Source organism: Ruegeria sp. CDSA034 (genome assembly GCF_059612275.1).
The window spans coordinates 1-112818 of sequence record NZ_JBXWQH010000010.1 but is presented as its reverse complement, the minus strand read 5'-3'; the positions used below and the strand labels follow the sequence as shown (position 1 = coordinate 112818).

General features: G+C 55.7%; 112 protein-coding genes and 4 pseudogenes (1 of these 116 only partly in view). 65 read left to right on the top strand and 51 right to left on the bottom strand.

Going from position 1 to position 112818, the window contains the following annotated elements:
* Together AC2FLJ_RS16160 and AC2FLJ_RS16155 are read right to left on the bottom strand one after the other, a co-directional pair.
* A protein-coding gene (locus tag AC2FLJ_RS16160) for a flavin-containing monooxygenase (protein WP_282153278.1) crosses the window boundary here: on the bottom strand, nt 1-813 show its 5' portion. 468 nt of this gene lie to the left of the window's left edge; only the first 813 of its 1281 coding nucleotides appear in the window; its start codon is at nt 811-813; the stop codon falls past the left edge of the window.
* 303 nt (nt 814-1116) lie between these two features.
* Complete coding sequence (locus tag AC2FLJ_RS16155; protein WP_282170383.1) at nt 1117-1929, bottom strand: helix-turn-helix transcriptional regulator; 813 nt, start codon at nt 1927-1929, stop codon at nt 1117-1119.
* Between the two features lie 155 nt (nt 1930-2084).
* On the opposite strand from AC2FLJ_RS16155, the gene AC2FLJ_RS16150 reads away from it, so the two are divergent.
* Both AC2FLJ_RS16150 and AC2FLJ_RS16145 read left to right on the top strand, forming a co-directional pair.
* Nucleotides 2085-3437: an aminotransferase class III-fold pyridoxal phosphate-dependent enzyme gene (locus AC2FLJ_RS16150; RefSeq protein WP_496706741.1), complete on the top strand. Its 1353-nt coding sequence runs from the start codon at nt 2085-2087 to the stop codon at nt 3435-3437.
* Nucleotides 3438-3501: 64 nt separating this feature from the next.
* On the top strand, nt 3502-5571 hold the full coding sequence (locus tag AC2FLJ_RS16145; RefSeq protein WP_496706740.1) for an oxidoreductase: 2070 nt from the start codon (nt 3502-3504) through the stop codon (nt 5569-5571).
* A gap of 510 nt (nt 5572-6081) precedes the next feature.
* Here AC2FLJ_RS16145 and AC2FLJ_RS16140 read toward each other — a convergent pair.
* The 6 genes from AC2FLJ_RS16140 to AC2FLJ_RS16115 are packed head-to-tail and all read right to left on the bottom strand — an operon-like array spanning nt 6082 to nt 13554.
* Nucleotides 6082-7737: a sulfatase-like hydrolase/transferase gene (locus AC2FLJ_RS16140; protein ID WP_496706739.1), complete on the bottom strand. Its 1656-nt coding sequence runs from the start codon at nt 7735-7737 to the stop codon at nt 6082-6084.
* The gene (locus AC2FLJ_RS16135; protein WP_496699064.1) at nt 7734-8969 is read right to left on the bottom strand and encodes a Tm-1-like ATP-binding domain-containing protein; all 1236 of its coding nucleotides are present in this window, start codon (nt 8967-8969) and stop codon (nt 7734-7736) included. Before AC2FLJ_RS16135 ends, AC2FLJ_RS16140 begins: the two co-directional genes overlap by 4 nt.
* Nucleotides 8970-8997: 28 nt before the next feature.
* The gene (locus AC2FLJ_RS16130) at nt 8998-10482 is read right to left on the bottom strand and encodes an aldehyde dehydrogenase (protein ID WP_496706738.1); all 1485 of its coding nucleotides are present in this window, start codon (nt 10480-10482) and stop codon (nt 8998-9000) included.
* A gap of 7 nt (nt 10483-10489) precedes the next feature.
* On the bottom strand, nt 10490-12022 hold the full coding sequence (locus tag AC2FLJ_RS16125) for a tripartite tricarboxylate transporter permease (RefSeq protein ID WP_496706737.1): 1533 nt from the start codon (nt 12020-12022) through the stop codon (nt 10490-10492).
* 9 nt (nt 12023-12031) lie between these two features.
* The gene (locus AC2FLJ_RS16120; RefSeq protein ID WP_496706736.1) at nt 12032-12568 is read right to left on the bottom strand and encodes a tripartite tricarboxylate transporter TctB family protein; all 537 of its coding nucleotides are present in this window, start codon (nt 12566-12568) and stop codon (nt 12032-12034) included.
* Nucleotides 12569-12624: 56 nt separating this feature from the next.
* Nucleotides 12625-13554 carry a tripartite tricarboxylate transporter substrate binding protein gene (locus tag AC2FLJ_RS16115; RefSeq protein WP_058274540.1) on the bottom strand — a complete coding sequence of 310 codons (930 nt, stop codon included), beginning with the start codon at nt 13552-13554 and terminating at the stop codon, nt 12625-12627.
* Between the two features lie 108 nt (nt 13555-13662).
* Here AC2FLJ_RS16115 and AC2FLJ_RS16110 point away from each other — a divergent pair, with 108 nt between their 5' ends.
* Both AC2FLJ_RS16110 and AC2FLJ_RS16105 read left to right on the top strand, forming a co-directional pair.
* A complete protein-coding gene (locus tag AC2FLJ_RS16110) occupies nt 13663-14442 on the top strand; it encodes an IclR family transcriptional regulator (RefSeq protein ID WP_496706734.1) in 780 nt (259 codons plus the stop codon).
* 35 nt (nt 14443-14477) lie between these two features.
* Nucleotides 14478-15830 carry an aspartate aminotransferase family protein gene (locus tag AC2FLJ_RS16105; protein ID WP_496706732.1) on the top strand — a complete coding sequence of 451 codons (1353 nt, stop codon included), beginning with the start codon at nt 14478-14480 and terminating at the stop codon, nt 15828-15830.
* Nucleotides 15831-15863: 33 nt separating this feature from the next.
* Here the strand turns inward: AC2FLJ_RS16105 and hpaR are convergent, their stop codons facing one another.
* On the bottom strand, nt 15864-16304 hold the full coding sequence (hpaR, locus tag AC2FLJ_RS16100) for a homoprotocatechuate degradation operon regulator HpaR (RefSeq protein WP_058281156.1): 441 nt from the start codon (nt 16302-16304) through the stop codon (nt 15864-15866).
* A gap of 106 nt (nt 16305-16410) precedes the next feature.
* On the opposite strand from hpaR, the gene AC2FLJ_RS16095 reads away from it, so the two are divergent.
* From AC2FLJ_RS16095 to AC2FLJ_RS16060, 8 genes are all read left to right on the top strand, one after another.
* A complete protein-coding gene (locus tag AC2FLJ_RS16095; RefSeq protein ID WP_058274537.1) occupies nt 16411-16809 on the top strand; it encodes a 5-carboxymethyl-2-hydroxymuconate Delta-isomerase in 399 nt (132 codons plus the stop codon).
* Nucleotides 16810-16812: 3 nt separating this feature from the next.
* Complete coding sequence (hpaE, locus tag AC2FLJ_RS16090; RefSeq protein ID WP_496699073.1) at nt 16813-18321, top strand: 5-carboxymethyl-2-hydroxymuconate semialdehyde dehydrogenase; 1509 nt, start codon at nt 16813-16815, stop codon at nt 18319-18321.
* A 164-nt stretch (nt 18322-18485) separates the two neighbouring features.
* Complete coding sequence (gene hpaD / locus AC2FLJ_RS16085; RefSeq protein WP_496706730.1) at nt 18486-19328, top strand: 3,4-dihydroxyphenylacetate 2,3-dioxygenase; 843 nt, start codon at nt 18486-18488, stop codon at nt 19326-19328.
* Nucleotides 19329-19352: 24 nt separating this feature from the next.
* On the top strand, nt 19353-20834 hold the full coding sequence (locus tag AC2FLJ_RS16080; RefSeq protein ID WP_496706728.1) for an NAD-dependent succinate-semialdehyde dehydrogenase: 1482 nt from the start codon (nt 19353-19355) through the stop codon (nt 20832-20834).
* Nucleotides 20834-21688, top strand: coding sequence for a fumarylacetoacetate hydrolase family protein (locus AC2FLJ_RS16075; protein ID WP_496706726.1), 855 nt, complete (start codon nt 20834-20836; stop codon nt 21686-21688). The genes AC2FLJ_RS16080 and AC2FLJ_RS16075 overlap by 1 nt, the downstream gene beginning before the upstream one ends.
* Entirely contained in the window at nt 21685-22485 is an 801-nt protein-coding gene (gene hpaH / locus AC2FLJ_RS16070) for a 2-oxo-hept-4-ene-1,7-dioate hydratase (RefSeq protein WP_496706724.1), read from the top strand. Before AC2FLJ_RS16075 ends, hpaH begins: the two co-directional genes overlap by 4 nt.
* 11 nt (nt 22486-22496) lie before the next feature.
* Nucleotides 22497-23552, top strand: a complete 1056-nt coding sequence (locus tag AC2FLJ_RS16065) for an aldolase/citrate lyase family protein (protein ID WP_496706722.1) — start codon at nt 22497-22499, stop codon at nt 23550-23552.
* A 43-nt stretch (nt 23553-23595) separates the two neighbouring features.
* Nucleotides 23596-24324, top strand: a complete 729-nt coding sequence (locus AC2FLJ_RS16060) for a metallophosphoesterase family protein (RefSeq protein ID WP_496706721.1) — start codon at nt 23596-23598, stop codon at nt 24322-24324.
* Between the two features lie 13 nt (nt 24325-24337).
* Here AC2FLJ_RS16060 and AC2FLJ_RS16055 read toward each other — a convergent pair whose 3' ends face one another.
* A complete protein-coding gene (locus AC2FLJ_RS16055) occupies nt 24338-24520 on the bottom strand; it encodes a hypothetical protein (protein WP_496706719.1) in 183 nt (60 codons plus the stop codon).
* 166 nt (nt 24521-24686) lie between these two features.
* Here AC2FLJ_RS16055 and AC2FLJ_RS16050 point away from each other — a divergent pair, with 166 nt between their 5' ends.
* From AC2FLJ_RS16050 to maiA, 8 genes are all read left to right on the top strand, one after another.
* The gene (locus AC2FLJ_RS16050; protein ID WP_496699087.1) at nt 24687-25637 is read left to right on the top strand and encodes an MBL fold metallo-hydrolase; all 951 of its coding nucleotides are present in this window, start codon (nt 24687-24689) and stop codon (nt 25635-25637) included.
* 25 nt (nt 25638-25662) lie between these two features.
* Complete coding sequence (locus tag AC2FLJ_RS16045; RefSeq protein ID WP_496706716.1) at nt 25663-27297, top strand: FAD-dependent oxidoreductase; 1635 nt, start codon at nt 25663-25665, stop codon at nt 27295-27297.
* A complete protein-coding gene (locus AC2FLJ_RS16040; RefSeq protein WP_058274303.1) occupies nt 27294-27485 on the top strand; it encodes a DUF2783 domain-containing protein in 192 nt (63 codons plus the stop codon). Before AC2FLJ_RS16045 ends, AC2FLJ_RS16040 begins: the two co-directional genes overlap by 4 nt.
* Before the next feature lie 16 nt (nt 27486-27501).
* Nucleotides 27502-28536 carry a TRAP transporter substrate-binding protein gene (locus AC2FLJ_RS16035; protein WP_496706714.1) on the top strand — a complete coding sequence of 345 codons (1035 nt, stop codon included), beginning with the start codon at nt 27502-27504 and terminating at the stop codon, nt 28534-28536.
* 3 nt (nt 28537-28539) lie between these two features.
* The gene (locus AC2FLJ_RS16030; protein ID WP_082637164.1) at nt 28540-29088 is read left to right on the top strand and encodes a TRAP transporter small permease; all 549 of its coding nucleotides are present in this window, start codon (nt 28540-28542) and stop codon (nt 29086-29088) included.
* A complete protein-coding gene (locus AC2FLJ_RS16025; RefSeq protein WP_058278629.1) occupies nt 29085-30401 on the top strand; it encodes a TRAP transporter large permease in 1317 nt (438 codons plus the stop codon). The genes AC2FLJ_RS16030 and AC2FLJ_RS16025 overlap by 4 nt, the downstream gene beginning before the upstream one ends.
* A gap of 63 nt (nt 30402-30464) precedes the next feature.
* Nucleotides 30465-31010: a VOC family protein gene (locus AC2FLJ_RS16020; RefSeq protein WP_058274548.1), complete on the top strand. Its 546-nt coding sequence runs from the start codon at nt 30465-30467 to the stop codon at nt 31008-31010.
* Nucleotides 31011-31095: 85 nt separating this feature from the next.
* On the top strand, nt 31096-31728 hold the full coding sequence (maiA, locus tag AC2FLJ_RS16015) for a maleylacetoacetate isomerase (RefSeq protein WP_496699094.1): 633 nt from the start codon (nt 31096-31098) through the stop codon (nt 31726-31728).
* Nucleotides 31729-31883: 155 nt separating this feature from the next.
* Here the strand turns inward: maiA and AC2FLJ_RS16010 are convergent, their stop codons facing one another.
* A complete protein-coding gene (locus AC2FLJ_RS16010) occupies nt 31884-32312 on the bottom strand; it encodes a MarR family winged helix-turn-helix transcriptional regulator (protein ID WP_496699096.1) in 429 nt (142 codons plus the stop codon).
* Nucleotides 32313-32758: 446 nt separating this feature from the next.
* Here AC2FLJ_RS16010 and AC2FLJ_RS16005 point away from each other — a divergent pair, with 446 nt between their 5' ends.
* The 6 genes from AC2FLJ_RS16005 to AC2FLJ_RS15980 are packed head-to-tail and all read left to right on the top strand — an operon-like array spanning nt 32759 to nt 39946.
* Nucleotides 32759-34060 (top strand): amidohydrolase family protein, encoded by a 1302-nt coding sequence (locus AC2FLJ_RS16005; protein WP_496699098.1) that lies wholly within the window; start codon nt 32759-32761, stop codon nt 34058-34060.
* Between the two features lie 39 nt (nt 34061-34099).
* The gene (locus AC2FLJ_RS16000; RefSeq protein ID WP_496706711.1) at nt 34100-35083 is read left to right on the top strand and encodes a BMP family protein; all 984 of its coding nucleotides are present in this window, start codon (nt 34100-34102) and stop codon (nt 35081-35083) included.
* Entirely contained in the window at nt 35052-36458 is a 1407-nt protein-coding gene (locus AC2FLJ_RS15995; RefSeq protein WP_496706709.1) for an amidase, read from the top strand. Before AC2FLJ_RS16000 ends, AC2FLJ_RS15995 begins: the two co-directional genes overlap by 32 nt.
* On the top strand, nt 36455-37975 hold the full coding sequence (locus tag AC2FLJ_RS15990) for an ABC transporter ATP-binding protein (protein WP_496706707.1): 1521 nt from the start codon (nt 36455-36457) through the stop codon (nt 37973-37975). The genes AC2FLJ_RS15995 and AC2FLJ_RS15990 overlap by 4 nt, the downstream gene beginning before the upstream one ends.
* Nucleotides 37965-39008 (top strand): ABC transporter permease, encoded by a 1044-nt coding sequence (locus tag AC2FLJ_RS15985; RefSeq protein WP_496706705.1) that lies wholly within the window; start codon nt 37965-37967, stop codon nt 39006-39008. Before AC2FLJ_RS15990 ends, AC2FLJ_RS15985 begins: the two co-directional genes overlap by 11 nt.
* Nucleotides 39005-39946: an ABC transporter permease gene (locus AC2FLJ_RS15980; RefSeq protein WP_496706703.1), complete on the top strand. Its 942-nt coding sequence runs from the start codon at nt 39005-39007 to the stop codon at nt 39944-39946. The genes AC2FLJ_RS15985 and AC2FLJ_RS15980 overlap by 4 nt, the downstream gene beginning before the upstream one ends.
* A gap of 112 nt (nt 39947-40058) precedes the next feature.
* On the opposite strand, the pseudogene AC2FLJ_RS15975 reads toward AC2FLJ_RS15980, so the two are convergent.
* A pseudogene (locus tag AC2FLJ_RS15975) lies at nt 40059-40238 on the bottom strand (IS6 family transposase); the annotation flags it as partial.
* A gap of 114 nt (nt 40239-40352) precedes the next feature.
* On the opposite strand from AC2FLJ_RS15975, the gene AC2FLJ_RS15970 reads away from it, so the two are divergent.
* The gene (locus tag AC2FLJ_RS15970) at nt 40353-41045 is read left to right on the top strand and encodes a nitroreductase family protein (protein WP_282121009.1); all 693 of its coding nucleotides are present in this window, start codon (nt 40353-40355) and stop codon (nt 41043-41045) included.
* A 117-nt stretch (nt 41046-41162) separates the two neighbouring features.
* Here the strand turns inward: AC2FLJ_RS15970 and AC2FLJ_RS15965 are convergent, their stop codons facing one another.
* The 8 genes from AC2FLJ_RS15965 to AC2FLJ_RS15930 are packed head-to-tail and all read right to left on the bottom strand — an operon-like array spanning nt 41163 to nt 51249.
* The gene (locus AC2FLJ_RS15965) at nt 41163-42521 is read right to left on the bottom strand and encodes an aminotransferase (protein WP_496706701.1); all 1359 of its coding nucleotides are present in this window, start codon (nt 42519-42521) and stop codon (nt 41163-41165) included.
* The gene (locus tag AC2FLJ_RS15960; protein ID WP_496699111.1) at nt 42514-44076 is read right to left on the bottom strand and encodes a trimethylamine methyltransferase family protein; all 1563 of its coding nucleotides are present in this window, start codon (nt 44074-44076) and stop codon (nt 42514-42516) included. The genes AC2FLJ_RS15965 and AC2FLJ_RS15960 overlap by 8 nt, the downstream gene beginning before the upstream one ends.
* Nucleotides 44069-45301, bottom strand: coding sequence for an aromatic ring-hydroxylating oxygenase subunit alpha (locus AC2FLJ_RS15955; RefSeq protein ID WP_496699113.1), 1233 nt, complete (start codon nt 45299-45301; stop codon nt 44069-44071). The genes AC2FLJ_RS15960 and AC2FLJ_RS15955 overlap by 8 nt, the downstream gene beginning before the upstream one ends.
* A complete protein-coding gene (locus tag AC2FLJ_RS15950) occupies nt 45301-47361 on the bottom strand; it encodes an oxidoreductase (RefSeq protein ID WP_496706698.1) in 2061 nt (686 codons plus the stop codon). Before AC2FLJ_RS15950 ends, AC2FLJ_RS15955 begins: the two co-directional genes overlap by 1 nt.
* Before the next feature lie 60 nt (nt 47362-47421).
* Entirely contained in the window at nt 47422-48483 is a 1062-nt protein-coding gene (locus tag AC2FLJ_RS15945; RefSeq protein WP_282153236.1) for an ABC transporter substrate-binding protein, read from the bottom strand.
* A gap of 17 nt (nt 48484-48500) precedes the next feature.
* Nucleotides 48501-49598, bottom strand: coding sequence for an ABC transporter ATP-binding protein (locus AC2FLJ_RS15940; protein ID WP_496699118.1), 1098 nt, complete (start codon nt 49596-49598; stop codon nt 48501-48503).
* Nucleotides 49595-50383 carry an ABC transporter permease gene (locus AC2FLJ_RS15935; protein WP_496706696.1) on the bottom strand — a complete coding sequence of 263 codons (789 nt, stop codon included), beginning with the start codon at nt 50381-50383 and terminating at the stop codon, nt 49595-49597. The genes AC2FLJ_RS15940 and AC2FLJ_RS15935 overlap by 4 nt, the downstream gene beginning before the upstream one ends.
* Nucleotides 50380-51249 (bottom strand): ABC transporter permease, encoded by an 870-nt coding sequence (locus tag AC2FLJ_RS15930; protein ID WP_496706694.1) that lies wholly within the window; start codon nt 51247-51249, stop codon nt 50380-50382. Before AC2FLJ_RS15930 ends, AC2FLJ_RS15935 begins: the two co-directional genes overlap by 4 nt.
* Nucleotides 51250-51358: 109 nt before the next feature.
* Here AC2FLJ_RS15930 and AC2FLJ_RS15925 point away from each other — a divergent pair, with 109 nt between their 5' ends.
* Nucleotides 51359-52012 (top strand): TetR family transcriptional regulator C-terminal domain-containing protein, encoded by a 654-nt coding sequence (locus tag AC2FLJ_RS15925; protein WP_496706693.1) that lies wholly within the window; start codon nt 51359-51361, stop codon nt 52010-52012.
* 157 nt (nt 52013-52169) lie between these two features.
* On the opposite strand, the gene AC2FLJ_RS15920 is transcribed toward AC2FLJ_RS15925, so the two are convergent.
* Both AC2FLJ_RS15920 and AC2FLJ_RS15915 read right to left on the bottom strand, forming a co-directional pair.
* Entirely contained in the window at nt 52170-52706 is a 537-nt protein-coding gene (locus AC2FLJ_RS15920) for an RES domain-containing protein (protein WP_496706691.1), read from the bottom strand.
* A gap of 3 nt (nt 52707-52709) precedes the next feature.
* Nucleotides 52710-53060, bottom strand: coding sequence for a hypothetical protein (locus AC2FLJ_RS15915; RefSeq protein WP_282170348.1), 351 nt, complete (start codon nt 53058-53060; stop codon nt 52710-52712).
* 381 nt (nt 53061-53441) lie between these two features.
* Between AC2FLJ_RS15915 and AC2FLJ_RS15910 the strand changes: the two genes are divergently transcribed.
* Together AC2FLJ_RS15910 and AC2FLJ_RS15905 are read left to right on the top strand one after the other, a co-directional pair.
* Nucleotides 53442-54020 carry a helix-turn-helix domain-containing protein gene (locus tag AC2FLJ_RS15910; protein ID WP_496706689.1) on the top strand — a complete coding sequence of 193 codons (579 nt, stop codon included), beginning with the start codon at nt 53442-53444 and terminating at the stop codon, nt 54018-54020.
* A gap of 119 nt (nt 54021-54139) precedes the next feature.
* Nucleotides 54140-55030, top strand: a complete 891-nt coding sequence (locus tag AC2FLJ_RS15905; protein ID WP_496699126.1) for a LysR substrate-binding domain-containing protein — start codon at nt 54140-54142, stop codon at nt 55028-55030.
* On the opposite strand, the gene AC2FLJ_RS15900 is transcribed toward AC2FLJ_RS15905, so the two are convergent.
* The 3 genes from AC2FLJ_RS15900 to AC2FLJ_RS15890 are packed head-to-tail and all read right to left on the bottom strand — an operon-like array spanning nt 55017 to nt 57180.
* Nucleotides 55017-55589 carry a thiamine pyrophosphate-dependent enzyme gene (locus tag AC2FLJ_RS15900; protein WP_496699128.1) on the bottom strand — a complete coding sequence of 191 codons (573 nt, stop codon included), beginning with the start codon at nt 55587-55589 and terminating at the stop codon, nt 55017-55019. The two genes, AC2FLJ_RS15905 and AC2FLJ_RS15900, sit on opposite strands and share 14 nt — an antisense overlap.
* On the bottom strand, nt 55586-56134 hold the full coding sequence (locus AC2FLJ_RS15895; protein WP_496699130.1) for a decarboxylase: 549 nt from the start codon (nt 56132-56134) through the stop codon (nt 55586-55588). Before AC2FLJ_RS15895 ends, AC2FLJ_RS15900 begins: the two co-directional genes overlap by 4 nt.
* Nucleotides 56134-57180: a pyridoxal phosphate-dependent aminotransferase gene (locus AC2FLJ_RS15890; protein WP_496706687.1), complete on the bottom strand. Its 1047-nt coding sequence runs from the start codon at nt 57178-57180 to the stop codon at nt 56134-56136. Before AC2FLJ_RS15890 ends, AC2FLJ_RS15895 begins: the two co-directional genes overlap by 1 nt.
* 178 nt (nt 57181-57358) lie before the next feature.
* On the opposite strand from AC2FLJ_RS15890, the gene AC2FLJ_RS15885 reads away from it, so the two are divergent.
* From AC2FLJ_RS15885 to AC2FLJ_RS15855, 7 genes are read left to right on the top strand one after another with little or no spacing between them, the layout of a single operon-like run.
* Nucleotides 57359-58381 (top strand): succinylglutamate desuccinylase/aspartoacylase family protein, encoded by a 1023-nt coding sequence (locus AC2FLJ_RS15885; RefSeq protein ID WP_496706686.1) that lies wholly within the window; start codon nt 57359-57361, stop codon nt 58379-58381.
* A complete protein-coding gene (locus AC2FLJ_RS15880) occupies nt 58382-59842 on the top strand; it encodes an aldehyde dehydrogenase (RefSeq protein ID WP_496699136.1) in 1461 nt (486 codons plus the stop codon).
* Between the two features lie 24 nt (nt 59843-59866).
* Nucleotides 59867-61237, top strand: coding sequence for a Rieske 2Fe-2S domain-containing protein (locus AC2FLJ_RS15875; protein WP_496699138.1), 1371 nt, complete (start codon nt 59867-59869; stop codon nt 61235-61237).
* The gene (locus AC2FLJ_RS15870; protein WP_496706684.1) at nt 61234-61866 is read left to right on the top strand and encodes a hypothetical protein; all 633 of its coding nucleotides are present in this window, start codon (nt 61234-61236) and stop codon (nt 61864-61866) included. Before AC2FLJ_RS15875 ends, AC2FLJ_RS15870 begins: the two co-directional genes overlap by 4 nt.
* Nucleotides 61866-62492, top strand: a complete 627-nt coding sequence (locus AC2FLJ_RS15865; RefSeq protein WP_496699142.1) for a hypothetical protein — start codon at nt 61866-61868, stop codon at nt 62490-62492. The genes AC2FLJ_RS15870 and AC2FLJ_RS15865 overlap by 1 nt, the downstream gene beginning before the upstream one ends.
* Nucleotides 62492-63682 carry a YlbE family protein gene (locus tag AC2FLJ_RS15860; protein WP_496706682.1) on the top strand — a complete coding sequence of 397 codons (1191 nt, stop codon included), beginning with the start codon at nt 62492-62494 and terminating at the stop codon, nt 63680-63682. The genes AC2FLJ_RS15865 and AC2FLJ_RS15860 overlap by 1 nt, the downstream gene beginning before the upstream one ends.
* Nucleotides 63679-64962, top strand: coding sequence for an amidase (locus tag AC2FLJ_RS15855; protein ID WP_496706681.1), 1284 nt, complete (start codon nt 63679-63681; stop codon nt 64960-64962). The genes AC2FLJ_RS15860 and AC2FLJ_RS15855 overlap by 4 nt, the downstream gene beginning before the upstream one ends.
* A gap of 4 nt (nt 64963-64966) precedes the next feature.
* On the opposite strand, the gene AC2FLJ_RS15850 is transcribed toward AC2FLJ_RS15855, so the two are convergent.
* The 6 genes from AC2FLJ_RS15850 to AC2FLJ_RS15825 all read right to left on the bottom strand — a co-directional run bounded on the left by AC2FLJ_RS15850 (nt 64967) and on the right by AC2FLJ_RS15825 (nt 71296).
* Nucleotides 64967-65899 carry an AEC family transporter gene (locus AC2FLJ_RS15850; protein WP_496706680.1) on the bottom strand — a complete coding sequence of 311 codons (933 nt, stop codon included), beginning with the start codon at nt 65897-65899 and terminating at the stop codon, nt 64967-64969.
* A gap of 91 nt (nt 65900-65990) precedes the next feature.
* On the bottom strand, nt 65991-66404 hold the full coding sequence (locus AC2FLJ_RS15845; protein WP_496706678.1) for a RidA family protein: 414 nt from the start codon (nt 66402-66404) through the stop codon (nt 65991-65993).
* A 13-nt stretch (nt 66405-66417) separates the two neighbouring features.
* Nucleotides 66418-66915: a sarcosine oxidase subunit gamma gene (locus AC2FLJ_RS15840; protein WP_282121034.1), complete on the bottom strand. Its 498-nt coding sequence runs from the start codon at nt 66913-66915 to the stop codon at nt 66418-66420.
* Nucleotide 66916: 1 nt separating this feature from the next.
* Nucleotides 66917-69787, bottom strand: a complete 2871-nt coding sequence (locus AC2FLJ_RS15835) for a 2Fe-2S iron-sulfur cluster-binding protein (RefSeq protein WP_496706677.1) — start codon at nt 69785-69787, stop codon at nt 66917-66919.
* Entirely contained in the window at nt 69774-70031 is a 258-nt protein-coding gene (locus tag AC2FLJ_RS15830; RefSeq protein WP_496706675.1) for a sarcosine oxidase subunit delta, read from the bottom strand. The genes AC2FLJ_RS15835 and AC2FLJ_RS15830 overlap by 14 nt, the downstream gene beginning before the upstream one ends.
* Before the next feature lie 14 nt (nt 70032-70045).
* On the bottom strand, nt 70046-71296 hold the full coding sequence (locus AC2FLJ_RS15825) for an FAD-dependent oxidoreductase (RefSeq protein WP_282154146.1): 1251 nt from the start codon (nt 71294-71296) through the stop codon (nt 70046-70048).
* Between the two features lie 307 nt (nt 71297-71603).
* Between AC2FLJ_RS15825 and AC2FLJ_RS15820 the strand changes: the two genes are divergently transcribed.
* Nucleotides 71604-72392, top strand: coding sequence for a phytanoyl-CoA dioxygenase family protein (locus AC2FLJ_RS15820; RefSeq protein WP_496699152.1), 789 nt, complete (start codon nt 71604-71606; stop codon nt 72390-72392).
* Between the two features lie 113 nt (nt 72393-72505).
* Here the strand turns inward: AC2FLJ_RS15820 and AC2FLJ_RS15815 are convergent, their stop codons facing one another.
* Entirely contained in the window at nt 72506-73552 is a 1047-nt protein-coding gene (locus tag AC2FLJ_RS15815) for an aromatic ring-hydroxylating dioxygenase subunit alpha (RefSeq protein WP_496699154.1), read from the bottom strand.
* 96 nt (nt 73553-73648) lie between these two features.
* Nucleotides 73649-74578, bottom strand: coding sequence for a LysR substrate-binding domain-containing protein (locus tag AC2FLJ_RS15810; RefSeq protein ID WP_496699156.1), 930 nt, complete (start codon nt 74576-74578; stop codon nt 73649-73651).
* Between the two features lie 96 nt (nt 74579-74674).
* Here AC2FLJ_RS15810 and AC2FLJ_RS15805 point away from each other — a divergent pair, with 96 nt between their 5' ends.
* The 3 genes from AC2FLJ_RS15805 to AC2FLJ_RS15795 all read left to right on the top strand — a co-directional run bounded on the left by AC2FLJ_RS15805 (nt 74675) and on the right by AC2FLJ_RS15795 (nt 77175).
* On the top strand, nt 74675-75760 hold the full coding sequence (locus tag AC2FLJ_RS15805) for a hypothetical protein (RefSeq protein ID WP_496706674.1): 1086 nt from the start codon (nt 74675-74677) through the stop codon (nt 75758-75760).
* A gap of 152 nt (nt 75761-75912) precedes the next feature.
* Nucleotides 75913-76854, top strand: coding sequence for a fatty acid desaturase family protein (locus tag AC2FLJ_RS15800; protein ID WP_496706672.1), 942 nt, complete (start codon nt 75913-75915; stop codon nt 76852-76854).
* Nucleotides 76855-76857: 3 nt separating this feature from the next.
* Nucleotides 76858-77175 carry a non-heme iron oxygenase ferredoxin subunit gene (locus AC2FLJ_RS15795; RefSeq protein ID WP_496699162.1) on the top strand — a complete coding sequence of 106 codons (318 nt, stop codon included), beginning with the start codon at nt 76858-76860 and terminating at the stop codon, nt 77173-77175.
* 12 nt (nt 77176-77187) lie between these two features.
* Here the strand turns inward: AC2FLJ_RS15795 and AC2FLJ_RS15790 are convergent, their stop codons facing one another.
* The 5 genes from AC2FLJ_RS15790 to AC2FLJ_RS15770 are packed head-to-tail and all read right to left on the bottom strand — an operon-like array spanning nt 77188 to nt 81210.
* Nucleotides 77188-77796 carry a glutathione S-transferase family protein gene (locus AC2FLJ_RS15790; RefSeq protein ID WP_496706670.1) on the bottom strand — a complete coding sequence of 203 codons (609 nt, stop codon included), beginning with the start codon at nt 77794-77796 and terminating at the stop codon, nt 77188-77190.
* A gap of 13 nt (nt 77797-77809) precedes the next feature.
* Nucleotides 77810-78691 (bottom strand): amino acid ABC transporter permease, encoded by an 882-nt coding sequence (locus tag AC2FLJ_RS15785; protein ID WP_496699166.1) that lies wholly within the window; start codon nt 78689-78691, stop codon nt 77810-77812.
* A gap of 59 nt (nt 78692-78750) precedes the next feature.
* Nucleotides 78751-79584 (bottom strand): transporter substrate-binding domain-containing protein, encoded by an 834-nt coding sequence (locus AC2FLJ_RS15780; RefSeq protein WP_282121046.1) that lies wholly within the window; start codon nt 79582-79584, stop codon nt 78751-78753.
* Nucleotides 79585-79619: 35 nt separating this feature from the next.
* Nucleotides 79620-80462, bottom strand: a complete 843-nt coding sequence (locus tag AC2FLJ_RS15775; RefSeq protein WP_282121047.1) for an amino acid ABC transporter permease — start codon at nt 80460-80462, stop codon at nt 79620-79622.
* A 1-nt stretch (nt 80463) separates the two neighbouring features.
* Nucleotides 80464-81210: an amino acid ABC transporter ATP-binding protein gene (locus AC2FLJ_RS15770; protein ID WP_282121048.1), complete on the bottom strand. Its 747-nt coding sequence runs from the start codon at nt 81208-81210 to the stop codon at nt 80464-80466.
* Between the two features lie 308 nt (nt 81211-81518).
* Between AC2FLJ_RS15770 and AC2FLJ_RS15765 the strand changes: the two genes are divergently transcribed.
* The 5 genes and pseudogenes from AC2FLJ_RS15765 (at nt 81519) to AC2FLJ_RS15745 (ending at nt 85025) form a co-directional block, all read left to right on the top strand.
* Nucleotides 81519-82097 carry a carboxymuconolactone decarboxylase family protein gene (locus AC2FLJ_RS15765; RefSeq protein ID WP_282121049.1) on the top strand — a complete coding sequence of 193 codons (579 nt, stop codon included), beginning with the start codon at nt 81519-81521 and terminating at the stop codon, nt 82095-82097.
* An 11-nt stretch (nt 82098-82108) separates the two neighbouring features.
* Nucleotides 82109-82696, top strand: coding sequence for a helix-turn-helix domain-containing protein (locus tag AC2FLJ_RS15760; protein ID WP_496699170.1), 588 nt, complete (start codon nt 82109-82111; stop codon nt 82694-82696).
* 12 nt (nt 82697-82708) lie between these two features.
* Nucleotides 82709-84088: an MATE family efflux transporter gene (locus AC2FLJ_RS15755; RefSeq protein ID WP_282121051.1), complete on the top strand. Its 1380-nt coding sequence runs from the start codon at nt 82709-82711 to the stop codon at nt 84086-84088.
* A 155-nt stretch (nt 84089-84243) separates the two neighbouring features.
* Nucleotides 84244-84731, top strand: a pseudogene (locus tag AC2FLJ_RS15750) (IS6 family transposase); the annotation flags it as partial.
* Nucleotides 84732-84743: 12 nt separating this feature from the next.
* Entirely contained in the window at nt 84744-85025 is a 282-nt protein-coding gene (locus AC2FLJ_RS15745) for an adenylate/guanylate cyclase domain-containing protein (RefSeq protein ID WP_496699280.1), read from the top strand.
* A gap of 334 nt (nt 85026-85359) precedes the next feature.
* Here AC2FLJ_RS15745 and AC2FLJ_RS15740 read toward each other — a convergent pair whose 3' ends face one another.
* Both AC2FLJ_RS15740 and AC2FLJ_RS15735 read right to left on the bottom strand, forming a co-directional pair.
* Complete coding sequence (locus tag AC2FLJ_RS15740) at nt 85360-86577, bottom strand: HlyD family secretion protein (protein ID WP_282121052.1); 1218 nt, start codon at nt 86575-86577, stop codon at nt 85360-85362.
* A complete protein-coding gene (locus AC2FLJ_RS15735) occupies nt 86577-86954 on the bottom strand; it encodes a hypothetical protein (RefSeq protein ID WP_058273728.1) in 378 nt (125 codons plus the stop codon). The genes AC2FLJ_RS15740 and AC2FLJ_RS15735 overlap by 1 nt, the downstream gene beginning before the upstream one ends.
* 397 nt (nt 86955-87351) lie before the next feature.
* Between AC2FLJ_RS15735 and AC2FLJ_RS15730 the strand changes: the two genes are divergently transcribed.
* From AC2FLJ_RS15730 to AC2FLJ_RS15710, 5 genes are all read left to right on the top strand, one after another.
* Nucleotides 87352-88359: a helix-turn-helix domain-containing protein gene (locus tag AC2FLJ_RS15730; RefSeq protein ID WP_496706667.1), complete on the top strand. Its 1008-nt coding sequence runs from the start codon at nt 87352-87354 to the stop codon at nt 88357-88359.
* A 151-nt stretch (nt 88360-88510) separates the two neighbouring features.
* On the top strand, nt 88511-88804 hold the full coding sequence (locus AC2FLJ_RS15725; protein WP_282121054.1) for a glycine zipper domain-containing protein: 294 nt from the start codon (nt 88511-88513) through the stop codon (nt 88802-88804).
* A gap of 422 nt (nt 88805-89226) precedes the next feature.
* Nucleotides 89227-90609: a cytochrome ubiquinol oxidase subunit I gene (locus tag AC2FLJ_RS15720; RefSeq protein WP_496706666.1), complete on the top strand. Its 1383-nt coding sequence runs from the start codon at nt 89227-89229 to the stop codon at nt 90607-90609.
* Complete coding sequence (cydB, locus tag AC2FLJ_RS15715; protein ID WP_496699177.1) at nt 90606-91610, top strand: cytochrome d ubiquinol oxidase subunit II; 1005 nt, start codon at nt 90606-90608, stop codon at nt 91608-91610. Before AC2FLJ_RS15720 ends, cydB begins: the two co-directional genes overlap by 4 nt.
* The gene (locus AC2FLJ_RS15710) at nt 91607-91708 is read left to right on the top strand and encodes a DUF2474 family protein (RefSeq protein ID WP_496699179.1); all 102 of its coding nucleotides are present in this window, start codon (nt 91607-91609) and stop codon (nt 91706-91708) included. Before cydB ends, AC2FLJ_RS15710 begins: the two co-directional genes overlap by 4 nt.
* A gap of 303 nt (nt 91709-92011) precedes the next feature.
* Here the strand turns inward: AC2FLJ_RS15710 and hutC are convergent, their stop codons facing one another.
* Nucleotides 92012-92695 carry a histidine utilization transcriptional repressor HutC gene (gene hutC, locus AC2FLJ_RS15705; protein ID WP_496706664.1) on the bottom strand — a complete coding sequence of 228 codons (684 nt, stop codon included), beginning with the start codon at nt 92693-92695 and terminating at the stop codon, nt 92012-92014.
* A 150-nt stretch (nt 92696-92845) separates the two neighbouring features.
* Between hutC and AC2FLJ_RS15700 the strand changes: the two genes are divergently transcribed.
* Entirely contained in the window at nt 92846-93394 is a 549-nt protein-coding gene (locus AC2FLJ_RS15700) for a HutD/Ves family protein (RefSeq protein ID WP_496706662.1), read from the top strand.
* 56 nt (nt 93395-93450) lie between these two features.
* Here the strand turns inward: AC2FLJ_RS15700 and AC2FLJ_RS15695 are convergent, their stop codons facing one another.
* Together AC2FLJ_RS15695 and AC2FLJ_RS15690 are read right to left on the bottom strand one after the other, a co-directional pair.
* A complete protein-coding gene (locus AC2FLJ_RS15695; protein WP_496706660.1) occupies nt 93451-94464 on the bottom strand; it encodes an amidohydrolase family protein in 1014 nt (337 codons plus the stop codon).
* A gap of 99 nt (nt 94465-94563) precedes the next feature.
* Complete coding sequence (locus tag AC2FLJ_RS15690) at nt 94564-95340, bottom strand: transporter substrate-binding domain-containing protein (RefSeq protein WP_496699187.1); 777 nt, start codon at nt 95338-95340, stop codon at nt 94564-94566.
* 123 nt (nt 95341-95463) lie between these two features.
* Between AC2FLJ_RS15690 and AC2FLJ_RS15685 the strand changes: the two genes are divergently transcribed.
* Nucleotides 95464-96207, top strand: coding sequence for an amino acid ABC transporter ATP-binding protein (locus AC2FLJ_RS15685; RefSeq protein WP_496699188.1), 744 nt, complete (start codon nt 95464-95466; stop codon nt 96205-96207).
* A gap of 10 nt (nt 96208-96217) precedes the next feature.
* The gene (locus AC2FLJ_RS15680) at nt 96218-96982 is read left to right on the top strand and encodes an amino acid ABC transporter permease (protein ID WP_496699189.1); all 765 of its coding nucleotides are present in this window, start codon (nt 96218-96220) and stop codon (nt 96980-96982) included.
* On the opposite strand, the gene AC2FLJ_RS15675 is transcribed toward AC2FLJ_RS15680, so the two are convergent.
* Nucleotides 96983-97708: a creatininase family protein gene (locus tag AC2FLJ_RS15675; RefSeq protein WP_496699190.1), complete on the bottom strand. Its 726-nt coding sequence runs from the start codon at nt 97706-97708 to the stop codon at nt 96983-96985.
* 41 nt (nt 97709-97749) lie between these two features.
* On the opposite strand from AC2FLJ_RS15675, the gene AC2FLJ_RS15670 reads away from it, so the two are divergent.
* Nucleotides 97750-98094 carry a carboxymuconolactone decarboxylase family protein gene (locus AC2FLJ_RS15670; protein WP_282121064.1) on the top strand — a complete coding sequence of 115 codons (345 nt, stop codon included), beginning with the start codon at nt 97750-97752 and terminating at the stop codon, nt 98092-98094.
* 120 nt (nt 98095-98214) lie between these two features.
* Here the strand turns inward: AC2FLJ_RS15670 and AC2FLJ_RS15665 are convergent.
* Nucleotides 98215-98413, bottom strand: a pseudogene (locus AC2FLJ_RS15665) (IS5/IS1182 family transposase); the annotation flags it as partial.
* Between AC2FLJ_RS15665 and AC2FLJ_RS15660 the strand changes: the two are divergent.
* Nucleotides 98406-98555 carry a hypothetical protein gene (locus AC2FLJ_RS15660; protein ID WP_282170433.1) on the top strand — a complete coding sequence of 50 codons (150 nt, stop codon included), beginning with the start codon at nt 98406-98408 and terminating at the stop codon, nt 98553-98555. The pseudogene AC2FLJ_RS15665 and the gene AC2FLJ_RS15660 sit on opposite strands and share 8 nt — an antisense overlap.
* A 387-nt stretch (nt 98556-98942) precedes the next feature.
* On the opposite strand, the gene AC2FLJ_RS15655 is transcribed toward AC2FLJ_RS15660, so the two are convergent.
* Nucleotides 98943-99818, bottom strand: coding sequence for a LysR substrate-binding domain-containing protein (locus tag AC2FLJ_RS15655; protein WP_282170313.1), 876 nt, complete (start codon nt 99816-99818; stop codon nt 98943-98945).
* A gap of 121 nt (nt 99819-99939) precedes the next feature.
* On the opposite strand from AC2FLJ_RS15655, the gene AC2FLJ_RS15650 reads away from it, so the two are divergent.
* From AC2FLJ_RS15650 to AC2FLJ_RS15640, 3 genes are all read left to right on the top strand, one after another.
* Nucleotides 99940-100689, top strand: a complete 750-nt coding sequence (locus tag AC2FLJ_RS15650; RefSeq protein WP_496706656.1) for an SDR family oxidoreductase — start codon at nt 99940-99942, stop codon at nt 100687-100689.
* Nucleotides 100690-100706: 17 nt separating this feature from the next.
* On the top strand, nt 100707-101096 hold the full coding sequence (locus AC2FLJ_RS15645) for an ectoine synthase (RefSeq protein WP_282170311.1): 390 nt from the start codon (nt 100707-100709) through the stop codon (nt 101094-101096).
* Between the two features lie 178 nt (nt 101097-101274).
* Nucleotides 101275-102501, top strand: a complete 1227-nt coding sequence (locus AC2FLJ_RS15640) for a RidA family protein (RefSeq protein WP_496706654.1) — start codon at nt 101275-101277, stop codon at nt 102499-102501.
* 471 nt (nt 102502-102972) lie between these two features.
* Here AC2FLJ_RS15640 and AC2FLJ_RS15635 read toward each other — a convergent pair whose 3' ends face one another.
* The gene (locus AC2FLJ_RS15635; RefSeq protein WP_282170309.1) at nt 102973-103539 is read right to left on the bottom strand and encodes a recombinase family protein; all 567 of its coding nucleotides are present in this window, start codon (nt 103537-103539) and stop codon (nt 102973-102975) included.
* A 144-nt stretch (nt 103540-103683) separates the two neighbouring features.
* Between AC2FLJ_RS15635 and AC2FLJ_RS15630 the strand changes: the two genes are divergently transcribed.
* The 6 genes and pseudogenes from AC2FLJ_RS15630 to AC2FLJ_RS15605 all read left to right on the top strand — a co-directional run bounded on the left by AC2FLJ_RS15630 (nt 103684) and on the right by AC2FLJ_RS15605 (nt 109743).
* Nucleotides 103684-105108: an NCS1 family nucleobase:cation symporter-1 gene (locus tag AC2FLJ_RS15630; RefSeq protein ID WP_496706651.1), complete on the top strand. Its 1425-nt coding sequence runs from the start codon at nt 103684-103686 to the stop codon at nt 105106-105108.
* Nucleotides 105109-105326: 218 nt separating this feature from the next.
* Complete coding sequence (locus AC2FLJ_RS15625) at nt 105327-106760, top strand: NCS1 family nucleobase:cation symporter-1 (RefSeq protein ID WP_496699195.1); 1434 nt, start codon at nt 105327-105329, stop codon at nt 106758-106760.
* Nucleotides 106761-106825: 65 nt separating this feature from the next.
* A pseudogene (locus AC2FLJ_RS15620) lies at nt 106826-107137 on the top strand (DDE-type integrase/transposase/recombinase); the annotation flags it as partial.
* A gap of 192 nt (nt 107138-107329) precedes the next feature.
* Nucleotides 107330-108154 carry an ABC transporter substrate-binding protein gene (locus AC2FLJ_RS15615; protein ID WP_496699196.1) on the top strand — a complete coding sequence of 275 codons (825 nt, stop codon included), beginning with the start codon at nt 107330-107332 and terminating at the stop codon, nt 108152-108154.
* Nucleotides 108155-109015 carry an amino acid ABC transporter permease gene (locus AC2FLJ_RS15610; RefSeq protein ID WP_282121066.1) on the top strand — a complete coding sequence of 287 codons (861 nt, stop codon included), beginning with the start codon at nt 108155-108157 and terminating at the stop codon, nt 109013-109015. It begins immediately after the preceding gene.
* Entirely contained in the window at nt 109012-109743 is a 732-nt protein-coding gene (locus AC2FLJ_RS15605) for an amino acid ABC transporter ATP-binding protein (protein WP_282121067.1), read from the top strand. Before AC2FLJ_RS15610 ends, AC2FLJ_RS15605 begins: the two co-directional genes overlap by 4 nt.
* A 680-nt stretch (nt 109744-110423) precedes the next feature.
* Here AC2FLJ_RS15605 and AC2FLJ_RS15600 read toward each other — a convergent pair.
* The 4 genes from AC2FLJ_RS15600 to AC2FLJ_RS15585 form a co-directional block, all read right to left on the bottom strand.
* Nucleotides 110424-110882 (bottom strand): carbohydrate binding domain-containing protein, encoded by a 459-nt coding sequence (locus tag AC2FLJ_RS15600; RefSeq protein WP_282170303.1) that lies wholly within the window; start codon nt 110880-110882, stop codon nt 110424-110426.
* 6 nt (nt 110883-110888) lie between these two features.
* Nucleotides 110889-111152 (bottom strand): spike base protein, RCAP_Rcc01079 family, encoded by a 264-nt coding sequence (locus AC2FLJ_RS15595; protein ID WP_496706645.1) that lies wholly within the window; start codon nt 111150-111152, stop codon nt 110889-110891.
* A gap of 360 nt (nt 111153-111512) precedes the next feature.
* Nucleotides 111513-112508, bottom strand: coding sequence for a hypothetical protein (locus AC2FLJ_RS15590; protein WP_496706644.1), 996 nt, complete (start codon nt 112506-112508; stop codon nt 111513-111515).
* A gap of 57 nt (nt 112509-112565) precedes the next feature.
* A partial coding sequence (locus AC2FLJ_RS15585; protein WP_496706642.1) for a DDE-type integrase/transposase/recombinase occupies nt 112566-112818 on the bottom strand: 253 nt, incomplete at its 5' end.

Below are 112818 nucleotides of genomic sequence, written 5' to 3'. Positions count from 1 at the left end.
GCTGAGAACGCCGTTCTCGAAGTTTTTGGTCATACCAGTAAGGGTGACCCCCTCATTTCCAAGCCGGCGGAAATCCATCGTATGCCCACCATGGGCCCCGCTAACTGAGATGGTGACATGCTCGGTTCCGGGTTTTTGCGCAGCGATATCCCAAAGTCCCAGCACGCCCAGCCACCAGACATTGTCGCGACCGCGGTATCGGCGAGGCGGGCGGTCATGCGGACCAACCGACAAAAAGACCTTGCGGCCTGCGCGGTTCAACTCGTCCGCGATCTGCGCGCCGGACGACCCGGCACCGACCACCATCACGGCACCTTCTGGCAGTTGGTCGGGGTTCTTGTAGTAGAAGGAGTGGATTTGCTCGACACCAGCCGTTGCCGGCACGATCGGCGGAATGACCGGTTGCTGGAACGCGCCCGTGGCGGCCACAATGCGTTTGGCATGAATCTCGCCGGCAGAGGTTTCAACCTTGAAGCCTCCTTCACCCGGCAGACGTTCTGCTTTCAGCGCCTCTACACCTTCGCGAATGGGGGCTTTGACCATTTCGGCGTATTCGACAAGATATTTGGCAACCCGGTCCTTAGGCACGAACGCATCGGGGTCGTCGCCGTTGAACTGCAGGCTGGGAAAACGGTCATGCCAGGCCGGGCCATTGGCAACCAATGCGTCCCAACGACCGGTACGCCATGCTTCTGCAGTGCGGTTCTTTTCCAGAATGATGTGGGGCACATAGTTGTTTGCCAAGTGCTCGCTCAGCGCGATACCAGCCTGTCCGCCGCCAACAACCAGCGTATCCGTTTTCTCAATGGACATGTGTCGGTTCCCTATAACTGCATCTCGAATTGACCCTGAGAGGTCATTGCCATCGCTCATTACATGCCGGTCTTGGAGGACGAGCGATCACAATGGACCGAACGCCTTGCACTTTCAGAATTCGGACATCAGCACCTAACCGGTGAGCTAGCCGATACCTGGGTAACGGCCGCTTTGGATTGCCGCATTCTGTGCCACTCCAGCACGCTATGCACGTTTCCAGGTTAAGGTTTCACAAGTTCGAAACAGGTGAAATAACTGTCTAACTTACTCTTAATTAGGCTTTGGCTAACTTGTCGGGTTTTATGTTGAGCTCCCAGGCAGTTGCCTATTCTCCGACAGATAAGGCGCGATCAGGTAATACAGTTCCCCCTGCGAAGAGATCTGGCATTTCCGGTAAAGTTGCTTGCGCAAGACCTTTACGGTCTGGGGGCTAATGCCAAGTGTCAGGCCAATAGAAATCGACGAATGTCCTTGCAGGATCAACAGCGCCACCTGGGCCTGTCTTGGGCTTAGGCTGATGTCCTGCTCGGCGGACATGCGCCGGCGCAGTTGTTCAACGGTATCTTCCGGCTCACCTTCAATCGGGGGCTTGATGTCTGGCCAGTTCATTCTGACCAGCGCACTAACCACTGGCGCGATGTGTTTAGCCGCGCTGTAGTCTCTGGACGAGAACCGCGATGCGGTGGTTGCGTCCCTGCCGATACAGACTGTGATTGAACTGATCGGGGTAAGGCAGGCGAAATAAGCAAGCTCATCTGTCAGCGTTGTGTTGGCGTAGTAGGATTTGAAGTACTCGTTGCGCTGAAACTGATCAGGGGCGACATCGGTTAAACGATAAAGACCGTCTGCAGCGCGGCTTTGATGTAGGCCAAAGAACGGATCCAGCAGATAGGCTCCTTTGACATAGTGGCTGTCGATGCGCTCGAAAACGCGACTGTCGCGAGCGTGGGTCATCAGAACCTGGGGCGCACGATCCTTAAAAAAGGCGATGATCGCGAAGTTATCGAATGAGCATGTCGCATCCAGCCAACGGTGCAATGCATCACCGAAGCGTTCTGATCCGATTGCCATAATTGCGGTCGACAAGGCGTCTGGTGCCGAAATTTGTGACATATTCGGGTACCCCCCTGGGGGTATATACCCCCTGAAATCGCCAAAGTAACGTAAATACTCAATTTAGGTGGTATGTATCCGCCGGCGCGATCATGGCCCGAACAAGGGACGCGCCGGATCAGCAGAACTGCTACAGGAAAACAAAGGGGTTGATCATGGCTAAAGATACGCTCGACATTCTTTCGCAGGATAAGCACCTGATTCAGTCTTTCGCCGATCTGGACGCGCTAAAGAAGCAGGGCGCTCGCACCGTCATATCGCGGGCAAAGGGCGCCTACGTTTATGACAGCGACGGAACAGAGCTGATCGACGGAATTGGCGGTTTATGGTGCGTCAATATCGGCCATGGCAATGACGAGATGATTGCCGCGATCTCGGATCAGTTGAAAACACTGGACTATTACTCGACCTTCTACAACTTTACACACCCGGCAGCGGCGGCGCTGGCCGAGAAGATCGCTCAGCTTGCGCCGGGTCATCTGAATTCGGTCTATTTCAGCAATTCCGGTTCGGTCGCAAATGACAGCGCCATTCGGATGCTGCACCATTATAATATCCGCAAGGGAAAGCCAGAAAAGAAGCTGATTCTATCGCGGCACGGCGCCTATCACGGATCGACTCATCTGGCGATGGCGATGACCACACCTGGCTATTCCGAAGGTTGGCACGCGGCCAGCGAACTCGTGCATCACCTGCGCTCACCCCACTACTGGCGCGAATGCGGCGAGATGACCGAGGGTGAGTTCCTTAACGATCTGATCGACGATCTGACCGCCAGTATTGAGCGGATTGGCGCAGAAAACATTTGTGCGTTCATCGCCGAGCCGATCCAGGGCGCAGGCGGTGTTGTGACCGCACCTAAAGGTTATCACAAGCGCGCGTGGGAGGTCTGTAAGGCCAACGATATCAAATACGTCGCCGATGAGGTCGTCACCGCCTTTGGCCGTCTTGGGCACTTTTTTGCCTCGGAAGATGTGTTCGACATGGTGCCAGACATCATCACCACGGCCAAGGGCTTGACCTCAGGCTATCAACCGCTTTCGGCCACGATCGTCTCGGATGATATTCACGAAGTGATCTCGGGGCCCGACGGTATGTTCCTGCATGGCATGACCTATTCGGGCCACCCTGCGGCTGCGGCGGCAGGTCTGACCAACATCGCGATTATGGAGCGCGAGCAGATCCCGCAGCGGGTGCAATCAACCGGTGCACGGTTCGAATCCAACCTGCGCGGTCTGACCGACATCGAAATGGTCGGCGAAGTGCGTGGTAGCCATTTCATGATGGGGATCGAATTCGTCAAAAACCGCGCCAGCAAGGAAAGTTATCCGGATGAGGCGCAAGTGGGGCTGAAAGTAGCCCAAGCCTGCCAGAAACGCGGCCTGATCGCACGCCCCTTGGGAAACGTGCTGATCTTGTCCCCGACATTGATCATGGACGAGCCCATGATTGATCGCATCGAAGCCATCCTGCGCGACTCCATCACAGAAGTTGCCACCGGTCTTTAGATCTTGATTTACTGGGACTGACGGCCCTCCGTGAACCCTATCAGCCAGCCTTAAGGAGCCAGCCATGCGCGATCCACGCTATGATATTCTGTTCGAGCCGATGCAGATCGGCCCTCTGACCGCCAAGAACCGGTTCTATCAAGTTCCCCATTGTAACGGCGGCGGATATCGTGATCCCTCGGCGGCGGCTGCGATGCGTGGGATCAAGGCTGAAGGCGGCTGGGGTGTGATCTTCACCGAGCAGTGCGAGATGCACCACACGTCTGAGATCACACCCTTTATCGAGCTGCGTCTGTGGGAGGACAAGGACATCCCGCAACTGCGCAAGATGTCGGAACGGATGAAAACACATGGCGCTTTGGCGGGCATTCAGCTGGCATATTCCGGCATCAACGGGCCGAACCTCTATACCAAAGAAGTGCCGCTGGCCCCTTCTGCCCTTCCCATTCGGACTTTCACAAACGACCCGGTTCAAGCCCGCGCACTGGACAAGCAGGACATCAAAGACCTGCGCCGTTGGTTCGTGAACGCTGCCAAACGATCGAAAAACGCAGGATTTGACTTGATCTGTCTCTATGGTGCGCACGGGTTTGGCATCTTCCAACACTTCCTCAGCCGTGCCACCAACCAGCGCAGCGACGAATATGGCGGCAGTCTGGAGAACCGCGCCCGTTTCAGTCAGGAAGTCATCGCCGACATGCGCGACGCGGTCGGCGATACGATGGCGATCACGCTGCGGGTCAGCCTGGATGAAACCATCGGTGAGCTTGGCTTTTCGAACGCCGAGGTGCGTGACTATATTGAAATGAACAAGGACCTGCCGGATCTTTGGGATTTGGCGCAAGGAACTTGGGAAGACTGTTCTGGCCCTTCACGTTTCAAGGAAGAGGCCACGCAGGAAGAACTGGTGCGTGGTATTCACGATCTGACCGACAAGCCTATTGTCGGCGTGGGCCGGTTCACTTCACCCGATGTAATGGCCAAGATGGTCAAGTCCGGTACGCTGGATTTCATCGGCTGCGCCCGTCCATCTATCGCCGACCCGTTCCTGCCCAAAAAGATCGAAGAAGGCCGGATAGAGGACATCCGCGAATGCATCGGCTGCAACATCTGCATCACGGGTGACATGACCATGTCGATCAGTCGTTGCACCCAGAACCCGACCTTCATGGAGGAATGGCGCAAGGGCTGGCACCCCGAGAAGATGAACGAAAAAGGTGATAGCTCGAACGTGCTGATCGTGGGCTCGGGCCCTGCGGGGCTTGAGGCCGCGTGGGCGCTGTGTCGCCGCGGCTACGACGTTGCCGTGGCCGAGGCCCGCGACGTTATCGGAGGCCGTGTAGCGCGCGAACGTCTGTTGCCGGGCCTATCGGCCTGGGGTCGGGTAGTGGACTATCGTGACTATCAACTCAGCCAGCGCCCAAACGTGGAAATCTATCGCGAAAGCGAGCTAGATGCTGAAAGCATTCTGGAGTTCGGCTTCGAAAACATCTGTATCGCCACAGGAGCGACATGGCGCAACGATGGTGTCTCGCGTCAGCACGTTGTGCCGATGCCAATTGCTGAAGGCGCCAGGGTCTATACCCCGGACGATCTGATGGATGGCACAATCCCATCCGGCCGAGTGGTGGTGTACGACGACGACCACTATTATATGGGTGGTGTTCTTGCCGAACTGTTGGCCAAGAACGGCGCGCAAGTGACGCTGGTTACACCATCGGCTTATGTCAGTGACTGGACCAACAACACGTTGGAACAGATCGCCATTCATCCAAGGCTGGTCGACGCGGGGGGCGAGATCGTGCTCAACCAAGGCGTCACTGAAATCCACCCGGATCATGTGGTCTCAAACTGTGTCTACACCGATCGCACTTGGAAGATCGAGGCAGATGCTGTTGTGATGGTTGCATCCCGTCTGGAAAACAACGGCGTATTCAATGATCTGAAGGCACGCGAAGCGGACTGGGCAGATGCAGGCATCAAGTCGGTCAAACTGATCGGCGACGCCAACGCACCGGCTCCGATCGCTTGGGCAACCTATGCCGGTCACCGCTATGCACGGGAACTCGATGGTAAAGGTATTGGTGACGCTTTGCCCTTCCGCCGTGAAATTACAGAACTTGCGGTAGACTAATATATTTGTGGGGTTTTGGCGGCGAAGTGCGAACTTTGCCGCCTTATGCGCCTGAATGTCATTTGACATCCGTGGAACACCAACAGACGCAACAAATCCGTTACAAAGAAAATACTCTTTCTCAACTCAACGGCGAATTGCTTTCATTTGCTTACGAACTCAAAACGGTGTGAACATCCGCGTTAGGTCCGAAATTGATAGTGTAATGCACGCGCAGCGAAAGTCAGCGTTTCCGCAAAATCCCGACAATTCCGTCCGATAGACGTCGGTATGAACTACGGTTCGTTCTTTTTGAAATAACTACGGGTCATACCACCATTTATCTGAAGAAGTTGATTAGCCTGGTGCTGATTAACTTTGTTCCCGGATCCAGGCCGTTTTCTCTCATTTTTCGTTGTTGTTGTTTGTGTTGTTGCCTTGAAGGTAGTTGAATGGGGTCATCGCAACTGCTTAAACAACTTTGCGACAGATCCGCAAAAGACCCACAACATGACGAAACCCCTGCATGACTTACCGACGCTTGATCGTTTTCTCTATTACGTCGTAGGGCAATTCACGCTCATCAAAAACACCGATAAAAATACCGACATCAGCCGCACTACCGTCTCGCTTCTTCAGCAACGTTTCATTTGAAACTGTTGTACGTTGCGATGGACGGCGCGCCCATTCTGACAAGCGCTTCATGAACATGTTGATCACCTCGGCATGGCCCAAGTCGGCACCGAGATCATTCAACTCTTTAGGGTCGTTTTTCAGGTCGAACAATAACGGGCGAAACCCACCATCGGCAAAGATGAATTTCCAATCCTTGTCCGCCAGCATGAACAGGCGTGCTTGTTTGGGGTCAAGGCCCAGAGCCGCGGCTTCGGGCGTGGCAGAATAATCATATTCGCTAACCACAAACTCGCGCCATGCCTTGGGGTTTTGGCCATACAGTAACGGCAGTAGCGAGCGGCCTTCGATAACGTGATCCGGGACATCGCTACCTGCCAGATCAACAAATGTTGCCGCCAGATCAATACTTTCGACCAGTGCGCTACAAACAGTGCCGCGTGTTGCGTCTGCTTCTGGTGACGGGTCATAGATGATCAGTGGAACGCGCACCGACGGATCATGGAAGAGATCCTTTTCACCCATCCAATGATCACCGAGGTAGTCCCCATGGTCGGAGGTCACGACGATCATCGTGTCTTCCATGTGGCCACTCTCTTCTAGCCAATTGAATAGGCGACCCATCTGATCATCAGCCTGTTTGATCAGCCCCATATAGGCGGGTATCACCTTTTCACGCACACCCGGCTTGCTAAAGGTTTGACCGATTTCGTTCTGCATGAATTGTTCATAGACAGGGTGAGGATTATGTAACTCGCCATCCGAGCGAACCACCGGCAAAACATCCTCTGCCGTGTACATGTCATGATACGGCGCTGGAACAATGTAAGGCCAGTGCGGCTTGATATAGGACAGGTGGCACATCCATGGCCCAGCCGAATTGGCATCCTGCGTTTGAATAAATTCAATCGCCTGTCCCGTTAGCCACGGCGTTTCGCTATCTTCTTCCTTAATGTTTGCAGGCTTATCAGCGTGCCGCATAAACCAACCCGAAGCGACACCACCATCTTCATCAACCCCAGCATTGGCATTGTGCTGCCAGGGGTTTTCAGCCTCATACCCCTGCCCTTTCAGATACTCATTATAAGGCGAACGTCTTTTGTCATAAAAGCCTTGCGGCCCCTCACCCCATAAGCCGTCATCACGGAGGAAGACATCAAAACCACACTCCGCGACACGTGCTCCGATAACGCCATCGCGCGAAATGCCCAGGCGATCCATCCCTGCCTGATCCACGCTCATATGCGTCTTTCCGATCAACCAACTATCCATCCCACGTTCGCGCAGATGATCGCCCAGAGTGACCTCTCCAACCTTGAGCGGAAAATTATTCCAGGCAGCGCCGTGACTGTGTACGTAACGCCCTGTGTAAAAGCTCATTCTTGAGGCCCCGCAGATGGGCGATTGAACATAACAATGGGAAAACCGCACTCCCTTGGCAGCAAGCGCATCCAAATGGGGGGTGTTCAAACTCGGATGTCCGGTGCAGCTCAGGTAGTCGTACCGAAGCTGATCGAACATGATAAACAGGATGTTTTTGGCTTTTCTGGTCATGTCGCCTTAACCACCCCGTCATTCATCCATTTGTCGAACTGTTTGAGTACCGCTTCGCAGAAGGCGTCGTCATTGATATGGGCGTCAATTTCCGTAGTTGATGCAACCGCTGGCATCACGTTGCGAGCCTCGTCAACCATTTCGGCAAGCGCTTCCCGGTCATGCGCTTCCTGACCTTCGCGATCCCATTCCTCAACACCGCCGGTGGGCAGGAAAAAATGGGTTGGGCCGGTGGCTTGTTTCAGACGATCGGCCATTTCCCGAATAGCGGCCCGTCGCTCTTTTGCATTGAACACCGCACTTTTGATCAGGCGATTATGTTCGTGGAACAGACGGTCGGCATATTGGTCGGGAATGTCCTGCCAACCGGCAAAATCCAAAAGATCCAGCGCGCCTGGGGCCACCATTTGCGGCACGCCCGCGCGTCCGGCATTTGTCAGCCGGTCACGCCCCGAGGACACCAGCGAACCTGCGAGCATGTTGGCAAATTCCTGCATGCAGAAATCCATTACACAACAGAACGCGCCCTCACCCGCAAGCTTCTCAAATGCCATACCGCCCATGCCCGTTGAATGGAACACGGCCACTTCGTATCCCCGTTCTTCCAAAGCAGGTTTCAAAGTTTTCATATAACGCAGGCAGGATGAGCCCAACGAAGTCATCCCGATCATCGGGCGATCGCGCTGAGGGCGTTGAACCGCGCGGGCTGCGCCTAAAACAGCACCTGCGGCCTGGCTTAGCGATGAGCGGCAAACCGAGTTCATACCATAAAGCCCGCCAGCCCAAAGGATCATCTGAATATCCGGTGCCAAACGGTGTGGCGGAATCAGCGGTGAAAAACTGACGGTGGAGACAATGTATTTCGGCACACCCATTGGCAAAGCTTGCGCGCAATCCAGCGCCAGATCGGTGCCCATCGTGCCACCAGTTGCGAGCATCCCATCAAATTTGCCCTCGGCGTAGACCTGCGCAACAAGCGTTGCTGCGCCCCGCGACATCACGCGAAAAGCCTTGTTTTCGTCACCGAGCGCGATCACCTCATCTATAGTCATACCACCGGCCGCGGCCACATCATGTTTGGAAATGTCCGTGGGCGTGGTTGGATCCCCAAGAACCGAGACATCCATGGTCAGCACGTTGCCACCCTGCGCCGTGATGCACTCTTCGATGTAGCGCATCTCGGGGTCTTTGGTGTCATAGGTGCCGATCAACAAGATAGTCTTTTCGCCCATGGTAATCTTCTCCTTGCAGGCTATCGTCTTACAGCTGAATCCAGGCTGTTTTTAGATCGAAGTACTTTTCCATTGCATGCATAGACTTGTCGTGGCCGTTGCCCGACTGCTTTACTCCGCCCAAAGGCACAGTGGCGTCCGCACCGCCATAAGTGTTGACGTGAACAACACCAGAGCGGATGCCCGCCACCATGCGATGTGCACGGCTCAGATTTGCAGTCCACACGCCCGAAGCCAATCCATAAACGCTGTCATTTGCCAGGCGCAGTGCCTCATCTTCGTCTCTGAACGGTGTCACGGCCAAAACCGGACCAAAGACCTCATTGCGGAACAGATTGTCGGTGGGTTTGACCCCGTTCATTACAGTGGGTGCCATAAAATAACCGCCCGTTTCCGTCAGAATTCGGTCACCGCCGGCACGGCGCTCAGCACCTTCCGCTTCGGCTTGGGCGACGAAATCCAGATTGCTTTCCAATTCCGGCAATGAGTGCACTGCCCCGATCTGTGTGTTCAAATTCAGCGGGTCGCCGACGCGGAAGGCCTGCGCGTGTTTAACGATCTCGGCGACGAAGTCTTCGTGAATATCCTCCTGCACCAGCAAGCGCGATCCCGCGACGCAAATCTGACCTGAATTTCGGAAAATACCTGCGGCGGAGACCTTGGCCGCCTGCGCGAGATCCGGGGCGTCGTTGAACACGATGTTGGGGGACTTTCCGCCAAGCTCCAAGTAGCAGCGTTTCAAGTTCGAGCGCGCGGAATATTCCAGAAGCCGCCGCCCTGTCGCACCCGAGCCGGTAAAAACCATGATGTCGACATCCATCGACAGGGCCAGTGTTTCACCAACCACGCTGCCTTTGCCTGTGACAACGTTCAGGACACCGTCCGGCACACCTGCCTCAAGCGCCAATTCGGCTAATCGCAAAAGTGATAGCGAGGCCGATTCCGCAGGTTTCAACACCACCGAGTTGCCCGCCGCCAGCGCCGGCGCGATCTTCCACGCACCGATCATCATCGGCATGTTCCACGGCACAATCGCCCCGACAACGCCGACAGGCGCGTGATGCACGAGACCCAGCACATTTTCAGCTGTGGGCGCAATCTGACCATAGATCTTGTCTATGGCCTCGCCATAATAGCGGAACGTGCCCGCAGCCGACATCGGCTCGGCCTTCATGGCCATGTTTATCTCAGTGCCGTTGTCCCGCACGCCCAGAACGGCCAGTTCCAAAGCGTGTTCTTCAATCAGATCGGCCAGTTTCAACAACACCTTCTTGCGTACAGAAGGTGCAGCCCGCGACCAGCGTCCGTCTTCAAACGCCGTGCGGGCCGCCGCAATAGCCCGCTCCATATCCGCGGGGGTGCCCTCGGCAATTTGAGTTAGAACCTGACCGTCAATTGGAGAAATGACATCCAGTTGCCCTCCTGCCGCTGCGGCCTCGTGACGCCCATCAATTAGAAGGCTCCGTGGCGGTACGGGCTGACCACGTAGCGCATCGATGGCAAGTTGATCCATAGGTCGCTTATCCTTGCTGGTTCGGATTATCGGAATCCACGGGTTGCATCGTAGGTTCCGGCCGCAGTTTGTTTTTGAATTCGAAATACAGCGTTCGGCAGTGCAGGATCAGGATAAGAACGATCAGGCCAAACAGAACGGCCGCGATGGGCCGGTCGATGAAGTCGAGCGGCGTTTTGACCCGTGCCATTGCGCTGCGCAGCTTGGTTTCCATAATCCCGCCAAGAACCATGCCCAAAATGATTGGAACAATCGGCAGGTCCAGCCGTTTTAGGATCAGCCCAAAAACCCCGAACCCGGCAGCAATGGCACAATCTGTGATCGAGTTGCGCAGGCTATAGACCCCCACGAATGCCAAAATCAGGATCATGACACCAAGGAACCGGGTCGGGATCTTGATAATCTTCAGCAGCAGGTTCGTCGAAAACAACAAGAACACAAGAACGATCACGTTAAGCAGGATCAGCGCCATATACAGGGCCAATACGAAATCCATCTGGTTTTCGAACAGCTGCGGTCCGGGGATCACGTTGTGGACATAAAACACGGACAGCATCATCGCCGTCAGCGCCTCGCCAGGAATACCCAGAGCCAGCAGAGGAATCATCGCAGCGCCTGGAACGGCGTTGTTCGCCGCCTCGGACGCTACAAGTCCCTCGGGTGAGCCATCACCAAACTTTTCTGGGTTTTTTGACGTCTTTTGAGCATAGGTGTAGGATAAAAATTGCGATGTAAACTCGCCCGTACCCGGCACCATGCCCATGAAAACGCCGATACTTGAGGACACGGTGGCAACGCGTTTCACGCCCAGAAGTTCTTTGAGACCGGCAAAGATATTGCCACTTACATGGGTGTCGCCTGGCGCGTGGTTCTTTTCCAATAGCAGCAGAAATGCCTGGCTAATCGCAAACAGACCCAGCACGACCACAATGAGATCAATGCCGGAAGCCAGCCAACTTTGATCGAAGGTGAACCGGCGGGTGTACTTCACGGGCTCCAGCCCCACCGAATTCAGGAAAATGCCGAAGGCCGCCAGCATACCAGCGGCAAAAATCTGGCCCCGGTGGGCCAGCACAACCAGAATGATGCCCAATAGCGCAGCCAGGAAAATCTCGCGGCTGCCGAAATGTGGGGCGACAAGGGCCAGAACCGGTGACAACACCATCAGACAGATGATCGCAAACACGCCCCCGAAGAATGAGGCCGAATACGCCAGAGACAGCGCACGGTGGCCCTGCCCCCGTTTGGTCATGGGATATCCGTCATAAGTGGTCAGCGCGTTCACCGCTGTGCCGGGGGTGTTGATCAGGATCGCGGGAATGGCTCCGCCATACATGGACGAGCCGTAGATACCCAATAACAGGGTTAGTCCTACGATGGGCTCGAACGCAAAGGTGGCAGGTAACAGGATTGCGATGGCCACTGCCGCACCTACGCCGGGCAATGCACCGATGATGACACCGCCGATCGAACCGATCAGCAGGGCGACGATTACCTGCCATTGTAGCAGGATTGAAATACCGGAAAGAAGCGTTTCCATAGTGGCCCCTTACAGATAGGTCAGCGCAAAGGCGCGCACGGAATCCGGAAGGTATTCATAGACCGCTCCGGCGGGGATTTTGACCTGAAGAAAGCCACGGAAAACGATGGTGACCACAAAGCCGAACAACGCACCTATTCCGATAGCATTTGCACCACGAAACCCTACACGAAGGGTCAGGAAGACTGCGAACAACATGGTTGAGGGTAGATATCCCAGCTGCGGAACCACCAGCACATAGATCAGGAAATAGGCAACATATTCGAACGACCGAACCCAGAACCCGACCTCGGTCCAGCGGCCGCTGATCCGGTCTGACAAGGCCGAGCTAAGCCAATGCAGAAACCCGAACACCACCATGCACCAGATTGCAATTGTGGGCCAAAGACCCGGCTGCGCGAACCATTTGGTTCGTTTGACGACCTTGGTCTGATCACCCAGCTGGGACAAAAGAAACACCGCGAATGCCAAAAACAGTACGGCGAAAACGACATCGCCGGGTCGGCGATATCTTTTGAACATGTCCTGTAAAGTCTTTGCAATCATCGTTTCCTCCCAACCTGAAAGAGGCGTGAGGCAGTGCCCCACGCCCGATCTGGATCTTACTCGCCCAGAATTTCTTCAATCTTAGCGAAAGAGGATTTGTCTTGCTCAATCTGAGCGTTGGATGCGTCTGGGTCCTGCCAGTAGATCAAAGCACCGGTTTCCTCAGCAAGCTGCTTGGCCTTGTCCGACTGCACCGCCTTTTGTGCTGCCGCAGTGATTTTTTCACGTGCCTCGGGTGGAGTATCCTTGTGAACGAACAGGCCGTTCCACAATGCCAGCGGCAGATCCGGGTTGAGCTCGACGATCGTCGGCGTATCGGGGATCAGCGAAATCCGCTCGCCACCAATGCTTGCCAGAATATTCACGTCATCCAGGCAAGGTAGAACAAGTTGCAACGTAGTGTTGATGACGTCCACGTCACCTGATGCCAGCGTGTTGCAATCCAACGCGTCAAAGGCTGCTTCACTTGCAAAATCAAATCCGCTGCTGACAGCAGCAGCAAAGGTGACCTGCGTGGGCGGCAAGACCGAGCCGAAATGACCAAGCGCCAAATCATTGTCCTTGCCGTGTTCTGCCAGTTCTTCCCAGTTCGAGAACGGCGCATCCTTGCTGGATGCGATTACGAATGGGTACGTCAGAAAAATACCGATCGGATCGAACGGGTTCGGGTTCAGTTCAGGGATACCGATTTCCGGTCCAATGACGGGAACGCCAATGACGAAAGAACCAATGGTGTATCCATCCGCTGGGGCAGTGGCGACTTCGACTGCACCTGGGAACGGACCGCCGCCGCCGCCGGGCTTGTTCACGACCGCAGCCGGGACATCGTACATGGCTTGAAATTCGTCCGCGATCATTCGCGTCAGCACGTCTTCAAGATCGCCCGGAGGCCATGGAACCACGAAAGTTACCGGTTTCTCTGGATACTCTGCCAGTGCAGCGGTTGCTGACGCTACAAATGCGGCGGTTGCTAGAAATTTCTTCATTGACACCTCCCGTTAGTGGTTCAATAAATGAACCGCGTTAACAATAATAATGTTGCGTTGTTAAGTTTATTCTGTCAAGTATAACCTGACCGGGAGGAGGCAAAACACATGGGCACCGCACTTAATGCCTTGAAAATGCTAGAGTACTTTTCAAGCTCTCAGCCGGAAATCGGGCTGAGTCACATTGCGCGTCTGGCTGGTTTGAACAAGGCGACCGCCCTCCGCCACTTACGAGCACTGGAAGAGTTCGGCCTGATCGAGCAGAATCCGCAGACGAAATCATATGCCATCGGACCAGCTGCTCTACGGTTGGCCGCCCTGCGCGAGATTGCCAAGCCTGGCCTTGATGGTGCACGCCAGAAAATGCAGGCCGCGATGCATGAGGTTGGCGAAAGCCTGCACCTTACGCTGCTTGAAAAAGACACTCTGCAAACTGCGCTGGTGGTCGAAACCACGCAGCACAGCGTTCGCGTAAGTTTGGACCCTAGCGAAATTATTCCGGTCAACGCGACTGCTTCGGGATTATGTATGCTGAGCTTCGGTCCCGCTTTCCTTCTGGAACGCTTGGAATCCGACACACTCACCCGATTTACCGACGCAACAATGACGGACCCAAAGATTATTCGTGACCGGGTTGCACAAATCGGCCGGGCGGGCTGGGCCAATAGTAATGGCAGCTTTGAAGATGGTGTCTTCGGATATGCGGCGCCTATCTTCGGTATTGATCAGATCGCGATTGGAACCATTGCGATTGCCGTTCCCGAAATTCGTGCAACCCGCGCGCGACAGCCGCTGATTTTGACCTCACTCCACACCCTTTCGAAAGAACTGACCGCAAACTTTGGCGGCCAGATGCCCGAAACTTTTCCAACCGAATTCCACCCATGATTGACGGGCGGACTAAATCTCCGGAGACACGTTACATGAAAGACTCCAACTTTCTGAAGGAAAACAACGCCCGACATTTCTGGCAACCAATGGCGCACCCGGCCGACAGCCAGAAAAACCCGCCGACCATTCTGACCGGAGGTGAAGGGGTCAGCATCATTGATGTAGATGGTCACAAGGCGCTGGATGCAGTGGGTGGCTTATGGAACGTCAATCTGGGCTATTCCTGTGATCCGGTGAAGCAGGCCATCACCGATCAACTGAACGCGCTACCCTATTATTCAACCTTTCGCGGCACCAGCAACGACAAGGCGATCGAATTGTCTTATGAGTTGGCGCAGTTCTTTGCGCCTGACGGATTGACCCGTGCATTCTTTACTTCGGGTGGATCGGATTCGGTTGAGATCGCGCTGAAACTGGCGCGTCAGTTTCACAAAGTTCGAGGCGAGGCCGGCCGTACCAAGTTCATCAGCCTGAAACAGGGCTATCACGGCACCCACTTCGCGGCTGCCTCGGTCAATGGCAATCAGAAATTCCGGGCGGCTTATGAGCCGATGATGCCGGGCTGTTTCCACGTGCCCGCGCCCTGGACCTATCGCAATCCGTTCGATGAGACGGACCCCGAGCGTCTTGCGCAACTTTGCGTAAAAGCGCTGGAGGCCGAAATCGCATTCCAGGGTGCAAACACCGTCGCCGCATTTATTATGGAGCCAATCTTGGGCGCAGGCGGAGTGATCCCGCCGCACAAGAGCTTTATGCCCATGGTGCGTGAGGTCTGCTCAAAGCACGGAATTCTGCTGATTTCGGACGAAATCATTACTGCCTTTGGGCGTACAGGCAGCGAAAGTGGCGCGAGACATTGGGGGGTGCAGCCCGATATCATGACAACGGCCAAAGCCATCACAAACGGCTATTTCCCATTCGGCGCGGCAATGATCTCAGGCGCGGTTGCGGAGGTGTTCGAAAGCGACACTACCGGCAGAGCTTCTGTCGATCAGGGCTACACCTATTCCGGGCACCCGGTTGGCTCGGCCGCAGCCTTGGCCACTCTTGCCGAGATCAACCGCCTGCGAGTTTGGGAAAACGCAGCTGCACGGGGGGATGAGATGTTTGCCGGGTTGAAAAAACTGGCCGAGAAATACGACGTAGTCGGTGACGTGCGAGGGGGTGAAGGTCTAATGTGCGCGCTCGAGCTGGTTTCGGACCGTGCGACCAAGGCGCCAATTGCCAAACATCTTCCGCTGCAGGTTCAAAAAGCAACTTATGAAGATGGCGTTATGGTCCGTGTATCTGGAAACAACATCATATTGTCTCCGCCGCTGGTCATCACGTCTGATGACGTAGCCAAGATCCTGTCAGCCCTGGATACAGGACTAGCGAGACTGTAGTGATCACGCTGGCCCCGGTCTTCAAGGTCGGGGTCAAACCTTTACGGCCTGCAGTTCCTCAAGTAGATCCAGTAGGTTGTCGATTTTTTCCTGCCCCATTTGCGCCTCGATCGTATTGTGAATCGCCAGCGAGGTCGCAAGGTTCTCTTCAAGAATTTGACGCCCCTCATCGGTGATCTTCACCATGGTGCGGCGCTTATCCGTGCTGCCCTGACGGCGGGATATCTGCCCATCAGTCTCCATCGTGCGTAGAATTCGCGTCAGGCTGGGAAGCAAAAGGCAGGCCTCATTTGCAATAGTGCTTTGTTCCACTTCGCCCATTTCGTCCAGAACACGAAGGATACGCCACTTTTGCTCAGTCAGCTGTATCCCCTGCAGCATATCCCGAATTGGGGCCATAACGGTTTCGCGTGCGCGCAGCAGGGCGATCGGAAGAGCGCGAGAGGTTCTCGTGGTATGGCTTTGTCGGTTCATTCCAGCCTTCTAGAACGCCATTTCAGGAATTGCAAAGATTAACAAAGCAAGTTCTTGACGGTCGCGATACAATTTACTAAACATGTTAAGTAGTAAAGGAGAGGTCATGCCACACTTCCACGTCGAATACTCCGGCAATCTGGACGATCGGGTCGACATCGGTGGCTTGTGCGAATGCATACGAGACACCGCTGCGGGGATTGAGGCTTTTCCAATGCCGGGAATTCGCGTCCGCGCCACGCGTGTTGACTATTTTGCCATTGCGGATGGAGATCCCAAGCATGGCTTTGTGGACATCTCAATCCGCCTGCGCGCTGGCCGTCCTGACGACGTTAAGAAGGACGCAACACAGCGTATCTTTGACGCGGTTGAGGCGTATCTGGAACAGGCCTTCTCGAAACACTCTATCGCGCTTTCACTAGAGATGCGTGACATCGACCCAGACCTTTCGCCCAAGACCGGCACAATCCGGAATCATTTGGCTGCGACCAAGCAGGAGACCTGACGCATGAGCGTACTGGATACGAATATCGAGAAACTGGCAGGCTTTCTGGCCCGGTTCAAAGAAACAGGCATCAAGAACCGTATCGCAGGCGAAGACCGGGATGGCGCAGCGGGTGTTTTCCAATCCTCCTCTCCCGTGGATAAATCGGTGATCTGCGACGTTGCGCACGGTACGTCCGACGATATCGACGCTGCGGTCAAAGCGGCCCATGCTGCCTTTACTGAATGGCGCGACATGCCCGCCACCGAACGCCGCCGGATCCTGCTAAACGTTGCCGATGCGATCGAAGCCCGGGCCGAAGAAATTGCGCTGTGTGAATGTTGGGATACGGGCCAAACATTACGGTTCATGTCCAAGGCCGCGCTGCGCGGTGCCGAGAATTTTCGCTACTTTGCGGATCAAGTCGTGCAGGCTCGCGACGGGCAACACCTGAAATCGCCGACGTTGATGAATATCACCACTCGTGTACCTATCGGCCCGGTTGGTGTGATCACTCCGTGGAACACGCCTTTCATGCTGTCGACTTGGAAAATCGCGCCCGCTCTGGCCGCTGGCTGCACCGTGGTCCACAAACCGGCCGAAGACTCTCCTTTGTCCGCCCGCCTGTTGGTGGAAATCGCTGAAGAGGCAGGGCTGCCCAAGGGCGTGCTGAATACCGTGAACGGTTTTGGCCCTGATGCCGGTAGGGCGCTGACAGAGCACGCCTTGATCAAAGCCATCGCTTTTGTCGGAGAAAGCCGGACAGGCAGCATCATCACAAAGCAGGGTGCCGATACGCTCAAGCGGATGCACCTGGAACTGGGCGGTAAGAACCCCGTTATCGTGTTTGATGACGCCGATCTGGACCGGGCTCTGGATGCGGTGATTTTTATGATCTACTCGATCAACGGTGAGCGCTGCACCTCGTCCTCGCGGCTGCTGGTGCAGGACACTATCAAGGAAGAATTCGAAGCCAAACTGGTCGAGCGTGTGAACAACATCAAGGTCGGGCACCCCCTGGACCCGGCGACCGAGATCGGCCCGCTGGTCACTGAGGAGCATTACAACAAGGTGACCTCATACTTTGACATCGCCAAAGAGGATGGTGCGACCCTCGCGGCCGGTGGCGTCAAGGTTGGTGACGACGGGTATTTCGTACGCCCGACATTGTTTACAAATGCCAATAACGACATGCGCATCGCGCGTGAGGAAATATTTGGCCCCGTGCTAACTTCCATTCCATTCTCGAACGAAGAAGAAGCGCTGCAGATCGCCAATGACACGCCCTATGGGTTAACCGGCTATGTCTGGACCAACGACCTTACACGCGCCCTACGCTTTACCGATAAGTTGGAAGCTGGGATGATCTGGGTGAACTCGGAAAATGTTCGTCACCTGCCCACGCCTTTTGGCGGGGTAAAGGCGTCAGGTATCGGTCGCGACGGCGGTGATTGGAGCTTTGACTTCTATATGGAGCAGAAACACGTGGGCTTTGCCACTGGTCAGCACAAGATTATGCAGTTGGGAAAGTAACGCCTCTCGAGCGACGTCTGGACAAGGTGCCGCTCGTTAAAAGTTAGGATACGCGCGCACATCTATGGTCCATGAACTCTTTGAGAGTCGGACCAAACGACGTCTGGTCGTCCGCTCTCCCTTCCAAAGCGGTCAGACGCCACCTTAAGTGAGGAGGAACTGTCATGGGAAAGATTGTACAGGCTGCTAAGATCACACATGTGCCCAGCATCTGGATGTCCCACACGATGCCAAAATACAAAGGTATCCGGCAACCTGCGATAGATGGCTACGCACGTCTGCGTCAGGACGCGATTGACCGCGAGGTCGACACCTTCATCGTTTTCGATACACATTGGATCACCAATCAGGGCTTTCACCTGAACACAAAAGAGCGCCACAAGGGCCGTTTTATTAGCCATGAACTGCCGCACATGCTGGCGGATATGGAGTTCGACTATCGCGGTGATCACGACCTTGGTGAAACCATCCTCGACGTTCTGAGAGAGCGTGGGGAACGGGCTCTGGGTCATTCGCATCCCGACATGGGAATGGAGTACGGTACCCTTCTGCCTATGCATTTCATCAATGAAGGTGTGAATGCCCGGGTGCTGCCAGTTGCGGTCAACCAGTTCTCGTCTATCGCCGAGAACCGCGTTTGGGGTGAAGCCATCGCCGAAGGCATCCGGCGTTCGAGCCGCAATGTTTCGATTCTGGCCTCCGGGTCTCTAAGTCATGACTTCACACCAAATGAGCGCTCGGTCGAAGGTCTGAACGCAGTGAATGGCGAGTTCAACCGCCAGATGGATATGCGCGTTCTCGAATTGTGGCAGCAGGGAAGGTTCGAAGAGTTCCTGGAACTTCTGCCCGATTACGCCAAAAAATGTACGGGCGAGTGTGCGATGAACGACACTGCCCTGCTGTTCGGTGCGTTGGGATGGGGCCGTTACAAAGGCGAGATCGACATCTACACCCCGTATTTCGGTAGTTCCGGAACGGGTCAGGCAAATATCAGCTTTTCGGTCTGAGGCCGAGACACGGGAATCCTGCAAATGACAGACTTACGTCTCAACGACCCCACGTTGCTTATCGAAGCGGCGCGGGTTGGCTCCAAATGGGTCGGTGCCAACGAGGTATCCACTTACTTGGAAGTGACCAACCCGGCAACTGGTGATCTAATCGGACGAGTCCCCAATCTTGGGGCGGCCGAAACGGCCCAAGCCATCGCCGAAGCGCACCGTGCACAGAAGGGCTGGGCCAAGCTGACAGCGAAGGACCGCAGCCAAATTCTGCGCCGCTGGTATGAGCTGATGATCGAAAACCAGGATGATCTTGGCGCTATCCTGACCGCCGAGCAGGGCAAGCCGCTGGCTGAGGCCAAGGGTGAAATCGCTTATGGTGCCAGCTTCATCGAATGGTTCGCTGAAGAGGCCCGCCGCGCCTATGGCGACGTCACCCCAGGCCACGCGCTGGATAAGCGGATCATCACCATCAAACAGCCGATTGGGGTTGTTGCCGCGATCACGCCGTGGAATTTCCCCAATGCCATGATCACGCGAAAGGCGGGACCGGCACTGGCGGCAGGCTGTTCCATGGTTCTCAAACCTGCCAGCCAGACACCGTTCTCGGCTATCGCGCTGGCAGTTCTGGCCGAGCGAGCCGGGTTGCCTGCGGGATTGTTCTCGGTCATCACTGGATCGGCGCGCTCCATCGGAGGTGAGATGACCTCGAGCAAAATCGTGCAAAAATTGACCTTTACCGGGTCCACCGAAATCGGCGCGATGCTTTATGCGCAATGCGCACCTACGATCAAGAAGCTAGGTTTGGAATTGGGCGGCAACGCGCCGTTCATAGTGTTTGACGACGCAGATCTGGACGCGGCAGTCGAAGGGGCAGTGATCGCCAAGTTCCGAAACAACGGCCAGACCTGCGTCTGCGCCAACCGCATCTATGTCCAGTCTGGGGTCTACGACACGTTCGCCGAAAAACTGGCCGCCAAGGTCGCAAAACTGCCGACTGGAAACGGCTTTGACGAGGGCACCGTCTTTGGCCCACTAATCGATCAAGCCGCAGTCGCGAAAGTGTCTGAGCATATCAAAGACGCTACCGCCAAGGGTGCAACAGTCAAACTGGGTGGCAAGCCGCACGCCCTTGGTGGCACTTTTTTCGAGCCGACCATCCTGACTGGCGTGACCGCAGACATGGCGGTGGCGACCGAGGAAACCTTCGGCCCAGTCGCGCCTTTGTTCAAATTCGACAGGGAAAGCGAAGTTATCGCAGCCGCCAATGATACCGAATTCGGCCTCGCCTCGTACTTCTATTCGCGCGACATGGCCCGTGTCTGGCGCGTGTCCGAAGCATTGGAATATGGCATGGTCGGGATCAACACCGGCCTGATCTCAACTGCTGAAGCGCCCTTTGGAGGCGTTAAGATGTCAGGTCTGGGGCGCGAGGGGTCGCGCCATGGGCTGGATGACTTCATGGAACTCAAATACTTGTGCATGGGTGGCATTGACGCCGCCGAGGAGGCCTGATGCGCTTTGCAACTTTCACCGCAAACGGAGCAACTTTTTTCGGCGCGATCACCAAGGACGGTGCAATTGCACTAAACGACGCCTTTCCCGATCAGGCCAGCCTTTATGAGGTGATCGCCGCGGGCACGTTTGAAAAGTTGACCGAGGCCGCGGTAGGCCGCGAAGTAACCCACAAGGAATTCACTTACGAAATGGTGATGCCGGATGTCCGCCGCATCCTCTGCGTCGGAGTGAACTTTCCCGACCGCAACGCCGAATACAAAGACGGCAGCGAACAGCCGAAATACATGTCGTTGTTTCCGCGCTTTGCCAGCGGTTTCACCGGGCACGACCGCCCGCTGATCCGTCCTCCGGAAAACCACACGCTGGATTACGAAGGCGAGGTCGTTATCGTGATTGGCAAATCCGGTCGGCGAATTTCGCAGGAAGATGCCTATGACCACATCGCAGCCCTGACCTTGTGTAACGAAGGCACAATCCGCGACTGGGTGCGCCATGCCAAGTTCAACGTCACGCAGGGAAAGAACTGGGACAATTCCGGTGCCATCGGCCCGTGGCTAGTGCCATTCACGGACGCGGCCCAGTTGGACGATGCCCGAATTCAGACCCATGTGAATGGTGAATTGCGCCAGGACGATACGCTGAATCGCATGATGTTCCCGATAAGGCGCGAGATCGAATATATTTCGACCTTCATGACGCTTCTGCCCGGTGACATCATCGTCACCGGCACCCCGACGGGTGCGGGCGCGCGGTTTGATCCACCAAAATACCTGGAACCGGGTGACGTAGTGGAAATCTCAGTCGAGGGCATTGGAACGCTGCGCAACACAGTCGAGGACGAACAGGTATGACCCCCGAAGATCATGCCCGTGCCGCAGCCGACTTATTGCAGGCTGAATGTTCGCACGAACAGATTGGCCTTCTGACACTGCGCCATCCCGAAATGGGGATGAGCGACGCCTATGAGGTGCAGAACGCCATTTATCGAAAAAAATTGGCCGAAGGGCGCAAGGTGATCGGCTGGAAAATCGGGCTGACCTCTAAAGCGATGCAATATGCGCTGAATATCGATATTCCCGACAGCGGAATTTTGTTCGATGATATGAAGTTCGATCACGGCGAAACCGTTCCTGCGGGCCGGTTCATCCAGCCCCGGATCGAGGCCGAGATTGCTTTTGTCATGAAATCTGCGGTAGGCGGAGAGAACGTCACCCGTGACGACATCATTGCCGCCACGGATTACGTCGCGCCTTCGATTGAAATCCTCGACACGCGTATTCAGCGTGTCGACCCCGCGACCGGACAAACGCGTACCGTCTATGACACAATCAGCGACAACGCCGCCAATGCCGGCATCGTGTTGGGCCCCGAACGTCATTCGATAGATGCATTTGATTTACGTTGGGTCGGGGCACTGACCTTCCGCAATGGTGAGATCGAGGAAACCGGTCTTGGCGCGGGTGTTCTGAACGACCCGGTCGAAAGCGTCGTCTGGCTGGCCCGTCGCATGGCGCAGTACGACCAGAGCATAGAACCGGGCCAGGTGGTCTTGTCTGGCAGCTTTATTCGACCCGTCGAATGCCCGCCGAGCACCGAAATCCATGCTGATTTTGGGCCATTTGGCTCGGTCGATATCAACTTTGCCTAAGGGAGGCCGGGATGCCTGCGCCACTAAACGCTTTCAAGGCCGCGCTGCAGGCTGGTCAGCCGCAGGTCGGCTGCTGGATTGGAATGGCCGACACCTATTCCGCCGAAATCGCGGCCACGTCCCAGTTCGACTGGTTGCTCGTTGACGGGGAACACGCCCCAAACGATCTTCGCTCAATCCTGGAACAGGTGCGGGTCATCGAAGGAAGCGGCAGCCAACCGGTCGCACGCTTGCCGATAGGTGAAACCTGGATGATCAAGCAATACCTCGATGCCGGCGTTCAGAATATTCTGGTGCCGATGGTCGAAAGCGGAGATCAGGCGCGGGATTTGGTACGGGCGGTGCGATACCCGCCCCACGGAGTTCGGGGCGTGGGATCAGCGTTGGCCAGGGCTTCGCGCTTTGCGGCGATCCCGGACTATCTGAAAACGGCTGATGAACAGATCTGCCTGCTTGTTCAGGTGGAAAACCGCGCCGGGTTAGAGGCACTAGACGATATTCTTGCCTCTGACGTTGATGGGGTCTTTCTCGGTCCCTCCGATCTGGCCGCTGACATGGGCCATATCGGTGATGTTGGTCATACAGAAGTGGTCGAGGCCGTTTTGGACGCGATAACTCGGGTCGTCGCGGCAGGCAAATTTGCCGGGATACTGACACTTGATCCGGCCATGCAGCGTAAATGTCTGGATCTGGGGGCGACCTTCCTGGCCACAAACATCGACGTTACTTTGTTCGCGCAGGCGGTGCGCCGGGCTGCCGATGAAGCCTTGGCGTTGCTACCTAACCAAAGCGTTTCGGGTGTTGCCCAAACGGAAGCGGCCAGCAAGTACCTGCAGCAATTGTGCAAGCACTGGTCCCACAAGGCCCAGGTGGCTTTCGACGACACCCACGGCAGCGTGGAATTTCCGGGCGGAAACCGGCTGACCTTGGTCGCAGGTGAATCCAGCCTTTCGCTGACGGCTGAAACCGGCCCTCGCGGAGATCTGACCCGCTGGCAGGAAGTCATCGAAGCGCATCTGGTACGGTTTGCTTTTCGCGAAGACATTAGCATTGACTGGGTGGGCTGATCCCAAATCAACTACCGCCTGAAGACGACTACAAGGAACACTCATGTCAGATCCGGTTTATGTAATTGGCGATATCCATGGCCAACTGGGGATGCTTGAAGACGCACTGGACCGGATCGAACGGGATGGAGGGCCAGACGCCAAGATCGTGTTTCTTGGCGATTATACGGACAGGGGTGCGCAAAGTTGCGGGGTTTTGGATCTGCTGGTCCGAGGGAACGCCGACGGTAAGAACTGGGTCTTTCTACGTGGCAATCATGACCAGATGTGCGCAATGTTTCTGGAGGACTATCCGCGCAATGATGCGCGCCTGCTGGTCGGGTATCACTGGCTTCATCCTCGGATCGGCGGGATCGAAACGCTGCAGTCCTATGGGGTTGAAGCCACCAACGTGGACAGAATCTATCAAGTTCACGCCAAAGCCAAACAGGCCGTCCCTCAGGCTCATATCGATTTTCTGAACGGGCTAAAGCCGTTCCATCAGGACGGCGCATTGCTGTTCGTGCATGCAGGTATTCGACCCGGGGTGAAACTGGAGCAGCAAGACCACGACGATCTAATATGGATTCGTGAGGAATTCCTGAACCATAAAGATCCACATCCATGGTTGGTAGTCCATGGCCACAGCCACGTGTCCGCACCTGAACATCATGGAAACCGTATCAATCTGGATACAGGAGCAGGCTATGGCCACGCCCTGACCACCGCCGTGTTCGCAGGCACCAAATGCTGTGTGCTGGATGCTGGTGGGCGTAGACTTGTGACCCACTGAGACAGACTCTGCCTCACATGGCGTAAAATTGTTGAGTCGCCGATGTCGTTTCTTTTTTGAAAAGCTTCTCAACCATGATCGCCGTCATCGCTAAGCCTTGAACCACCGCATTGGGTCCATCAGACGTTTTATGGAACAGCAGTTCTTTACGGCGGTCGGCAGGATTGGCGGCAATAATAGCTGGAATGGACAACATTTTTCTACGCCGGCAACTTACGAAAAATCTTCGAATGCACTCAGCAACAATAGTTCAAACACGTGACTCCAAACGAAACGGCATTGACTTTAGTTTCATATGTAACGATATTCGTTGCAAATGAAACAAAACGAGTCACGCGAGCGACATACTTCGGGAGAACACAATGGCTAAGGCATTCGCATCTCAGGGAGATTTGGGTGAAAAGACGATTAGCTTCACCGAAGTGGGTGAAGGGCTTTGGGCCTTTACTGCTGAAGGTGATCCCAATTCCGGCGTGATCATCGGCGATGATAGTGTCATGATTGTCGAGGCGCAGGCCACGCCACGTCTGGCTGGCAAGGTGATTGAGAAAGTCAGAGAAGTTACCGACAAACCGATCACACATCTGGCGCTAACTCACTATCACGCGGTTCGCGTTCTAGGCGCTTCAGCGTATGGCGCAGATCAGGTTCTCATGTCCGAAACAACCCGAGCGCAGGTTGTCGAACGCGGTCAGGAAGATTGGGACAGTGAGTTTCAGCGTTTTCCACGTCTGTTCGAAGGCCATGAAAGCATTCCCGGACTGACCTGGCCCACCACGACCTTCAAGGATCGCATGAGTGTATACCTCGGCAACCGGCGCGTCGATCTAATGCATCTTGGTCGCGCCCATACTGCCGGTGACATCGTCATTCACGTCCCCGATCAGAACGTCATGTTTACCGGTGACATCGTCGAGTATCACTCGGCCTGCTATTGCGGCGACGGCCATTTCAACGATTGGGGTGGCACTCTGGACAATATCGCCGCATTTGACGTCGATGCTATCGCGCCCGGCCGCGGTGATGCTCTGCTCGGAAAAGACATGGTTGAAGCAGCAATCGAGTCTACCCGGGGTTTTGTCGAAAGCACCTATCGCCCGGCTGCTCGTGTCGCCGCTAGCGGCGGCACCCTGAAAGATGCCTGGGACGCTGTACGCGACGCGTGCGACCCGAAATTCGCTGACTACGCAATCTACGAACACTGCCTGCCGTTCAATGTTGCGCGCGCCTATGACGAAGCCCGCGGCATCGACACACCACGTATCTGGACGGCGCAGCGGGATCTGGAAATGTGGGAACAACTGCAAGGCTGAGCGCCTGAAGGGAGGGGATTTTCCAATGTTTGATGATCGTTACACGCTCGCCTACAAGAGCTATCCATACGAGAAGTCGCCCGATCAGGATATTGACGCACCGGTGCGTCACCCGGTTGTGGTCATGGGCGGCGGGCCGATCGGAGTCGCCACAGCCCTGGACCTCGGCCGCCAGGGTATTCCGGTGGTTGTGCTTGATGATCATGAGGGCATCGGCATGGGCAGTCGGGCGATTTGTTTCGCAAAGCGCTGTCTGGAAGTGGCCGACCGCTATGGCTGCGGCGAACCGATGCTCGAAAAAGGCGTTGTCTGGAATCTCGGTAAGGTATTCCATCGCGATGACAAGGTATTCGAATTTAACCTGTTGCCGGAAGACGGGCATAAATACCCCGCCTTCATCAATCTGCAGCAGCCTTATTTCGAGCAATACATGATCGACCGTCTGCGCGAGCTGCAGGACAAGGGTGCCCCGATCCAGTTGCGTGGCAAGAACCGTGTGGACAGCATCGAAGTACACGACGATCACGTCACCCTGAAGGTGATGACACCGGATGGACCTTACACGCTTGAAGCGGACTGGCTTATCGGTTGCGACGGCGCCAACTCACCGTTGCGCGGGATGCTTGGTCTCGATTTCAGCGGTCGCGTCTTTCAGGACAGCTTCCTGATTGCCGATGTCAAACTGAAAGGCGATCTGAATTTCCCTACTGAGCGCTGGTTCTGGTTTGAACCGACCCACGGCTCTGGCGCCTCAGCGTTGTTGCACAAGCAACCTGATGATGTCTGGCGGATCGACTTCCAGATCGGCTGGGATGTTGACCGCAAAGAAGAACTTAAAGAAGAGAATATCCGTCGCCGATTGGATGCGATGCTGGGGGATGTGGATTATGAAATGGTCTGGTCCTCTATCTACACCTTCCAGTGCAAGCGGATGGACAGTTTCCGCTCGGGGCGGGTGTTTTTTGCTGGTGATGCGGCGCACCAAGTCTCGCCCTTTGGTGCGCGTGGTGCCAATTCCGGCATGCAGGACGTGGACAATCTTGGCTGGAAACTAGGGTTGGTTATTCAAGGCAAAGCGCCGGAGAGCCTGCTTGACACCTACGATACCGAACGGGTTCACGGCGCGGACGAAAACATCCTGAATTCTACACGGTCCACCGATTTCATCACGCCGAAATCAGAAACCAGCCAGATCTTCCGCGATGCCGTGCTCAGCCTGAGCGGAACGTACGAATTCGCACGACCGATGGTCAACTCGGGTCGGCTCTCGGTTCCATGCGTGTACAGTGAATCGGGACTCAATTCCGCTGACGCACTGGCAGGCGGTCCCGAACGGACGCAGCCCGGCGCCCCCTGCCCTGATGCCCCGTTGGGCGATGAATACCTGTTGTCGAAGCTGGGTGATGAGTTCATCCTTTTGACAATCGATGCAGAAGCACCTGAAATTCTTGAAGAGGACGGCATCACGGCACGCCGCCTGGCTCTTTCAACCCGCGACGACCCGACTGGTCAGCTCAGGAAACGCTATCTCGGCGAAGCCAGTTCGGCGGTCTACCTGATCCGCCCAGATCAGCATGTCGCCGCCCGCCGAGCGGAATACAACGAAACCCTGATGCGCACTGCCTTGCGCCGTGCGGCCGGTAAGGAAGTAAGTCAATGAGCGATCTGACCCTGACACCGAATATCGACGGTACCGACGATTTCTACGCCGACCTGCTGGCAACGCATGAGGGCAAGACCAAGGCCGAGAGCGATATAATCAACGCGAGGTTAATTCTGATCCTGGCCAACCACATCGGCGACCGGGGCGTCCTGAGGCAGGCGCTCAATGCCGCCGACATCACATAATCCAAGGGAGGATACCATGAATATCAAACTGAAGGGCAACACCCTGCTGCTCGCCGGCATTGCAACCGCTGCAATGTCTATCGCAACGACTACCGTGGCAGAGACCAAGCTTGCTCTTTCGAGCTGGCTGCCGCCGCGCCATCCGATCGTCGTTGAGGCAATCAAACCCTGGGCCAAGCAAGTGGAGGAAGTCACCGATGGTCGCGTGACTGTACGTGTGCTTGCAAAGCCCATGGGCCCGCCCCCGGCACATTACGACATGGCTGCCGAAGGTATCGCTGACATCACCTATGGCTTGCATTCCTTTACCACAGATGACCGTTTCACCCGCTCTCGGATCGGTCAGTTCTCGTTCATTGGTGACGATGCCGTTGCCGGTTCCAAAGCATTCTGGAATGTCTATTCCGGCCCGCTGGAAGCGCAGAAAGAACATGAGGGCACCAAGCTTCTGGGGCTATTCGTGCACGGCCCCGGCATGTTGCACAACAATGTCCGCAAGATTGAAACGACAGACGATTTCTCGGGTCTCAAGATCCGCGTTCCTGGTGGTTACATCTCAGACCTGATGTCTGGTCTCGGCTCCACAACGCTCTTCATGTCTTCCGGTGAGGTGTATGAAAAGCTCTCGCGCGGAGTAATCGATGGCGTGACGTTCCCCTACGATGCTCTGGCTGCGTTCAAGCTGACCGAAGACGTCAAGTACACGATGCAAGTCCCCGGCGGCATCTACAACACCACTTGGTTCATGGTCATGAACGAAGACAAATGGAACGAGATCTCTGAAGAGGATCAGGCAGCCATCGAGGCGATTTCCGGTGAAGCCTTTGCCGCACTGGTTGGCGAAGCTTGGGTCGGTGCAGACGAGAAAGGCAGCACCGCGGCCGAAAAGGCCGGGATCGAAATCTACGAAGCGCCAGCCGAAGTCGTTGATGCGATCAAATCACAGGCAGCAGATGCCGAAACAGCATGGTCCGAAGCCATCTCGGCGGACGGCTACGACGGCGCGGCGGCACTGGAAGAAATGCGCAAACAAGCTGGCGTGGACTTCTGATCCATGGAGCGGCTTCGCCATCGTTTCCCCGACCAGCCCCCTGATGAGGGGCTGGACATCGGGCTGCTGCTCGACAGATCTCTGGGTGTCGGGGCCGCATTGATCCTGTTCAGCCTCGTCCTCATCACCTGTGTGGATGTAGTTGGGCGTTACCTGTTCAACGCGCCGCTTTCCGGCGCCTTCGAACTCACTGAAATACTGCTGGCAGCGCTCGTTTTCCTTGCCTTGCCACTGACGACAGAGCGCCGTGAACATGTCGAGGTCGACCTGCTGAATCTGGCGCTTGGACGCAAGACGCAACGTCTTTTGTCTGCGTTTGCAGGCCTGTTCTCTGCAGCCCTTTTAGCCACCTTTTCTTGGCGGCTTTTCACCCATGCGGCCAAGGCCGCCCATGACGGCGCGGTGACCAACGCGCTTGAGATTCCACTGGCACCATTCGGCTATCTGGCTGGGGTCTCCTGCATGGTTTCGGCGTTCATCGCATTCCTGCGCGGACTACAGCCGCCCATCGAACACGACACCGATCAAGATCACCTAGAGGGCGCCCCATGATTGAATCTCTGATCGGCTTTGCAATCCTACTGGGACTTATACTACTGCGCGTGCCCATCGCGTTCGCAATGGCGGCTGTAGGCGGCTTTGGGTTTGCCTATATGCGTGGTTGGGAGCCTGCCTGGGCTATGACAGGGCAAGTGGCCTTTGACACTTCTTTGTCTTACTCCCTTTCGGTCATCCCTCTGTTCATCTTCATGGGCAATGTGTTGGCCGGTTCAGGCGTGGCACACGGGCTGTTCGCCGGTGCCGACCGGCTTTTTGGCAGGCTGCGCGGCGGACTTGCCATGGCTTCGGTCTTTTCTTGTGGCGGTTTCTCCGCGGTGTGCGGCTCGTCCCTGGCCACTGCTGCCACGATGTCAAAAGTCGCCATGCCTTCAATGCGTCGTTTTGGCTATGATGACCGGCTGGCGACAGGCTCTATCGCCGCGGGAGGGACACTGGGCATTTTGATCCCGCCTTCGGTGATCCTGATCATCTACGGCCTGTTGACCGAAACCAATATTGCCAAGCTTTTTATCGCGGGAATTGTGCCAGGTATCATTGGTGTGCTGTTTTATCTTGGCGCGGTCATGGTTGCGGTACGGTTGAACCCGTCTTTGGCTCCGGAGGAGGAAAACACCGAACCGATGAGCCGGGCTGACGTCATAGGCGTGATCTGTGTGCTGGGCCTTTTTCTCTTCATCATGGTTGGCATTTATGGTGGGTTCTTCACACCAACTGAGGCGGCCGGAATGGGTGCAGGTGCTTCGATCCTGATCGCCATTGCCCTCAGGACGATGACCTGGCGCAGCTTTTTCGCAGCTACGCTGGATTCGATCCGGGCTACTGCCATGATCTTTGCTGTGATCATAGGTGCCGAGCTGTTCACCAACTTCATAAACTACGCCGGACTGCCGGATGCCCTATCAGGCTTTGTTGTCGACAATGAATTGCCGGTCTGGGCAGTCATTGTGTTCATCATGCTGACCTACATGGTGCTTGGTTGTGTGCTTGAAAGCTTGTCGATGATCTTGCTAACAGTGCCGGTCTTTTACCCGCTGATGTTTGAGCTTGAGTTTGCCAACGAACTCCTACTCGATCCCGAAAACGCCCTGATCTGGTTCGCCATTGTCGTTGTTGTGGCCACTGAAATCAGCCTGATCACACCCCCCGTCGGTATGAATGTCTTTGTGCTGAAGGGCGTGTTGCAAGATGTCTCACTTGGAACAATTTTTCGCGGCGTGCTGCCATTCTGGATCGCGGACATCCTGCGGCTGACACTGCTCATCCTTGTACCCTCCCTGTCACTCTGGCTGGTGGGGTTGATGTGAACGCTTGAGGCGACCGTACGTTGCCTTGGTCTTGAAAACTGCACCCTCGGAAAGGAGAAATCGATGAAAATCGAGAAGATCCATCACGTCGCTTACCGCTGCAAAGACGCAAAAGAGACGGTCGAATGGTATGGAAAAATGCTGAACATGGACTTCATCCTGGCCATTGCTGAGGATCATGTCCCATCGACGCATGAACCAGACCCCTACATGCATCTGTTTTTGGATGCCGGGAATGGGAATGTTCTGGCTTTCTTCGAGCTGCCCACGAAGCCGGAAATGGGCCGGGATCCCAATACTCCGATCTGGGTGCAGCACATCGCCTTCAAGGTGAAGGATCGTGAAACGCTGCTTCAGTTCAAGGACCATCTGGAAGCTAATGGGGTCGAAGTACTCGGCGTGACCGACCATTCGATTTTCCACTCTATCTACTTCTTTGATCCTTCCGGCCATCGTATCGAACTGGCCTGCCCGGACCCGGAAGAAGAAGCGCTGCTGGAGCGCATGGACGAAGTGAAATGGCTTATGTTGGACGAGTGGTCGAAGACCAAGAAAGCTCCGAAACATGCCGATTGGCTGCATGCCAAAGAACTCAACAAGTCTGCCTGACGGGCATCCCGTGCCGGATGGGCTTCCGGCGCGGGAACCTATCTTTGGCAAAATCCAAGACGGCTGACCGCAAAACAAGGAAGTCATGAAACTATACGGCTATTGGCGCTCGACGACCTCTTTTCGGGTCCGGATCGCACTAAATCTCAAGGGTGTTTCCTATGAAACAGTTCCGGTCAACCTTGTTGCCGGAGAGCAACGCGCGCCGGACTATGTCGCGCTGAACCCCGGCAAGGGCGTCCCTACGCTGATCCTTGAGGACGGTCGTGCATTCACCCAATCGCTTGCGATCATCGATTATCTCGACGCCACAATACCCGAACCTCCGTTCCTGCCGGAGGACCCGTTCGAGCGTGCGCGGGTACAGGCTGCGGCCCATACCATCGCGATGGACATTCATCCAGTTAACAACCTTAGGATCACTGCGCATCTGAAGTCCCGGTACGGGCTTACGGCTGAGGATGGGGTCGAGTGGTTCCGGCATTGGATGACCGAAGGTTTCCATGCCTACCAAGCGCTTTTGCCAACTAACACCACCTTCAGTTTTGGTGACAAGCCGGACCTTGCCGATATCTGCCTTGTCGCACAGCTTTACAATGCACATCGCTGGGGCGTCGATATGACTCCATTCGACCGTCTGCTTGAGATCGAAGAACGCGCATTCACCCTACCCGCTTTCGACGCCGCTCGACCTGAAAGCCAGCCCGATGCCTCCTGAGAGAAATACACTGGCAGACCTAATTCTATTCTAAGTCGACGGCGTTAGCCCGACCGGGAAGGCAATGCCCTTCCGCGTCACCGATTACACGGATTTCTACGCCGGTCGGCAGCCAGCTCTCCAGATGGCTTGAGTTGCGCAGATTGGCTTAGTACCTATGTCACTGACGCGGCCTTAAGCAGAGCAGTCACGCCTTGGTCCAGCGCTGCGCGGTCCTCAGCCGACATGGAATTCAGCATCCCTTGCGCGCAAGCATCGACTTGTGGCAGCAACTGTTCGAAACGCCGATGGCCTTCCGGCGTACAATGATAGACCCTTATCCGGCGATCTTCTTCGGAAATTGCTCTGGTTATCAAACCTTTATCGTCAAGCCTCTGCGCGGCCCGACTGACTTGAACCTTGTCCAGAGTGGTGCGTCGCGAGAGTTCTAGAGAGGTCAGGCTTTTGGCATTGGCAAGTAGAAAAAGCAGGCGCCATTCCTCCCGTGATAGCCCGAATTCGCGCTGGTATACTTCCGTGAGTTTTCGTGAGAACGCTTCGGAAGCCACGGCGAGACGATAGGGAAAGAAGGAATCTAGTTGCATACGAAACTATAAGACCGCTTTGTTTCACATGCAACGAAATTTGCCTGCACTGATCTTCGCCATCCTTATGCTGGTTGTTTTTCAAACTATAAGCCGAAGTTTACGAAATCGAGGTTCCCAGTGTTTTGATTCTGTTACGAGGTATTTTTCGGCTTGCAAGAAAACTGCGGATCCGCTGGATCAAGGGTCCGGATCGGCAATCTGCTGAAACGGACAGATTCCCAGCGTGAACCGACCTTTGCAAAATTTAGCAGTTCTGCAACGCAAAATCCCAAAAGCGAAAGTTGATCGTTGTGTCAGCTTCAGCTGCCAAGAAAGGTCAAGACAAGCCTTGGATATAGGCACACACCGAGACTAGCGGAAACACTGGACCCGGAAGTGCAACAAAAACTATTAGCATTCTTGCAGAATACTTTTTACCATGCGGTCAAATTTGGGGGAATTGGATGCTCGATTTAATCATCAGACAGGCCAGCCTGCCAGATGGCAGCGGGCCGGTAGATATCGCGATCAAGGCAGACCGCGTTGCGGAAATTGCGCCTGATATCAAGGCTGAGGCGCATGAGGAGATACAGGCGGCTGGGCGTTTGGTTTCCCCTCCTTTTACGGACCCGCACTTCCATATGGATGCGACCCTGAGCCTAGGGTTGCCGCGCATGAATGTCTCGGGCACGCTTTTGGAGGGTATCGCGCTTTGGGGGGAATTGAAGCCCCTGCTGACACCAGAAGCGGTGATTGAGCGGGCCATGCGCTATTGCGACCTTGCTGTGTCGCAGGGGCTGCTGGCTATCCGTTCGCATGTGGATGTTTCATCCGCCCCGTTGGTGGGCGTTGAAGCGCTCTTGGAGGTACGTAACCAGGTTGCCCCCTATATCGACCTGCAACTGGTGGCATTCCCGCAAGATGGCCTTTACCGATCAGAAAACGCAGAGAGAAACCTGATCCAGGCGCTCGATATGGGTGTCGACGTGGTGGGCGGGATCCCGCATTTTGAACGCACGATGTCGGAAGGGGCTCTATCTGTCACAAGACTGGCCGAGATAGCGGCGGACCGCGACCTGATGCTGGACCTGCACTGCGATGAAAGCGACGATCCGATGTCTCGCCACGTAGAAACGTTGGCCTTTGAGACTACGCGCCTTGGGCTTGGGGGCCGTGTAACTGCAAGCCACGTCACTGCGATGCATTCTTATGACAACTACTATGCATCGAAGCTAATCCCGCTCATCGCAGAGAGCGGTATGAACGTGGTACCCAACCCTCTGATCAATATCACGCTGCAAGGGCGTTCGGACACCTACCCGCGCCGCCGAGGTCTGACCCGCGTGCCAGAGCTGCGCGCGGCCGGTGTAAACGTTGCCTTCGGGCAGGATTGCACAATGGACCCGTGGTATTCGCTCGGGTCCGCCGACATGCTGGAAGTGGCTCATATGGGTGTGCACGCGGTACCGATGACATCCCGAGAAGCGATGGAATGGGCGTTTACTTCCATCACCCAGAATGGTGCCAAAGCCATGGGCTTGCCCGACCCGACAATCCGCGAGGGCGGCCCTGCCAGTATGGTTGTACTGCAGGCGCGTGATCCGATTGAAGCTGTTCGCATGAAACCCACCCGCCTTGCCGTAATCAAAAACGGCAAGGTGTTGGCCCGTACAGAACCCCGAATGGCCGCGCTTTCGTTGCCCGGCCGCCCCACGACCCTGGATCCTGCAGATTACGCGCCCAGGCCCAATACTCAGGAAGCTTAAGAACAAGAACAATCGCCACCAACAGAAGAGGATCTACCAATGAAACTCACCACAACCCGCCGTCAACTGATGGTCGGCGCTGCGGCCACGCTGGCCCTGCCGGCTTATGTCCGTCGCGTGAACGCACAATCTGCGACCCGAGTCGCTGGCGTACATATGTCTCCGGTCGAAAACGCGTGGAACAGTCGTATCCATGTAGCGATGCAGGAGGCCGCCGACACCGGTCTGATCGAGTATGAGTTCTCGGAAGGTGTAGCTCCGACTGACTATCCCCGCGCGATGCGCGAGTATGCCGAAGGTGGTGCTCAAATCATTTGGGGCGAATCCTACGCCGTGGAACGCGAGGCACGCGAAGTGGCGGGTGATTATCCAGACACCGCCTTCCTCATGGGCTCTTCCGGTGGGCCGGAGGGTGACAATTTCGGCGTCTTCGGCACCCGCAACCACGAGGCGGCCTATTTGGCCGGGATGCTTGCGGGCCAAATGTCAGAAAGCAACGTCTTTGGTTCGGTCGGCGGTTATCCGATCCCTGAAGTGAACCTGTTGATCAATGCCTTCCGAATGGGCGTGAATGAGGTGAACCCAAATGCCACCTTCGTCAACGGCTTTATCGGAGCATGGTTTGATCCGGCCCGCGCGCAAGAAGCTGCGATTGCCCAGATCGACGCGGGCGCAGATGTCCTGTTTGGTGAGCGCATTGGCACTGCGGATGCCGCCCAAGCGCGGGGTGTGAAGGCCATCGGTTCGCTTATCGACTATACGCCTCGCTATCCAGGCACAGTCTTTGCCAACGCGATCTGGAATTACGGTCCTACTATCGAGGCCATCGTAGCCGACGTTCAGGCCGGTAACCCAACGGGGCGCAACTACACGGAATATTCCTTCATGGCCCATGGTGGCAACGAGCTGATCTATGTCGCCGATGAAGTGCCTGCTGACGCCATCCCGGCGATGGAGGCTAAACAGGCCGCGATCCAATCCGGCGAATGGGATGTTCCGATCGACGAAAGCGAGCCCTCCTGATCCTGCGGGCTTTGACGTGACCGATGCCACGGCTCTTGCGGCCGCCATTACGTCAGGGCAGATCACTGCCGTCGACGTGATGGAGGCAAGCCTTTCTGCCTGCCACGCGCAGGCGGATTTGGGGGCCGTGGCATTTCTGGACGAAGACATGGCGCGCGCCGGGGCAAGGGCAGCAGACGCATTGCCATCTGACCAGCGCGGTCCGTTTCATGGGGTTCCGTTTTTGGTGAAAGACCTCGGAGGTTTCGCAAAAGGGCTACCTGCTGCGGCAGGATCCGCAGCAATCCGCGCACAAGCGCGAAAACCTGAAAGTGACAGTCGCCTGTTACAGGATTTGCGCCAAACTGGCTTGATCCCTTTTGGCTTGACTACAACACCCCCATTCGGCCTTTCCCTGACATGCGAACCAGATGGCATGGCTGCGACCCGAAATCCATGGAATCCCGCGCTGACACCCGGTGGTTCATCTGGCGGCGCTGCGGCTGCGGTTGCAGCCGGTATCGTTGCAATTGCTCATGCCACGGATGCAGCCGGATCCATCAGAGTACCTGCAGCGTGTTGTGGTTTGACCGGGCTCAAGCCGTCTCGTGGTGCGGTGCCCGGAGGCCCTGATTTTGCCAATCACCTGATGGGCATAGCGTCTGAGTTGATCCTGGCGCGATCGGTCCGTGACGTGAAGACCGCCCTTGATGCTGCTGTCCAACCTATGGCCCCGGTGCACTTCCCAAAACGTCCCCGTGTCGCGGTGGCATTGCCGGATCGTTGTGAACCTGATCAGCGCAAAGCTGCAGAAGGTGCTGCCGACGCGCTGCGCGACGCAGGCTGTGAAGTGCATGATGTTCGTGCCCCCGACCGGATTGGGGCTGAGGCTCATGAAATCGCCCGAACCATACTGGCTGTTTCGTTGGCTGAATGGCTGACCGCACTCAAGATCTCTGGAGACCAGGTTCCACCGCTCGCAGCCGCCATGGCTACTGAGGGTCGTGCGACACTTGCCACCGCGCTTTTTGCGGCCTCGCGACAGCTGGCGCGCCTGACAAATCGCTCCCGCAAGCTTTTCAAATCCGCCGATGCCATCCTGATGCCGGTCCTCTCCTCTGCTCCGCCCGTTGTCGGCACTTTGGATTTGTCTGGCTCAGCCCCTGATGAACACATGGCGCGGCTGGAAGCTTTTGCCCCAAACGCCGCGCTTGCCAATGTCGCGGGCTTGCCGGCCCTTGCGCTGCCTTTTGGCATGGCAAATGACCTTCCTCTCGGTGTGCAACTGATTGGTCCCACCGGCGCCGATTTCGCACTGCTAAAACTCGGTGGACTTATCGAGACCCGCGCGCCCGCACTTTCCTTTCCGTCCCCAATCGCAGGCCTACCCGCATGACCAAGGTTCTGGAGCTTCACGGCATCACCAAGCGTTTTGGAACGCTTACCGCAAATGATGATGTGACCCTGACACTGGCGGAGGGGGAAATCCTTGCGCTTCTGGGTGAAAACGGCGCAGGCAAGACGACGCTGATGAATATCCTGTTTGGCCACTACGCAGCCGACGCAGGCACTGTCAGGGTGTTCGGCGAAGAGCTGCCTCCGGGCCTTCCACGTGCAGCGATCGAGGTGGGTGTGGGAATGGTTCACCAGCACTTCACGCTTGCGGGCAACCTCACCGTTCTTGAAAACGTCATGCTTGGCTCCGAACCCTTGACGCGCGCGCGATCCGCTCGCGGTGAGGCGCGCGAAAAGCTGTTGCAGATCGCAGAGCGGTTTGGCCTGCCCGTGAACCCCGAGGCCAAGGTTCGGTCGCTTTCCGTAGGAGAACGCCAGCGTGTTGAAATTCTTAAAGCGCTCTACCGTGACGCGCGCATATTAATTCTGGATGAACCTACTGCCGTTCTGGCCCGGCCCGAGGCGATGCGCCTGTTCGAGACCCTGCGCGACATGACGAAAGAGGGTCTCTCGCTTATCTTCATCAGCCACAAACTGCATGAGGTCATGGCTGCCTCTGACCGTGTGGCAGTGCTACGCGGCGGCAAGATGGTTGCAGAACGCAAAACCTCTGAAACCAACCCCGGAGAGCTGGCGGAACTGATGGTTGGCCGCAAAGTGGAACGGCCCGTACGCCATGACCATAAGATTGGCGCGCCAGTGCTGATTGCAAAAAATGTGCGCGTGGAAGAGGACGGTGAGTTGCGTCTGGATGACGTGTCATTCACCGTCCATACTGGTGAAATCCTTGGTATTGTTGGCGTTTCAGGCAATGGTCAGGCTTCGCTCGGCGGGTTGCTTTCTGGGCTGGTTCACCCAAGCGCCGGGCAGCTGACACTTCTGGACGAAGATATCGGTCATCTGGGGCCGCGCGGCATGATCCGTGCGGGGGCTGGTAGAGTACCAGAAGACCGACACGCGGAAGGCGTAGTAGGCGAGTTGTGCCTGTGGGAAAATGCAGTGCTCGAACGGCTGCGCACACCAGAGTTTTCGCGCCGCGGCTTTGTCCGGCAAGGCGCCGCTCGCGATTACACCTCAGGGCTGATCGAACGTTTTGATATCCGTGGTGCCAGTCCCGACACGCGAACAAGGCTGTTGTCTGGCGGCAATATGCAAAAGCTTATCCTCGGTCGGGTGCTGACCAACGGACCGCGTTTTGTGCTCGCCAACCAGCCGACGCGGGGCCTTGATGAAGGGGCAATTGCCGCCGTTCATGCCGAGCTTTTGGCTGCACGGGCCGAAGGCGCAGCAATCTTGCTCATCTCTGAAGAACTGGAAGAAGCCGTGGCCCTGTCAGACCGTATACAGGCCATCGTTAAAGGGCGCTTGTCGGAGCCCATATCCGCCGACAAGGCTGACCCGCAACGTCTTGGCCTGATGATGGCGGGTGTTTGGAAGGAAAATGATGATGCGGCTTGAACGACGCACACATGTGCCACTGCATCTTGTGATCATTGCGCCGCTGGCCGCGATCTTTACTGCGTTACTTCTCGCTGCGGGTCTCATCGCAGCTGCGGGGGTAAACCCGCTCACGGCGTATGGCGAAATGCTGACCGGTGCGCTTGGCTCACGCCTTTCGATCACCGAGATGCTGACCCGCGCCACACCGCTCATTTTCACAGGGCTTGCTGCGGCAGTCGCCTTCCGCGCGCGACTTTGGAACATCGGAGGTGAGGGGCAGTTCTTTGTTGGTGCGCTGGTCACCGCTTGGATCGGGCATTCGCTCGGGGTTCCGGGATGGTTTGGTATCCCACTTTTAATGCTGGCAGGCATGGCTGCGGGCGCGGCTCTTTTGGCGGGACCTGCCTATTTACGCCTGCGTTTCGGGGTGGATGAGGTGGTGACGACCCTTCTGCTCAACTTCATCGTAATCCTTTTTGTGGGCCTCATGATTGAAGGCCCGATGCGCGATCCGTTGGCCTTTGGGTGGCCCTCTTCAGTGCCTGTAGACGGAGATTTTCGTCTGCCGGATCTGATCCCGCGCACACGTCTGCATATCGGGCTGCTTTTTGCCATCGCAGCAGCAGGCGCCGTTTGGCTGATCCTGGCGCGCACCGTTTTTGGCGCTGAAATGCGCGCCGCAGGTTTGAACGCCAGTGCCGCTGCCTTTGCCGGAATATCCCTACCCCGAACGATCATGGGCGTAGCTCTGCTTTCGGGCGCCCTGGCAGGGCTCGCCGGATCTGTCGAAGTCATGGGTGTAACGGCAGGGGTCACCACCACCATGAGCCCCGGTTTTGGCTATGCAGGCATCGTTGTCGCCATGCTCGCAGCCTTGCATCCGGCCGGCGTCGTTGCTGCCGCTGTTTTCGTTGCCACAGTCTTCGTCGGGGCCGACGCCATGAGCCGCGCGACCGGCGTTCCCAGTTTTATCGCCGATGTGATTGTAGCGCTCTGTTTGCTTACCATGATCGTGGCCCTTCTTTTCACAACCTACCGGGTGCGCCGATGAGTGATGCAATTGATCTGCTGCTGAATACCAGCCTCTGGGCTTCCGTGCTGCGTATTGCGACCCCACTCATATTCGGCGTCCTTGGCGCATTGCTCTGCGAACGTTCGGGCGTGCTCAATCTGGGAATCGAGGGGATCATGACCATGGGCGCGATGAGCGGATGGCTTGCCGTCTACATGGGCGCACCTTTGCTGGTGGGCCTGATGATTGCGGCCCTTTGCGGCGCAGTGATGGGCTTGCTGCATGCCATGCTGACGGTTCCGCTTGGGCTTTCGCAACATGTATCGGGGCTTGGTATTACGCTGTTTGCATCTGCTTTGGCCTACTACCTCTACAGGCTACTTGTCGAAGTGGGTGACTTGCCCCCAACGATAGAGCCTTTCCAACCGCTCAATGTTCCGGGGCTTTCCGATATACCTGTTCTCGGTCCGATACTGTTTTCCCAAGCCCTTCCGACTTACCTGGCGCTCTTTGCCGTGGCTGCGATGGCTTATGTTCTTGCCCGTACACCGCTGGGGCTGGCCATTCGTATGACTGGTGAAAACCCGCATGCGGTTGAGGCACAGGGGTTGAACCCCATTCGCATCCGTATCGGCGCAGTCGTTGTCGGATCGGCATTGATGGCGGTGGGCGGGGCTTTCCTGACGACAACGGCGTTTAACAGCTTTTTCCCAGGTATGGTTCAGGGGCGGGGCTGGATTTGCATCGCGCTGGTCGTCTTCGCCAGCTGGCGGCCCGGCAAGGCGCTGGTTGGCGCCGTATTATTCGCATTCTTTGATGCATACCAGCTGCGGCTGCAGACTGCGATTGAAGGCGTACCCTACCAGCTCTTCTTGATGGCGCCTTACGTGCTTTCCATCGTTGCGCTCGTCCTCGTCGCACGCAGAGCCGAAATACCTGCGGCTTTGATGGCACCCTACCGGCGCGGTGAACGTTAGCGGCATTCGTTCGCACATATTCACAGGAATTGATCAAGATAAAAGACTTCGCGCTGCAAACCTGAACGCGTGTTGTCGCGTTAATTTGCGGCGCACCAAGGAATACTGATACTCGGATTGTTAAGGCTGAGCGACGACGTGCTGGGACACAAAAGCAATTCCGAACGGCTGAATGGGTTGCCGCGAACCTCTTATAACCACCTGGAGATCGATGGCCTTGCTTCGACCGTTCCCGTTTTCGGAATGGGAAATGGCTGTTTTCAGCGCGGTTATTGAGAACCTTGTGCGGCCAGAGATGCTCACGACAACTTCGTCAAGGTGCCAGACGTCGCCTTGTTGGCCCTGTTTCCAAAACCCCGGGCGAGGTGCATAAACAGACAAACTGCATATCCAGAAGAGATCATCAATGTTTTCACGCGATAATATAAAATACGAACCCATCGATCTTCCTGACCACCTAGATTATTCGGCGGTTCAAAGCCTTGAAGAAGCCCGCGCATTCTATGCGCAAATGAAGCGGCGGCATACGGTTAGGGACTATTCAAGCAAGCCGGTTTCTCGCGAGGTGATTGAAGAGTGCATACGCACGGCGGGCACAGCGCCCTCAGGAGCAAACCATCAACCTTGGCATTTTGTGGCTATCTCGGCCCCCACCTTAAAGAAGAAGATCCGCGAAGCCGCCGAGGAGGAAGAGCGCCAGTTCTATGAAGGTGGAGCGGGTGACGAATGGCTGAAAGCGTTGGAACCAATTGGCACCAACGACAACAAACCGCATCTCGAGGAAGCCGCTTGGTTAATCGTCGTTTTTGCGCAGCGCTGGGGCCATTTCGAGGACGGAACGCGTTTCAAGAACTACTACGTACCCGAAAGCACGGGCATTGCCTGTGGTTTCCTGTTGGCCGCACTACATCATGCAGGCTTGGTCACTCTGACGCATACCCCGAATCCGATGAAGTTCCTCAATAAGATGTTTGATCGACCGGATAGCGAAAAACCTATCATGATCGTGGCTGTTGGTCATGCCGCGAAGGACGCAAAAGTACCTGCTGTGGCGAAGATCAAAAAGCCACTCGAAGAGATCCTGACGGTTGCTGACTAAGTGCTCCCGAACCGTCGACATCCCCGACCCAAAACGGACATTGAGCACTGAATTCAAAGGTAGCAGCGGCATCTCGATCAGCGAGTATTCACAACAAGAGCGCACGCTCTTCATTGGTCACCGATCCCCTCCGAGCCACCTACTTGTCGCTTCAAGCCCTTCTCGCAAGACATCGAACATTTGCTCAACTTCGCTCTCGCTAATGACAAGGGGCGGTGAAAGAACACACATGTTGATCACAGGTCGAACCAATAGCCCACGTTTCTGGCATTCGATATCGATCTGGCTACCAATTTCGTAGTCGCACCCCAGATCGCTCTGGGGATCACCGTCGACTGAGCATTGAACGCATCCCATCAACCCCATGCCACGTACATCGGTAACGATGTCAATCTGACCCAGCTGCTGTAGCTGATCCTGAAAAATCGGAGTAACCCTTCGAACGTGCTCAAGAAGCTTTTCCCGTTCAATAATTTCCATACTTTTCAGACCAGCGGCCGCGCTGACCGGGTGACCAGAATAGGTATAACCATTAGAAAAGGTTGCGTCTTTTCCTGAAACATCGGCGATCAATCTATCCGAGATAATCGCGGCGCCCATCGGTGCATACCCGGATGTCATTCCTTTGGCACAGGTAATTATGTCTGGCTGAATGCCAAAAACTGCCTCCGAAGCAAACCAATGGCCCAATCGCCCGAAAGCCGTCACTACTTCGTCGGAAATGTATAGAACATCATACTTCCTGCAGATGTTTAGGCAGCTTTCGTGATATCCTTTTGGCGGCACGATCACACCGCCAGATGCCAGAACCGGTTCGGCGATAAAAGCGGCAACATTTTCTGGGCCCAGCGTCACAATGGCGTTTTCCAGGTCCGAAACTTTCTCATTCAGAAAGCTCTCTTCGCTTTGACCAGGTGCACGGTAAAGCGGATTCACGTCCGGCAAGAAATGCGCGAGGTCATCCGCCTTGTCGAGCCAAAGCCGGTCACGCTCTTTTCCACTGATGCTCGCCGCCAGATAAGTGCTTCCGTGATAGGCTTTTTGCCGTGAAATGATTTTCTTTTTCTTGGGGCGTCCCAAGAGGTTGTTGCGGAAATGAACAAACCGGATGGCCGTATCAACCGCAGTGGAACCGCCGGTGGTAAAAAAGACATTGTTCAAATCGCCCGGCGCACGTTTGGCGATTTCGCGCGCGAACCGCGCAGCAGTCGAGTTGGAGTTGTTAAAGGGTGAGAAATAAGCAAGGTTCCGAGCTTGCTCAGCCATGGCCTCGGCCATCTCCTCTCGCCCATATCCGATCTGAGTGCACCACATGCCGCCCGGGCCGTCGATCAAGCGTGCGCCTTTTTCGTTCACCACATGGATACCGCTGGCACCTTCTATAAAAGTGCGATCGTTTTCACCCAAAGCCTCCATCCCTTCCCACGGGTGCAGGAAGTGGTCGTTATCCCATTGCTTGGCGTTAGAGTTATCCACGGCGGGCCATACTTTCTGCGCTCATCACTATTGGGAACTCTTCGCGGACCTGAGCGTCTGAGGCGCCGAAGTAGTTGGGGAAATGGCTATCGAGAATGGAATTGGCCTTGTCACGGGCGCGGTCCAGCAAATCCGTCTTGCCTTCGTTTTCCCATGTATCTGTGCGCTCACGATCCATAAGTCGCGGGTAGACGAATTCGCTGTTCATATAGCTCAGTGTGTGCGGGTTGCCGAGGAAATGACCTGGGTCGATGGCACATTGGTGGATCACATCCACCGCCATGGTTTCATCTGTTACCTCAATCCCGCGCAATGATCGTAGGATCATACCACCCGCTTCGTCATCAATAACCATGCTTTCAAAGCTGCATCCCATCAGGCTGCCGATCATACCCCCGAATTCGCACAAACGATTGGCACCGGCATGCGCGGCAAGCGTGAAGGTTAGCGCCTTTTCCAACCCGTATTGCGCGTCGGGTATTTTGGCATCGGTCATGCCTGCGCCAACGGATGTGGGAAGGCCATAGAAGTTGCCCATCTGAATGGCTGCCGCCCCGATCAGTGCCTGTTCGCCGCTGCCGCCGGTAAACGATCCGCTGCGCAGGTCTGTGATGAAGGGCCAGGCAGCAAAGCAGACCGGACAGCCCGGTGTGATGAGGTTTACAATGGCAACACAGGCCAGTGTTTCGGCTACGGTTTGAACCAGTGTTCCCGCAAGCGTCGCGGGGGCTGTGGCCCCGGCCTGAGGAGGCACTGCCAGATCGACAGTTAGCCCAAGTTTGGCGGTATCAATCAGGATTTCCATGTTCTCCTTGCCGATCCGCAAGGGGGAAACCATAGGGCAGCCGCCAAATATGACGCTTGGCTTCTTCATGAAAGCCCCATCGCCACCTTGCGCCATATCGAACATGCGAATGGCATGTGGGATGTGGCTACGGTCGCGAAAGGTCAGACAGGCAGGTTTTTGGCTACCTGCGAGCATCGCATATACGGTGTTCATGTCGTGAGCGAAATCATCGGTCACGTCGGTGGCCAAAACCGTGTCGCCCAGCATATGAATGTTATCCAAACAGTCCACCAGACGGGTGAAATCATAAACGTCGCGCAGGACCGAAGGGCGATAAGTTTTGGTCTCGGAATCGAAGGTTGTGACGGCTGTGCCAGAGTTGGCGAAATAGACACTCTCTGCCGAGCAATGCATGTCGTCTTTGCCTTCACGCTCTCCGCGGGCATAGACATAAAACTCCTTGGCAGCACCAGCCAGGATGTCTTCCATCAGCGCACGGGGAAAGCACAGCCGATTAAGGTCATTCATCACCGCGCCCTTGGGCAGCACCAGATCAAGCAGTTCCGGGAAATGGTCGGTGACGCCGGTGTTTTCCAGAACGGTCAGGGCCGCTTGGTGGATGTTCTCCATATCTGATTGGGTCAACGGCTTATAGCGTCCGCCGCTTAAGCCTCCACGCACGGCCTCGTTGCCCGTAGTCGCCTGTTGCACCTTTATGCGCGCGGCGCGCCCACCACCACCGCGACGGCGTGATTTTACCTCAGCCATTACCGGCCATCCTTTGTTCTGGTTCCGGACTGATCATTGCGAAATAGAAATCGTAAAAATCCTGGATCGCGGTTTCCATTTCGCCCAAGGGGCCCGGTTGGAAGTATTGAGAATTCACGCCGGACTGGTTGTGTCGAATGATGCGTTCGTCATCCAAAGATGTGACATGCCAAAGCCAGGTCAGGTCTTCTTTATTGTAATCTTGGCCTTCTTCGGCGTCAGCGCGAACCAGCCAGACCACCTGAATGTCGGTTTCCTGTAGGCCACGTGGAACAAAGCGGTAACCCACCATGTGATCCGAATAGATCAGGAACCAATTCAATGGACCAATATCAAAGTCAGTTGCGCCACCGTCGAAGCCTTTCAGCGCTCCAAGCAATGGCGCAAGCGCCTCGCCCGATTTGCTGCCGGTTTTGTAACCTTGGTAAAGCGGGTAGCGCCGATAGTACCCGCTGGTGAATGGGGTGGGCGCAGCCTCGCCAACAAGCGCCAATTCATCAGGCGTCAGCCCAACTTCTACAGCCTTTGCATTCAGCGGCTCGACCAAGCCAGCCATGTCTTGTGGCGATTTCAGGCTATGAGAGCGAGAGTATTCTTTGTGTGCTGGTCCGCAGTGGTAGCATTCAAGATAGTTCTCAACCGCCAGTTTCCAATTCGCTGGAACCGGAAATGACGCCGTATGCGCAATTTTCAAGTCGTCTAAACCATAGGGTTCGACGAGTGGCGAAAGTTGGCTGAGGACAGGATCAAGCGATGGCGTGTTTGCATCGGCACAGACAAAAATCAGGCCTTTGAAGACACTCACCTGAACGGGAAATAGCCCGAATTTGGATGGGTCAAAGTGTTCCCCCATGTTGTGGCCTGCACGAAGTTTTCCCGATAGCTCATATGTCCAGGCGTGATACGGGCAAACAAGAACACGGGAGTTGCCGGAGTGTTCAGTGCAGACGCGAGATCCACGATGGCGACAGACGTTCAAATGAGCGCGAACTTCGCCTTCGCGGTCGCGAACAATAATGATGCTCTCCGGGCCATAGTCGAACAGAAAATAGTCTCCGGAGTTTGGGATTTGGCTGACATGCCCTGCCCAAAGCCAGTTACGGTTCCAGACCTGGGCAATGTCATAGTTATAGATGTCTTGCGAAGTGTAGAATTCACGCGGCAGCGCGTGGCCGTACTGGTGCGAGGCCATCAAAGCATCTAACTCAAACGGTCGGCTGTTCATCACGTCTCCTCCAAATCGATTATCTCGCGGCGAAACCAATCCTTGTCTGCTTCTGCCTTTGGGCGTTCAAAATCGCGTGCCGCGCGGTGGCCTGCGAAGACTGCGTCCACGATCAACCCCGGAGACGCGGCATCGCCAATGAGTTCGAGGGTTTTCAATCCGGTCCCTTGCAGGCTGTCATAAAGAGCCGTCTCGCGGTGGCGCTCGGTGACCAGAACCGTTGAGGCGCACGGTATGTCAGTTTCGCGGCCGGTAAAGGCGCACCCAATGCGCGCGATGTCACCTTCAACCGCCGTCAGCACCTGATTGCAGCGAATGTCGATACCAAGCTCGATCAGGCGGGCCTGAATACGAGGCTGCTCCAAAGTATTGACAGCGTAAGTTGAAACTAAACTCTCTGGCGTGACAAAGACCACCTGGTATCCGGCGGTCGCCAGTTTTTCAGCGATCACCCCTGCCAGATAGATATGGTCATCATCATAGATCATCACCGGTCCATCCGGGGGCAGAATGCCTTTCATGATGTCATCAGGCGTCAACACTTTGGCGGTTTGCTCGATCTGAGGCATATGGCGCTGCGTGCTACGGCCGATGCCGTCGGTACGCCAATGGCTGCCGGTGGCCACAAAGACGTGTTCGACGCCAAGCTCTGCTACCTGATCGCCATCAAGTCTGCTGTCAGTGAACAACTGAACGTTGCCGCGCTGCTTTAAGTCATTCAGGCGATAATCGACGACGCGGGACCAAGCCGCGAGGCCGGGAAGTTTGCTTTCCATTGCAACACGTCCACCAAATTCAGCTGAGGCTTCGGCCAAGGTCACCTGATATCCTCGCCTTGCCAATTGCGTGGCGCATTCAAGACCGGCGGGGCCACCGCCAATAACCAAAGTATCCGCGTTGCTCTTTTTCGGCGCGATGATCTCGGGGTGCCAACCGCGGCGCCATTCCTCACCCATGGTCGGGTTTTGAGTGCAGCGGATCGGGATGCCCAGATTGTCGGATGAGACGCAGATATTACAGCCGATGCATTCGCGGATTTCGTCAATGCGGCCCTCTTCGATCTTTTTGGGAATGAATGGGTCCGCGATGGAAGGTCGCGCCGCTCCGATAAGGTCGACAATTCCCTTTTTGACCATCGACAGCATCATATCGGGGGACGTCAGGCGACCGACACCAACCACAGGTTTCCCGGTGATCTGTTTGACGTGCGACAGAAACGCGTTCTGATAGCCATCTTCGGGTTGAAAGCGGGTTGTGGCACTGTCATTGGACCAGTCGGCAACGTTCACATCCCATAGGTCAGGAAGATCGGCCAAAAGCTCGACCACGGCACGGCCTTCTTCTGAAGCCTGCATGCCGTCAGCGCCCACCATCTCATCAATGGCAAAACGGAGCGCCACAGCGCAGCTGTCACCTACAGCTTCGTGGGTGTCTTCCAGCAGTTCGCGTGTCAGGCGCACACGATTTTCAAGCGACCCGCCATATTCATCACTACGCTGGTTCATATGCGGCAGCATGAAATGTTGCGCCAAAGTCATGTTGTGTCCGGCATAGACGTAAATGATGTCAAATCCGGCATCTTTCGCGCGCAGGGCGGCCTCGCGGTGCCAGCGGCGGAACTCGCGAATATCAGCTTTATCCATGGCCTGCGCCTGCTTGGGATGCGTCGTATCGACAGACATCTCGGAAGGTGCAAGAACCGGAGCCCGGGTCAGCAGGTTCTGCGCATGGTTGCCATTGTGCACCAGCTGGATAGCTGCCAGCGCACCATGCGCATGTACCGCATCCGTCATCAGCCGCAACGCGGGAACATCGCGCCCGTCCCATAGCCGCCCCTCGGCGTAAGGAGACAGGTCTGAGGTTGGGTGAATCTCGGTCTCCTGATTGGAAACCACCGCCCACCCACCTTCGGCTTTCATCCCACGAACGGCGGCATCCGCCCGCGGTCGGACATGCCCCAGCCCGGTGCAATGTGGCACCTGATAAAAGCGATTTCTGGCTGTGACTGGTCCAATCTGAACCGGTTCAAAAAGCAGAGCATATGGGTTCGCGTTCGACATGTTCACGCGTTTTCCTGTATCTGGGATCCGGAGCCGTAAGGCCCCGGAAAAGTGGTTGTGTTAGAAGCCGGCTTTGATCCGTTCAAATTCTGCCAGCATTTTCGCCTCAAGCTCGGGATTCACCGCATCAAAGAACAAACTGCCTTCGAAGAAGCTTTTAGGGTCAGCAAAACCATAGGCTTCGATGTTGGCCTGATCGGCAACTTCGAACGCTTTTGCGTTGGAATGTGGGTAGCCCCAGTTGTCGATGATGTACTGACCGCTGGCAGGGTCAGTGAGAGCGTTCAACAGATCATAGACCTGATCTACCGGAGTCGTGGAAGACTTCAGATGCACGTAACCGCACGCCCAAGTCGCGATGCCCTTATCGACATCACGCATCATGGCGGCAGGCACTTCGTTCCAGATCAGGTTCAGTTCTGACTGGTTCCAGGCCCAACCCAATTCGATCTCACCGCTGGTCATGGCCTGATCAAATTGACCCGCATCGGACCAGTAAAAGCGCATGTTCGGGTGGATCGAGCGCAGGAAATCAGATGCTTCCTTGAACTGCTCGTCGCTCAGATTGGTATAATCGTCGGCGTTTCCAGTGGCCAGCGCGGCCAAGGCGTATGCAGATGACGCGGCATCCGGGACGGCGATCTTGCCTGCATAGGCCGGGTCCGCCAGCATTTGCAGCGAGATATCGTCGCCTGAGATTTTGTCGGTGCGATAGATGAGGCCCGTGTTCCCCCACTCGAACGGCAACATGTAAAGCTTGCCGTCTAGGACGATGGCGTCGACTTCCTTGATCTCGGGCAGTACATCGGCCCAGTTGGTCAGTTTGCTTTCATCCAGCGGCTGGATCAGGTCGGCTGCGACCCATTTCCGGACCGCGTCAGAACAAGGATGCGCCAGATCAGCCGTGAAACCCGAACTCAGTTTCGTAAAGGCTTCCTCCTGACTTCCGAAATAGGAATAGCTTGGCGCCTCGTTCCCGTATTTTTCCATGTAGCTGGCAAAGAACCCGGGGTCTTCATATCCCGACCAGTCAAAAACCGTTAGATCAGCGCCACCTGCTATGGCACTTCCCGTGCCTATTGCCGTCGCACATGCGAAGGCCGCAATTCCCTGTAGTCTCATTTTATCCTCCCACTATTTTACTTTGTGTCTGTACCTAGATCGATCACGCTTGCCCCCTGAAGCCCCAGCCAAACTGCGTCGCCGCGTTTGAAATCGACCGTGTGAAAATAATTTGGAACTGAGACCGAGATTGGTTTCTCAGCTCCCGCAACCTGAATGTGGTAGTGAATGTTCTCGCCATAAAAAGCGACGTTGCTGACAGTGCCCTGAACCGTTGATGGGTAGTCTTCGGGCCTTTGAGCAGCGATTTCCAATTGTTCCGGGCGAATACCGATATTCATGTCTTTAGAGCTGGTCGCAACGTTGGGATTTCTCTCAATCTCAATCCGCCCGAAGGCGGCTGCATCGATAGACAACATATTGCCGGTTTCACCCAATAACTGGGCAGGCAGTATGTTCATCTCACCGATGAAACTGGCCACTTGCTGATCACAAGGACGGGCGTAAAGCGTGGTTGGTGTGTCCACCTGCTTGAGCCGTCCATTGAACATCACGCCAATACGATCGGACATGGTCATCGCCTCATATTGGTCGTGGGTGACCATCACAAAGGTGATGCCAAGCGATTGCTGCAGATTACGCATTTCAAACTGCATCTGTTCGCGCAGCTTCTTGTCGAGTGCTGACAAGGGCTCGTCCAGCAACAACACCTTGGGTCGCATGATCAACGCCCGGGCGAGCGCCACCCTTTGCCGCTGCCCACCCGACAACTCACTTGCGCCGCGATCCTGAAGACCGCCCAGCTCGACCATTTCCAGGGCTTCGGCCACGCGCTGGTCGATCTCAGTCTTAGGGGCCTTTCCCCGTAATCCATAGGCCACGTTGTTCCCGACGTTCAGGTGCGGGAAGATGGCGTAGCTCTGAAAGACCATGTTCGTTGGACGGTTGTTCGCAGGCACACCTTCCATATCCTGACCGTCGATCAGCACGGTGCCCTTGGTCGGTTCCTGAAAGCCCGCGATCATCCGCAATACCGTGGTCTTGCCGCATCCCGAGGGGCCGAGGAGTGAGAAAAACTCGCCCTCTTTGAGATCGAGGTTGATCCCGCTCGCAGCCAGGAATGTGCCATAGCGCTTTTCGACGCCCCTGAGTTCTATGATGTTGTTGACTGTCATCGGACCTCTGATGCGGATGAGCGGCGGCGGAAATACTCGGCCAGCACCAGAAGCAGAACCGAGGTGAGCAGCAGGATAGAGCCCAAGGCCAAAACGTTTGGAAGCTTGGCGGGGAAGCGGATCTGGCTCCAGATATAGACCGGCAGGGTTGGCTGGTTTCCGGACAGGAAAAAGGCCAGGACGAACTCATCGAAGCTGACCGTAAAAGTGACCAGCATGCTGGCTACGATACCGGGGGAAACGACCGGCAGCGTCACGCGGCGGAAGGTTTCGAACACGCCGACACCCAGATCGTAAGATGCCTCTTCCAGCGACGCGTCGAAGTCATCAAAGGCAGACTTCAGGATCGAAACGGAAAACGGCAAGGCGAGGAACGTATGGCCCAGAACAACTGTCAGCAGAGATGGTTTGAGACCGAGAAACAGAAACAGAACCAGCATTGACGAAGCCACTATAATGCCAGGAATAACCAAAGGCAGCATTACCAGACCTTCAGCGGCGCGCTGGCCCCGAAAACGGTATCGAACAAAGGCGCGCGCAGCGAACAGCCCCATGGCGGTGGATAGAATTGCGACGACCGTGCCAACACCAAGCGAATTCCAAAGAGCCTGGATCAACGTATCCTGTTCGCCCAGCTTCCGATACCAGTCCAGCGTCCAGCCCTTGATCGGAAAGGCAACGATTGTACCGCTGTTTAACGAGAACAAAGGTAGGAAAAGAACCGGCAGGTACAGAAAAACCAAATACAGAAAAGCATAGGCTGTCAGGGTCGAGGGGCGCTTCATCTGATCCTCCTCCCAAGCTGGGTGGCGGTAATGACAAACACGATGGCGACGAAGCCGACCGACAGCATCGCGATCAGCGAAAGTGTGGCGCCGAGAGGCCAATTGTTGGCTGCCCCGAACTGCACCTGAATAAGATTGGCGATCATCTTCCCGTCCGATCCGCCGACCAGTGCTGGGGTCACGTAGTCACCGACTGTTGGGATAAAGATAATCAGACAAGCCGCAATGATCCCCGGTATCGTCAACGGCAGCGTCACCCGCATAAAGCGTTGCAAAGGACTGTTGCCGAGGTCTGTGGCGGCCTCCAGCAGGCTTGGATCGATCTTCTGCAACGAGACATAGATCGGCAGGATCGCAAAAGGTGCCCAGGCATGAGCAAGCGTCAGCACGACAGCAAATTCGTTGTACAGCAGGAAGTCGAGCGGTTCGTCGATCAAACCAAGCATCATCAGTGCAGAATTCATCACCCCGTTGAACCCAAGGATGAGTTTCCAGGCAAATACGCGCAGCAGATAGCTGGACCAGAACGGAATGGTGATGAGCAGAAGCCAGATAGTCTTTTTCCGGGCCTTCATCGCGATGAAGTACGCGATGGGATAGGCCAGTGCGACAGTGACTACCGTAACTGCTCCGGCAATCCAGATCGACCTTAGCATTAAGTGTCGAACCAGCGGATCAGCAAGCGCGTCGCTATAGTTTTTCAACGTCGGTGTCTTGTCGAGCGTTACGTAGGTTTGGGTCCAGAACGAATAGGCGATCAGGATCACCAAAGGCGCCGCCACCAGAAACCCCACGTATGCCGTGGCTGGTGCGCTGAGGGTATAACCCCGGGACGCTTCGCTACGAAAAATCACCCTATCTCCCATCTCGGTACTTACGAGTCTCTAATGGACGATCGTCCATTTAATGTTGCGCCAGAAAGACCTTTCGTGTCAATCTTCCTGTGAGCCACCCATATGAGAAGACCCTAAGCTGATGGAATCATTGAATAGAGTGAAAGATCAAAAAGGAAGAAAGCGTAGCTCGAAGCGCGATCCAGAGGCCAATAGGCAACTTTTGATCAAGGCCACTTTGGACACGATTGCTGATATCGGAGTTACAGATACCTCCGTCAGTCGCATCTGCGAGCGCTCAGGTCTGTCGCGCGGAATGATCCATTTGCATTTCGGGGGGAAGGACAATTTACTTACGGCAGCGGCCCAGCATTTCAGTACCGAGTATTATGCCGAGATGGACAGAATGACCGATCTGGGCTCGGATGCATCGCCCGAAGACCGAGTGATGGCTGTGATTGAGGCCGATCTGTCTGAAGCTTTGCTCAATCCACGAAGTACAAAAATCTGGCATGCATTCCGCGGCATCGCGAGCTCACACCCAGGCATTGCCCGATACAGCAGCACTCAGGACCCCAAACTTGTCGAGACATTGCGGCATGCGTTCATGGAGATAGCCCAGCAAAACGGGCATGATCCGAACTTGGTGAATGATGCCACCAGCGGAACGCTGGCCCTATTGGAAGGTATGTGGGTAAACTATCTTACCGATATGCAAGTTTTTTCGCGTCGACGTTCTGCTGGACTTATTCGAAGATTCTTAGCCGGACTTTTTCCCGGCAAATTCATTCTATGAGGCTTAGCGACGCTCGAAATTGATGTAGAGACAAAGCCCCTTTTTCGAAAGCCCACGACTGGTACTGGTGAGACCCCTTGCAACCAAGTGGTATCCATCCTGCCTTTTAAAAACCCGACATCCACTTTGCCATGAAGAGTTTTTCGAGATCAGGGGGTTATTGCCAGGATACATCACTGTTCGGTAGATCATCCCGGTGTAGGACCATCACCACATTTGGTCTGCTTGACGGCAAATGGTCAACCGCGTCCCAATCCCAAAGAACCAGATTGATGTCATCAGGCGTGGCCCCCGATGCGAAACTGTTCACCAAAACACCGGCGTAGCCTTCGCCTTTCAGACTTTCCGCAACATCATGAGTTGAAGGAATCAATTCCCTGTGCATCTCGGATTTCCAGTTATCATTGGCGAGATCCTCCCAGGAAATACCCAATGCATGTCTGGTATCCCGGCTGGTCAGATCAGCGATATGAAGGCAATCAACCGCCAAAAAATAAAATGTATAGGGTTCTTGATTCAGGCTGAAACGCACCTCGCGCGCGGCTGTTTCATGGGAAAGCGACGTATATAGCGCGGGCTCACCGATCGGGTTAAACCGCCCACCGCGTCGCGCAGCCCCCCTCCCCTGATGTCGGCAGGTACGACCAGCGCGGTTTGGCGGCACGGATGACAGTACGCTGCACCCGGATGGCATGCTTCAAGCGTAACCACCTTCTAGACGCCGCAGAATATGGGACTTCAACGCCGTGTTCTCTCCGTCCTTGACGATTTCCTCAGGCGTACGCCCGCCAAACCCCACAATGGGCTCGGATCGATACCAAGCATAGGCCATAAGCGAGCTTCCAACAGCCGGTGCAACGGCGTTCAAAATCTCAACTAGATGACGCAATGATGTCTGGACCGATACGGAAGCTACACGCTGCCGCCGAGACAAGGATTCCGGAGCAATGCCTAAGGTCTCACCAATCTCGCGCTTGGTGGTTTTAAGATGCCGGGCCAGACGATCCGGTGAGATCAATCGGTCTTCTACAAGATCACGTAATTCCATATCGATCACTCCTGATGCCACAATATATGGACCAATTTATTGACAATCAAGGCTGCCCGGCCTTTTGCCCCGTACTTTGCAGCAAAAAATCAAGCCGCCTAGGCCGGTATGGTCATGGGTCCGCGCGATCCGAGATGAACAATGCGATCAACTTGGCAATGCCGTCTGATCCTTCCCCAACTGAAATTGTCCGCTCTATATAGTTAGGAAACGGAGGATCAACTCTGCGGGACAAGTCGGGTACCTTCGGAATGGTGTATCGCTACTCTGCTGAGTGACCTTCAATAACCTGACAAAGACCAATTGACTGAATGCTAAAAACTGACACAACTAAGACTAACAAGCTTCTATGCAACTACAGCAGTATCGGCACTGAAAACTGTGATCAAACAAAGAGATATCGAGCGTGAAGTCGGGCAAACCTTACAAAGGCTAAGGCAGGAACGCAATCTGATCCTCTCTGAGCTGGCGACAACATCGCAGGTCTCGACCTCGATGATCAGCCGAATTGAAAACGGTAGCGTCTCTCCGTCTCTTGGCACGCTACAGGCATTGGCGGACGCGATGAATGTTCCTCTGATGGCCTTGTTTGCGGACACGGAAGTTTCGGCCGACGTACATCACGTCAAAGCAGGCGAAGGTCTCATGTCCCGGCGTATTACGCAGGGCCACGTGCATAACTACCTTTTACTTGGTAAACATGGCGGACCGGGAGGTCTGTTTCAATCTTCCCGTATTACCATTTCAAAGGACCAATCTGGGACATTGCCCAGTTACCAGCACGAAGGCTGTGTTTTTCTCTACATGATAATGGGCGACGCAATATACAGGTGTGGCACCGAGGATTTTGTTATGGCAACTGGCGATACCCTAAGCTTTGATGCCAAGCTGCGTCACGGGTTTTGCAAGATCGTGTCGGATGAGATCGAATTCATCACTGTATCAACTCGCCCGCAGTAAATTCAGACCGCGATTTGACACCCTCGAGCCGTATAACCTACCCGGACCGTTTCATATTCTTGTATTATGTGAAACTATGAATAATCCAACCGCATATCCCAATCAAGCACTGAGCCCCCATGAAAATTACGTTCAAACAGGTTGATGCATTTCGAACCGTCGTCTCCACCGGAACTGTAACCGAAGCGGCAGCGATGCTGGGCATCTCACAACCCGCGGTCAGCCGCCTGATCTCGGATTTCGAGGCCGAAGTCGGTTTTCAGCTGTTTCAGCGCTCGGGCCGGGTCCTGGTACCCACGGATGAAGCACGCTTGCTGGTGGAAGAGGTTCGGCAGGCCGTTAGCGGCATGGAGCACATAAAGGATTCCGCCACAGCCATTGGGAAGTTCGGTCACGCGCGGCTTAACCTGGTGATCACGCCGGGGGTGTCCTCTCAGCTTGCTCCGGATCTGCTTCAGGAGTTTTCAGCTACTTGGCCAAAAGCCATGGCCCGAATGGAAATCGCGCCCAGCGATGACGCCGTCGAATGGATGGTTTCGCAGAATTACGATTTCGGGATCACGACAACCCAACCCGCCAACCCGTCCTTTGACAGCCTGGTTATCCGGAACAGCGACGTCTGTTGCGTCGTTCCAACCGGCCATCCTCTGGCAGAGAAAACCATAGTTCAGGCGCAGGACCTGGCGGGTAAGAGCTTTATCTCATATATGCCGTCCTCACGCTTCCGGTTTGAGATTGACCAGTTTTTTGAGGCCAAAGGGATCTCACGTCAGATGCAGTATGAGACCCGCACCACCGACGCAGTGTGCCGTCTGGTCGCGCGCGGTCTAGGAGTTTCTGTTGTCGGAGCAAGCCTGGATTATCTCAAAACCATTCCCGATTGTGTCGCGCTGCCTTTTGCGGCGCCTCTGACGTTTCGCGCAGTCCTGTTCTGGTCCAAGAACAAGCCCTTGTCCGCCGTGGGACAGTCCTTTTTGACGATCGTGCAATCGCAGATCAGCGACGATTAAGCGCCTCGCGAAAACTGGCTCGCGCCTGCGCGCTGTGGATATAGGCGTAGTCCCGAGGGTAAGGGGCACCTGCCGTCAGTTCCATCGAGACGAATTGCGGGCCGGTGGATGACAGAACCTGAGGCACCGCAGCTGAAAACTGATCCAGCTCGGTAAAGCGCTGCACACTGGCATACCCGGCAGCCCAGGCCATGGCCGCAAAATCAACCCTATCCGCACCAGGCAGGGGATGCGACCCGTTCACCTCATAGACCCGGTTAGCCGACAGAAAATGATAGAGGTTCGTCACCCCTGAATTGGCAATCGTCACCAATGTCCCAAGATTCATCAGCAGGCTGCCATCGCCATCTAGAACGATGACCCGCCTGTCAGGATTGACCAGCGCCAGACCAAGACCATGGGACGACGCCTGTCCCATAGCCCCGACGGCCACGTAATTAAGGTCGCGCGGATTCAGGGCAAGCCAGTCGAAACAGCTCTGATAAACAGCAACAACAATATCGTCCTCGCGGACATGAGGGATCAGAGCCTTAAGCGCTGCGTCGCGGTGCATGGTCATGATGCCTCCGGCGCCCGGCCGATCAAGAAAATGTGGGGTCTCGAAGTTGCATAAGCCGCTTCAATCGCCTGCGGGATATGAGCCTCGTCCCCTGGCCATTCGATCAGGGAATGTGACAGTTCCATCGCATTCAACACCGGCCGAACAATCCGCACCCCGTAAGAGGCCGATTGGTCCGGATGAATATGTGGCTCTTTACCCTGCAGGCCAACCATCATGACCACCGGCAGTTCATAATCGACGCCAATGGCCCGGATCGCATTCAATGAATCCATCAGCCCCGTTTGCTGCATCATCAGGATCGCGCGCGTGCCGTTAAAGGACATCGCCCCGCAGATGCTGACGCCCTCATCCTCCTTGCAGATCCGGGTCAGGCGAAATTCGGGATCTCGCGAGATCGGCCAGAGCAGCCCGTCACTGGTAACGATGTCCGGCAATGCCACGATTTCGCCAACACCCGCCGCTTTGAAAGCAGCGATGATAGCCGCACCTGAAGGATTCTTGACCTGCGGCGTACATTCGGTCGGTAGAGGGGACGCAACCATCAGGCACCTCCGTCCAGAAATGCGGCAAGCCCATCCCGCGCCGCTTGCAGTTCATGCCTGTGACCGATGGTGATGCGAATAAAATCACGGTAGGCGGGTGAGGCGAACCGACGCACAGAAATCCCCTGTCCGCGCAGGAAAAGATCGGCCGCTTCGGCAGATTTCACAGGGTCCGGAAAATGAACCAGCACGAAATTGGCCTGACTTGGGACAACATGCAGACCCATTTCCGTTAGCGTGGCGCTAAGCCAGGCTCGGTTGTTCAAATTAGTCTCTCGCACGAAACGGGTATGTGCCGTGTCTTCCAGCGCCGCGACAGCCGCTGCGACCGAAGAGGACGCCACCGGGAAAGTCAGGCCGATCCGACGCACACTATCCACCACATCGTTGGACCCGTACATCCAACCAACACGCGCACCAGCCAGCCCGAATATCTTGGAAAATGTCCGGCACAAGACCACGTTGTTGGCAGCCTCTACCAGCTTATGCGCGGGCTCATAATCTGCCGCATCGACATATTCCTCATAGGCAGCGTCCACGATCAGCAGGACGTTTTCCGGTAGCGCGGCATGCAGGCAGCGCAGCTCTGCGCTGTTCAGATAGGTGCCTGCCGGGTTCTCCGGATTGGCGAGGTAGACGATCCGGGTTCGTTCGGTCAACGCATCGATCATCCGGTCGACTGAAGGTTTGAATGCGTCATCCGCGACCGACACCACCTCGGCATCGTTGGCAAAAGCATAGTTGGGCACCTTGAGATAGCCATTGGCGCTGCGGATCAGCTCGGTACCTTGCCCTAGGTAGGCCCGGGCCAGACGGGCCAGCAGATCGTCCGATCCCTGTCCTGTGGTGATCCGGGCCGCATCCAACCCGTACTGCGCGGCAATCGCCGGGGCCAGAATATCGTCAGGGTTTTCCAAATAGCGCTCGACATTGCTGATTGCCGCACAAGCGGCAGCGCGGGCAGACGGGCTAGGACCAATCACGCTTTCATTCGAGTTCAAAAGAATCGCAGGCGGTGGAACGTCAGCAGACGCCCCTCCAATCATATGAGGTTTAATCCTGCCTATTCCTGTTTTTGCGAGGGTTATGCCCATCCAATTCCTCCGGCACCACCAGATGGCGGCAATGGCAATTTTCACCATATATCACATAGAGCCGTGTTTTAAGCAATTCACTTTCAAAAAAATTATGTTATGAAGACTGGGACTCAGCAAAAGAACCCGGATGACCGATACGTTTTCGCCCCAACACAGCAGGCTTCACCTGACCATCGATCTGGACGCGCCAGGTCGACAGTCCGGTGATCTGATGCTGAAATGGTCCGACAATGCCGTACCGTTGGGATACCACCCGATCCCGGTAATCAGCTTACGTGGCAAACCCGGACCTTCTGTTCTAATTTTGGGCGGCACTCATGGAGACGAATTCGAAGGACCTGCCGCGATCCTGCGGCTTGCGGCACAGCTGAACCCATCTGACTTGACCGGACAGGTGATCCTGATCCCGGCCTTGAACGCCCCCGCGTTTCTCACCTCATCGCGGGTGTCGCCATTGGATGGGCAAAACCTGAACCGGGCTTTTCCTGGCACCGCGAATGGCGGCCCGACAGCGATGCTGGCGCATTTTGTTGAAACTATGCTGCTGCCGCGTGTGGATGCCGCTATTGACCTGCACTCGGGTGGCAAAGCATCTGTATTCGAGCCCTGCGCCTTGGCGGCGCGGGGGGATGACGCAGACCTGACCTCTTCCAACATGGAACTGGCCCGCGCTTTCGGGTTGCCTCTGATCTGGGTGCTGGGCGCACATAACGATAACCGAAGTGTGAATGCCGCCGCCGCGCGGGTTGGGGTCCCAATGATCGCAGCTGAACTCAGCGGCGGAGGTGGTGTCGATCCGCATGCCGCGGACCTTGCCGAAACCGGGCTCAAACGCTGTCTGAAGCATTTAGGTATCCTGCCCGGCGGTGCACCGGACTCTGTTCCGACGCAATGTGTCGAAATCGCCGACCCGTTGCATTCGGTCCATGCGCCCGCAGATGGACTGTTCGACCGACGCTGCACCGCAGGACAACAGATCAAACGAGGCGATCTGGCAGGCACGCTGCATTTCCCCGCCGAACCGGAACGCTCGGCTGTCGAACTTAAATTTCCCACAGCCGGGCACGTTCTGGCTCATGGCAATCGTGGCATGGTGCGCCGTGGCAATCTGTTGGCATTGGTGGCTCAACCGCTGTCCGAGGAACGTTGAATGAAAACTTATTCCCCGTTCATTTCCGGTGCCTTTGTCGATTGGGATGGTGAAACCCTGCCCAGTATCGACCCCGCCACCGGTCAGGTGTGGAGCATGATCGCCCGTGGCGGCACACAGACCGCCGACATAGCCATCCGGGACGCCGACCAGGCCTTCCGCAGCGGGCCATGGGCCAAAGCCGGGCCGACAGAACGGGCGGATATGCTGGACCGTTTAGCTGACATGCTGGAAACTCGGTGGGAAGACCTTGTCACACCCGAAATTCGCGACAACGGCAAACGTATTACTGAGGTGCGCGGGCAGTTTGCCGGGTTGCACAGCTGGTTTCGATTTTTTGCGACAGAGGCACGCAAGCTGCGGCCCGAACCTCAGGCCAATTCCATCCCCGGTGTGCATAGCGTGGGCCACTTTAAGCCCTATGGCGTCGTGGTCGCCATCACGCCCTGGAATTCTCCGCTGATGATCCTTGGATGGAAGCTGGCCCCGGCACTGGCAGCTGGCAATACGGTTGTTGTGAAACCCTCGGAAATGGCTTCGGCTTCAACCTTGGAATTCGCGCGCCTGGCACATGAGGCGGGACTTCCGCCCGGAGTGCTCAACGTTGTCACCGGACTCGGTCATGAGGTCGGCGAAGCACTGGTCCGCCACCCTCTAACACGCAAGGTCACCTTTACCGGTTCGGACCTTGGCGGACGAAAAGTGGCCGAGGCTGCCTCAGCCGGTGTAATCCCGGCGGTGCTGGAACTGGGCGGCAAATCTCCGCAGGTGGTGTTTGCCGATTGTGACATGGACAATGCGGTCAACGGAATTCTGTCCGGCATCTTCCTGTCAAATGGCCAGACTTGCGTCGCCGGATCGCGGCTGATCGTTGAGGCCGGACTGAAGGACAGGCTGTTATCCCGCCTGATCGACCGCGCCCGCACATTGCAGATGGGGGATCCGATGGACCCGGATACTCAGGTCGCACCGCTGGCCAATGAACCGCATCTGCGAAAGGTTACGGCAATGATCGAACGCGCCAAAGCCGACGGTGCGATTTGCTTACTGGACGGCAACGCCGCAACTGCAGGCCGGAATGGGTTCTATATCGGACCAACGGTTTTCGACGATGTGACGCCCGGCATGCAGCTCTGGCGTGAAGAAGTGTTCGGCCCGGTTCTGGCCGTCACCTCTTTCACCACCGAAGACGAAGCCATCGCGCTGGCTAACGACAGCGACTACGGGCTGGCTGCGGGGGTCTGGACCACCGATGCCGACAAGGGCGCTCGGGTAGCCGAAGCGATCGAGGCGGGCACTGTTTACATCAACCATTATCGCAGCGTTGACCCTGCATGCCCGATTGGTGGGATCAAACTGTCGGGCTACGGGCGTGAATTGGGCCCGGACGCCATAAGGGATTTCTGTCAGGTCAAATCGATCTGGACCGGTGCCACGCCGGTGTCAGATCCGTTTCCCTGACCACCGATACGCACGGAGGACGGCATGAACGATCATTTCTCAGCCCCCAAGGGCAATTTCCGCGGTCACGACCAACAAAAAGTCTGGCAACAGCAACCTGACCCCGAACTGACCGAGGTTGGCCCCGGCACGCCGTGCGGTGAATACCTGCGCCGGTTCTGGATGCCGGTGGCAATGACCGATCAGATTGGCGACCTGCCCTATCGCCTGCGTATTCTGGGCGAAGATCTGGTTCTGTTCCGCGAAAAAAAAGAGGGCAAGCTGGGTCTGACCCATCTGCATTGCTGTCACCGCAACATGAGCCTGGAATTCGGCATCGTTGAGGAAGGCGGAATTAGATGCTCATACCATGGCTGGAAATACGGCTTGGACGGCACCATTCTGGAAACCCCATGTGAGCCGCCCGCCTCACAGGTCAAGAAAAAGGCCTGTCTGGGGGCATATCCGGTGATCGAATACAAGGGTTTGGCCTTTGCATTTATGGGCCCCCCCGACGAGCAACCCCCATTCCCAGTAATGGACACATTTGACGAAGGTGGCGACGAGTTGGTGCCTTACCTCATCAAATCCCCGTGCAACTGGCTTCAGGTGATGGAAAACGCATGGGACCCGTTCCATGTTGTCTACCTGCATACACTGGCCGTACGCAGCCAGTTCATCGACGCCTTTGCCGAGATGCCGATGATCGAGTTTCACGATAGTCAAACGGGCGATTTTTACACCAATGTCCGACGTGTCGAAGATATCGTCTGGGTGCGCATACATGACCATATGCTGCCGTCGTTCACGCAAAATGGCGGCCACTTCCCGGTGCCAGACGAGCCGCGCTATTTTGGGCGCTGCGGGCTGTCGCGTTGGATAACCCCGATTGACGACACCAACACGATGGTCATCGCATGGCGCCACTTCCGGGATGCGGCGGCGAATGACGATCCAAAGGGCCTAACGGACAAAAGCAAAGTGGGCTTTGGGATGACGGATTTCTATGGCCAGGATCCCGATCGACCCTATGAGATGCGCCAGCGGGACCCCGGCGACTATGACGCCTGGGTCAGTCAGGGGCCGCGGAACATCCATGCCCGCGAAAACCTCAGCTTTACGGATCGGGGTGTGGCCAAGGCACGCCGCCTGCTGCGCAACGCCATTCGTGCGTTGAAAGACGGTCAGTCCCCTCCGCAACCGACCGATAGCTTTGCCGGTCAGGTGATACCGACCTATGCCGGGGACACAATGCTGCGCATCCCGCTTCAGGACGGCCGCGACGATGGTGCAGTGCTCAAGGAAATCTCGCATCAGGTAGCTGAGATCTACAAATCTGGCGACCAATTGCAGGGCGAGACCCGCAAGACGTTCATCGTCGATGCGCTGAAAAAGTACGAGGCAAGCTGGTCATGACCAATCGTGTTCCACATAATCCGGGTCGGGTCGACTGGTCCGGCGAAAACCCCGGCATTTATCTGAAACAGAACTCGACGCAGGACCACTATGGCACTCTGGCGCTGTTCTTCCGGGTGGTACTGTCGCCCTATGGTCGGGGCCACGCCGCATTGATCCTGGGCGCGCCGGATCAAGCGCAGGGTTGGCCGCACGCACCCAATCTGATCATGACGGACAACCAACGCATGATGCGCTGGATCGTGGATGGCTGGGTCACCAAGATGCCCACCTTTATCGGAAAGGCAGGCCTCGACGCGATGAGCTGGCTGGACTGTGACAGCGTCGAAAAACGCCCTGGCGATTTGAGATCGCGCTATTCCGAGACCCTGCGCGGCTCGGGCGTCACGGTCGAGATGATCTGGCAGGAAATGGGTCCACCCTTGCCGGTTGAGGTCACTAAGGAAAACTCGGCAACCAAAGAGCATGAGATGTATTCAGTGTTCCTCGAGGCCAAGGCGGCGCAGGTCGTCATCAACGGCACCCCGCTCCCCGGTCAGGTCGCAAGCCGCCAGTTCTTTGGCCGCACCATGTCTACCGCCTTTCTGGCCTTTTCCGAAACCTGGGTGACCCCGCAGGAGGATCTGTAATGCCGTTGAACGAACCGATCACCCCCGGGACAGTCGACTGGACAGGCGAGAACCCGGGCATCCTGCTGAAAGACGACAACAACAATTTCACCGCTATGGCGCTGTTCTTTCGCGTGGCATGGTCTCCGGTTGGGCAAGGTCAGGTGCTGCTGCTGTACGGAACGCCAGATCAGATGGACGGACCGCCCGAGGCACCGAACGTGATCCTGAGCGATAATCCCGATCTGACCGCCTTTCTGAAGGCCAACTTCATCAGCAAACTGGCCGCTTTCGCAAATGCTCCCGCTTTTGCTTCTCTCCCCGAGATAGGCGCGCAGGTCGTCCGATCCTCGGGCGATCCGATGAGCCACCGCTATACCGAAACCATCGCCGGAGAAAACCTGACAGTTGAACTGGTCTGGGAAGGGCTCGAGCCGCCTCGCGCGCTGGAGCTGTCTCCGCATGAGGTCGCTTCGGGCGAGCAGAACATGTTCTCGCTACTGGTGCCTGCACATTCGGCGCAGATCATCGTTAATGGTCACGCATTGCCGGGCAAGTTGGGCACACGGGTGCAGGCTGGGTATGATACAACGACTGCCTTCCTCTACTTCTCGGAAACATGGATCATCCCACCGGAGGATACTTGATGCTGCATCCGGCTGATCAGCTGGCGTTTGACAAGGCCATGGTGACACAACCGGTCTGGAACCGGTTCAATACAGCATCCGAGGCGCTGAGGTTGGACGAAAATGTACTGCTACATGCCGGTCCCGCCTTCGCCAGCCCGGATCAGATCACCGCGCCGATCCTGAACTCGGCCTGTGTCGCTGCAGTCTGGCAGGGGCTAGCACAGAATTTCGATCAGGCCGAGGCGATGATTAACGCAGGCGAGATCGTGCTGAAACCCGCGCAAGACCACGATGTCGTGACACCTCTGGCCGCCGTGGTCTCGGCGGATATGCCCCTGCACACAGTCTATGACGCGTGGCGTGGCCAACAACGTGTTTACGCGCCGATCAATGCGGGCAGCCGCCCAGCGATGCGTTTAGGGCTGAGGTCCGAGGCGGTGCTCAACCACATTCGCTGGCTCAACACCCGGTTTCTTGATGTTCTGGAGAAAGGGATTGCCGAAGGGATCGCGCTGGTCCCGCTGGCCGTGATCGGCCTGATGGGCGGGGATGATTGCCATGGCCGTACACCCGTGGCCGCACAGGCGTTGATTGTTGAACTCAAGGATCGCACCACCGGCGGGATCACGGATGAAGACGTGTTGGCCTTTATGGACAGCTCGCCCTCACTGTTTCTCAACCTCTGGATGGCAGCGACCAAATGCATGATTAAACTGGCGGAGGGCATTGAAGGATCAAGCTTCGTCACCGCTGCAGGCGGCAATGGGCGCGAAGTTGGCATCCAGATCTCGGGCCTACCGGGCCGTTGGTTCACAATTCCGGCCAGCCCTCCCAAGGGGGCGTTTGACGTGGATTTGCCGCAGGACCGTGCCCTTGGCGCGATCGGCGACAGTGCCGTGGTCGAGGCATTCGGGCTGGGGGCAATGGCCATAGATCTGAGCCCTGAACAAAAGAAGGGTCTGGGTGCCTATCTGCCCGACGACGCTCAAGCGCGAATGTCAGGTCTGTCAGTCGGAACGCATCCGTATTTCCGGGCCTTGGATGTTCGGCTGGGCAGCACGGCGCGGGGTGCCGTGGAACAGGGTTCGGGGCCTGTGATCGGGCTGGGCATTCTTGACCGATTGGGCGAGGCCGGTCGCTTGGGCGGTGGCATCTACGATATGCCAGTCGCCCCCTTTGCCGACGCGTTGAAAGCGCTGGAGGCATGACCGGGCTGAACCATCATTCTGCCCATGAACTTGCCACATTGATCCGGGCAGGTGAGGTGAAGCCTTCCGAGGTGATGGCGGCCCATTTGGACCGGATCACAAACCGTGAACCCGTAATCGGGGCTTTTCAAACCCTCGATGCGGACCGCGCCATGGAGCGTGCAAAGGCCGCCGATACTCTCCCCGTTGGTAGGCCGCTCCATGGCGTGCCGTTTGTGATCAAGGATATCATCGACACCGAAGACATGCCGACAGGATGGGGTAGCGACCTGTATGCCGGGCGCCGCCCCGACCGCAATGCAGTCTGCGTTCAGGCTTTTTTGGACGCGGGCGCGATCCCAATCGGAAAAACCATCTCCACCGAATTTGCCTACTTCAAACCCGGCAAAACTGCCAATCCTACGAATCCGGCGCATACGCCGGGAGGCTCGTCATCCGGCTCTGCTGCAGCTGTGGCCGATTTCATGGCTCCGCTCGCATTTGGATCGCAAACCGCAGCCTCGCTGATCCGACCAGCAGCGTATTGCGGGGTCTGCGGGTTCAAGCCAACCACCGGACGGTATGTTCTGGCGGGTGTCATGGGCTTGTCCCAAAGCCTGGATACACTCGGCCTGTTGGCTCGTGATCCCCGCGACTTTGTGCTGACCGATGCGGTAATGTGCCGAACTGACCCGGCACCGCCAGCTGAGTTCGACGAGGCTTTGCCTCGGATCAGCCTAATGCGCGGCCCGCACTGGCGGGACGGTTCGGTCGAGATGCGGGACACGTGCACGCGTGCGTTAGCCGCCCTTGCCGCAACGAGAGCAGAGACCGGAGAAATTGCTTTTCCACCCGTTTTTGCCGAACTTACGCAGGCTCAGATTACCGTCATGGGCTATGAGGTCGCGCGGCAGCGCGCGGCAGAATACGCTGTAGGCATGCCTGCCGTCAGCCCGCAGTTTCATAACCTTGTCACGGCGGGGCTGGCCGTTACCGACGCAGAATACCAAGCCGCGCTGGACCTACGCGACCGGGCGGGCGCGATGCTGGATCAGATGTTCCGGGATGTGGACGCTCTCTTGGTCCCGTCGGCCCCCGGACCAGCCCCTGCCGGTTTGGACGCTACTGGAGATCCGCTTTTTTCCCGGATGTGGAACCTGTTGCAGGTGCCTTCGGTCGCTTTGCCATTCGGGACCGACCAGAATGGCCTGCCGCTTGGCATTCAATTGATCGGACGAAAGGGTGATGACGCCCGCCTGTTGGACATCGCGGTCTGGGCCCATGAACACTTGTCGCAATGACCGCTTAAGGAATTAGGGGCAGCAGCAAAGCAAGTGATACGGGAATGCTGACGGCTGCTACCAACGTCTGCAACGTGACAATGGCCGCCATCAGCGGCGCGTCTCCACCCAAGTGCTTGGCCAGCGTGTACGAAGACGCACCAGTGGGCACCACCGAATAGACGACGGCGATCTGCAGAACCTCCCGCGGCAACCCCACCAGTAATCCGATCACCAATACTGCCAGAGGGAAGACAATCATCTTGCCCGTGAAGGCCAGAATTAAGGGCAGCGCACTTGCGGCCATGGCCCGGACTCTCAGATTGGCACCGACAGCCAGCAATGTGATCGGCAAAGCGCCTGCACCCAGAACATCCGTCACATCATGCACGACCGCTATCCTGTCACCGATCAACTGGTTGGCACAGACCGCCAGAAAGATCGAAATCACGTATGGATTGCGTGCGAGTTCCCGCAGGATTGCAACGGCCAGGCTGTTGGTTCGATCGCCTTTGAGCGCACCAACCATCAGAACCACCATGACGATATTAGTAGTGGGCACGAGAATTGCGGTCGCCAGAATCGCGATATCCAACCCCGCTGGCCCAAACAAGTTCGCAGCCAGCGCAAGTCCGATGAATGAGTTATGTCGCGCGCTGCCTTGCAGGATCGAGGTGGCCTGCGGCGGCGCAAAACCCATCAAACGGGCACTAAGAAGCGCAAACAGAAGCGCCACAACGAACCCGCCCAGAATAGCAACCGAAAAAAGACCCAGCGCCGACTTGTCCAACGGCGACAGAGAAATTTTGCTGAACAGAAGGCATGGCATCAGAACCCAATAGACAAGCTTGTCATTCAGGTTCCAGAAATCCGTACTGGGAATGCCGCCCTTGCGCAGGGCCAAGCCTAGCGCAATGATCAAAAAGATCGGCAGTATCGAGGTGAGTGTCGAAAGCATTACAATTCGCAGACAAAACTGGGCCGGCTCGACCGGACACTGTCATGACCGGCGTTTCTACGCAATACGATGTCAGATAGACCCGAGTTCCTCAGCCCGGGGTATCAGCATCATCGTCGATTACAGCCATCGCGTCGATCTCGACCAAAAGCGACGGATCGGCCAACCCCTGCACAACCACGCCTGTCGAACAGTGATGAACACCTTCGAACCAGCGATTGATCGCCTCGTAAACGGCCGGACGGTACGAAATATCGGTGACGTAGACTGTCAACTTGCAAACATCAGTCAAGCTTCCCCCGGCCTCTTCCATCCAGCGCTGGATGTTGCGGCAGGCCTGATCTGCCTGCGCGCCCGGGTCGCTTTCGCCAACCAGTGTGCCATCCATCAGCGTGCCGACCTGACCCTGCATGAAGACAAAGTCACCCCGGGCGCGGATCGCCTTGGAATAGGTTGCTTTCGCGTGATAGCGCGTCTGGTACTTGTGGATGTGCGTTCGAGCCATGCCGATCTTCCCCTCAAGCCGTGGCGCGGATCAGATAGTCTTCGACCATATCCGCAAAACTCTGTTCGACTGCGAACTCAATACCATCCTGACACCGCATCACCAAAGCCTTGAGGCCAAAAACTTCGGTATAGGAAACCGCATCCGTCCGGAACACGCTGTCATGCAGGTCCATCGGGCAAGCAATTGACATCACCTGACCTGCATCTGGGCCGACTATGCGAAAGAAGGTCATCGTGTCCGAGACCCTAACAATACTGATATCTGGCGGGCAGTCCGTGGGCTTCAGCCGGGCTTCCATCGCGTCTTCCTGTGCCAGTGAGGCGCGGGTGATCCAGTGGTCACGACCGATGTGAAACAATTCGATGCCGTCCTTTTCTGTTCGGCAGTTGGGGCGGAGCGGCAAACTCGGCAAAGCGTCCCCAGCCCATTGCGATACCGCTTCAGGCGTGCCTTTGAGGTCGAACAGAGCCATCAACCCAAACCGTTCAATTGTGACGTCATAGCTCATCTCAGGACCTCAGCAATTTACCTTCGGGGTCGTGAAAGACCGGTTTCGTAACCGTGACCGGGATCACGTCATCCTTTAGCCGGACATGGGCGGTTTCACCCAGCCGCGCGTGGCCATCTTCCAGCAACGCCAGCCCAACCCAGCGGTTGTTTACCACGCTCCATACACAGGCAGTGACCAACCCGTCGGTGGCTTCTTTCCGACCTCCGGGCGTCAGTGGTGCACCTTCGGGGATTTGCCGGTTGGTATCATCCGCCAGAATTCCGACCAGCTCGCGCCGGGTACCGCCGCCTGACCTGCGCAGATGGACCGAGCGTTTGCCCAGATAGTCAGGCTTCTTCTTGGACATCGCCCATCCCATTCCCAGATCATAGGCATCGACCGTGCCGTCGACTTCATGCCCCAACGACAGGAACCCTTTTTCGACCCGCAGCACATGGCTAGATTCCGAACCCACAGGCAGGATACCAAAGGGCGCACCAACCTCCATCACCTTGTCCCACAGGGCCGCCATGTGGCGCGGGGCCACGTTGACCTCATAGGATAGTTCACCGGTGAAACTCACCCGCACCACCCGCGCAGGGAAACCAGCGACGGTCCCTTCGCGGAAGGACATGAAAGGGAACGCCTCGGGCGAGAGGTCGATATCCGAGCCCAACGCCTGCAATACTTCACGCGCCTTGGGACCACAGATAGTGGCATTATTCCACTGGCTGGTGACAGTGGTAATCAGCACCTGCCAGTCGGGGAATTCGGTTTGCAGCAGCTTTTCCATATGCTGGTTCACCGCATCCGCGTGACCGGTCGAGGTTGAAATCATCCAGCGGTGGTCATCCAGTCGGAAGGCCACGCCATCGTCCAGGATCAAACCATCTTCAGACAACATCAACCCATAGCGCCCGTCACCCGGTTTCAGCGTGGACATAATGTTGGAGTAGATGAAATCTAGGAATTTCGGAACGTCCCTTCCCTTCAGTTCAAACGTGCCAAGAGGTGAGCCGTCATAGACGCCGACGCCTTCACGAACAGCGCGGCATTCGCGGTTTACCGCCTCTTGCAGGCCTTCACCCGGCTTCGGAAAATAGCCCGGACGCCGCCAGCGCGCGCCGGCTTCATACATCACAGCGCCGTTGTCCTTATTCCATTGGGTTACAGGGGTATGGCGATAGGGAAATAGCCGCCAGCCTTCCCGTAACCCGCCAATCGCACCGAACGAAACAGGCGTGTAGGGGGATCTAAATGTGGTTGTTCCAACCTCTTGCAGCGGCACGCTCTTTTGCATCGCAACAGTGCCGATGATGTTGATATTGCCGGTTTTACCCTGATCGATCCCCATGCCGCCGGTCGTGTAGCGCTTGACATGTTCCACATTGTCATAGCCTTCGCGCAGGGCCAGATGCACATCGCTGACCGAGACATCGTTCTGCACATCTAGAAACGCCTTCCCGCGCTGTCCCGGCACGTTGACCCGCCAGAGAGGTTCGATCGCGTAGGCCATGTCTTCGCCGCCCTCAACAATCTTATCCAGCGTCAGATCACCAGCCGCTGCACCCACAGCGCGACAATTCTGAACCGCCTCGTCAGGAACGAAGGCTGCCAGATCCTCATCAAATCGCAACGTGCTGCGGGATTGCGACCAAAGATGAACAGTCGGGCTCCAACCGCCGGAACAACCCAGCACATCACAGTCGATCCAGCGACCCGCCCCTCCGGTCACGGGAACGGCTTTGACTGCGCGCACGCCTTTGCGCCCGCGCACGTCACCAGCAACGGTTGCGGTATGAACCGGAATATCCGGCACCAGCTTCAAAGCTTCAGGCGGAACGGTTTTGCGACAATCGAGGATGGTCTCAACCTGCATACCGGCTGCTGCCAGATCGGCCGCCACGGCATAAACACTGTTGTTGTTTGTAAACAGCACCACACGCTGCCCGGGCTTAACGCCCCAGCGGTTGACATAGGCCTGTACCGAAGAGGCCAACATGACACCGGGTCGATCATTGTCACCAAAGACCATGGCACGTTCGGTGGCCCCGGTTGCGATTACAACTTCCCCCGCTCGCACGCGCCAGCTGCGTTCCAGAACTCCGTCCAGTTCGGGTTCGCGTTCGTTCACGATCATCAGATTGTGCTCGCGGTAAGCCCAGACGGTTGCATTCTGCAGATGGGTGACATTCTCCATCCCACGCAGCTCAGCCACCGCATCCGCGACCCAGTCCAAGGCTGAACGTCCACCGATAGACAGGTTGCGGTTCAACAAACTACCGCCCGCCTCGGCACCCTCATCGGCCAGAAAAACGCGTTTTCCGGCGCGACCAGCCTCAAGCGCCGCTTGCAGCCCGGCTGGGCCCGCCCCCGCGATCAGCACATCGGCATGGGCGTTTCGGGCCTCGAAATGGCCCGAAGCCGGGGGGCTTTTGGGTGCTGCCGCCAACCCTGCAGCCCGGCGGATCGAAGGTTCGAACAGATGCCAGTTCGGCCATTTGAACGTCTTGTAATAAAACCCTGCGGGGATAAACCGCGCGAGTAACTGATTGATCCCGCCCAGATCGAACTCGGGCGACGGCCAGCAATTGACCGAGCGTGCGCTGAGCCCGTCCCGAAGCGGTACCGTGGTCGCAGGACGGTTGCCCGAGGCATCCTCGCCGTCCAATTCCACCAGCGTCGCAGGTTCTTCGACCCCGTGCCCCATAATACCGCGCGGGCGGTGATACTTAAAACTGCGGGCGGTGACACGAATACCGTTGGCCAGCAGGGCCGAGGCCAACGTATCGCCCTCAAACCCTTCATATGGTTTGCCATTGAAGGTGAAATGCAAAGGGCGATTTCGGTCGATGCGCCCGCCCGAGGCGCGGCGGTTACGTTGTGCCATCGGGTGCCTCCACAATGTCATGCGTCCGTGTATCACGCCAGATCGTGAACCATTCACCGCATCCCCGTGCGTGCCACCATTTCTCCTGAACCGGACCCAGTGGATTCGGCGTCACCGTCAGATACTCGACCCATTCCTCATCGCTGACGGCATTGGGATCGGGGCGGACCGCCCCTACCGGGCCACCATGGATAAATTCGCTTTCATTGCGCTTGCCACAGAACGGGCAGGTTATATTCATCATGATCCTGTCCTTTCCTATCGCGCTGTGGTGGTTCCGGCTTCCATTACGAAATCCAGATGCCGGAACCTGCCCAGTGTGAAGGGTGCCATCAGCGGGTGCGGTTCACCTTTGGCCACCAGATGCGCCAGTGTCAGCCCGCCCGCAGGGATAGCCTTATACCCGCCCCACCATCCGGCGGTGACAAACAGGCCCGGCACATCTGTCTGATCCATGATGGGTGAGGCATCATGAGCAATATCCAGATGCCCGCCCCACTGCCGCATCAGTTTGAGCTTCTTGAAACTGGGGAAAAGCGACAGCATCGCAGTCACGGTATCCTCGAATACATGTTGCTTTATGTCTCGACGGAAGCTCTGCCCCATATCGGGCGCGCCGCCGATGACCATCTCACCTTTGTCGGACTGGCTGAAATAGAACCCGCTGTCCGGACAGTTCACGATCACATCAACCAGCGGCTTGACCGGCTCGGACACAAAGGCCGTCAGGTTCATCGTCCGCAGCGGAAGTCTGAGGTCCGCAGTTTCGGTCAGCGTCGTTGTATGGCCTGAGACTGCCACGACCACTTTCTTTGCGCGAACTGTGCCCCGGTTGGTCTCGACCCCTTCGATGGCCCCATCCGCCCCGCGTAGCAGGGATTGCACCGCTGTTTGCTGATGAATCTCAACCCCGCGCGCGTCAGCCGCGCGGGCATAGCCCCAGGCCACCGCATCATGCCGGTTCACACCTGCATCCGTATGAACCATGCCGCAAATCACAGGCAGCCGTGCATCTTGGCCGCCGCCAGTCAACGCAGGAATGCGGCGGCGCAATTCCTCGGTTGTGATCTGTTCGTAGGTCGAGCCGTAGATGTCCATCACCAACTGCCGCCGCCGCAGCTCGCGCAGCTTGGGCCAGGTCTGAACCACATCCACCATGGTTCGTTTGGAATGCATCATGTTGAAATTCAACTCGTCCGTGAGCCCTTCGTACATGGCGACGGATTTGACATAGAATGGGATTGACTCATCCCTCATGTAATTCGATCGAATGGTCACCGTATTTCGCGCGATGTTGCCGCCGCCCAACCAGCCGCGTTCCAACACGGCAACATTGGTGATGCCGAATTCCTTGGCCAGATAATAGGCAGTTGCCAGCCCGTGACCTCCTGCCCCGATCACCACGACATCATAGCGGTCTTTCAACGGCGGGCTGCGCCAGACCTGCGGCCAATTCCGGTGCCCGGTTAGCGCATTGCGGGCGAGCGAGAAAACAGAATAATTTTGCATGATGGTAATTATATTTATCACTATGCACATTTAGTCAATAAATTTATCGATATGCAAAACAACTCGCCACGGGTTCTATTCCAATGCGGAAATTGCGGCTAAGATAACGGAGAAAGGTGACGCAATGAGCTTCCGTGTGGAACAGTTCCATCGACGTCTTGCCGGCAAATGGTCGGCCCGGTCGCTTTGGCCCTGCTTCATCATAAACTGCCGCAGTTCACCCACCTCGTAACGCCAAAAAAACGGGCGCAACGCGCCTACCTTCTGCAACCGCCTCAGTAAATGAGGTGACAGAAATGGACGTTACATGACACAAACACCTGACCTGAAAACCGTTCAGAATACCTATGCGCGCGACGGAGTCGTGCTGCTGAAACAAGTGCTGTCGCAGGATTGGCTGAGTAAGCTGCGCCAGGCCGTCGATGACGAAGTTGCCAAAGGTGACCGTTACTTTGCTTACAAAAACATGCGTGAAAATCCCGGCGTGTTTCAAGACTATTGCCTGAACTCTGATATTGGGCAGCGTGTGGCAGAGGTAGCAAACAGCCCTTGGACCTCGCTGATCTACGACCAGATATTTGCCAAAGAACCGGGCACAAAAACACAAACGGGCTGGCATACGGATCAACCCTATTGGCCGGTCTCAGGCCCGATCATGACCATGTGGATTGCGCTGGACCCCGTGGACCCCGACAACGGTGCGTTGGAGTTCGTAAGGGGCTCGCATGCCTGGGGCGCCAAATACCGGCCCTTCAGAACGGACCAGCTTGGGGGCTTTTTGCATTATCTGGAAGTGAACAACCCAGACTATATCGACATGCCCGATTTCGAGATGAACCGCGCCGACTACGACATCTTTCACTACCCGAAGATGAAACCCGGCGATGCGCTGGCATTTGACGGTATGATTGTGCATTCAGCGATGGGCAACCGCACCTCAACCCGGCGCAGACGCGGCTATGCGATCCGGTTCGCTGTGGACGGCGCAACCTATGAGCCCCGCGATACTGTCACCGAATGGCTGCACGACGACAGCTTACGCCCCGGTGCGCCCTTCGCTGGGGGCCGGTTTCCAGTGATCTACAGTGCGACATAACAAGCAAGTGGCAAACTCCGCCCTTCTAGCCAAGAATTCGGTCGGCAGGGCGGGGTCAACTTCAAATAGCCCGATCAAGTGAAACTACATAAGTAACTTTCGCAGACGACGCCTCAAGCCGGAACTGTTGTACTCACAGGGGTGGTTTCGGCTTCGATCGCGCGATCAAGCGTTTTGCGAAACAGTTTGGCACCCGCGTCCAACCCGAGATCGATGTTGGGCGTCTTGGCGTACTTCATACCCTTGTGGACTTCTTCCAGAACGTCCTTGTCCTCAAGAAACGCCATGCGCGCACCGTCATTCATGAATTTGGACACTTCCGCATTTTCGGGATCGGAATTTCGGTGCTGAAACCAGAAGTATCTGGTGCGGTCTTCATCGATTGGGGTCATGAAATTATAGGAGATATTGATGAACGTTTCAGCAATGGGTTGCTTATCATACCCACCGGTCCCGACCGGCGTATAGATGGATTTGTTCAGCCCGATCGCGGGCATGCACATCTCATAGTGCTGCAGCCGGTCGCAATCGCCGTCAAATGCCACCAGTTTGGCGTAATAGGGCGATGGCGGTTTGTTCGCGATCCAGCGCGAGACGACGACGCCACGGTCGGTCCGCTCGACGTTCAGCGGCTCTTCATCCGTTCCAGCGCCCGCAAAAGAAGATACATGCACCCAGGCGACATGGCTGGGATCAAGCAGGTTGTCGCAGACCCACAGGTAATGGCAGTCGATATCCATTACCCCACCGTCGGTCTTGCCCCAGCTGTCATCGTCAAAATTGTCGATCGGGAAAATCTTATCGGGATCTGCCAGTTCCGGATCGCCCATCCATATCCAAAGGAACCGATACCGATCCACAACCGGATATGATCTAACCACCGCCCGCCGCGGGGTCATGCCGCGCTGCGTCGGGCTGTCCGTGCACTTGCCCGTGCAGTCAAATTTAAGCCCGTGATAGCCACATTCCACGACATCCCCGATCAGGTTGCCCTTGGACAAAGGCAGCTTGCGGTGCGGGCAAGCATCCTCCAATGCGACTGGCCTGCCATCCTTCTGCCGGTAAAGCACTATATTCTCGCCCAGAAACGTCTCGGCCTTCAGCTCGCGACCGATATCTTTGCTCCAGGCGGCGACATACCAGCAGTTTCTCAGATACATTGGAATGCTCTCCAGATTGTCAGATGGCTTGTGCAAGTATGGGCGGCAAGCCGATCTTGCACCATGCTGGAATGGTAATGACTCGTATAAGTCAGGCTAATTCCCGGCGCCCGCGGCTGGCGGAATGTCTGGCTGCGCCTCAACCTCGGCGCGGATCCAGTTCAGAAACTCACCGACTTTCGGGCTATCCTTAGTTTCATGGGGTCGAACCAGCCAATAAGACAGCGGAGACTGCGTCAGCTCCGGAACTGGTCGCACCAAACGTCCGTCGCACAATGTGTCAATGACCAGAGGCTCCCGCCCTAAAGCGACACCAAGCCCCTCGATGGCCGCCTGAACGACCAGATTGGATTGCCCAAACCTCCGTGTTCGCAAGGGCCACGGTAGCGTCAACCCGCATTGCCGCGCCCAGAAATCCCACGTTGGACTTGCGGGCCCATGATGCAGGTTCTCATCCACCAGCATCGTGTGCTGCGCCAGATCTTCGACCCCACGCAAGCTTGGTATCAAAGAGGGAGCGCAGACCGGAAACAGCTGCTCGGTCATCAGCAAATCGACCTGATAGCCAGGGTAATCACCCAGGCCATAGCGAATACCGATATCCGCATCCGCCCCTGAAAACGGATATTGCCCGGTATCCGTGGCAATGGAAATCGACAGGTCCGGATGAGCAAGATCAAAGTTTAAAAGGCGTGGAAACAACCAGTTGAACGCAAAACCCGGCAGACATGAAATCACGATGGTCCTGTCGGTGCGGGTCTTGTCCCTCAGCTGGGTACAAACGTCCGAAATACGCCCCAACCCTTCAGAAATGGCCAGCGCCAGCAGTTCCCCTTCGCGGGTCGGACGCGATGACCGTGCACCACGTACCAGCAATTCGAGACCAAGCCATTCCTCAAGCGCCCGCACATGCTGACTGACCGCACTTTGGCTGACACCCAGCTCAGCTGCTGCTGGGGAAAAGCCGGAATGTCGGACAACTGCCTCGAAGGCGCGCATGGCGGAATAGGGCAGGTTTACGATCATATTAGTCACCCTAATGTCAGGCATAATCACTTTCAAATAGATTAGGCGCGCAACCCGAGCCTAATCTATACTGACCGGAACCCGTAGGAGACGCGAATGTCGGACATCACACCCGAGCGCGGCGCGCGAAATCTATTGACTAATTGCGCCCACGCAACGGCAGGCGACCGGTTGTTGATCGCTTATGAACCTCCCGAACACGGCTATTTCGATGCGGATAGTGTCCAAATCGTCACGCATGCCGCGCGATCCATGGGGCTGTCGGTTGATGCAGTGAACGTAGGTTTTAATCCGGACAATCCACACCTTTCCGCGGATCTCCTGGCGCGGTTCGAAACCGCCGATATCATCCTGTTTCTGGCCCGTCTTGGGGATCAGCTCCGGTTCTCGGAAATGCCGCAGGGCAAGAAGATCATTGTCAGTTTTGCCCTGAGCCGCGAGCTTTTTGGCTCTGGTTTTTCCAACGGGCATCACGATGCCTTCCTCGACATCAAGGCAGGGATCAACAGCGTTCTGAATAGGGCCGCCGACGTGCGGGTCACCTGCCCTCTGGGCACGGACTTTCAGGGGCGGCCTGAGATGAACCTGGATACGACAGGCGATACGTCGATCCTGCGCTTCCCCATGTCGGTCTTCACACCAGTCCCGGCGCACAGCTTTTCGGGCCGGGTGGCGTTGAAATTTCTGACGGGCACCGGATCAAAATACTATGATGATTATACGGTAGAGTTCGAAAGACCGGTGTTTGCGATGCTGGAAAACGGGCGTCTGACAGGGTTTGACGGCGATCCTGCCGACGCCGCACGGGCCGAGGCTCATTATGACCGGGTCGCGGGTCAGTTCGGCATCGACCGCAATTTCGTGCATTCCTGGCATGCGGGCATCCACCCGGGCTGCGGCTACCCATGGGATATGCGCGAGAATTTCGAGCGTTGGGGCGGGTCCGCTTTCGGCAATCCGCGTATTCTGCACTTCCACACCTGCGGTGCTTATGCCCCAGGCGAAATCAGCTGGAACGTGTTTGATCCGACGATCGTAATCGACGGTGTGACCTACTGGGAAAACGGGGCTTTCCACGCCGACCGTCTGCCTGGCGGAGCCACCATTCTGGACAAGCACCCCTGCGCGGCTGCCCTGTTCGCCGACCCCGATCTGGATATCGGTCTACGCCGCACTGGCTGAGCCTTCCCGCTTGATCGAACGCGTGCCATCGCGCTAAACTGATTGCAATAGGTCCACCTGACAAGGTCCTATGGTGCGGAGCACTCCCGTCTCCGGTGCCGGTACATGCGATGAGGGCACGGCCCCCGCACCGGCAAAAATGTGGAATTCACATGTCACAAGCAATCGTAACGCCCCTGTCTCAGGCACTGGCCGAAGGCAAGCTCACGCGTGAAGAACTGAAAGGACTCATGCAACGGTCCGACGGCCCCGGCCTGCGCCATCTGGCGCTTTGGGTACTGGTACTAGCTGGCACAACTACCCTTGTCACCCTAGCCTGGAACAGCTGGCTAATCTGGCCCGCAATGTTCCTGCAAGGCATCGTTCTGGTGCACCATTTCTCACTACAGCATGAATGCGTGCACTATACGGTGTTCCGAACCCGGTGGCTGAATGACTTGGTAGGTCAGATCTGCGGCCTGATCATCATTCTGCCACATCGGTTCTTTCGCTACGAGCATTGCGATCATCACACCTATACGCAACTGACCGGGGAAGACCCCGAATTGATCCCTTTGCCCGAAACAATGGGAAAATATCTGCTTTATCTGTCCGCCTTGCCCTATTGGCGCGGCAAATTCACGGAACTGTTTCGCCACGCCAGCGGCAATCTCAGCGAGACCGAGTTGCGGTTCATTCCGAAAGTCGAACATCAGGCCGTATATCGCGATGCCCGCAGAATGCTGGCTATTTATACGGCAATCTTTCTGGGCATGGCCATCACGGGTTGGTGGGGGTTGATCTGGTATTGGGTCATCCCCCTGTTTCTGGGCGAGCCGGTGATGCGCTTCATCCGGATGACCGAACATGTCGGACGCCCGACCGTCGCGCAGATGTCGGAAAATACGCGCACCAATCTGGTTTCGGCACCGTGGTCCTTTCTGTGCTGGAACATGAATTACCACGCGGAACATCACTATGTCGCTTCGGTCCCGTTTCACGCGCTCCCGCGCTTGCATGAGAAGCTAAAAGACCACATCCATATTGAGCCCGGCGGCTATCTGGCTGCCCACCGCGAAATCCTGCGTCAGATCCGGCACAAGGAGGAGGCGTGATCCATGACAGATGTAAAACCGTGGAGGGACGTGATCGAGGCTGCTCGGTTGGAAAAAAATTGGGTCACACGGGTCGAACTCGGCTCACGTATCATCGCAATCTACGACACACCCGGTGGTATCTATGCCTCACTGGCGCTGTGCAATCATAGCGGTGCGGATCTGTGTGACGGGTATTTCGATGGCTATGTCATCGAGTGCCCCCTGCATCAGGGCGCGTTTGATGTGCGAAATGGGCACCCGGTTTCAGCGCCTGCTACGCGGCCGATGAAAGTGTTTGAATCCCGGGTCGAAAAAGGCATGGTTCAGATCAGAGCATAGCCCCGCTTGCCCTTAACCCGGTGCCGGCAACCCCGGCATCGGGACATATCCGGGCAAAGCCTCAACACGCGCGATCCATGCCCGCACCGCCGGGTATGGAGACATCGATATTCCACCCTGATACGCCAGAGCTATGTAAGGATAGCAGGCCAGATCTGCGAGGGTGGGACGGTCGCAGGCCAGCCAGCGATGGTCTGACAAGTGTTGCTCCATGATCTTCAGGGATTTCCGCCCAAGCGCCAGCGGCTCAGCCAGATCGGTGTCGCGTTCAAACAGAACAATCGCCCGGGCCATTGCAAGGCCGTGGAAGATTTCATTCACAGAAAACGACAGCCATTGCTGTATGTCGCCGTGTTCTTTCGGTGTGGTCGGGGCCCATTCGGCTGCGCCATATTTCTGTGCCAGATAGACCATGATGGCAGTACTGTCGCGCAGGACGAACCCATCATCGTCCAGAAACGGTACCTTGTTCAGCGGATTGACCTGCAAAAAAGCGCTCTGGTTTTGGTCACCGTTCAGCAGGTCTACGTCGACGACCTCATGATCCCGCGCCAGCATGGACAGCAGCAGTCGTACTTTGTGACAACTGCCCGAAAGCGGGAAATCATAGAGCCGTATCATACTGGCCTATATGTCAGCGCTTATCTGACCGTTTTTCAAGCCGCGCAAACAATCGGCTAAGGCCGAAGCAAACCACAAAGTAAAAAGCGGCCGTGGTGATCCACGCCTCAAAAATCATGCGGGATGAGGCCACAAGCTCAACCGTTTTGTAAGTCAGTTCCTGCACAGAAATCAGCGACAGGATTGAACTGTCCTTGATCAGCGATATGAACTGATTGGCGAGCGGTGGCACCACTTTCTTCATCGCTTGCGGCAGTACCACATAGCGCAGTTCCTGAAGGCGGCTCATACCGATAGAGCGCGCGGCTTCCCGCTGACCTTTTGGGATCGACTGGATGCCGGCACGCACAATTTCACCAACGAATGCGCTCTCAAAAAGGGCCAGGACAATGACGCCCGAAACAAGCGATGGGAAGCGGCGCATTTCACCGAAGAAGAACTCCCAGATCTGATTGTTTTCCTGCCGCGCGATACCGCGCGCCCATCGTTCCAGATTCAACGCATCAATCAGTTGTTGGGACAGGAAGAAGAAGAAAATGAAAACGACAACAACCGGCGGCACATTGCGCAAGAATTCCAAGTAGGTGCGCGCCAGCATGCGGATGGTCAGATTTGATGAACAGCGGGCTACACCCAGAATGGTGCCCAGGATCAACGCCAGAATTCCGGCATAGAGGCTGATGCGAACCGTTGCGGCCAACCCTTGCAGCAGCAAATTGGCAAAGTATTCCTCACGACCTGAATGCCAGCCGACAATGTAACTGGGGATGACGTCCCAGCGCCACCTATAATTGAGCGTGCCTTCAATCGACAGCCAGATATACCCGAAAAACACGAACAGAACCGCGGCGATCAGGTAGTCCGGCCATCTGAGTTTTTTGAGAAAATCCTGCACGCGAGACGCTCCGTATCAGATCCGGGGGGCTGCATCGCTGCCCCCCGGGTGGGTCAGGGTTACTGGGCGACCTGGTCAGCCCATTCATTTCCAGCAAACCAATAGTCATGACGTTCTTTCAGCCAACCGGAACGCCACTGCTGCGCGATCCAGTTGTTGAAATAGTTCATGGCGTCCGGGTCGCCCTTTCGCACACCAAAGGCTTCACCGCGCGGATCATAGAGATTTTCGAACGGCACACTCAGCGTTTCAGGGTGCAACCCAGCCTCGCGGTTCGGAGTTGGCTGCGCTGCCATGGAAGCATGAGCGTTCCCATTCAGAACCTCCTGAGTTGAGGCGCCGTCTTCATCGAACAACAGCAAGGTCGCGTCTGGGAAGTTCTGTGCAATCACCGCCGCAGGTGTTGCACCACGCCGGGCGGCAAAGGTCACTTCGGGATTGTTGAAATCCTCAAGCGTCATGCCTTCAGTCATCGACTTATTGGCCAGAATGGCCAGACCCGAATAGGCGTATGGATCGGTAAAGTTAATGGTCAGGTTCCGCTGCGCTGTCACCGACATGCCCGAGATGATCACGTCGAAATTGCCTGAGACCAGCGCCGGGATGATACCATCCCAAGCGGTGGGCACGAATTCGACCTCAACCCCCATATCCTCGGCCAGCTGACGGCCAACATCCAGTTCGAATCCGATCAGATCGCCATTCTTGTCGCGCATCGACCATGGTACGAACAGCGACAGACCGATCCGGATCACGCCATCCTGCTTGATAGTTTCAATCACACTTTCGCTGGATAGTTCCTGCGTAGCGCTCTGCGCCCAGCCTGAGGTCGCCACACCGGTAGCCACGACCGCGCCGAGGGCAGCCCCGAGCATTCTGCGAGAAAGCTTCATCTTGGTTCTCCTTGTTGTCCGACATATTTTCTGGGTTATTGGTCGACGGCATATTTCTTCTCCAGATGGCTTACGCCAATCGACAGGATCAGGGTCACCACCAGATAAACCAGTGCGATGGTGAACCAGATTTCGAAACTCATGTATGTGTCTGAAATGATGTTGCGTCCGAAGGTCGTCAGCTCGGCCACCGCAATCACGCTAACAATGGCCGAAGATTTGATGAGGTGAACGACTTCACCGGTCATCGGCGGCAGCATGAAGCGGACGGATTGTGGCAGGATGATATAGCGATAAGTCTGGGACGGGCTCATCCCGATGGATTTAGCGGCCTCCCACTGGCCTGTGGGGACGGCGTTGATCCCGGCCCGGAAGATTTCCGAAATCAAGGCAGAATGGAAAACGGCCAGGGTAAGGATACTGGCCGTGTATCGGTCAAACCCAAAAATCGGCCCCAGAACATAATAGAAGAGGTAGAGCAGAACCAACAGCGGGATATTTCGGATCAGCTCCAGAAATCCAACCGCAACTGCGGACCCGATGACAAGATCCGACAGACGCAGCAACGCCACAAGCAGGCCTATAACCATAGCCAGAATGAAAGCCGTGACCGACAATTTGATCGTCGCGACCAGCCCGATGGGAATTTCACCCCATTCAAACCCGACCTCGGTATTGCGATACAGAAACTGCGGCACCCGGTACCATTGCCAGTTATACCCCATGCCCTGCGCGCCGATATATGCACCATAGGCGATCAGCCCGACGATAACGGCATAGATCCCGACCGAAATCAGGGTCGAGTCAAAAAACCGCTTCAAAAAAGGCGGCTTTGGCAGCGGCTGACCTTTTGGCCGGGAAATGCCCAGATCGCTCATGTCAATGCGCCAAGATCTGATCTAGGAACAAACGGCAGCGTTCGCTCGAGGGGTTGGTGAAAAACTGTTCGGGTGGCGAAACCTCGACGATCTGGCCCGCCTCCATAAAGACCATCGTATCAGCGACCTTACGGGCAAAGCCCATCTCGTGAGTGACGACAACCATAGTCATGCCGGTATCGGCCAGCTCGACCATCACATCCAACACCTCATTGATCATCTCGGGGTCCAGCGCGGATGTCGGTTCGTCAAACAGCATGATCCGAGTTTCCATGCACAGAGACCGCGCAATTGCCACGCGCTGCTGTTGCCCGCCCGACAGCTGCGCCGGGTACTTGTCAGCCTGTTCCGGGATATGAACACGTTCAAGATAGTTGCGTGCAGTTTCTTCGGCCTGCGCCTTGGATATCCCGCGCACTTTCATCGGACCGATCGTCAGATTCTCTAGCACTGTCAGGTGTGGAAACAGGTTGAACTGCTGAAAGACCATACCGACTTCCTGCCGCAGCTCGCGAATTTCTTTGGCCCCGTCATAAACCTCGATCCCATCGATCACGAGGCGGCCGGAGTTGTGCCACTCCAGCCCGTTAAAGCACCGGATCAGCGTCGATTTCCCCGATCCCGAGGGACCGCAGATCACGACTTTTTCACCCTGATGGACCGTCAGATCGATGTTTTTCAGCGCGTGAAACGCACCGTAATATTTATCCAGATTGGTCACTTCAATCATCGGAGTGGCTTGGTTCATGTCGTACCTGCTTGGGTTCGGGACACCATGCGAATTTGTCTTTTGATGGACCGGGCGTGCAAAGGAGTTTTCTCCACCGTTCCTGCAAAGGCAGGCCGGCATGTCGTGGTGCCAGGCCTGACAAAACAGCCGAGGCCGGGCTGGCGCTGCGATTGTTTGGGGCAGTCGGGCAAGGCCTGAGCCTCCTCAAATACGTTGCACACTAATTAATATGGTTGCTTAATATGCAATACTCGTCAATAAAAAACTCAGAGGACAATTTATGATCTGCCCTCAGATAATACTGACGACCAAGGGAGGAACCGCAAATGTCTGCCTGGATCAGCATGATATCTGACGAAGATGCTGACTCGCATCTGAAGGCCACTTTGGATCTGGCGCGTACACCGCACGGCACTATCGACAATGTCATGCGGGTGCATTCCCTGCGGCCTAACACCATGAAGGGGCATGTGATTCTGTATCGAGCCTGTCTGCACGATGAGGCGAACAAAGTTCCCATGTGGTTTCAGGAAGTGATCAGTTCCTACGTATCCACTCTCAACACCTGCCCCTATTCCTATGCTAACCACTGGTCCAACGCCCGTCACCTGATCGACGACGCCACACGCGCCGACAAGATCGAAGCCGCACTCGAGGCACATCGCCCGCAGGATGCGTTCGACGGCGCACATTTGGCGGCACTGACCTATGCGGAAAAGCTTACACTTTCGCCGGGTACGATGGTCGATTCTGATGTGGCAGCCCTGAAACACACCGGTTGGGAGGACGGCGAGATTCTCGAAATCAACCAGATCGTAGGTTACTTCAACTACGCCAACCGGTTGCTGAATGGCCTTGGTGTCACCACCGATGGCGATGTGGTGGGGTATTATAGCAGCGACTGAAAGGACGGATCATGCAAGGAGACACTCCAGGCAGACAGATCGACCGTGCCATCGGAGCCTCGCTGAAGGAACTACGGCAAAGTCGGAAGCAATCCGCTCGTAGCTTGGCAGAACAGTCCGGCATCTCAGCCGCTATGATCAGCCGGATCGAAAATGGGTTGGTTTCTCCCTCAATCGACACTCTGGCGGCACTGGCCGAAGCGCTCGAAGTTCCGATTGTTTCTTTGTTCCGCGAAGCGCGTACAGATCACACTGACTACACTCTCGTGCGCCATGGTGAGGGACTGAAATCAAACCGTATCTCGGCGGGGCACAGCCACGAGTACGTCAATCTTTCACTGCATTCTCGTAAAGACCTGCGATTTCAGGCGCGTCGCGTGACTTTATTGCGCGAAGGCGGGCCGCCGCCCACTTATGTCGGCCACGGCGTAGTGTTTGTACAGGCACTCGAGGGCCAAGCCGTTTACCGATATGGCGAGGCCCGCTTTACGCTGTCAGCTGGCGACACGATCAGTGTGGACGCTGAACTCAACCACGGGTTCGAAGATGTTCTGACCCCTGAGTTTGTCTTTCTAACAGTTCAGGCCGAGCGCCCATGACACCCAGTTAACATGGCTCAGGCAATCGACCTTAATCTGACCCAAGGGTCCATTGCAGGCCATTTCCGAACATTGGCGATACCCGGCGCGGTCGGAATGCTTTTCAGTACACTTTACAACATCGTCGACATCTTCTTTGCCGGGCTGTTGTCGACTAGCGCCCAAGCTGGGCTGGCCCTTGGCTTTCAAGCTTTCTTCATCTCTATTTCCGTGGGCGTCGGGCTGGGTGCAGCTATGAGTGCACTGGTTGGAAACGCTCTGGGTGCAGGCGACAACCGAGCGGCACGACGCCTAGCGGCCCAAGGGATAACTTACGGAATCGTTGCGTCTTGCCTGCTTGCCCTGGCAGGGCTTTGGTTCGGCCCATTGTTAATCAAGCTTGTCTCGGAACCAGGCGTTTATCGTGAAGCCGGGCTTCGCTATTTCTATTGGTTGCTTTTGGCAATGCCGGGATTTCTTCTGGCTCATGGATGTAATGGCATCTTGCAGGCCCATGGCGACGCAGTGTCTATGCAACGGGCACTTATCGTCGCGTTTCTGGCGAACATCATCCTGAATCCCCTTCTGATCTACGGAATTCCGGGCGTGATTCCGGGCATCGGCTTCAACGGTTTGGCTTTATCCACGGTGATCAGCCAGACAGGCGTGATGATCTTTTTGATCCGGCAGGTTCTTCGGCGAAGGCGAATGAAACGTATGCGCGCGGCCTATTTCAGACCACGCCTAAAACGGTTTGCAGAAATTTCGCTGCAGGTTCTGCCCACTGCCTTTTCGTTTACGATCATGTTGTTGTCGGCCTTTGTGCTGCAGTTTGCGCTGAAGCTGTTTGGTGAACATGCAATTGCTGGTTATGCAATCGCTATACGGCTTGAACAGGTTTTGTTGCTGCCCATTCTGGGTGTCACGGGTGCCCTACTGCCAATCGCCTCACAGAATTTCGGTGCTCGGGACAGCCAGCGGGTGCGCGCCGCGTTGTTCTATTGCTGGCGAGTCGGGTTTTATATGTCGCTGGTTGCGATCCCGATCCTCTGGCTTGGTGGTCCCTTAGTGATGCGCCTTTTTACAGCGGACCCAGAGGTTGTACGCGTTGGTGTGGGATATCTACGAGTCGACAGTCTGATCCTGCCTTTTTACATGATGCTGTTTTCAATCAACTCACTTTTGCAGGCCTTCAAAAAACCTATTTGGACCGTTTGGATCAGCCTTTATCGCCAGGCCTTTGGGGTCGCGTTCTTTGTTTGGGTGTTTATTGGCATATTGGGATTCAACGAAACCGGGGTGTGGTTCGGAACGGCCGCGGCCGTAGTGACCGGCTGGATAGTCGCTATGGCGTTGACCATACGTATTGCGAAGACAGAAATCGGCGGTTTGTGGGTGCCTGCCACGGGGTGAAAAAAGGATGTGCAGCAAACTTTTTATCTGAATTGACAAGTGCGCAGGTTCCGACGTTTGTTCTCGGCGTTTAGTTCTTTAACAGTTTTCGGCATGTTCTCTTTGAAAAGCGTTGCTAATCTGTTCGCGTTGCCCTTCTCGGATAGCGCGGTCCCATGGCTATACCGTCCTCTTTGCGGCGGCTGAAGGGCTTCCGTTTTCCTCGCGAAATCATCGCCTATACGGTGAGGGCATATCACTGGTTTGCTCTCGCACGGCAGATATCGAGGACCTGCTGGCGGTGCGTGGCGTCATTGCCAGTCATGAAGCGGTTCGTCTCTGGGTGAACCGCTTCGGGTCTCAGTTCGCGGCCTGTATCCGGCACGACCGGCCCCGGCCGCACGACAAATGGCATATGGACGAAGTGGTCGTCCCGATCAACGGCGTGAAACATTGGCTATGGTGTGCGATCGATGGCATTTGAGATGTACCTGACATTGTGATTCAATCTCGCCGCAGTGCCGAGGCTGCAAAGCGTTCCGTCGGCCGACTGGTTGCAACCTATGGCGAACCACGTGTCGTGATCACGGGCAAGCTGCGCAACTATATCAAGCCGACCAAGGCCATCGCGCCGGGCGCCGACCATGCGCGATACACTGCAATCGCTCTGCGCCAAATGGGAAAACTGGGTCATCGAGTTTGTTATGGAGTTAGCATCTCGTTTGGCTATGCCACCGTCGGTATCGTCGGTTCAGCAGGACGATTTGAGTACACTGCCTCAGGAACTTCGATCAACATGGCCGCGCGGCTTTGCGACGTGGCCACCCACAATGAGATACTGATTTCCGCCCAAGCTTGGGCAGTCATTGAAAGCGTAGTAGAGGCAGTAAGCCAGGGAGAGGTGGAGATGAATGGCATCAGGGAGCAAGTTGAGGTCTTCGCTGTTGTGTCAGAGTAGTTTCCGACGAGCTGCCAATTGCGAATTCGACTATTTTGCGTGAACCTGAGCGGGACATTTAAGGCCCTACCGCATCGAGCTCTCACCGGCTGGCATATCTGATGCTCCATGTTCACACTTTGGTTCATGCTGCCCAAGCGTGGGCAGCCCAAAGCCGACCTTTAGAACGGTCTTCAAATGGTGCGGTCACAGCCCGCATTCCCGACTTTAGCTGAAACCGCAAAATCGCAATGGAACAATAATTTACTTGGTGTGTTCTCTGTCCGCAAAAAGTCGAAACGGCTCCCAACTTTTGTCGGAAGCCGTGTTGTTGAAAATGAGGGTATTTGGAATATCAGGCGTGCCCACCACCTATCAAGCCGATACCCGAAGTCAGACCGAACCAAGCTTTGACCCGCAAACCGACAGCCTTGATGATACCCATGGCCTGGATCCCGTGAGCGACAATTGTGCCTTCCATGTCACCTTCAAAATTGGTGGTGTAGGATTGAACGATGCAACCACTGCCTGGCACCAAAAGATCGCGGTGCTCTGGGTGTACCAGGTCAAGATGCACAACGATCTGACCCCGTTTTGCCTTTTCACTCGGCTCGATCAGGCGACCGCTGGGCGCAAGCTGACCGGAAGAAATCGACTCTTGAATGCGTACGATCCTTGCGGGAAGAACGGTATTGCGCATCGAGATGTTGAAGTTGCTTTCGCATGCCACTTCTGCCGCCATTCCCTCGTACAATTCCGTGCGTGAAACCTGCGAGAAACCGGCAACGATACGTCCACGTTCAACATCTTTCCTGTCTGGCACGATGAGCATTGCGGGGCTCATTGCGGCTTGTGCGGCGCGTGATCCGACGTTGAGAGTGACCTGTTCTACCACTCCGTCAACGGAGCTGAGCGTCAGAGTTTTGGACAACTCCACTTGTGCTTGTTCCAGCGAAGCTCGTGCCGATGCAAGCTGTGCAGGCAATACGGCAGTCGCTTGAACTTGGGCCACACCCAATTGAGTTTCCGCGGCCTCAACTTCTGCTGATCGGGTATCCAAGGTGGCTTGTGCGCGTTCCAGCTGGCTCACTTGGAATGCAGCAGAGTTTTTGGCTTGAAGTGCGCGATGATCCATCAGGGACAGTTCGGCTTGCTCCCTTGAAGTAATCGCAGCATCAAGAACGGCTTGGGCGGTTTCGACTTGCAGTTCAGCTGCCAGTTTCGCGCTTTCTATTTCCTCAACTTTTCGCATCGCGAATTTTACGGCAGCCTCTTCGGAGGAGTTCTCAACTGCAAAAAGCGGGTCGCCCGGTTCGACACGATCTCCACCTTTTACATAGATATCGGTCACTGTTCCGCCGTTCTCGGCGACGACAGGAACGGTTCTGAAGGGCACAAGGCCAGTGTAGGACTTGGGGTAGTAGTAAAATACAGCAAAGAACACGATCAGGGCCAGGACGAACCACATGAATAGCGCCCGGTGAACGTTGTACAAGGTGACTGGAATCCCGCGCCATTTAAGGTAGATCACGCGCAGGACAAACGGAAAAGAAGTGACGAGCAATTCGATCATTATACCAACTCCTCTTTCGAAGGCCGCCACCACAACATGAAGTCGCGGGCGATTGCAGTCAGGATCAACGCGCCTGGCAGCAGAATGCTGAAGTGGCTGAGCGCGGGCATCAATTCGTATGCCAAGGCTATGGTAAGCATCACCGGAATGGTTGTGCGCAGCGGAGTGCCGATTGATTTGCGCTCCGTATAGCGTTCAAAGCGGGCATAGAGGTGTACGACCAGTAGGATCGCAAGGAAAAGAACAATCAGTCCGACCCAAGCATAGGTGTCAGTCTGATTGGGCGCGACCCACCATCTGGGGTCGCCGCCAGCGGCGAAGGCAGGAGTTGAGATGATGCCAAGTACAGGCGCCATCAGGAACGCGGGTGGTTTCATGTTTCAGGTCCTTGATTTACGCAGTCACGCGGTGCGTGAAGATTTTAGGTGTCTTCAGAACGTCAGTTCTCGGTCGGTTGTTGTGATGGTTCTGAGGGTTGTTCCGGCGGGGCGTAGGGGGGATCCCAGCGACGCCCGTTCGGTGTTTTCTCGCCAAGCAACGAAGCGTGCAGGCCGTAAATGTTGCCTCCGGACCATTCCTGTCTGGCAGAGTCGTTGATTGCCTTAAAAACGCGGTAGTACCTTGCGAAGTAGATCATTGCCTTGTCCTTTCTGATGATCGGGACCTAACCGTCATCGCCCCCGCGATCCTTAGGGTTCTGGACATTTGTTGTTGGCTTTTGGACAATTGCGGGAATTGCAGGGCCGTTTGTGCCCGTCAGGGGAGGAAGCGAAAGTGCCACGGATCAGTGCATACAGACTGCAAAGTGTCGGGTTGCGTTATTCGCAAGAGCCCGGTGCGCGCATACCGTTTCCTGAAATTCTGGAAATGGCGGGGGCACCTTCGGATATCGTCAACAGCCCAGACGCCACTGTCGAACTGCTTCATGAAGCGGGCGCCGTTGAAACTGTGTGTCGTGTTTTGGAAGACAAGACCTTTGCCGCGCGGGTGGGGCTTTCGGCGCAAGGTCCCGGAACGCTTTTGGCTTACATTGTGCGGGCAGCAGAAACGGTCGAAGACGCGCTGGCATTGACACAGCGCTTTTATGCAATGCAAGACCCTGACCTGCATCTGGATGTTGTAGGGGCGCCAAATGAACCCAAGATCACGCTGGAAAGTAGCGTGATCCCGGCGCATCAATATCCTCGCCATCGCGAAATGCTGGTTTTCGGTCTCTATAAGCGCGTTCAACAGATCACGTCGGGCGGATTTGCCCCTATCTCAATCGAGTTGGAAACGGACGACGTCGAGCATTGTAAGCTGCTGGCAGAGTTGGCCGGGTGCGCCGTAGAAGGGTTCAAGTCCGGATATGCGTTGGCTCTGCCCCCAAACGGTATGAGCTTTAGGATTCCAACTGCAGACCCTACTTTGTTGGGGCATTTGCGTCGGCATGGGGAAGAGCAGCTAAAGGCTCAACCTGATGCGGTCCGAAGTCTGTCCGATCGCATTGTAGACATGCTCGGGGAACGTCTTCCCGGTCCAATACCAAACGGCGATCAAATAGCCGGAGAGCTTGGATTGACCCGACGCACAATGACCCGGCACCTTTCAGCCGAAGGAACAAGCTTTAAAGCACTTTTAGAGGGGGTGTTGTGCGACCTGTCCAAACGGATGCTTCGTAATGGGGAGGGTGTTGCCCGCGTTGCCTTCATGCTTGGATTTGCGGATCAGGCGGCCTTTTCAGTGGCGTTCAAGCGATGGACAGGTGAAACGCCAGCCAGGTTTCGTAAAGCTGGCCGCTAAGTCTCCTGGCCTGTGCAGCGCGCGGGGCCATAAGATGTCCAAGATCCACAAAACCTTGTCCTGTCCCCAAAAGAAAGCAGCCCATGGGGTCACCTAGTTCAATGGCACACGGCAGCCGCGGTGGTTGCTGACCCAGAACAAGGATGAACCTATGAAAACCTCGAAGAAACTCTTTATCGCCCCGATCTCCGGCGCACTTCTGATCACCATGGCAGCCACAGCTCATGCTGATTATGTCACCGATAAGGCCATCAAAGGCGCAGTTGTCGGCGCTACTGTCGCGGGCATTGCCGGCGAAAGCATCGTAGGCGGCGCAGCCGCCGGCGCTGCGGTTGGTGCCGTGGGCGGTGCGATCCAGAAGGACAATTTCGAAGACGCGCAGGACGAGGCACAAGAACGCCGCGACGACTTCAAAGATGACCATAAGGACTGGAACGAAGACTGAAACGCCATCCCAAACGCGCCGAAAAAAGGAGGAAACACAGCCGAACAAAACTGACCGGTCAGCATAAGGTCCATCGGCCCTGCGCTGTTAGCATCCAGACGCAACGTGACTGACCACCCCGAACAGAACTCGCACAGTTTCTGATAGGTTGCCATCCGGCTCACAAACGAGCCGGGTGGCAACTTTGTTTAGGGCACTTAAATACCGGCCGTGCCCTGACTTCGCGTTTCAAATTCCGCTTCCTTTCTTGCCATTCTCGACCTGGGTTTTGTCCAAAATCCAAAAACAACCGTCCAGAACCCAAACGAACTAAAACGTCCTCTGCCCCAAATCCTGCTCATCTGAATAACATCGACGAGCTGGCAACCGAAGCAACCCAGGTGACTGCCGCTCTTTCCAATCCGACGCCAAAGGAAACGGCAATGAACCTACTAGCAAACTTTGACGCAGAGACCCTGGCACGCATCCAGTTTGCCTTTACTGTGTCGTTCCACATCATCTTCCCGGCCTTTTCCATCGGCCTGGCAAGCTTCCTGGCCGTCCTCAATGGCCTTTGGCTTTGGCGCAAGGACAAGGCTTACCTCAATCTCTTCAACTACTGGAAAAAGATATTCGCTGTCGGCTTCGCGATGGGTGTCGTGTCCGGCATTGTGATGTCTTACCAATTTGGCACGAATTGGAGCACATTCTCGGATACCGCCGGGCCTGTGATCGGGCCCTTGATGGCATACGAGGTGATGACGGCCTTCTTCCTTGAGGCAGGCTTCCTAGGCATCATGCTTTTCGGTCGCGAACGCGTGGGTCCCGGCTTGCACATGATGGCCACGGCGATGGTTGCCCTTGGCACTCTGATATCGGCCACGTGGATTCTTTCAGTCAATTCCTGGATGCAGACCCCGGCCGGATCTGACGTCAACGAGCTGGGGCAATTCATCCCAGTGGATTGGTGGTCGATCGTCTTTAACCCGTCTTTCCCCTACCGCCTGACACACATGGTGCTGGCGGCATATCTCACCACTGCCTTTGTGGTGGCGGGGGTTGCGGCTTGGCACCTGCTACGCCGCAATCGAACGGCCGAGGTCACCCGCATGTTCTCGATGGCAATGTGGATGGCTGTTTTGGTTACTCCTCTGCAGATCGTCGCGGGCGACCTTCATGGTTTGAACACGCTGGAGCATCAACCGCAGAAAGTGATGGCGATGGAAGGTCACTTTGACAGCCACCCCGAAGGTGCACCGCTTATCCTGTTCGGCATTCCAAACGAAGATGAAAAGCGCGTGGACTACGCCATCGAAATTCCGAAGCTATCGTCGCTGATCCTGAAACATGATCTGAACGCGCCGCTTGACGGGCTGGACACCATTCCCGACGACGAAGAACCCCCGGTCGCGATCGTTTTCTACAGCTTCCGCGTCATGCTTGCCATCGGCTTTGCCATGCTGGGCGTCGGGTTGTGGTCGCTTGTTCAGCGGGTTCGGGGCCGCCTCAACGAAGATCGCTGGTTGCACCGCGCATCCGTCCTGTTGGCGCCCAGCGGATTTGTGGCGGTACTGGCCGGTTGGATCACCACCGAAGTGGGGCGCCAACCTTACACGGTGTACGGGCTGATGCGGACATCGGACTCCCTTTCCCAAGTGGATGCGCCTGCAGTTGCGGCGTCTCTGATTGCCTTCATCGTCGTGTATTTCGCGGTGTTCGGAGCAGGCACGTTCTACATGCTGCGTCTCATGGGAAAACCGCCTGTCGAAGACTTCCAGAAAGCTCAAAAACCCATTGAAATCTTTACCTTGGCGGAGGCAGCATGATGCTTGAACTCTCGACAATCTGGGCAGGCATCATTGCCTTTGCCGTTCTGACCTATGTGATCCTGGACGGTTTCGATCTTGGAATTGGGATCCTCTTTCCATTCGCAAAAACCGAAAAGGACCGTGATGTCATGATGAACTCGGTCACACCGGTTTGGGATGGAAACGAGACGTGGCTGGTCATGGGCGGCGGAGGTTTGTTTGCTGTTTTCCCGTTGGCCTATTCTGTAGTGATGCCCGCGCTTTATGTGCCTGTCATCATCATGCTTCTTGCGCTTGTTTTTCGTGGTGTTGCCTTCGAATACCGATGGCGAACGGTACGCGGGCGCTGGCTTTGGGATGTTGCGTTTCACGGTGGTTCAACCGTGGCCGCACTTTGCCAGGGCATCGCGCTTGGCGCGCTGGTTCAGGGAATCCCGGTCGAAGGTCGGCATTATGCCGGTGGATGGTGGGATTGGCTGACGCCGTTCTCTGTCCTGACAGGTGTGGCCCTTGTGATCGGGTATGCCTTGCTGGGCGCGACGTGGCTCAACATGAAAACCACTGGAAAGATTCAGCGTCAGATGCGCTCCTATGTCCGTCCGTTGATGCTTATGACACTCGGGCTGATCGGTCTTGTCAGTCTTTTGACCCCGTTCCAAGACCCGATCTATATGGTCAGATGGTTTTCGGGGCCCGGCGTCGTTTTCACTGTGCTTGTGCCGGCTCTTGTAACTGCCATTTCATGGAAGCTCGATCGTGGCATAACGGAACAGCGCGACTATCAGCCCTTTGTCTGCGCCATTGCCCTGTTCGTCGTGTGCTTCATTGGTATCGGGATCAGCTTCTATCCCTATATGCTGCCTCCAAGCCTCACGATTGCTGAAGCCGCCGCGCCAGACAGCAGTTTGGCTTTCGCTCTGGTCGGAGCAGTCACTCTGCTGCCAGTGATCCTGGCTTACACCGCCTACACCTACTGGGTTTTCCGTGGGAAGATCGATCCAGAGGAGAACTACCATTGAAAACGCTAAAACGAGTTTTCTGGTTCGGCGCGATCTGGTTCGGCAGTGTTTTGTGCCTGGCCATTGTCGCGTACGTGATCAGGTTGTTCATCACCTGAAATGCCAATGAAACCACTGCTCGCGTGTGAGCTTGTCCGGCTCGCGTAAACATTTGTCCACGCGCCAAAAGAAACTCAGTTCGTTCCCACCAAATTCCTAAGAACAAGCGGTCCGCGGGGGCGTCTCATCTTCAACAATTCTAGGGGCTTTCATGCTTTCGCGTCCAAAGAACATTGCTGTGCGGTGAGATCAGATTGATCCGGCCCTGCCCACTCAATCAACGTAACGCCATGAAGGTCAAGGGTCTAAAGTTTGCAACAGATCCCTTTCCGAGGTTGCCAACCTACCCAATGCGAATGCCATCACAGCTTGGTCGTCATTTTGTAACCGGAAGGAAAATAGAGTTTGGCATGAGTCACGTTGTTCTCCTCCAGCCAAGTGGTTCTTTCGACGGTAAACAAGGCCGTTCCTTCGTTTTCCCCCAGGAACTCCGCAACCTCCAGATTGGCGTTGGTCGCTAAAAACGTCAGTTCAACCTCGGTAAACGGAACCTCACGGACAAGCCACTCGTTTGGCCCAATTTCTTCGAAAGACTGATCGCGTGCCTGAGGAATAGTCGCAATATTGATCCAGCGCTCTTCGAACTGAAAGGCTTTGTTTGAGGCAAAGTGCATACATCTGAGATGCAGAACCTCACCCCCTTTTGGGATCTTGACCTGAGCACGCAACCAGCCGGGGGCGGCGATAACCTCGCGCTCAACAAGCGAATATCGATAGGTGGCCCCTAGGTTGGTGATTTCTTCCTGAATAAGCGGAATTGTGATCCGGGCCTGGCGCGTCGGGGCTGTTTTAACCCGTGTTCCTGCCTTGCGCTTACGCTCTAGAACGCCATCATCAACCAGTTCGCGCATTGCACGGTTTACCGTGGCCCGCGCACAGCCAAATTCCTTGGCAAGCTGAATCTCACCAGGCACTACCGCGCCGGGAGGCCAGGTGTTGTCGCGAATGCGGCCTAGGATGTTTGATTTTATATCCTGATAGCTCACCCGCACGACAAATGGCCTATAATATGTCTAAATTAATTGCATAATGTTTGTACTCGTATGCGGCTAGGGATTGCAACCGTCGGCACGCCTAATTCGAACAACAGCAAGCATACGCTGCCTTCCTATGACTAACCCGAAATGCGACCAGAAATGAAACATGTCCGAACCAGAACCCTGGAGCCCGTTTTGTGGAAAAACGGCTTGGGGACCACGCGACAAATTGCACGGGGAAGTGGCGAGCAGGGCGTCGTCTGGCGTGTGAGCCTTGCTGACGTGGAGGCTGACGGGCCATTTTCCACATTTCCGGGCATGTCTCGTATCCTGACCGTTGTAGAGGGAGATGGCTTTGATCTGGTTGGCCCTGCGACACCGTTGAACGCGCGGTTTTCCGATCCACTCAGGTTTTCAGGCGATCTGGAATTGTGGTGCCGGCTGGAAGCGGGACCAGTGCGTAATTTTAATGTAATCTTTGATCCTGTTCAGTGTGCTGCATCCGTAGATTGCCTGACCGGTGAGGACCCCCATAAGCTCCAAGCGGGTCCGAACGAAGTTCTGTGTCTGTTTTCAGTGTACAAGGGCTGCTCTATCGACGGAAATAGGGTTGAGCCCACTGAGGCTGCGATCCTCAAGGATGGCAATTTCACAACCATCGGTTTTGAGGACAGCATTACATTATTGGCGCGCCTCAAGAACCGATAGCGGGCAAGAGAACCTCAATCGACTATAGGAGGTAACTTAGCCATCACGCGTTGAAATTAGCCCGGGGTGCATTTTTGCGCGCGAAGTTCCGACAGGTGGCTCAGCAATGCGTTCGCTGTTTTCCACGTCACCTGCTCCTTTTCTTCGGCGGTCAGCGCTGCCGGAACAACCGCATGCGTATAAGGATCGTCCGTGAAGATCGGATAATCCGATCCCAGCATAATCCTGTCTGCGCCCAAAAGCTTAACAGCTGCCTCCAACGCACGTGGCCCAAGTGAAGCGCAATCGTACCAGAGCCGACGCAGACGCTGGGTCGGGAACGGATCATCCGGGTTGCGATGCCGCGCAATGCTTTCTAACCGCTCAAAAATAAAGGGGAGCGTGCCGCCCAAATTGACTATCTGAAAGGAAACAGCCGGGTAAGAATCCAACAGGTCTGACATGATCATGGTCAAGGCGACCTGAGAAGCGCTGGATTGCAGTTCCACTGCGGACAGTCGGTATTGCATCAGGTCCGCGGGGCGCGGCGGCGGGTTTTGCCCGACTTTCAGACCAGGGTGCAGCATGATGTGACAGCCGTATTCATTTGCCGCTGCCAATAGCGGTCGCAATGTGTCAGCTTCGGCCAAAGAGTTGAAATAGTTCGACGGCAAAATAATTCCCGGCAAACCCAGATCGCGACGAACACGGCGAAGCTCTGCACAGGCAATATCAAGATCATCCAGCGGCACTCCGGCCAACCCGATCAGTGCACCATCGCTATCAATTCCCAACTGGGCAAGGTGATCGTTAAAGGCAGAGATAACCGGTGCAATTTCCGTGGCGGGCAACAGATCAGCGCCAAGTGCTCCGGGGAAGGTCAGCAAGCGGTGCGTCAGTCCCTGCTTTCGCATTTCGGCCAGACACACTTGCGGGTCATGATAGGCATCGGTGAACGGAAATTCTCCATTCATCGCTGACATCACAGTGACCCCATCTGTGCGTGTTCGGAGGCGAGGATGCGACTTTCGGGCGCGCAAAGTCTCGACCAGCCCACCACCGTAGTAATGGGAATGCATATCAATGCGCATATTGGTCTCTCCTGACATCTCGATTACTGACGTAGCGCACAGAAAAGGCCCACCGATTGATTATCGCAGCGGGCCTTTTACAGTGTCAAAGTCAGAACGTTACAGGCCCCATTTTGCGGCGGTCGCCGCGAAGAACCCCTGCGCCTGACGCAGTTCGATCCAGCTGTTCACGTAGTTGATCCATACCTGATCGCTTTGGGGCATCAGCATCGCGATCGGTGTTGGCGCACGCGCCTCGGTTACTTCAATCTGACGCAGGTTCGGGAATTTTTCGAGCAGGGTCGAACCTTCGATATTCGATGTGATGAAAACATCAGCGCGCCCTGCCAGAACCTCCTGGAACCCACGTGCCGGTGCCTCAACGACCTTGATATCAGCGTCAGGGAACCACTCGCGGACGCTTTTCTCGAATGTCGTCCCCAAGGTGGTCGCAACCTTGACTTCCCCTTTGTTGATCGAGTCCCAATCCGAGAATTTTTCGGCCTGTTCTTCAGTGGTAAAGGGATAGATTTCAACTGAGATATAGCTATTCGAATACCCGGCAGCTTTCAGGCGGGGCGGGCTGATCGAGGCAGAACCTGTAATGTGATAGTTCCCGGCAACGACACCGTTTACCAAGGTCTTCCAATCCGTTGCCACGAATTCAAGCTCCACGCCCAAATCTTCGGCGAGTTGGGTCATGACGTCGATATCATATCCCTTGTAGGCGTTGGTTGCCGGATCCCGGACGGACATCGGGTTCCAGTCGCCGGTTGTCCCGACTTTCAGCACCCCATTGTTCAGTATGTCATTCAGGGCCGATTGGGCATTGGCCGCCCCTGTGAGCATTCCAACTATAAGACCCGCGGCCAGGCCCATTGATTTCAGCAGCTTCATCGCTTCCTCCCCTTTTGTTCGCGCGTTCGCAACCAGATTTATGTCTGTATTTATCATATTTTGTATAGTTTTAATTTGAAGGCAAAGCTAGTCTTACGCTAACAATCTCAAAGGGGCAGGTCTATGTCAGATGCATCGCCGGTCATCACAATCCGGGACTTGAATAAGTGGTACGGAGACTATCACGCGCTCAGAGACATCAATCTGGATGTCGCGCTAGGGGAAAGAATTGTTGTATGCGGACCTTCGGGTTCCGGCAAATCAACCCTCATACGATGCGTGAATTCTCTGGAGGAGCATGATTCCGGTTCGATCACGGTCGACGGGATCAAAATGACGGACAAAAAGGCCGCCGAGGAAATCCGATCCGAGGTTGGCATGGTGTTTCAGCAGTTCAACTTGTTCCCACACCTGACAATTCTTCAAAATCTGACGCTAGGACCAATCAAGGCGCGTGGCCTGTCGAAATCGGACGCGGAAGAACGCGCAATGACATATCTCGAACGGGTCCGGATTCCTGATCAGGCGCACAAACGGCCAACCGAACTTTCCGGTGGTCAACAACAACGGGTCGCCATCGCACGCTCACTTTGCATGGAGCCCAAGATCATGCTTTTTGACGAGCCCACCTCGGCGCTAGACCCCGAAATGATTTCGGAAGTGCTCGACGTGATCGTGGATCTTGCCCAAGAGGGAATGACGATGATCTGCGTTACCCACGAGATGGGATTCGCGCGCAAGGCAGCGGACCGTATGATCTTTATGGATCAGGGCGAAGTGATTGAAACAGGTACACCCGAAGATTTCTTTGAGGCACCTAAATCAGAACGTTGCAAGCTTTTCCTCAGCCAGATCCTTCAGCACTAAGGGGTATCACATGAAACGTACAACGCTTGTCGCTCTTTGTGCGCTTGTTATTCTCGCCGGTTGTAGTTCTTCGGGCAACTGGGGATGGTACGTCGTCAACCCCTCGACAGAAACGGGTCAGAACAACATCCGATTTCTTTTGTCGGGTTTCTGGTCGACGATCAGCCTGTCGTTGATTGCCGCCGTTCTATCAATGGCCATCGGGCTTCTGGTTGCCCTGCCGGGCATGTCTTCAAACCGATGGCTGCGGTTACCAAGCAGGGTCTACATTGAATTCATCCGCGCCATACCGCTCCTGCCGATGTTGTTCTGGGTATTTTATGGATTCCCGGTTGTTCTGAAATCAATCGGTATCAATATCAGCATAGACGCGTTCTGGGGCGCGATCATTACTCTGGCCATTTCGGATAGTGCCTTCACCGCCGAGATCTACCGCTCGGGCATCCAGTCGATTGACAAGGGTCAGACCGAAGCGGCAAAGACTGTTGGCCTGAATTACCGCCAGACGATGCTGTATGTAATCCTGCCGCAGGCGATCAAGCGGATTCTACCCCCGTTGGCGAACCAGTTCATCTATATCGTAAAGATGTCCGCCTTTGCCTCGGTGATCGGGATGCAGGAGTTGACGCGCCGTGCCAACGAGTTGGTCGTAACGGAATACCGACCGCTTGAGATCTATACGCTTTTGATCTTTGAGTATCTTGTTCTCGTCCTGATCATCAGCTTCTTCGTGCGCTGGCTGGAACGAAAAATGAGATCGGACGAAAGCCGCTGATCAATGAATAAAGTAGGCGAAATCCGCGGCGACGGCCCGCGCCGCGGCATCGACAAGTTCACGTCCGTGTTCTGGTCGGGCCAGTTCAGAGTAGGACCCGACGCGCCCATCGGGAAAGTCGCGCCGATGTTCATCGGGTGGCCCATGGCGATCACCCGCGTGGGCCGCGATGTACTCGGCAGAAAGCTTGCGCGGAGGACTCGTGTCTCCGGCCTGAACAACGCGATGGGTGGCCTGTGTAATCGCGACCTCGGATGGGGTGGCGTGCATACCCTCCCAGTCGCCGTAGTAGCCACGTCGGAGCTTGTTGACCCGGTCAAAGTCCCACCAGCTCCGAATTCGGATTGTCGCACTTACGTCGTGTGCCGCCTTCCGCAAGGGCTCAACGTTGGCACCGTGGCCGTTCAAAACATAGATCATCGAGAATCCATGATGGGCCAGCCCTTCCATAACCTCTCTCGCCAGATCGCAGTAGAGACCGGCGCTCAGCGAGACGGTGCCAGGAAAACTCATGTTGAACGGCGCAGGGGCGTAAGCCAGTTCGGGTGCCACTACCGCGCCGGCAATATCGGCCGCAGCCCAGGCGATCTCGCGCGCGCAAATGGCATCCGTACCGATCAGACCGATGGGCCCGTGCTGTTCGACAGACCCGGTCGGCAGAATAACTCCCTTTTGGGTCTTGAGGTATGTCTCGACCTCGGTCCAGGTCATCTCTTCCAATCGCATATTGCCAGCTAACAGAACCAGTCAAGAAAAGGAAAGACACGATGTCCTGGAGCGGATTTCTCACTGAAACAATGGGACGTATAGGCGTTTTGCAGAAACAGGCGCCGGGTATGTTCGAGGGGTTCAACTCGATGTCCAAAGCCGCCAAACGCAATGGCGCGCTGGATGAAAAGACCAAGGAACTGATCGCCCTGGGCATCGCAATCTCGACGCGTTGCGATAGCTGTATCGGGTTTCACACCAAATCGCTTGTCCGGCTCGGCACCACCCGCGAGGAGTTTTGCGAAGCATTGGAGATGATCGGCTATATGGGCGGCGGTCCTTCGATCGCCTTTGGCGCAAAAGCGCTGGAAGCGTTTGACGAGTTCACTGGCACCGGTGCTTAGGGGCCACACTGAGACAGCGTGTATCTTTTTCTGTCACCCGTCTGAGCTGTTGATCCACAGAACAGCACCTGCGACGGGATTTGTTGCAAACTTTGGATCATTGATCTTCATGGCGTTAGGTCATGTTGACAAATGGCGAGGCCAGAGGCGGATCGTCGGATATCGATGAATCTTAGGAAACTTTCCGCAGTCTTATCGCAGCGGGTTGCGACACGCCAGCGTTCTTAAGCTTGTTGAAGCATCGTTCGACCAGGTTGCGCAGACGATACAGTGAGCGGTCCACGCCGACGCGCATTTTCCGGATTTTCCGCATGGGTATCTATGGACATGTTAACGGCACGATCTGGATTGCTGAGGATGAGTTGGGACCATTTCTCGTTTATGAGGATGCAGTTGCCACCGAAGGTCCGTTCGAATTGATTCTTACCGAATATGCTAGGACCGAAGCCAACGGCAACTAAGCTGAGCCTGCCGCCTCGCTCCGTCATTTACGTGCCGGAGCGACACGATAAAATCTCCATCATTTTTGAGGGAGTTTGGCCAAAGAAATCACCCGGTCGAATTCAGCACCCAAGCAAGGTTGTTCCCCCTTTGAATCTCCGCAGACACCCAAGTTCAGCTAAGCGCACCACCGCACCGACTAGCGCACCACGCAGCATTAGGTAAGTTTCAGCCCTAAGTAGACTTCCAAGGACATACGTCCATACTGCAGTTGCAGCCCGCTTTCCAGGTATTCGCTACAATCGCAATAACTCGATCTTTTAGAATACATGGATCGCGGACGATCCGGACCTATGCAGAGCGCGAGCCAATGACCGCTTTCCCGGGCTTCAATTGAAACCCAGAGCTCAAATCGACATGAGCCACTTCTTGAAAATTCTCACCGTGACCCGCTCCTGATCGCCGGGGCGGCAGACGAAGTAGAGCCCACGATCCAATGGAACACGGCTTTTATCAAGGCGGATCAACCGTCCAAGTTTCAAGTCCCTTTCCGCCAAGAGATGCCTTGCTAGTGCCACGCCCTGCCCGTCAATCGCGACCTCCAAAAGAACAGCGCTGTCCACGTACTTGATGCTCTGCGCGTTGATCCGATTGGCATTCAAACCAACTTGCGCAGCCCAGCTTTCCCATCCGACGTTGAAGGCGTCGTGCAATAGCGGGAGGTCAGCCACATCCTGGGCGCGCATTGGCAATCGGGCTTTCTCAACAAGAGACGGCGCGGCCACGACAATCAATTCCTCTTGTCTTATCTGTTCATGATATAGCCTGTCCCAGCCTGGTTGCCCAAAACGCAAAGCGACATCGACCTCGGAGGATTCGAAATCCGCAAAGGTATCGTTTGTGTCCAACAACAATGCGATACCCGGATGTTCTTGCTGAAACGAGCTTAGCAACGGAACAAGCCATTTGAGCGCCAGCGATGTGGACAGCGACACCGTAATCGACTGGCGGTGATGCAATCGCTTCACCTCCATCACGCCCAGCTGCAACGCCGAAAACGCCCCACGAGTTGATTGATGCAGGCGTTCTCCGGCTTTCGTCAGTTCAACGCCATTGGGGCGGCGGTGAAAGAGCGTCACACCAAGATGCAGTTCCAGCAGCTTGATTTGCCGACTGATCGCGCCATGAGTGACGTTGAGCACATCCGCCGCCTTGGTCAGGCTGGAGTGGGTTGCGGTTTCGTCAAAGGCCTGAAGGGCACGAAGGTGTCTGAGGTTTTCCACGATGTGAGAAAATCTAACATCAATGTTCATGAAACTCGATAGGTTTACCTAATTCCAAGAAAATACACTGCTTTCAGCACAAAAATTCTCACATACTCTGCATCTAGAGAAAGGAGACACCATGCCTGAAATCAAAGTCGCGCTGATGACAGGAACGGGACAAGGCATTGGCCGGGGCTGCGCCGTTGAGATGGCGAAGGCAGGTTACAAAGTTTCGCTGATGCCTCCGTCCAATCGCTCGGTCGAACTGGCGGAAGAGCTTGGAGGCATTGGCCGCCGCGGCTCTGTTTTGGATATTGATGATCTGCAAGCGATGATCGACGACACCATGAGCAAATATGGACGAATTGATGCAATCGTCAGCAATATGGGCCACGGTGGCTCGGTGCCAGAAGCCATAAAGACGGTAGGGTTTGATCCCGACTTTGACGGGCCGCTTTTGGAACTCAGCGACGAGTTGTGGCACGAAAGCCTGGACATGTATGTGCTGAACGTCGTCAAGATTGCCCGTATCGTCACACCCTTACTGATCGCACAGGGCGGCGGTGCTTTCGTAAACATCTCGTCCATGAACACAATCGAGCCGCGAGCCCCTTATCCGATGAGCATGTTGCGCGGTGCCCTGCATAGTTTCTCAAAGCTTTATGGGGATCGTTATGCACGGCATAACATTCGCATGAACAACCTGCTCCCCGGATTCTGCGAAAACGTAAACCTGTCTGAGCGGGCACGCCGGGAAATCCCTGCTCAGCGGCCGGCAACATTTGAGGAAATTGGGCAAGCTTGCGTGTTTCTTGCCAGCGATGGCGCCCGGTATATTAATGGCCAGAGCATACTGTCTGACGGCGGGATGAACCGGGCGGTACGATAGCAAAGAGGCGGGGAAGTATGATTGTTACAGCACTCAGTGAAACCCTTGGAACAGATCGCGATGTTTCTGGTCCGGGCTGGAACAGCAGAAGGTTATTGCTGGCGTCTGATGGAATGGGTTTTTCGCTCACGGATACGGTCATCAAAAACGGTGCCGAGCTTGAGCTTGAGTACACGCACCATTTAGAGGCGTGCTACTGTATCGAAGGAAAGGGGCAGATCAGAGCGTCAGGTGAAGAAACATGGCATTCCCTTGAACCATTTACCCTCTATGCCTTGGACCAACATGACCGACATTTGGTGCGTGCAACAGAGGCTGATCTGCGACTTGTCTGCGTCTTCAATCCGCCGCTCAGCGGGCGTGAAGTACATCGCGAAGATGGAAGCTATGCCTCAATAGCATCCTGATGAAGGTGGTGATGTTTACGTAATCCGATCGTTCACGCAGCGCGCAGCATCGGTCGACATGGGCTCAAACTGCACAATTGTGCTATCGTCACATGCGTGCTTCACAAACCACTGGCCAGACCCTCGGCCTCATGATTACTTGCGTTCTTACAGGCATCAAACAGCCAGGAACCGCCCAATGACCAGGCAATACAGCTTTCCCGAGGGACATTGGAATTGGCCAATAAAGCTGACTCACCACCACGCAGTGCGTGCGGGTGACATGATCTTTACTGGCGGGCAAGTGGATTTGGATACCCAGGGAACCGTACGCAACATCGGCGATCTGGATGCGCAGGTGCGTAATTCGATGGCCTATATGCAGGATCTTCTGACTGACCTTGGCGTGGGTTTCACCGATCTGGTGCGGTTGGTTGTCTATTATGTCGGTGACGCGAGTGATGAGGCCCGGATGCTGAACCTTCTGGTCGACATCATCGGAAATGAAGTCAAACCCGTGGTTAATCTGATCAACCTGCCTGAACTCTGTTACCCTGACATGCTGTGCGAAATTGAAGGCGTCGCCATGCGCGCGCCTGATGGCAGCGCTCTGCCCCGTCAGAATTACCATCTCGATGCCCAATCACCCCTGCCTAAAGCCTTCTCGCATGTGGTGAAATGCGCCGACATGATCTTTACCGGTGACATGACCGCCCGCTCCGCCGACGGATCAGTCACCCATCCCGGCGATATCGTGGCGCAAACCCGATTGATGATGGAGCGTCTCTCCCAAGCACTTCAGGCCGCAGGCGCAGGGATGCAGGATGTGGTCAAGGTCAACACGTTCTATCTTGGCGACGGCACAGCAGAAGATTGGGAAGTTTCGGCCTGCATCCGCGCCGATTATTTCCCTAATCCCGGTCCGGCGCCCACCGGCATTCCTGTGCCGTCCTTTCCCCATGACGGGCTGACGACACGAATCGCTGCTACAGCCTGCGACCCGGGAGCGCACCACATCCGTCATGCCTGGCCTGACGGGCACTGGAATTGGACCACTGCACTGCCTTACAAACACGGAATCGGCTCCGGCCAATTAATCCATGTGGGCGGCCAGGTGGCACTGGATAAGCAAGCAAAGGTTCTGGAACCTGGCGACATGGTCGCCCAAACCCGTATCGCAATGGAGAATGTGGCTCGCGTATTGGATGAATTCGGCGCTACTCTGGACGATGTGGTCAAAGTCACCACCTTCTATCAAGGCAGCGCTTCGGCCGAAGCGCTACACGAAAACCTTCTGATCCGATCCAATTCCTACATCGCACCTGGCCCAGCCACGACAGGCATTCCGGTGCCCAATCTGGTCTACGAAGACATGGTGATTGAGATAGAGGTGATCGCGATGCTTGAGCACCATAAGGATGCGTGAATACACGTCAATCTTTCCTAGATGTGGCCGGCCCCTTCCGGACATAGAACACCTAGGCAAGTTTTTGCGGTCGCAGCCCGCTTTGATGTCATTCGCTGCAAGCGCATAATTTACCTGCTATCGAATTTAGACATCGCGGGATTTTGCCGCCGATTCATTTCGGGTGCTTGCTGACGCAGTATCCGCGCGTAGTTGCGGCATTTTTGTTTTTGCGGCGCAGCGCGTGTCGTCGATCTGGTCATTCGCTGATGTCGAATTGAACGGAAACGAAACTGCAAATTCAACGCAGCCTGGTCAGAAAAGTAAGACACGTAACCAAATGAGAATTCGCCGCGCTTGTGCTAATGGCTGTCTGTGGAAAAAATGGTCGTTATCATTCCTGGCTAATTTGGCTGTTCCCTTGGAGACGGATTGTGGTCAACTGTCTTTCAACTTCGTCATCAAATTATCAGTGAAAAATTGAAATAAAAGTTAACCCGTTTCAGGCAGCATGTTCTTAAGTCGCGAAATTGTTGATCTGCTTACGCCCAGCATCCTTCCGATTTCTGCGGCAGTTTTGCCCATAGACAGCAGGGAAAGTGCCTCTTCGCGCTCCGTTGCAGTCAGTTTCTTGGGACGCCCTTTGCTCAGGCCGAAGGATCTGGGTCGGTCTTCGACAGTACGGCTTTCCAGATCGGCCAGCCCGAGTTCATAGTCGATGACGCCGGACAACACATCCAGAACTGTTTCCGCCCGTCCGCCTTCAGTGTTGATCCAAGGCTCGGACATAGATCGGAAAGCAGCTCCCTTTTCATGAACTTGCCGCAACAGGTTGACCAGTTCAGCGATGGAGTCGGCAATCGCAGATAGGCGCGAAACCACGATTACATCACCAGCGGACACATCCGCCAGAAAAGTTTCCAGTGTTTCTCCCCGGTCATTGCCGTCTTGTGTGGTATCACTCCAGATACGATCACATCCCTGGCGCTTCAGCTCGCTTAGTTGAACTTCACTTCGATACCATTTCGATGATACCCGCGCATATCCGATTTTTACCATTCTAAATCAATCTCGTAGAATTGGATCCACAGTAAGTTCTTGACTTATGCACGCAATTATGAACGTTTATTTGCACGCAGTTCTGCACGAATATAACGCTGAACCTGTGCAATGACAATCGCCTTAGCGAGTGACCGGGACTCAATGCAGCATTCTTTTACAGAAGCGCCCAGAGATGCCAGCCTTTACAATGAGGATCTGGCGCCGGTGCCTGTTGGAAAGCGCGATTGGGGTTGGTTTGAGTTGTTCAATGTCTGGGCCAATGATGTGCAATCACTGTTCGGATACACGTTGGCCGCCTCACTGTTTCTGACTTATGGGCTGAACGGCTGGACTGTGTTTGCGGGCATTGTTTTGGCCGGGTTCATCGTCATGGGACTGGTCAACCTGATCGGCAAGCCGAGTGTCAGATACGGCATTCCTTTCCCGGTCATGGCCCGCGCAAGTATGGGTGTGCGAGGGGCAAACTTCCCAGCTTTAATCCGCGCCGTGGTGGCAATCTTCTGGTATGGCGTTCAAACCTATTTCGCTTCAACCGCACTTGCACTTGCCATGGTCGCGTTGATCGGCACTCAGGGACCACCCGTCTTTCTTGGCCTCAGTGCTATTGAATGGATTGCCTTTCTGGCGGTTTGGTCCTTTCAGATTGCCCTGTTCTGGAACGGGATAGATCCGATTGTGGGTTTCCTCAACTTTGCAGGGCCATTCGTCTATGCGGTGATGGTGGCGCTGGCCGTCATGATCTGGATTGAGGCTGGTAACGACCTGTGGCGCGAGCTTGGAACCATCTTTCGTGGAACCGGCAGTTATCAAGGCAGTCAGTTAGGTGCATTTGCGGCGGTGGTCGGAACGATGATCGCCTATTTTTCGGCTGTGGTGATCAATTTCGGTGATTTTTCGCGGTTCGTGCGCTCGGAACATGAAATGCGCAAAGGCAACCTGCTAGGCTTGCCGATCAATATCGCCTTCTTTTCTCTGATTGCTCTGATCGTCACAGCAGGAACCGTCGCGATCTGGGGCGAAGCGCTGACCAATCCCACGGCAATCATCGCGCGGATCGATTCTTTACCGTTGACGCTCTTGGCTGCGGCAACCTTCTTCGCCGCCACAGTTGGGATCAACCTTGTGGCAAACTTTATCCCACCTGCTTATGACCTTGCCAACCTGATGCCCAGCCGGATTAACTTCCGGGTCGCCGGCATCATCACTTCGGCCTATGCGCTGGTGATAGGCGGTTTATGGGTTTCGACCATCAGCCAGATCGGCATTCTGGGTTTTGTGAATACGCTTGGGGCCGTTCTGGCCCCAGTCTACGGCATCATCATCGCCGATTTTTATCTGGTGAAATCTGGCAATCTGGATGTTGATCAGCTGTTCTCGGCTGCGCGGGATGGTCCTTACTTTTACAGCAATGGCTGGAACATGGCGGCAATCGTGTCATTCATCCTTCCGGCCATATTTTCCGTTCTCACAGTCTGGGTCCCAATGCTGAGCACACTTTCGGGCTTTGCATGGGTGATCGGCGCAGGATTCGGAGGTGTGTTCTACTGGGCAATTGCAAAGCGTTGACTGGCTGAGACTTTAGCCAATTCGATGCCCGAGGGCAGAGAAGCCGATCACCGCTACGCGTGGTCGGACAGGGAAGGTTTGTCCCGGACAAAAGCTGAAATGGGATTGAACGTCGCAACCCTGCGACTGCAACGGTTCGGGTGGGATGCCTGAAGCGAAGGGCGACTTTTGTCGCAAACTCCGGGGGGCTTACCCCCGTATCAAAACGGGAGGAAATAATGGTAACTACAGCAACCTCTGTCGAAAGCGCAGGTACAACAGATCCGGAAGGCGATACGCTTAATCCGGTATCGCCCAATGAAAAAACATGGGGCGCATTTGCGATCTTCAACATCTGGGCCAACGATGTTCAATCATTGTTTGGGTATTCACTTGTCGCGTCGCTGTTCATTTCATACGGCGTTGGCGGTTGGACCGCCTTTCTGGCGCTTATTGTGGCCGGGCTGTTCGTCATGTGGATGGTGAATCTGTCTGGTGCACCAGGCGAGAAATACGGCATTCCCTACCCGGTTCTGGCGCGCGCCAGTATGGGTACGGCTGGGTCCAAGCTCCCGGCGGTGTTAAGGGCCACAGTCGCGGTGTTCTGGTACGGCGTTCAGGTCTATTTCGCCTCAACCGCCCTGTCACTTCTGATCCGTTCGATCACCGGCGCGGATGGCGGGGCCGAGATGCTAGGCCTGACTGGTATCGACTGGTTCGCCTTCTTCATCGTCTGGGTGTTTCACATCGTCATTTTCTGGCGCGGTATGGGCTGGGTCGAAACGTTCCTCAACTTCGCTGGGCCTTTCGTTTATGCGGTAATGATCGGCCTTGTGATTGTTCTCTGGCAGCGCTCAGACGGGCAGCTTCTGAGCGCAACGGCAACGATCTTCGCCAATCCCGAAGGCACGTTCGGATCTGAGGTCAAAGGCTTTATCGCGATCTTCGGCACCATGGTTGCCTACTTCTCGGCTGTGATGATCAACTTCTCGGACTTCTCGCGCTATTCACGAGACAAGGCATCTATGAAGGCGGGTAATCTAGCTGGTTTGCCGTTGAACATGATCCTGTTCTCGGCCTTGGCGCTGCTGACAACCGGTGGTGCAGCCGTAGTCTTCGGTGAGGAGATCATCAACCCGACCGAGATCGTTGAAAAAACCGATAGCGTTCTGCTGGGCATTATCGCCGCCATCACTTTCTTCGCCGCTACGGTAGGTATCAATCTTGTCGCGAACTTCATCCCTGCGGTGAACGGCATCGCCAACCTTGCACCTGGGAAAATCAGCTTCCGTCAGGCAGGCCTGGCCACATCAGTCTTTGCACTGGTCATCGGTGGCCTGTGGACGGCCATAATCTCGAATATCGGCATCGCTGGGTTCGTGAATACACTGGGTGCAACACTGGCTCCGATCTTCGGAATCATGATTGTCGACTATTACATGATCCGCAAAGAAGAGCTGAACAGGGATGACCTCTACAACATGCAAGGGGGCGAGTACCACTATGGCAATGGCTGGAACGACTCGGCTCTGATTGCCTTCGGCGTCGCCTCGGTGTTTTCGGTCGCCACGGTCTGGGTCCCGGCCCTTGGCATACTGTCAGGCTACGCCTGGATCATCGGTGCAATCCTTGGCGGCGTTATCTATAAAGCCATGGCAAAGAAGAATGCTTAAGCATTTGGTAAGAGGTGGTGGGCAGTGCGCTGCCCGCCACAACATCCCCTGAAAGTATTTTTTATCGCTTACTCGTTACAGACAAGCTTCGGTCTTACGCCGCCGCAATAGCTGAGATTGCACCGGGGATCGAGCATCGCCAGAACAAGGGCTTGAACAACCGAGCCGAAGCCTCGCATCAACACACCCGCCAGCAGGAGAAGATCATGGGGCGGTTCAAGTCACCCGGACAGGCGCAGAGATTTCTGGCGCCTCACGACCAAATCGCCGCATTGTTCCGCCCAAAATGCCACCGCCTTTCTGCCAGTTCTTATCGTCACGCCCGAGCTGATGCTTTTGATATTTGGCAAAATTACACGCGCGAACTGAACCCCTGAACGCCACTCAGATAGCCCTGTGCTGCAAACCACGAACAACCTGACAAAGCCGCTGCGACATATTTGTGTTGGTTCTATTGCAAAGGTCCTGACGAACGAAGAAAACCCGACATCACACTGCGGGATCAAACACCTAGACAAATCCCCCTGCGCATAAGAACCTGTGACCAAACAAAAACAGGGAGAAGATTGATGAAACTGATTGCTGGCCCAGTTCTGGCCTTACTTTTCTCGACGACCTCAGTGCTTGCTGCGGGCGATGGGACCTGCGCCAAAGGCAAGACCCTGACAGAAGGCACCCTGACAATCGCAACAGGTAATCCGGCCTACTATCCTTGGGTTATGAATGACGCGCCCGAAAGCGGCGAAGGATTCGAAGCCGCCGTTGCTTATGCAATCGCCGAAAAAATGGGCTTCGACCAGAACAATGTCACCTGGGTTCGTACAAGTTTTGACGAGGCGATTCAGCCCGGCGCTAAGAACTTTGACTTCAACATGCAGCAGTACTCGATCACTCCCGAACGGGAAGAAATGGTTGATTTCAGCCTGCCCTATTACACCTCGGCCATGGCGGTTCTGACCACCCAGAACGTTGTCGATTCCGGCGCAGAAGCGACGTTGGACGGCCTCAAGGAATTGAAGTGGGGCGCTGTGGCCACGACGACAGCGATCCCGATGCTGAACGACGTGATCCAGCCGTCTAGTGAACCGCTGCTTTACAACGACAATGCTGATGTGAATGCGGCCATCATGGCTGGCCAGATCGATGCCGCAATTTATGACCTGCCTACGGCACTCTATCTGTCGGCTGTCGTGGTCGAAAACGGTGCTTTGCTTGGTCAGTTCCCTGCGGGGCAATCCGAAAGTCCTGATCAGTTCGGCGTTTTGATGGAAGAGGGCAATGCGTTGAAGGACTGCGTCAACACGGCCATCACAGAACTGACCGAAAGCGGCGAGCTTGCCGCGATTGAAACCCAATGGCTGTCCGAGGCTACAGGTGTACCGGTCATCGAATAGATGGAAGAAACGTCATTGCAAAAAGACTCGGTTGAGCGCCCTGCCGCGACGCCCACGCGTCGCGAGGTTTATGAAGCTGAGGTACGGCGTCGCTCAAATCGCATCGCGCTGATTTCAGTGGTCAGCGTGGCTCTTGCCATCGTCGTCCTCGTCCCGCTCGCCCCCGGTTGGGAGGCCGTACAACGCTCGTTTTTTAACGGCCGGGTCTTCGCCGAGACGTTTCCCGGATTGCTCGAAGCCTTTCTGATGAACGTGATGATATTCGCGTGGTCTGCACCGCTTATCGCGATCACGGGTCTGGTTATCGCGCTGTGTCGGGACACGCGCGCACCAGCACTTTTTCCGCTGCGGCTGTTCGGCATTGCATATACGGACATCTTCCGTGGCCTGCCAGTGGTTCTTGTTATTTACATTATTGGCTTTGGCGTGCCCGGGTTGGGCCTGCCGAGGCCCTGGAACAGCCCCTACATTTGGGGCACGCTGGCGCTGGTTTTGGTCTATTCGGCCTATGTGGCCGAAGTGATCCGCTCGGGCATTGACTCTATCCATCAGTCGCAGCGATCCGCCGCGGCCTCGCTGGGGCTAAGTGATCAGGACGCCATGCGCTATGTGGTCCTGCCGCAGGCCATACGAAACGTCGTTCCTGCAAATATGAACCTGTTCATCGCTTTGCAGAAGGACGTGGCGCTTTTGTCCTTTATCGGCCCGGTTGAGATTTTCCGTCAGGCTGGTGTTTACAAATCGCTCTATGCCAATTTTACGCCTTATGTGGGCGCAGCGCTTATCTTTCTTGCGCTGACCATACCAGCAACGCGGTATGCGGACTACCTTATGAACAAGCAGAACAGGGCCCGTACATGACAGCGAAGTTATCCTTGCGCGGGGTGCGGAAACGGTTCGATGATCACGAGGTATGCAAGGGCATTGACCTGGATGTAGCTGAGGGCGAGATGGTGTGCCTGATTGGCGCCTCAGGCTCTGGCAAATCCACACTCTTGCGCTGCATGAACCTGCTTGAACCCATCGATGACGGCGAGATCTGGCTGGACGGGAAAGACATCTCTGAACCGGGACTGGACCCACAGCCGGTGCGTCAACAGATCGGCATAGTCTTCCAAAGCTACAACCTCTTTCCTCACATGACAGCGGCAGAGAACGTAATGCTCGCGCCACGTCGTGTACGCGGGCTGAGCAGAGACGACCTGCGCCCGCGGGTGACCCAGCTTTTCACGCGCTTTGGGTTGGGCGACCGGATGGAGCACTATCCAGACCAGCTATCGGGCGGCCAGCAGCAGCGAGTGGCTATCATCCGTGCGCTGGCGATGGAACCGCAGATCATGCTGTTTGACGAGATTACAAGCGCACTGGATCCCGAACTGGTAGGCGAGGTTCTGGACGTGCTGAGGGACCTGCGAAAGCAGGGTATGACCATGGTACTAGCCACCCACGAAATGGGTTTTGCACGTGAGCTGGCAGACAAAGTGTGTTTCCTTGATGCCGGACGCATCCTGGAACAGGGCCCGCCCGAGGTGCTCTTTTCCCAACCACACGAACCACGCACCAAGGCATTCCTTTCACGCGTGCTGTGATGCCCAAACGGGTTCTGTTGCGAAGTACTAACTGACCACAGCGATAGCTTAGTACCGGCGAGTTAAGCGGCCAACTCCGCGAACTGTTTGAAAGGACAGGTTTCGGATCATGTCGACCATCTCGATCTGGATTGGGTATCCAAGGCCCCTCAGCATCTTGTTTGTGGAATTGGTGCCAGCTGTGTTGGTACTGCTTTTGTCGACAACAAATTTGCGTGGTAGGCCGTTCATATCTAAGGAGCGGGAGAAGAACTTCGTCGCGATGGCCTTGTTCCGGCGCTTTGACGGCATGAAGTCACCAGTCTTACCGTTTTGCTGATGGCCCGATAAAGGCAAAGGGCATTGTCCACTCAAAAGGTGAAACGATACTGGCCTTTTACAGCACCGCGAAATTTACGAACACAAATTGTGGACAACTTCCAAAAATAAAGGGCCCGACCACATGGGTCGGGCGACTGCAGGTCTGTCAGGACTTGGTTCACAATGGACGTAGGCGAACCAGCCTAGGGTCACAATACGCATCGACACTGTAGCCTTATCTGCTGGCAGCAGGGTTAGATCTTGCGTACCAGGCCGGGGCGATCTAGCAAAAACCCTTGGACATCGGTAACCCACCGTCTGTGGTTGTGATTTTCATCGTCGTGGCGCTAGCCGCCTATTTGTTGTCAGTGCTGACGTGACTAGACCGGCTCAATCTTGATGTTGTCCAGCCAGTAGTCGCCAAGCCCCCGAGTGTTGTTGAACAGCAGGACGTCATCTTCCGCGCGTGCGGTAAAATTTGCCTCAAAAGTACCGGATTGCCCGGCCTCGACACTGAGAACGACGAGGGAACCGGTTGTGCTGACAGTGTTGTTGATACGAGCTGTGACGGTGCCATTGCTAGCGGATGCGTCGATATCAGCGGTTAACCGGTATTGCTGACCCTGTACCAGAGCGCTGACGTCCTGAGAAACCCTGATTGCCGCCGCCCCAGCAATGACACGCAGTCTTCCGGCTTCTATTGCAAGTGTAGTTGAACTGAATGGTGCCCAGCCAGTTGTTTCCGCTTCGAAGCTGCCGTTAGCCACCAGATTCAGTGACGCGGTGCCATGCCGCGACCGCGCGGCCAGTGATGTGATTGAAAGCCCTAGACTGATCATATCAGATCACCAGAGAGCCAAAATGCTGCTTGCTGAGTTACCGGTCGCGTGAATCCGAGTAAACCGCCCAGGCAGAAGAGTACCGTTTGGGACGTTTTCATAGACTTCCGTCTCACCAAAAATCGTGGTTGCTGTGATATTGCCGCCATTTCCGACCCACAGCGCCCGAGTAGCGTTGGGGAGATCAACGGTATCGCTTGGGAAGACTGCGGCGTGATGTTCCTGAGGGCTATCCAGACCGGCGCGGAGATCTGCGAAATCGTCTGCCATTAGTTTTCTCCTTGGATGATTTGTGCGCCCGACCCGACGGGCTTATCTTCATTTCGAATGCGTAAGTTACTTCACGCACTTTGCAAAAAGTGTTTCCACCGCGTCCCCGCAGCTCAGAAATTCTTTACGATCCTGCGCCTACAAGATTTCAACGTGGCCGCCAGTGACCCAACCGCCAAAGAGTACGACCGGATCAGCGCAAGAGCCACCTTGCTTCACGACGGGCGATGAGCCAACGCACCTTTTCAGGGCTCAGGCAATGCTCCAGAACAGGGCGCGCGTTGGCCTATTCCTCTTGCTAGACAACCTAGCGGACGCGAACTTGTGTTTTCGATTTTCATGAACCACTTTAGTAAAGACTCAAATCTTGAATCTTCTAGCCGCATAAAATGGAGCCATTAAAGCAAGAACAACAATGATTTTTGGCACGTTGTCGAATAGTGATAATCCAACGTTGAAGAGCCATGTAAATAGGTAAATCTGAAAACAGATTGAGAGCTGGCTTCGGGTTCTGTTGAACCGCGTGGTCATAACGCCCGCAAGCGAACCAAAAACAACGGCCCCAAAGACAAGGCCCACCCATCCTCCAACCATCCAGAACGTGCCGGGCACAGTCGCAGGGAAACCAACGCCCTTTGCAAGAACCTCCGGAAAGAACTCTGACATAAAAGCGGTACGCGGTCCGTTCAGCATATAGGAGATCGACTGTGGGAAAGGGTCAATATTGTAGATCAGGAAAAAGTTGTGAAAGCCATCAAAATTACGCTTCGCAACGAAAACGTCTTCCAACAAAGATCCTGGGGCACTTATCCTTAGCAGGGCGTCGGTGCCAAACCCGTAATAGTATGATAATAGCGGGTCGATCATTGAAGCGGCAAGGAACACGACGACACCCAAACCGATCAGCTTACCGAGATGCATTGTTCCGTGCTGCGTTATCTTCCAGGTCGCAAATAACGACAAAAGTGGCCAAACCACGCGACCGCGTCCTCCGAGAACCACCAAAGCACCGACAAAAAGCAAGGTAAGAACGCAAAACCAGAGAATTTTCCCGCGGTTGAGCATGTGTAGAGCAAGCGCCAGATAGCCAAGAATTGCTCCGTACGAGCCAGCAAATATCAGCTGCCCATAAGCTGTTGACACTAGGCCACTGCGTGTGGCCCCGGAGAAGGCCTGCCCAAGAAGATAGGCACAAAACAACCCAATCACAAAAGAAACCCAGGCGACCGAGACTTCCTTTTGGTTGGGCGGCAGAAACTGCAAACTGCGTTGCGTGGCTGGATGCAAGCGCCGCGTGACATAGAGGATGGCCAACGTCAGGCCGATGAAAAAGGTGACGACGAACAGGGTGTTCAATACGGTTCTGTCGCAAACTTTTTAGATGGCAAAGCATCAGTGGATTTGGCGAGCAGTTTATCCCGCCATTTGGATGAACTGCTGAAACGGACGGAGTCCGGGCGTGAATTGACCTTTGCGGATCATGTTGACCAGTTCTATGCCTGCCAGGACAGATGCGGCTGAAGCGAAGGATTTGAACCCCAGCATGGGTCTGATCCTTCGTTTGATAAATCGGTGATCCTGTTCAATGTTGTTATTGAGGTATTTGCGCCTGACCATCTCGATCGGGATTGGACAACCAAAGCTCTTGAGCATTTTGTTGATCGCC

Coding starts and splice junctions, on each gene's coding strand:
- AC2FLJ_RS16065 (WP_496706722.1), top strand. CDS start 22,497: ATGCCTGCGCCACTAAACGCTTTCAAGGCCGCGCTGCAGGCTGGTCAG.
- AC2FLJ_RS16140 (WP_496706739.1), bottom strand. CDS start 7,737: ATGACCAGAAAAGCCAAAAACATCCTGTTTATCATGTTCGATCAGCTT.
- AC2FLJ_RS16055 (WP_496706719.1), bottom strand. CDS start 24,520: ATGTTGTCCATTCCAGCTATTATTGCCGCCAATCCTGCCGACCGCCGT.
- AC2FLJ_RS15770 (WP_282121048.1), bottom strand. CDS start 81,210: ATGAACCAAGCCACTCCGATGATTGAAGTGACCAATCTGGATAAATAT.
- AC2FLJ_RS15885 (WP_496706686.1), top strand. CDS start 57,359: ATGACCGATACGTTTTCGCCCCAACACAGCAGGCTTCACCTGACCATC.
- AC2FLJ_RS15925 (WP_496706693.1), top strand. CDS start 51,359: ATGGAATCATTGAATAGAGTGAAAGATCAAAAAGGAAGAAAGCGTAGC.
- AC2FLJ_RS15660 (WP_282170433.1), top strand. CDS start 98,406: ATGGGTATCTATGGACATGTTAACGGCACGATCTGGATTGCTGAGGAT.
- AC2FLJ_RS15605 (WP_282121067.1), top strand. CDS start 109,012: ATGACAGCGAAGTTATCCTTGCGCGGGGTGCGGAAACGGTTCGATGAT.
- AC2FLJ_RS15640 (WP_496706654.1), top strand. CDS start 101,275: ATGACCAGGCAATACAGCTTTCCCGAGGGACATTGGAATTGGCCAATA.
- AC2FLJ_RS15760 (WP_496699170.1), top strand. CDS start 82,109: ATGCAAGGAGACACTCCAGGCAGACAGATCGACCGTGCCATCGGAGCC.
- AC2FLJ_RS15700 (WP_496706662.1), top strand. CDS start 92,846: ATGAAACATGTCCGAACCAGAACCCTGGAGCCCGTTTTGTGGAAAAAC.
- AC2FLJ_RS16010 (WP_496699096.1), bottom strand. CDS start 32,312: ATGCAACTAGATTCCTTCTTTCCCTATCGTCTCGCCGTGGCTTCCGAA.
- AC2FLJ_RS15795 (WP_496699162.1), top strand. CDS start 76,858: ATGACAGATGTAAAACCGTGGAGGGACGTGATCGAGGCTGCTCGGTTG.
- AC2FLJ_RS16045 (WP_496706716.1), top strand. CDS start 25,663: ATGTTTGATGATCGTTACACGCTCGCCTACAAGAGCTATCCATACGAG.
- AC2FLJ_RS15850 (WP_496706680.1), bottom strand. CDS start 65,899: ATGCTTTCGACACTCACCTCGATACTGCCGATCTTTTTGATCATTGCG.
- maiA (WP_496699094.1), top strand. CDS start 31,096: ATGAAACTATACGGCTATTGGCGCTCGACGACCTCTTTTCGGGTCCGG.
- AC2FLJ_RS15940 (WP_496699118.1), bottom strand. CDS start 49,598: ATGACAGTCAACAACATCATAGAACTCAGGGGCGTCGAAAAGCGCTAT.
- AC2FLJ_RS15650 (WP_496706656.1), top strand. CDS start 99,940: ATGCCTGAAATCAAAGTCGCGCTGATGACAGGAACGGGACAAGGCATT.
- AC2FLJ_RS15950 (WP_496706698.1), bottom strand. CDS start 47,361: ATGTCGAACGCGAACCCATATGCTCTGCTTTTTGAACCGGTTCAGATT.
- AC2FLJ_RS15895 (WP_496699130.1), bottom strand. CDS start 56,134: ATGGTTGCGTCCCCTCTACCGACCGAATGTACGCCGCAGGTCAAGAAT.
- AC2FLJ_RS16120 (WP_496706736.1), bottom strand. CDS start 12,568: ATGATTGCAAAGACTTTACAGGACATGTTCAAAAGATATCGCCGACCC.
- AC2FLJ_RS16060 (WP_496706721.1), top strand. CDS start 23,596: ATGTCAGATCCGGTTTATGTAATTGGCGATATCCATGGCCAACTGGGG.
- AC2FLJ_RS15685 (WP_496699188.1), top strand. CDS start 95,464: ATGTCAGATGCATCGCCGGTCATCACAATCCGGGACTTGAATAAGTGG.
- AC2FLJ_RS15635 (WP_282170309.1), bottom strand. CDS start 103,539: ATGGTAAAAATCGGATATGCGCGGGTATCATCGAAATGGTATCGAAGT.
- AC2FLJ_RS15935 (WP_496706696.1), bottom strand. CDS start 50,383: ATGAAGCGCCCCTCGACCCTGACAGCCTATGCTTTTCTGTATTTGGTT.
- AC2FLJ_RS16135 (WP_496699064.1), bottom strand. CDS start 8,969: ATGGGCGAAAAGACTATCTTGTTGATCGGCACCTATGACACCAAAGAC.
- AC2FLJ_RS15900 (WP_496699128.1), bottom strand. CDS start 55,589: ATGACCATGCACCGCGACGCAGCGCTTAAGGCTCTGATCCCTCATGTC.
- AC2FLJ_RS15695 (WP_496706660.1), bottom strand. CDS start 94,464: ATGCGCATTGATATGCATTCCCATTACTACGGTGGTGGGCTGGTCGAG.
- AC2FLJ_RS15610 (WP_282121066.1), top strand. CDS start 108,155: ATGGAAGAAACGTCATTGCAAAAAGACTCGGTTGAGCGCCCTGCCGCG.
- AC2FLJ_RS15755 (WP_282121051.1), top strand. CDS start 82,709: ATGGCTCAGGCAATCGACCTTAATCTGACCCAAGGGTCCATTGCAGGC.
- AC2FLJ_RS15960 (WP_496699111.1), bottom strand. CDS start 44,076: ATGGCTGAGGTAAAATCACGCCGTCGCGGTGGTGGTGGGCGCGCCGCG.
- AC2FLJ_RS15905 (WP_496699126.1), top strand. CDS start 54,140: ATGAAAATTACGTTCAAACAGGTTGATGCATTTCGAACCGTCGTCTCC.
- AC2FLJ_RS15810 (WP_496699156.1), bottom strand. CDS start 74,578: ATGATCGTAAACCTGCCCTATTCCGCCATGCGCGCCTTCGAGGCAGTT.
- AC2FLJ_RS16040 (WP_058274303.1), top strand. CDS start 27,294: ATGAGCGATCTGACCCTGACACCGAATATCGACGGTACCGACGATTTC.
- AC2FLJ_RS15870 (WP_496706684.1), top strand. CDS start 61,234: ATGACCAATCGTGTTCCACATAATCCGGGTCGGGTCGACTGGTCCGGC.
- AC2FLJ_RS15860 (WP_496706682.1), top strand. CDS start 62,492: ATGCTGCATCCGGCTGATCAGCTGGCGTTTGACAAGGCCATGGTGACA.
- AC2FLJ_RS15930 (WP_496706694.1), bottom strand. CDS start 51,249: ATGGGAGATAGGGTGATTTTTCGTAGCGAAGCGTCCCGGGGTTATACC.
- AC2FLJ_RS16150 (WP_496706741.1), top strand. CDS start 2,085: ATGGCTAAAGATACGCTCGACATTCTTTCGCAGGATAAGCACCTGATT.
- AC2FLJ_RS15790 (WP_496706670.1), bottom strand. CDS start 77,796: ATGATACGGCTCTATGATTTCCCGCTTTCGGGCAGTTGTCACAAAGTA.
- AC2FLJ_RS15815 (WP_496699154.1), bottom strand. CDS start 73,552: ATGTATCTGAGAAACTGCTGGTATGTCGCCGCCTGGAGCAAAGATATC.
- AC2FLJ_RS16125 (WP_496706737.1), bottom strand. CDS start 12,022: ATGGAAACGCTTCTTTCCGGTATTTCAATCCTGCTACAATGGCAGGTA.
- AC2FLJ_RS16020 (WP_058274548.1), top strand. CDS start 30,465: ATGAAAATCGAGAAGATCCATCACGTCGCTTACCGCTGCAAAGACGCA.
- AC2FLJ_RS16130 (WP_496706738.1), bottom strand. CDS start 10,482: ATGGATCAACTTGCCATCGATGCGCTACGTGGTCAGCCCGTACCGCCA.
- AC2FLJ_RS16000 (WP_496706711.1), top strand. CDS start 34,100: ATGAAACTCACCACAACCCGCCGTCAACTGATGGTCGGCGCTGCGGCC.
- AC2FLJ_RS15920 (WP_496706691.1), bottom strand. CDS start 52,706: ATGCCATCCGGGTGCAGCGTACTGTCATCCGTGCCGCCAAACCGCGCT.
- AC2FLJ_RS15945 (WP_282153236.1), bottom strand. CDS start 48,483: ATGAGACTACAGGGAATTGCGGCCTTCGCATGTGCGACGGCAATAGGC.
- AC2FLJ_RS15740 (WP_282121052.1), bottom strand. CDS start 86,577: ATGATCGAATTGCTCGTCACTTCTTTTCCGTTTGTCCTGCGCGTGATC.
- AC2FLJ_RS15995 (WP_496706709.1), top strand. CDS start 35,052: ATGTTCCGATCGACGAAAGCGAGCCCTCCTGATCCTGCGGGCTTTGAC.
- AC2FLJ_RS15735 (WP_058273728.1), bottom strand. CDS start 86,954: ATGAAACCACCCGCGTTCCTGATGGCGCCTGTACTTGGCATCATCTCA.
- AC2FLJ_RS15840 (WP_282121034.1), bottom strand. CDS start 66,915: ATGAGCTATGACGTCACAATTGAACGGTTTGGGTTGATGGCTCTGTTC.
- AC2FLJ_RS16050 (WP_496699087.1), top strand. CDS start 24,687: ATGGCTAAGGCATTCGCATCTCAGGGAGATTTGGGTGAAAAGACGATT.
- AC2FLJ_RS15825 (WP_282154146.1), bottom strand. CDS start 71,296: ATGCAAAATTATTCTGTTTTCTCGCTCGCCCGCAATGCGCTAACCGGG.
- hpaR (WP_058281156.1), bottom strand. CDS start 16,304: ATGAACCGACAAAGCCATACCACGAGAACCTCTCGCGCTCTTCCGATC.
- AC2FLJ_RS16080 (WP_496706728.1), top strand. CDS start 19,353: ATGACAGACTTACGTCTCAACGACCCCACGTTGCTTATCGAAGCGGCG.
- AC2FLJ_RS15845 (WP_496706678.1), bottom strand. CDS start 66,404: ATGGCTCGAACGCACATCCACAAGTACCAGACGCGCTATCACGCGAAA.
- AC2FLJ_RS15765 (WP_282121049.1), top strand. CDS start 81,519: ATGTCTGCCTGGATCAGCATGATATCTGACGAAGATGCTGACTCGCAT.
- AC2FLJ_RS15865 (WP_496699142.1), top strand. CDS start 61,866: ATGCCGTTGAACGAACCGATCACCCCCGGGACAGTCGACTGGACAGGC.
- AC2FLJ_RS15725 (WP_282121054.1), top strand. CDS start 88,511: ATGAAAACCTCGAAGAAACTCTTTATCGCCCCGATCTCCGGCGCACTT.
- AC2FLJ_RS15875 (WP_496699138.1), top strand. CDS start 59,867: ATGAACGATCATTTCTCAGCCCCCAAGGGCAATTTCCGCGGTCACGAC.
- AC2FLJ_RS15680 (WP_496699189.1), top strand. CDS start 96,218: ATGAAACGTACAACGCTTGTCGCTCTTTGTGCGCTTGTTATTCTCGCC.
- AC2FLJ_RS15675 (WP_496699190.1), bottom strand. CDS start 97,708: ATGCGATTGGAAGAGATGACCTGGACCGAGGTCGAGACATACCTCAAG.
- AC2FLJ_RS15630 (WP_496706651.1), top strand. CDS start 103,684: ATGCAGCATTCTTTTACAGAAGCGCCCAGAGATGCCAGCCTTTACAAT.
- AC2FLJ_RS15720 (WP_496706666.1), top strand. CDS start 89,227: ATGAACCTACTAGCAAACTTTGACGCAGAGACCCTGGCACGCATCCAG.
- AC2FLJ_RS15880 (WP_496699136.1), top strand. CDS start 58,382: ATGAAAACTTATTCCCCGTTCATTTCCGGTGCCTTTGTCGATTGGGAT.
- AC2FLJ_RS16155 (WP_282170383.1), bottom strand. CDS start 1,929: ATGTCACAAATTTCGGCACCAGACGCCTTGTCGACCGCAATTATGGCA.
- AC2FLJ_RS15855 (WP_496706681.1), top strand. CDS start 63,679: ATGACCGGGCTGAACCATCATTCTGCCCATGAACTTGCCACATTGATC.
- AC2FLJ_RS15775 (WP_282121047.1), bottom strand. CDS start 80,462: ATGAGCGATCTGGGCATTTCCCGGCCAAAAGGTCAGCCGCTGCCAAAG.
- AC2FLJ_RS16145 (WP_496706740.1), top strand. CDS start 3,502: ATGCGCGATCCACGCTATGATATTCTGTTCGAGCCGATGCAGATCGGC.
- AC2FLJ_RS15835 (WP_496706677.1), bottom strand. CDS start 69,787: ATGGCACAACGTAACCGCCGCGCCTCGGGCGGGCGCATCGACCGAAAT.
- AC2FLJ_RS15625 (WP_496699195.1), top strand. CDS start 105,327: ATGGTAACTACAGCAACCTCTGTCGAAAGCGCAGGTACAACAGATCCG.
- AC2FLJ_RS15745 (WP_496699280.1), top strand. CDS start 84,744: ATGGGAAAACTGGGTCATCGAGTTTGTTATGGAGTTAGCATCTCGTTT.
- AC2FLJ_RS16095 (WP_058274537.1), top strand. CDS start 16,411: ATGCCACACTTCCACGTCGAATACTCCGGCAATCTGGACGATCGGGTC.
- AC2FLJ_RS15890 (WP_496706687.1), bottom strand. CDS start 57,180: ATGATTGGAGGGGCGTCTGCTGACGTTCCACCGCCTGCGATTCTTTTG.
- AC2FLJ_RS15670 (WP_282121064.1), top strand. CDS start 97,750: ATGTCCTGGAGCGGATTTCTCACTGAAACAATGGGACGTATAGGCGTT.
- AC2FLJ_RS16110 (WP_496706734.1), top strand. CDS start 13,663: ATGGGCACCGCACTTAATGCCTTGAAAATGCTAGAGTACTTTTCAAGC.
- AC2FLJ_RS15800 (WP_496706672.1), top strand. CDS start 75,913: ATGTCACAAGCAATCGTAACGCCCCTGTCTCAGGCACTGGCCGAAGGC.
- AC2FLJ_RS15980 (WP_496706703.1), top strand. CDS start 39,005: ATGAGTGATGCAATTGATCTGCTGCTGAATACCAGCCTCTGGGCTTCC.
- AC2FLJ_RS15830 (WP_496706675.1), bottom strand. CDS start 70,031: ATGATGAATATAACCTGCCCGTTCTGTGGCAAGCGCAATGAAAGCGAA.
- AC2FLJ_RS15990 (WP_496706707.1), top strand. CDS start 36,455: ATGACCAAGGTTCTGGAGCTTCACGGCATCACCAAGCGTTTTGGAACG.
- AC2FLJ_RS15915 (WP_282170348.1), bottom strand. CDS start 53,060: ATGGAATTACGTGATCTTGTAGAAGACCGATTGATCTCACCGGATCGT.
- AC2FLJ_RS15645 (WP_282170311.1), top strand. CDS start 100,707: ATGATTGTTACAGCACTCAGTGAAACCCTTGGAACAGATCGCGATGTT.
- hpaE (WP_496699073.1), top strand. CDS start 16,813: ATGAGCGTACTGGATACGAATATCGAGAAACTGGCAGGCTTTCTGGCC.
- cydB (WP_496699177.1), top strand. CDS start 90,606: ATGATGCTTGAACTCTCGACAATCTGGGCAGGCATCATTGCCTTTGCC.
- AC2FLJ_RS16005 (WP_496699098.1), top strand. CDS start 32,759: ATGCTCGATTTAATCATCAGACAGGCCAGCCTGCCAGATGGCAGCGGG.
- AC2FLJ_RS16105 (WP_496706732.1), top strand. CDS start 14,478: ATGAAAGACTCCAACTTTCTGAAGGAAAACAACGCCCGACATTTCTGG.
- AC2FLJ_RS15955 (WP_496699113.1), bottom strand. CDS start 45,301: ATGAACAGCCGACCGTTTGAGTTAGATGCTTTGATGGCCTCGCACCAG.
- AC2FLJ_RS16075 (WP_496706726.1), top strand. CDS start 20,834: ATGCGCTTTGCAACTTTCACCGCAAACGGAGCAACTTTTTTCGGCGCG.
- hpaH (WP_496706724.1), top strand. CDS start 21,685: ATGACCCCCGAAGATCATGCCCGTGCCGCAGCCGACTTATTGCAGGCT.
- AC2FLJ_RS15970 (WP_282121009.1), top strand. CDS start 40,353: ATGTTTTCACGCGATAATATAAAATACGAACCCATCGATCTTCCTGAC.
- AC2FLJ_RS15615 (WP_496699196.1), top strand. CDS start 107,330: ATGAAACTGATTGCTGGCCCAGTTCTGGCCTTACTTTTCTCGACGACC.
- hpaD (WP_496706730.1), top strand. CDS start 18,486: ATGGGAAAGATTGTACAGGCTGCTAAGATCACACATGTGCCCAGCATC.
- AC2FLJ_RS15780 (WP_282121046.1), bottom strand. CDS start 79,584: ATGAAGCTTTCTCGCAGAATGCTCGGGGCTGCCCTCGGCGCGGTCGTG.
- AC2FLJ_RS16115 (WP_058274540.1), bottom strand. CDS start 13,554: ATGAAGAAATTTCTAGCAACCGCCGCATTTGTAGCGTCAGCAACCGCT.
- AC2FLJ_RS15690 (WP_496699187.1), bottom strand. CDS start 95,340: ATGAAGCTGCTGAAATCAATGGGCCTGGCCGCGGGTCTTATAGTTGGA.
- AC2FLJ_RS16025 (WP_058278629.1), top strand. CDS start 29,085: ATGATTGAATCTCTGATCGGCTTTGCAATCCTACTGGGACTTATACTA.
- AC2FLJ_RS15595 (WP_496706645.1), bottom strand. CDS start 111,152: ATGGCAGACGATTTCGCAGATCTCCGCGCCGGTCTGGATAGCCCTCAG.
- AC2FLJ_RS15805 (WP_496706674.1), top strand. CDS start 74,675: ATGTCGGACATCACACCCGAGCGCGGCGCGCGAAATCTATTGACTAAT.
- AC2FLJ_RS16030 (WP_082637164.1), top strand. CDS start 28,540: ATGGAGCGGCTTCGCCATCGTTTCCCCGACCAGCCCCCTGATGAGGGG.
- AC2FLJ_RS15820 (WP_496699152.1), top strand. CDS start 71,604: ATGACACAAACACCTGACCTGAAAACCGTTCAGAATACCTATGCGCGC.
- AC2FLJ_RS15985 (WP_496706705.1), top strand. CDS start 37,965: ATGCGGCTTGAACGACGCACACATGTGCCACTGCATCTTGTGATCATT.
- AC2FLJ_RS15600 (WP_282170303.1), bottom strand. CDS start 110,882: ATGATCAGTCTAGGGCTTTCAATCACATCACTGGCCGCGCGGTCGCGG.
- AC2FLJ_RS16035 (WP_496706714.1), top strand. CDS start 27,502: ATGAATATCAAACTGAAGGGCAACACCCTGCTGCTCGCCGGCATTGCA.